The sequence below is a fragment of the Pseudomonas sp. LBUM1660 genome, from assembly GCF_059695935.1.
Genome location: NZ_CP166795.1, coordinates 3,860,276 through 3,974,867, shown reverse-complemented (window position 1 = coordinate 3,974,867; position 114,592 = coordinate 3,860,276). Strand labels below are relative to the sequence as shown.

Genomic DNA, 114,592 nt, shown 5'->3' with positions numbered 1-114,592 from the left:
GAAGGAGAGTTCTCAAATCAACGGAGTGAAAAAAATGAACCAACCACAGACTCAACCTCAACCTCAACTTCGACACGGTCGTGTCACATCCCCCTCCAGCCGCGGTGCGGTCGCCGTAGAGCTGGGGTTGCTGGGTAACTGGCAAGTCAACGAAATGGAAGGCGGCAAGAACTTCCCGTCGCTGACGGCGGGGCCCTTTGCGGCGCCGTATCAAACCGACAGCGACAGTGTCACGCCACCCGCCGACGGCTACATCCTCAGCGGTGGCAAGACGGATGCCCGTGACTGCATCAACTTCACCAACGAGGAATTGAGCCTCAAGCTCGGCCGCCCATTCACCTGGCCTTTGTTGAACGTCGATCCGGGCCAGACCTTCAAGGTCACCTGGGAATACACCGCGCCCCATGTCACCCGTGGCTACAGCTGGTTCATCACCAAGGACGGCTGGAACCCGAAACAGCGCATCAGCCGTGCGCAACTGGAGCCGAAATCGATCTTCGACGACTTCTATACGCAGGTCCCGTACTACAGCCATTCCGCCGAGATGAAGGCCAAGGTCAATCACGAAGTGAAATTGCCGGGCAACAAGAAAGGCCATCACGTGATTGTGCTGATGTGGATCGTGGCCAACACCGGCAACGCCTTCTACCAAGCGTTCGACGTGGACTTCAAGTAAGCCACGGCGATAAACCCCACACGTTCTGAAGGAATAGAACATGTCTACTTTCGACTTTACACTACTGAAATCGCCACTCGCCGATGCGGCTTCGTTAATGCCGAGCATTGCTGGCAAAAAGATCCTCATGGGCTTCTGGCACAACTGGCCCGCCGGGCCGAGCGACGGTTACCAGCGTGGCCAATTCGCCAACATCGCGCTGCAGGATGTGCCCAAGGATTACAACGTGGTGGCCGTGGCCTTCATGAAGGGCAACGGCATCCCGACCTTCAAGCCGTACAACCTGTCCGACGCCGAGTTCCGCCGCCAGGTCGGCGTGTTGAACACCCAGGGCCGGGCGGTGCTGATTTCCCTCGGGGGCGCCGATGCGCACATCGAGTTGCACAACGGCAACGAACAGCCGCTGGCCAACGAAATCATCCGTCTGGTGGAAACCTACGGCTTCGATGGACTGGACATCGATCTTGAACAGAGTGCGATTGATTTCGCCGACAACAAGACCGTCCTGCCTGCGGCGCTGAAATTGGTCAAAAACCATTACGCCGGTGAAGGCAAACACTTCATCATCAGCATGGCGCCGGAGTTCCCGTACCTGACCACTGCCGGCAAGTACGTCGGCTACCTCCAGGCCCTGGAAGGCTATTACGACTTCATCGCCCCGCAGTATTACAACCAGGGCGGCGATGGAATCTGGGTGCCGGAAGCCAATAATGGCAACGGCGCGTGGATTGCCCAGAACAACGACGCGCTGAAAGAGGACTTCCTGTTTTACCTGACGGAAAGTCTGGTGAGCGGTACTCGTGGGTTCACGAAGATCCCGGCGGACAAATTTGTGATCGGCCTGCCCGCCAACGTCGATGCGGCGGCCACCGGTTATGTGATCAACCCGGCGGCAGTGGTGAACGCCTTCAAGCGTCTGGATGCCAAGGGCCTTTCGATCAAGGGCCTGATGACCTGGTCGGTGAATTGGGACAATGGTGTAAACAAAGACCATGTGCCTTACAACTGGGAGTTCAGCCGTCGTTACGGGCCGTTGATCAACGGTAAGCGTCTCTCGTCCCACGAGGAAGGGCTCGCGGCGCCCGAAGTCGCCAGCCAGCCGTAAAAAGAAGCCCGGCAGAGATGCCGGGCTTTTCCGTTTTCGCCTACCATGGCGATCTTCTGACGAAAAAAGGATGCGTTGTGATGGCGAAAACAGCCGAACGGGTCAACATCATCGAAACCCAGGTGTTGTCCCACGACTGGTACCTGCTGAAGAAAATCACCTTCGATTATCAGCGTAACAACGGCGACTGGCAGCGTCAGACGCGCGAGGTGTACGACCGTGGCAATGGCGCGGCCATTCTGTTGTTCAACCGCGAGAAAAGAACCGTCGTGCTCACGCGTCAGTTTCGGTTGCCGGTGTTCGTCAACGGCCATGATGGTTTGCTGATCGAGGTCGCGGCGGGATTGCTAGAGGGCGCTGATCCTGAAGAGCGCATCCGCGCCGAAGCTGAAGAAGAAACCGGTTATCGCGTTCACCACGTGCAAAAAGTGTTCGAGGCCTACATGAGCCCAGGCTCGGTCACTGAAAAACTGCACTTCTTTATCGCAGAATATGACTCGACGTCGAAAGTCAGCGAGGGCGGCGGGCTGGAAGAAGAGACTGAAGAACTTGAGGTCCTGGAGTGGGATTTCGACGAGGCGCTCGAGGCGTTTTATCGTGGGGAGATCTGCGATGCGAAGACCGTCATGCTGCTGCAGTATGCGGCGATGAAAAACATCTTCGCCGCTACCTGAGACCTGAGCCCCGAGATCTGAACCCTTAACCCTGTGGCGAGCGAGCTTGCTCGCGCTGGGCTGCGAAGCGGCCCCAAAATACTGGCTTTGTCGGAGATTTTTGCCAGTGCTGCGCACTGGAGCGGGAGCAAGCTCCTCGCCACAGAGATCGGGGGGCAGTCAGCTTAAAACAGCTCGCCCGTTCGGCTAACCCCGGACCATTCGCAACCCTCCAGCGTCAACAACCGTTCCTTCGCCTCAAGCCCACCCGCAAACCCCGTTAACTTCCCCGATGCCCCAATCACCCGATGGCACGGTGCAACAATCGAAATCGGGTTCTTGCCATTCGCCGCGCCCACCGCCCGGACCGCACTCGGATGGCCAATCTGCTCGGCAATCTCGCTGTAACTGCGCGTCTCCCCAAACGGAATGGTCAGCAGCGCCTGCCACACCTTCTTCTGAAAGTCCGTCCCGGCAAAATCCAATTCGAGCTCGAAGCGATTACGCGTGCCGGCAAAGTATTCCTGCAGCTGTCGAACGGCGCGTAGGAGGATCGGATTGTCCGGGGCTTCGCTCATCGGCCCGAGCCTTACGCGGTTTGGCTTGTCGTTTTCCCAGAGGATGGCCGCCAGTCTTGAATCTTTCGCAACCAGCTTCAGCTCGCCGACCGGGGACGCCAGGGTGGTGAAGGTGTAAGTCATGCCGGCGAACTCCGCAGAAGGGCTGAACAGTGGCCAAGCATACTGCCTCGGCGAGGAGGCGCAAAACGCAATCCCAGCCATACTTGCGTCTGCTTTGAAGCGTTTTCTCCGTTTTTAAACAGAGCCTAAAAACAAAAAGAGACCGACTCATGAAGTTCGAACCTTTTGCCAAATCGCTGATTGCGACCTCATTGGCGCTCAGCTGCCTCAGTGCTTACGCTGCCTCCGTGGCCCCGGTCGCGGCCGAAAACGGCATGGTCGTCACGGCCCAGCATCTGGCCTCCCATGTGGGCGTCGATGTGCTCAAGAACGGTGGCAACGCCGTCGATGCCGCTGTCGCCGTGGGTTATGCGCTGGCGGTGGTTTATCCCGCTGCGGGTAACCTGGGGGGCGGTGGATTCATGACCGTTCAACTGGCGGATGGGCGCAAGACCTTCCTCGATTTTCGCGAAAAAGCGCCGCTGGCCGCGACAGCAGACATGTACCTCGACAAAGAGGGCAACGTCGTGCCGGACCTGAGCACCCGTGGTCACTTGGCGGTTGGTGTGCCCGGTACTGTGTCCGGCATGGAACTGGCGCTGAAGAAATACGGGACCAAGCCCCGCAAGGAAGTGATCGCCCCGGCGATCAAACTTGCCGAAGACGGTTTTGTGCTGGAGCAGGGCGATGTCGAATTGCTGGAATACGCCACCGACGTCTTCAAGAAGGACATCAAGGATTCCGGCTCGATCTTCCTGAGCAATGGCGAGCCGATGCAGGTCGGGCAAAAATTGGTGCAAAAGGATCTGGCCAAAACCCTGCGGGAAATTTCCGAGAAGGGTGAAGACGGTTTCTACAAAGGTTGGGTGGCCGACGCCATCGTCACCTCCAGCCAGGCCAACAAGGGCATCATCACCCAGGCCGACCTCGACAAATACAAGACCCGTGAACTGGCGCCGATCGAGTGCGACTACCGTGGCTATCACGTGGTGTCGGCACCGCCGCCCAGCTCCGGTGGTGTGGTGATCTGCGAGATCATGAACATCCTCGAAGGCTACCCGATGAAAGACCTGGGCTACCACTCGGCCCAGGGTATGCATTACCAGATCGAAGCGATGCGCCACGCCTATGTGGACCGCAACAGCTACCTCGGCGACCCGGACTTCGTAAAAAATCCGATCGCCCACCTGCTGGATAAAAACTACGCGACTAAAATCCGTGCCGCGATTGATCCGAAGAAGGCCGCCATCTCGAGCGAACTCAAACCCGGCGTAGCGCCCCATGAAGGCAGCAACACCACGCATTACTCCATCGTCGATAAATGGGGCAACGCGGTGTCGGTGACCTACACCCTCAACGACTGGTTCGGCGCCGGTGTAATGGCCAGCAAAACCGGGGTCATCCTCAACGACGAAATGGACGACTTCACCTCGAAAATCGGTGTGCCCAACATGTACGGCCTGGTGCAAGGTGAAGCCAACGCCATCGCGCCCGGCAAGGCACCGCTGTCGTCCATGAGCCCGACCATCGTCACCAAAGACGGCAAAGTGGTCATGGTCGTCGGCACCCCGGGCGGCAGTCGCATCATCACCGCCACCTTGCTGACCATGCTCAACGTGATCGACTACGGCATGAACATCCAGGAAGCGGTCGATGCACCGCGTTTCCACCAGCAATGGCTGCCGGAAGAGACCAACCTGGAGACCTTCACCACCAGTCCGGACACGGTGAAGATGCTTGAAAGCTGGGGCCACAAGTTTGCCGGGCCGCAGGATGCCAACCATGTGGCGGCGATCCTCGTGGGCGCGCCTTCGCTGGAAGGCAAACCGGTGGGCAAGAACCGCTTCTATGGTGCGAACGACCCACGTCGTAATACCGGGTTGTCGCTCGGTTATTGAGGGTTGTTTTTCAAAGGGGACAGATCTATTTTCTGTCCCCTGGCCCACCGACTTCTCAAGGAAGGAATCATGCCGACTGCACTGCTGATCATCGACGTCCAGCACGCTCTGTGCGCTGGCGAGTACGAATGCTTTGACATCAAACGCGTCATCGAGAACATCAACGGTCTCAGTGCCAGAGCCCGAGATGCCAGTATCCCGGTGATCCTCATCCAGCACGAAGAAAAGGGCGCCATGCTGCAACATGGTTCTGAAGGCTGGCAACTGGCCGAAAGCCTGAAGACTTCGCCGCAAGACCTTCGCGTGCGAAAAACCACGCGAGACTCGTTCTACCAGACCCATTTGCAATCCCAGTTGCAAGATTTGGGCACTGACCGCCTGATCATCTGCGGCCTGCAAACCGACTATTGCGTCAACGCCACCGTCCGCCAGGCCCTGAACCTGGGCTATGACGTGGTGCTCGCCGCCGACGCGCATTCCACCGTCGACAACGGCAATCTCGCCGCTGAAGACATCATCGCCGAGCACAACGCAGACCTGGCGCACTTGACGGGGCCTGTGGCACGGATCGACGTTATCCCGGCCAGCAAAATACACATCTAAGTACCGAAAATATCGATCAGCTCGCTCAGGAACGCACTCACCAAATCCCGCTGCCGCGCTGAATGCCGAACCGCCGCATGAAAGCCGACCTCATAACGCAGCAGTTCAGGGTTCAGCGGATGCAACTGCCCCAGCTGTTCATGCTTCGCCGCATAGTGCTGCGGCAAAAAGCCCAAATGCTGCCCCGACAGAATGAGCAGCGCCGCGCCGTCCATGCTGTCCGTGAGCACAGTCAGGCGTTCGATCGAGGTGGGCGCGGGCATTTCCGGCAAGGGGTGGCTGGGCCATACCCAGTCGTAATCGCGGACGTCATCCCGGGTCAGCTCGCCCACGTGCTCGAACAGGGGGTGAGCCGGGGCGCAGTAGGCGATCTGGGTTTCCTGGAACAAGGGGAAGTAATCGATGTTGGGCAAGCGGTGCCAGAAATAACCGATCGCCAGATCGATATGGCTGTTGATGATTTTCTCTTCCAGCAGCGACGACGACAGTTCCGTGAACTGGAAATACAAGCCTTCATGCCGGGCCCTTAAACGCACAATGGCCAGGGCGATTTTCTTGTTGGCAACAGGGTCGATCTGACCGAGCAAACCAATATTGATGTTGCCCGACACTTTACGGTTGATGTGCTGAACCTCAACCCGGAAACCTTCGGCCGCCGCCAGCAATCGGCGGGCCGCTTCGACAAACTGGCCGCCCTTGGGCGTCACCGAAAATCCACCCCGACCTCGCTCGCACAGACGAAAACCCACCCGCGCTTCCAGCGTCGCCAGTTGCGCACTGATGGTGGGTTGCGTGGTGTTGAGCGCAGTTTGCGCGGCCGAGATGCCGCCCGCTTCAACGACGGTCAAGAAGACCCGGATCAAGCGCAGATCCAGTTCCGATACAGTGCCCAGCATGGGTGTCCCTCAATGTTCACTCACATAGACGCGGATCTATGTAAACAGTGTGCCTGCGATATTTTATAGCCCTGATCAACGCCCTACATTGCAATGAAACCGGCGCTTTGCCCATAAAAACAACAATCAACTGCATAGGAACAATCGTATGTCAGGGTCCCCTCATTCTGCGCACGCCCTCGAGGCAAGTGGCGGGTTGGCCATCGAAGGCCACTCGATCGATTACATCCCGGAAAACGAACGTCACGCCAAACTCAGCAGCCAGGGCCCTTTCTGGTTCTTGGGCAACTTCCACTTCTTCACCATCTCCATCGGTTTTGTCGGCCCAAGCCTCGGCTTGTCGGCGCTGTGGACCATGGTGGCCGGTGCGCTCGGGATCATGTTCGGCACGATCTTCATGGCCTTCCACGGCTCGCAAGGTCCCGAAATGGGCCTCCCGCAAATGATCCAGTCCCGTGCCCAGTTCGGGTATCGCGGAGTGATCCTGGCCTTGATGGCGACGATGTTTGTGTTCGTCGGCTTCAACGTGGTGAACATCTCGCTGATCATGAACGGCCTCGAACACGTCTTCGGCGTCGACCCGACCATTGTCGCCATCGCCGTGGTGCTGATCGGCGCGCTGCTGTCGATCTACGGCCACGACTTGATGCACAAAGCCTTCAAATGGGCGTTGCTGGCGACCTTGCCACTGTATGCGCTGGTCACCATCGCCCTGATGTTCGGCGCCGGCCAGGAGGGCGTCACTCCAGCGACCGATCTGGGCTTCAGTTGGGTTGCGTTCGCCACGCTGTTTGCCATCGGGGCGAGCTACAACATCTCCTACGCGCCCTATGTCTCCGACTATTCCCGTTACCTGCCGAAAAACACCAGCCGGCCAAAACTGATCGCCGCCATCTTCATCGGCGCATCGTTGTCGGGCGGCTGGATGATCGGCCTCGGCGCCTGGCTCGCGCAGCAGTTGAAAGTGGCGGATGCGCTGGTGGCGCTCAATCAGGTCGGTTCTTCGATGATTCCAGGCCTGGGCAACGTGTTGGTCATCGTCTCGGTGGCGGGTTTTCTGCCGATTATCGCGCTCAACACCTACAGCGCCATGCTGACCTTGTTGACGGGCGTCGACTCGATCAAAAAGATCACGCCGACACCCCGCGCCCGGGTCATGTCGATCTCCGCGATCAGCATCATCCTGTTGACCTGCGTGCTCTCGATCAAAGGCGATGGCATCGCGCTGTTGAACACCTTCCTCGTGCTGCTGTTGTACTTCCTCGTGCCCTGGACCGCAGTCAATCTGGTCGACTACTTCTTCGTGCGCAAAGGGCGTTACGCGATCCCGCATTTCTTCACGCCGAGGGGCATCTATGGCGCCTGGCAATTCCGAGGGATCGTCTCGTACCTGATCGGTTTTGCGGCGATGGTGCCGTTCTTCTACATCTTCGATGCCGCTGCCGGCAAAGAGGTGTTCGTCGGCCCGCTGGCACGCATGCTCGAAGGCGTGGACATCGCCTGGCTGGTGGGCCTGTTGGTTTCAGGCCTGACGTACTACCTCCTCAGCCGTTCGATCGACCTTGAATACGAACGCCGAATCATCGAGTCGATCACCGAGAGCGACATGGTTGCCATGGCTCATCAACCAGTGGAGGAGGGCCGTTGAACAGCGTGAAAAATACCGTGGTCGCCTGCTGCCAGGTGGCACCGAAAATAGGCGACCTCGCTTACAACCGGACCCTGACAGAACGGGCGATTCGCTCGGCGGCGTTGCAAGGCGCCCAAGTGGTGGTGCTGCCCGAACTGGTCCAGAGCGGCTATCTGTTTGCTGATCGTGACGAAGCGTTGTCCTTGTCCGAAACAACCGACGGGCCAACCCTGCGCCTGTGGACGGCGTTGGCGAAGGAATTGAACGTCGTTGTAGTGGGCGGATTCTGCGAGCGACTGCAAGGCGATGAACTGGCCAACAGCGCGGCGATGATCGATGCCCAGGGCCTTCGCGCCGTGTATCGCAAGGCGCACCTGTGGGACGCCGAGAGCGAAATCTTCAGCCCCGGCAACGACGCGCCGCCGGTGGTCGAAACGGTCCATGGACGGATCGGCATGCTGATTTGCTACGACCTGGAGTTTCCGGAATGGGTGCGCCTGCCCGCGTTGGCCGGCGCTGATTTGCTCTGCGCACCGGTCAATTGGCCCGATGGGCCGAGGCCGCCAACCGAGCGCCCGGCCGAGGTAGTGCGGGTTCAGGCCAATGCGTCGGTGAACCGGATGTTCATTGCCGCGTGTGATCGGCATGGGCATGAACGTGGGGTTGGTTGGGTGCAGGGTTCGGTGATTGTTGATGCGGATGGTTACCCGTTGGCTGGGCCGGCGGAGCAGGGGGGAGAGCAGATTTTGCTGGCGACACTTAACCTCGCTGAGGCGCGGAATAAGCGGATTAGTGCGCGTAATGATTTGCATCGGGATCGGCGGTTGGGGTTGTATGGATGTGTTGAGGAGTGAAGCGGTAGGTCGATTCTGTTTCGGTTACTAGATGCCGTGGTTGGGGGGGCTGCCTGACCGCCAAACTGCTTCTGGCCGATTTTCTGCCTGTTACGAAGGACAGAAAACGGCCAGAAGCAGACGTTAGCCCGAGCCGCTTCCGCCAGAATCGGACGGTCAGCCTGGATGGCAGCCCTAACAAATGGAGTTATTATCGGCGTAGCAAATTAGAGCCGATTCAGGTCTATGTTTCTTCAATAACCACCTGTATGAAAAGAGCACGGCATGATGATAGATGATTCAGATTTGGCCGAAATGATTCCTTCCGCGCTAACAGGTGTAACTGTCGGAATCGGTTCGCAGATCCTGCTTTTTGGTGATATGGCAAGCGTGTTAATTCAGTGCCCATTCGTTTGTGATATCAATAGGGTATGCAGGTGGGGGCATGGCGAAGACGTTGCCACCAGCCCTTTACTTTTCGACTTTCTAAACCTCGATGTAGAAGGTTTTTCAATTGATAATTTTGGAGCTTTCACCATCACTTTCAGTACGGAAATGATCTTGAAAATCTTTCCTGAGAAGAATGGATTGGAGTCTTATGTCGTGAGTACGCGGCGGGATATATTTCCGATCTTGGTGTGGTAGCCGGAAGAACGCGTTTTTAGCCTGTCACGACAGACAGTAATCGACCCAAAGCTGTCATCCCAGCGAAGTCACCAAGCTGGTTTCGATACCCGTCACACTCTCGGGCGGTTCGTTGATAAGCATGACTGCATCGTCACCCTGGTTCAGATAGATCAGGTAGTCGCCGGTCTCGAAGGTGATTTTGAAGGCTACAAGCCGAGCCTCCCTGTCCCATCTTTTGTCGACGACTCCTTGAACCTCAGTGATGATCTTTCCTTCAAGAGAGAGGGCGGATAAGCCGGAAAGCAGATTCTCTCTACGCCACGAACAGGTGCTAGCTGCGTCAAGCTCGAAGGGCGCGGGGGTTTCCAGATCTGATAGATCAGCCCCGACACTTTCCCCATCAGCTAACAAGTACATCGAAACGGTCTGATGTTCGCCACACCGCCATACTAACGATCCTATGTCTTCCGGACACTTCTCATCGTTAAAGTAGTACTGGTCATGCAATAACACGGAAAGTCGCTGACCCAGCAGCAAACGCGCATTGCCCAAGTCCTGGGTCATCCTCTCGCGGGAGGCTACATAGCGGTTAAACACTGAGCAGTACCTCTTTAGCTAGTGAGAAGAAGTCGCAGATTCTAGCCGGGTTGGTCTTTGAACGTCTGCTTTTGGCCCAGAGTGTGTCAAAACCCTTGTTAGTGGCTTCCACTCTAGTGTTTTTTCCTACTCAGCCCAGGTCAGACATCAGTTGCTCAGATTCAGTATAAGATTCCGGAAATCAGCAGGTACGCCGACAACGTGGGCTAGAGGCTAGAAATCTGGGGGTTGGATGATTGCAAGCAACGTTTCATATCTTTGTCCGGTTTGTGGATACCCCGGGCTTGAAGAGCCTCCATACGATGAGGTTGACTGCTCTTCGTTTGGCATGTGCCCGTCCTGCGGTACGCAGTTTGGCTATGATGACGCAACATCTGCTCATGCTGATTTGCGGAAATTATGGATCTCTAAAGGAATGCTTTGGTGGAGCAAAGCTCAAGCGTCGCCGAGTGGTTGGGACCCGGTAAGGCAACTACAGGCGGTTGAAAAACGCATCAATATCTGAACAGAGCACCGCTCTTAGCCCTGCTATGATTTCTGAGGATTTCATCGCAGGGATCGCCCATGAAGCGCTTTATCCAAGGTGAACATCGAGGCCAAGAAACCTTCCTTCCCGCGAGCCTCGACGATTACGTCACGGATGCCAATCCGGTGCGCGTAGTCGACATCTTTGTCGACGAACTGGACCTGGTCAAACTAGGTTTCGAGGGCGCCTTACCTGCTGATACAGGCCGGCCGGCTTACCATCCCTCGGTCCTGCTAAAGATCTACATCTACGGCTATCTGAACCGCATTCCATCGAGCCGGCGTCTTGAACGAGAAGCCCAACGCAACGTCGAGCTGATGTGGCTGACCGGGCGTTTGATGCCCGATTTCAAGACCATCGCCAACTTCCGAAAAGACAACAGCAAGGCCATCCGAGGTGTCTGCCGCCAGTTCGTGGTGCTCTGTCAGCAGCTAGGACTGTTCGAAGAAAATCTGGTCGCCATCGACGGCAGTAAATTCAAGGCCGTCAATAACCGCGACCGCAATTTCACCAGCGCCAAGCTGAAACGGCGGATGGAAGAAATTGAATCAAGTATCAGTCGGTACCTGACTACGCTCGACGAAACCGATCGGCAAGAACCCTCGGTCGCTCAGCCCAAGGCTGCTCGTCTGCAAGAGAAAATCGACAAGCTCAAAGCTCAGATGAAAGAGTTGCAGGTCATTGAAACTCAGCTCAACGAATCACCGGATAAACAGGTCTCACTGACCGATCCAGACGCCCGTTCCATGATGACGCGCGGCACTGGAATCGTCGGTTACAACGTGCAGACAGCAGTCGATACCCAGCACCATTTGATCGTTGCGCATGAGGTGACCAACGTCGGTTCCGACCGCGATCTACTCAGCTCGATGGCCAAGCAGGCCCGCGAGGCGATGGCGTCAGATACGTTGTCGGTAGTGGCTGACCGAGGTTACTTCAAAAGCGAACAAATCCTAGCTTGTCACGATGCAGGCATCACCGCCTATGTGCCCAAGCCGATGACCTCTGGAGCCAAGGCTGACGGGCGTTTCAATAACGATGCCTTCATCTATGACGCGGCAAAAAACGAATACATTTGTCCCGCTGGAGAGGCGTTGATCTGGCGCTTTTCCAGCGTTGAAAAAGGCCTGAAGTTGCACCGTTACTGGAGTTCTAATTGCCAGGGATGCGCGCTGAAATCGAAGTGCACACCGAGCAAGCATCGGCGAGTTCGGCGATGGGAGCATGAAGCCGTATTGGAGGAAATGCAGAACAGGCTGAGCAACGCGCCGGACATGATGCGAGTCCGCAAGCGTACGGTCGAGCATCCCTTCGGGACACTCAAACAATGGATGGGCGCCACACATTTCCTGACACGAAAGCTGAACGGAGTAAGTGCGGAGATGAGCTTGAACGTCCTCGCCTACAACTTGAAACGAGTCATGAAAATTCTCGGTACCAGCGGTTTAATGAAGGCGCTGTCGGCCTGAAGAGGTCTGTATTTTGGCCACCCAGCAAGGTAGAAGCGGCGCTAGGGGCTCCCAGACCCTCGTGATGATCCGCAGGACTTGTTGTGAGCAATTACTCAGCTAACAACCGTCAGCGCTGCGCGCCGACAGTGCATCGGCGCGTTTTTACACACTCTGGGCCGATAGCAGACTGATTCAAGAGACCACGTTGCTATCACACTTGCGACGGTCATCTTGTAAATACGGCAATGGCTTCCTGAGTTTTTTCGAAGCTTTCACCGCCTGTAGGAAACGCGCATCAGCTTTTTCAACAACTCTTGAGGGCGCATGTTTAAACACCCTGAACGTTACGTCCTGAAAGCTACAAAACCTTGCGCCGTTGCCTACGACTGCACCAGAATCCGCCTGCTTGTGCGCTTTTGGGCCGCTCGGTAACTTGGTTCGTGTCACTGCCCTTCAGTGATCGGGTTTAGCAGCCCGTCGTGACGAAGCGTATCTGCATCCAGACAGTCGGGTCATTTCATGCCTGCACTTTATGGTAGCTGTGCGCAGGGCGCCCTCGGGCGCGCCGGATTTCGTCTCCGCCGGTCTGCTAACCTGCACACAGCTGCCACCTTACGTTTAGCAGCGTTCGGTGATGGCTCCATATGGAGACAGAAATATGTTTAAGGCCACACCAAACCCACCAGACACCGATCCAGTTTCCCCCTACGAACCCGATTCAAAAAAACTCAACGACGCCGCCGAACGCGCCCTCGATTTTCACTTCCCATCAAACGCCGATATCAAAGCCACCCCGCGTACATCCAGCAAGCTGTTTACCGTGGACCCAGAAGCCACGGCCGAAACTCTGGCGGTTTTTTTGGTCGAGACGCTGGCGTCGGTCGATGTGATGGTCCATCAGTTGGTGGATCATTTGGAGGGTGAGTCGCGTTATGCCTTGCTGGGCATTTCAAACAGCATCATGGTGGCGGAGGTTGCGGCGAATCGGGTGTTGGATAAGGTTGAGCCTTCTGTTTAACCGCTGTCATGTGGCGAGGGAGCTTGCTCCCGTTGGGCAGCGAAGCGGCCCCAAAAGATGGGCCTGCTGCGCAGGCCAGCGGGAGCGAGCTCCCTCGCCACAGGTTGTTTGTTGTTTGTGCTATTTGTTTTCACAAGAACGGGACGCTTGGCGTCCCGTTTTTTTATGGCGCTGGGTCAGCCTCCGGCGCGTTTGTTTAGCGCCTCTTCCGCTGCAGCAATTTCAGCCTGACGCCTGATGATCACGTCGCCTATCGGCGGTCCCTGGAAACGTCGGGCTTCAAAACCGAACCAGACGATGGCCGTCAGCACCAGAAAACCGATGGTGATGTACAGCGCCCAATCGTTCGGTGGCTGGATGCCGATGACGAAGATGATCACCATCGACAGGATCGAGAGGAGGGCGAACACGGTGAACCAGAAGCGCCCCATGTTCCACGGCCCCATGGTCGGCCACTTCGACGTCCCGTAGGTAAACAGACCCAGCACGATAGGGATGATGAAGGAGAAGAACAGGAAGATCACCGTGCAGGAGACCACGATGGTGTAGACCGGCGTTTCACCGACCGAGATCACCGACGATCCCCAGACGAATAACACCGCGAGGGTGGCGCCGGTCCAGATTGCGGCCACCGGGCTGCGCAGGGTCGGTGAGACTGAGGCCAACGCTCTGGAGAAGGGCAGGCCGCCGTCACGGGAGAAGGCGAAGATCATGCGTGAGACCGAGGTCACGGTCGCCAGTCCGCAGAGGAATTGCGAGATGAAAATGGCCACGTACAGCGCCGTTTTTACCGTCGGGTTCACTTGCGTGTCCATCGCCCAGAAAAACACGGTCCAGCCATGCTTCGCCGCTTCGTCCATGCTTGGCAGCATCAGGACAAACGAGCAGAGCATGACCCAGCCGAACAGCAACGACCAGACCACCGACATGACCATGCCACGCGGCACGGACAGGGCAGCATTGCGGGTCTCTTCCGAGGTGTGTGCGGAGGCGTCATAGCCGGTGATGGTGTAGATCGGCAAGAGCAGGCCGAGCATGAAGATCCAGCCGTTCGAGACCTGCGGCCAGACGCTGCCGCCCGCTTCGCCGGAGTAGTTGCCAAAGGTCCACAACCGGGCGAATTCATAGCTGGGCGCCGAGATCAGGCAGACGATGGTCAGCACCAGCGCCGTGGCGAAGATCAGGTAACCGGAGAAGTCGGTGAGCTTCGCGGTCAGGCCAATGCCCAGGTGGTTACACAAGGCTTGTAAACCGGTCAGCATCGCCAGGAAAAACATCCGTGTCGGGATGGTGTCTTCCATGCCCAGTGCCGGTCCGAAGGCGCCGAAAAAGAAGTAGTAAGTGCCGACGTTGATCGCGCCGAGCACGGTCACCAGCCCCAACAGGTTGAACCAGGCCGTCAGCCAGCCGGTGAAGCGGTTACCGAGAATCGAACCCCAATGATAGAGGCCGCCAGCGGTGGGGTAGGCTGAGGAAATCTGCGCCATGGCCATGGCGAAAACCCCGGACATCAGGCAGCCAATGGGCCAGCCGATGCCGATGGCCGCGCCGCCCGCGCCCGAGGTGCCTTGGGCGAGTGAGTTGATGCCACCCGAGAGGATGCAGATGATCGAAAAGGAGATGGCAAAGTTGGAGAAAACGCCCATTCGTCGCGAGAGTTGCTGGGCATAGCCCATGCTGTGCAGCACCTTGACGTCATCGTCGTGCGACGCGTTGGTGCCGGCTTGGCTTGCTGGCTTCATGTTGTGTGCCCCTTCAGGTTTTGATACGCATCCATCCGGATCCCGGATGGGCTGGCTTTCAACCCCTTGTCGTACTGCTCCTTTTCCAACTGGTACACCCTGTCCATGCCCTATGTCTGGACAGGCAATTGCTCTAGATACGGCCGTGATACGCCGCCGCGAAAATGTTTGCCGCGCCTTCCCGGGTCAATGGCAGCGGGTTGCCAACGGCAGAAGGGTCGACAATGGCCATGTCCGCAATAAGGTCAGCCTGTTGCTCATCCACCCCCAACTCGACCAGCGTGTGCGGCACGCCGATGTCTTTGCGGAGCTTCAGGATGAAGGCCAGAAAACTGTCGAAACCGGGCGAGGGCAGGCGCAGATAAGCCGCCAGGCGTGTGATGCGCTCTTCGATGGCCGGGCGATTGAATTGCAATACGTAGGGCATGAAGGTGGCGTTGGTCATGCCGTGATGGGTGTCGTACAGCGCGCCGACTGGATGCGAGAGGGCGTGCATCCCGCCCAGGCCTTTCTGGAATGCGGTAGCGCCCATCGCGGCGGCGGCGAGCATTTGCGCGCGCGCGTCGAGGTCGGACGGGGTGTGGACGGCCCGCACCAGCGCGCTGGCCACCAGGCGTATGCCTTCCACCGCGATGCCGTCGGCCAGCGGGTGAAAACCAGGCGCGCAGTAGGCTTCCAGGCAATGCGCCAAGGCATCCATGCCGGTTCCAGCGGTGACTTTGGCCGGCATGCCGACGGTCAGGGCCGGGTCGCTGATGACCACGCGCGGCATCATTTTCGGGTGGAAGATGATGCGTTTGGTGTGGGTGCGCTCATCGATGATTACCGCCGCACGGCCGACTTCCGAACCGGTGCCCGCTGTCGTCGGTACCGCGATGACCGGGGCGATTTGGCTGGCGTCGGCGCGTGTCCAGTAGTCGCCGATGTCTTCGAAATCCCAGACCGGCCGGGTCTGGCCGCTCATGAAGGCGATGAGCTTGCCCATGTCCAGGCCGCTGCCACCGCCGAAGGCGACCACACCATCGTGTTTGCCGGCGCGCCAGGCATCGAGCCCGCCCGCCAGGTTGGCTTCGACCGGGTTGGGCTTGAGGTCGCAAAACAGCTCGACGCCAAGGCCGGCAGCACGCAAGGAATCCAGCGCCGCCGTGGTGATCGGCGCGCGCCCCAAGCCGCTGTCGGTGACCAGCAACGGTCGCTGGATACCCTGGCTGCGACAGACCTCGGCCAACTCGCTGATGCGGCCGACACCGAAGCGAATGCTCGTGGGGTAGTTCCAGTTCCCGGTCAGGCTCATGGCTCAGATCTCGTGGCGCAAATGGAAGGATTTTGCTCGGGTCAGATGTTCGTAACCCAGGCGCGACAGCGTCACGCCGCGACCGCTGTTCTTCACGCCGGTCCAGGCCAGGGCCGGGTCGAGGTAATCGCAGCGGTTCATGAACACGGTGCCGGTGTCGATCTGGTTACCCAAGTGTTCGGCGGCGGCGAGGTCCTGGGTCCAGATGGACGCGCTGAGCCCGAACTCGCTGTCGTTCATCAAGGCAATGGCTTGGTCATCGCCGGCCACCGGCATGATGCCGACCACGGGACCAAAGCTTTCTTCGTGCATCACCGACATCTGATGGTTGACGTCGACCAGCACCTGCGGCGCGAGGTAGGCGCTGCCCGGTGCGTCGGCGGGAAAGGCCTTCGGATCGATCAGTGCCTTTGCGCCTTTTGCCAGCGCTTCGGCGATTTGGCCGCGTACGAATTCAGCGGCGCCCGGATTCACCATCGGACCGAGGGTGGTGGCTTCATCCAGTGGATCGCCCAGCACGTATTGATTCGTCAGTGCGACGAAACGCTCGACAAACGCCGGGTAGATTTTTTCATCGACATAGATGCGCTCGATGGCGCAGCAGCTTTGCCCGGCGTTGAAGAAGCTGCCGTCTACCAGGTTTTCCACCGCGTGGTCGAGGTTGGCATCTGCGCGGACGTAGGCCGGGTCTTTGCCGCCGAGTTCCAGGCCCAGGCCGATGAAGTGTCCTGTGGCGGCGGTTTCCATGGCCTTGCCGGCGTCGACCGAACCGGTGAAGTTCACCTGGTGCACGCGGCCGGAGGCGATGATCGCGGCGGTCTGGTCATGATTGAGCAACAGGTTATGGAGCAGTCCTTCGGGCAGATTGGCGCGGCGGAACGCTTCGGCGAACCGCTCACCCACCAGCAGCGTTTGCGAGGCGTGTTTGAGGATGACGCTGTTGCCGGCCATCAGCGCCGGAATGATCGTGTTCACTGCCGTCAGATAGGGGTAATTCCAGGGTGCGACGACTAGCACCGTACCGAGTGGCTCACGTTTGATATGCCGTCGAAAACCGTCGACAGGCGTGGGTTCGATGGCTGCCAACGCTTCAGGTGCAATGGCGATCATGTGCCGGGCGCGCTCTTCGAAGCCGCGCAGTTCGCCCGCGCCAAAGCGCACCGGGCGACCCATCTGCCAGGCCAGTTCCGGGACGATTTCAGCCTTCATGGCCAACATCGCGGCCACGGCGGCGCTGCAAAAATCGGCGCGCTCGTTCAGCGGTCGGCGTTTCCATTGCGCCTGGGCCGTTGCGGCAGCCGCCAGCGCCTGATTGATCTGTGCAGTATCGGCGCAGTGACGTTCGGCATAGACCCGGCCATCGACTGGTGAGATGAGTTGAATCATCGAAGTCATGATCGTCTCAATAGCGCTCGAAGCCGCGCTGCAATTCCCAGTCGGTGATGCGGCGGTCGTACTCTTTCTGCTCCCATTCGGCGGTGTGCACGTAGTGGTCGATCACTTCATCACCGAACGCTTCGCGCAACATCGTTGAACCCTGGAGTGCGGCGCAGGCTGCGCGCAGGGTCTTCGACACTTCCGGCAAGTGTTCATCGACGTAGGCATCGCCTTCAAAGGGCGGCGTAAGGGTGAGCTTCTCGTCGATACCGGCCAGCCCCGCAGCGATCAACGCGGCAAAGGCCAGATAAGGGTTGAGGTCGGCGCCGCCGATGCGGCATTCGATGCGGATGGATTTGCTGCTTTCTGCGCACAAACGAAAGCCAGCGGTGCGATTGTCGCGACTCCACACCGCCCGCGTCGGCGCAAACGTGCCGGCCTGGAAACGCTTGTAAGAATTGATATAGGGCGCGAGAAAGCAGGTGATGTCGTTGGCATATTTAAGCTGCCCGGCCACCCACGCGCGCATCAGTTTCGACATGCCGAACTCGGCCTTGGCGTCGAAGAACAGCGGTTTTTTGCCGTTTTTGTCCCACAACGAATTGTGGATGTGGCTGCTGGAACCGGCGGCGTCATAACGCCACTTGGCCATGAATGTGATCGCCTTGCCTTGCAGCTGCGCGATCTCTTTGCAGGCGTGCTTGATGATGACGTGGTGGTCGGCCATGGTCAGCGCATCGGCGTAACGAATGTTGATCTCTTCCTGCCCCGGCCCCCATTCACCCTTGGAGTTTTCCACGGGAATGCCGGAGGCTTGCAGATGCTTGCGAATCGCCCGCAGCACCGGCTCTTCGCGGGTGGTCTGCAGGATGTTGTAATCCTCGATGTAGTGGCCGGCGGTTTTTGGCTTGTGGTAGTTGCGCTCGTGGATGGCCTCGTAGCTTTCATCGAACAGATAGAACTCAAGCTCCGAGGCGAACATGCCGGTGTAGCCGCGTTCGCGCAGTCGCTCGATCTGCTTTTTCAGGATCGCCCGCGGGCTGTGCGGCAGGTCGCGTCGATGGTGATGATCAAGCACATCACACAGCACCAGCGCTGTACATTCCAGCCAGGGCACCCGTCGCAAGGTCGACATATCAGGCTTGAGAACAAAGTCGCCGTAGCCTTTGCTCCAGCTGGCGGCGGCGTAACCCGGCACGGGTTCCATGTCGATATCGTCGGCCAGCAGGTAATTGCAGCAGTGGGTTTCTTCATGGCCGCTGTCGATGAAAAACTCGACCTGGAATCGCTTGCCGACCAGTCGGCCTTGCATGTCGACCATGCACACAAGCACGGTATCGATCTCGCCGGAGGCGGCAGCACGCTTGAGTTGATCAAAACTGAGGAGGGGCTCGGTCATCACGTAGTCCTGCGTGAATAGGTTGGGCCTGTCTGAAATAGCTGTTGCAGACGCTCTCCAGAACAACCCAAAACCTGCAGACGCGAGCATCGTGTGCAATAAGCTGCTCTAAGCTTAGCTTACGGTTGCTGAACGCAAGTTTTCTCGCGCACGTACCGACGTCTCGAACTGCAGCCCCCGGATTACCTGGCTGCCGTAAAAATTTTTACGCTTTCTTTACGATCGGTGTTTTTGCCCGCAACGATACTGGGCGCGATTTTTTCGATCGTCCATGTGCCTTGCTTATCCAATGGCCCTGACAAACTGTATTGCCCAAGGATGGGATGCACTTCCTCCCCGCAATTTGAGAGAAGCGACCCTTGAGTGAGACAGCAACCGTTGCACACGAAGACTCCCCATCCAAAACCTCTGGAGTGGGCTTGCTCGTCGCCGCTGTCGGGGTGGTTTACGGGGACATTGGCACTAGCCCCCTCTACACGCTGAAAGAAGTATTTTCCGGCCACTACGGCGTCCAGGTAAACCACGACGGCGTGCTAGGCATTCTGTCGTTGATCTTTTGGTCGCTGATCTGGGTCGTCTCGATCAAATACGTACTGTTCATCCTGCGTGCCAACAACCAGGGGGAAGGCGGCATCATGGCGTTGACGGCCTTAGCCCGTCGTGCGGCCGCACCTTATCCGCACATGAGCAAGGTCCTGGTGTTGCTCGGCCTGTTCGGTGCGGCACTTTTTTACGGGGACAGCATGATCACCCCGGCCATCTCGGTGCTCTCTGCGGTTGAAGGGCTTCAGCTGGCGTTTGACGGGATAGAGCACTGGGTCGTGCCCTTGTCAGTGGTCGTGTTGGTGGCGCTGTTCTTGATACAGAAACATGGCACGGCTCGAATAGGCATTCTGTTCGGCCCTGTCATGGTGCTGTGGTTTGTGGTGTTGGGTGCACTCGGTGTCTACGGTATTTTGCAGCGCCCCGAAGTCCTGCAAGCGCTTAACCCCGCTTGGGCCGTGCAATTTTTCGTGGTTCATCCTGGCATGGGTGTAGCGATTTTGGGCGCTGTGGTGTTGGCACTGACCGGTGCTGAGGCGCTGTATGCCGACATGGGCCACTTTGGTCGCAAACCGATTTCCCGTGCCTGGTTCATTCTGGTGTTGCCAGGGTTGGTACTCAATTATTTTGGCCAGGGTGCGCTGATCCTGGAGAACCCGGAGGCTGTGCGCAATCCGTTCTATCTGCTCGCGCCGAGCTGGGCACTGCTGCCGATGGTCGCGCTCTCCACGCTGGCAACCATCATCGCGTCTCAAGCCGTGATCTCTGGTGCTTTTTCCCTGACGCGCCAGGCCATCCAGTTAGGGTACGTCCCTCGCATGTTCATCCAGCACACTTCGAGCCAGGAGCAGGGGCAAATTTACATCGGCACGGTTAACTGGGCGTTGATGGTCGGTGTTGTGCTGCTGGTGATCGGCTTCGAGTCGTCCAGTGCCTTGGCCGCTGCCTATGGGGTCGCTGTGACGGGCACCATGTTGATCACCACCATTCTGTCTTCGGCGGTCGTCCTGCTCCTCTGGAAAACGCCGCGCTGGCTGGCCATCCCGATGCTGCTCGGATTTTTGCTGGTAGACGGTCTGTACTTCGCCGCCAACGCGCCGAAGATTTTTCAGGGCGGTGCGTTTCCGGTGATCGCCGGCATTGGCCTGTTCATCTTGATGACCACCTGGAAGCGCGGGCGAAAAATCATCGTCGAGCGGTTGGACGAGACCGCGCTGCCTCTGCCGTTGTTCATCAGCAGCATTCGTTCACAGCCGCCGCATCGGGTGCAGGGTACGGCGGTTTTTCTGACGGCCAGGGCCGATGCGGTTCCGCATGCGCTACTGCACAATCTGCTGCATAACCAGGTTTTGCACGAGCAGGTGGTACTTCTAACCGTGGTGTCCGAAGACAGCCCTCGGGTAAGTGCTGATCGACGCTTTGAGGTTGAAGCCTATGGCGAAGGGTTCTTCCGGGTCAGTCTGCACTTCGGTTTCATGGAGGAGCCCGATGTACCGATGGCCTTGAGTCTTTGTCACTTGAATGAGCTGGATTTCAGCCCGATGCGCACGACCTATTTCCTCAGTCGGGAGACGGTGATCCCTACCAAGCGCATTGGTATGGCGCGCTGGCGAGAAAGTCTGTTCGCGTTCCTGCTGAAAAACGCCAACAGCAACCTGAAATATTTCAGATTGCCGCTAAACAGGGTGATTGAACTGGGGACTCAGGTGGAGATGTAAGGACAAACAAGGAAGCGAACGTGGTCAGCTCACTCACAGAGTTTCTGTGAGTGTCTTGAGGTGCTGAATGAGCTGACCATTGGCACGCAACTGTACAACCTGAGCAGCTCGCTGGACGCTATTACCCGGCCTATGGCATCGTCGAAAAAATACGTCGCACAGCGAACAGGATCAAAGACGATGGAGGAGGGTGATGAGGTCGTTGCCAATTCGGCAATGGCAACGCTAAAGGCATTCAATCTTTGCGTGCTGCACCTTGGTCGGCTTGCTCGAGAGCGTGGCTCATCCCAGTTCATTGCAGAAGGCCTGCAAGCGTTTCGACTACTGGTGCCCTTTGCGTCAGCGTGGTGGGGCGAGATGTCCGCGTCAGCCGTCAACGCGCCCCCTAAAAGCTGGATGCACGGGCGCATCAATCTGCCCGAATCGTTTGCCGCCGAATGGCACAAAAGTGCGGGCCGCGACAAATTCTCCCATGACACTTTGAGTCAACCCGGTGCGGTCGTGCGCGACAGCGGGTTCACCGACCCCGATGAAACGGTGGACGCTTTCGCTCGGCGCCACGACCTCTACCACCCGATGTGCATTACCTTCGAGTTGCCCGAAAGCGGTTTGATGTTCTTCGTTTGTCTCTACCGTGGCATTGATGCTGCGGCGTACAACGACAGCGAGGCCGCATTGTTTTCGGCCTTCTGCGACCACCTGTTGCAGTTGTGGCGGTTTCAGGTGCAAGACATGATTCGCATCGACACCGGCAACGGTGCGACCGACTTCGGCGTGGCGCGCATGGACGGCAGTCTGCTGTATGTGGGCGCAAGCCTGTGCGCCGCCATTCAGCGCGAGTTGCCCGGGTGGAACGGTTCGATGCTGCCGGCCGAGGTGATTGCGCAACTGCAAAAGGCGCCATGCGTGATGCGTCTGGGTCGTTGTGCGCTGACACTGAGTCCGAACGCGGAGCATGTGATTCTCTCGCTCGAAGCGCAGTCACGCGCGGCAGTGCTCGCGCCACGGGAGCGGACGGCGGCGATGCTGTTTGCCGCCGGTCATTCCTATAAAGAAATTGCAAAGATCCTGACCTTGAGCCCGGCGACAGTGCGCACCTATCTGCGCAACTGCTACTTGCAGCTTGGCGTGAAAAGCAAGGTGGAGCTAGGGTCTGTCCTGCGGGACGCAACGCGCCGCGATTAACTCCACAAATCTCTCCAACTCAATGCTCATCCCCTGTAGGAGTGAGCCTGCTCGCGATGAGGGCGTGTCAGTCGACATCAATGTTGCCTGATAAACCGCCATCGCGAGCAGGCTCGCTCCTACAAGAGGCAATTGTGGCAGGGCTATTTGTGTTGCCCCTCCTCATTTGTGGAGGTCCCGCAGGCGGCCGCGCTCTATAGGGTATGCCCTGCAGATCAGGGGCTTGCACGGCAGTCTGCCCGGGCCACTTCCAAAACTATAAAAACAGAGGTGAGGCAGTTGAAATTTTCCAGGCTGTTTATTGCGATTGCGACCACTACGACACTTTCTTCCATGGTGCTGGTGGGGTGTCAGACCCAGGGCTCGACGCCTGCCGACAGGGTGATGCGCAACGGCTACATCTACACCGTCGATGGCCAGAACTCCGTGCAGCAGGCGATTGCCGTGACGGGCGGGAAGATCGTCTATGTCGGCAGCGACGAAGGGGTTGCCTCGTACATCGGCAAGCAGACCCAACTGATCGATCTGGCCGGGCGCATGCTGATGCCGGGCTTCATTGATGCGCACATGCACCCGGGGGACGGCGGCCGCGCGATGACCTTGTGCGACCTGAAATACCAGACAATGACGCGCAAGGTGTTCCAGGAAACCATTCAAGCGTGCCTGGACGCCGACAAGGACAAAGGCCCCGATGTCTGGCTCGAAGTGGGCAGCTGGGATCGCATGGGCATGGACGGACTCGACGGCGACCCGGACAAATCGACGCTGGACGCGCTCAGGACCCAGCGTCCGATCCAGGTCCGTTCCACCGACTTCCATACCGTGCTGACCAACTCCCGCGGCCTGGCAGTGGCCGGCATCAACAAGCACACAGCCAATCCGAGCGATGGCAAATACGTGCGCGACAGCGCCGGCAACCCGACCGGTATCTGCGAAGATGGTGCAGCCGAAGCCATGGCCGCCGTGGTGCCGCCCGCCACCGACGCCGAAAAACTCAACCAGACCCGCGCGGCGCTCGACGCCATGCGCCAACAAGGCATCACCAGTTTCTTCGATGCCTTGTCCGGGCCCGAAAATGGCAAAGCGTTCACTAGCCTGCAGCAGTCGGGCGAGCTGACCGCCCGGGCCTTGCTGGCGATCAAACTGGACCCGGCCGCCGCCGCGGCAGACCCGACAAAAACCATCGCCGACGCCAAGGCATTGGCCACGACTTACGACCAGGGTGAAGCCAAGCCCGCGCCGGGCGTGAGCATGCGCCACGTCAAATTGTTCATGGACGGCATCATCAATGCGCCGGCAGATACGGGGGCCATGCTGACGCCGTATTTGCGCAATGCCGGCACCGAAAAGGCGCCGAAGTGGGCACCTGGCACCAACGTCGGTGAGCTGTACTTCCCGCCGCAAGTGCTCAAGCCGCTGCTGTTGCAAGCCGTGCAGGCCGGCCTCGACCCGCACCTTCACGCCACCGGGGACCGTGCAGTGCGTGACTCACTGAACGGCATCGAATACGTGCGCCAGCAATTGCCCGGCAATGGTTTTCGCCCGGCCATCACTCACAACGAGTCCGTCGACCCTGCCGACTATTCACGCTTCAAGGCGCTCGACGTGACCGCCAACATGTCTTTCCAATGGGCCCAGCAGGCACCGTCCACAATCGACGGCACCAGCGACCACCTGGGTACCCAGCGGTTCGCCCGCATGGAACCCTCGGGCAGCATCGCCCGTGCTGGCGGGCGCGTGGCGTATGGCAGCGACTGGCCCGTCGATCCGCTCGACGAGTTCCTGGCGCTGAAGATCGGCGTCACCCGCTCAGGCGACCCGCAAAACCCCCACAGCTACGGCCCCAAGTACGCTGGCCGGCTGAATGCCGACCCGGCGCTGTCGCGCACGGAGGTGCTGCGCACCATCACCCTCAACGCCGCCGAGCAGCTGAAACTGGACGCGGTGGTCGGCTCGATCGAAGTGGGCAAGTTCGCTGACCTGATCGTCCTCGACAAGAACTTCATGCAGGTGCCTGAGGAAGAACTGGCTCGCAATAACGTGCTGCTGACAATGGTCGGCGGCAAGGTCGTGTGGGCGAAGGCGCCGTTTGTGGGTCTTGAACAGCGGCCGGCTCAAGTCGCTGCATTGAATGCTGAACAACAAAAATAGAAATACCGTCAGCCCCAATGTCAGACAGGTAAACGCAGTCCAGGTGGGAGCGGGCTTGCTCGCGAAAGCGGTGGGTCAGCTTGCATCAATGTTGAATATGCAACCGCCTTCGCGAGCAAGCCCGCTCCCACAGGGATCGCCTTTAACCGCTGGCCATTGGCGTCTACCAATAACAAGAGAACACTGTAATGACCCAACAACGAAGTCCCCTGATCGAGACCCGTTCGATCGATTTCATCCCCGAGGCCGAGCGTCATGGCAGCCTCTACAGCCAGTTCACCCTGTGGCTCGGCGCCAACCTGCAGATCACGGCCATCGTCACCGGCGCGCTCGCCGTGGTGCTGGGCGGTGACGTGTTCTGGTCACTCATCGGCTTGCTGATCGGCCAGGTGCTCGGCGGTGCGGTCGTTGCCTTGCACGCCGCCCAAGGGCCGAAACTCGGGCTGCCGCAGATGATCTCCAGTCGTGTGCAGTTCGGGGTTTATGGGGCGGCCATTCCGATTGTCCTGGTGTGCCTGATGTACCTCGGCTTCAGCGCGACCGGCGCGGTACTGTCGGGGCAGGCCATTGCCCAGTTGATCCATGTCAGCGACAGCGCCGGCATCCTGATTTTCGCCGCCTGCATCGCGTTTCTGACGATCTTCGGCTATCGGGTCATCCACTTGGTCGGACGGGTGGCCAGCGTGCTGGGCATCATTGCCTTCGCCTACCTGTTTACCCGGCTGATGACGCTCAACGATATCGGCTTGTTGCTGGAAAACCGTCATTTCGGCTGGAGCACGTTCCTGCTGGCCGTGTCGCTGTCTGCGTCCTGGCAAATCGCCTTTGGCCCTTATGTGGCCGACTACTCACGCTACTTGCCGAGCAAAACCTCGTCCTGGAAGACCTTTGCTGCCGTGGGCCTGGGCACCGTGCTCGGCGCGCAGGCTTCCATGGTGCTGGGCGTGTTCGCCGCCGCATTGGCCGGCGCGAATTTTCGCGGTCATGAAGTGGCGACCATCGTTGGCCTGGGCAGTACCGGGGTGATGGCCTCGCTGCTGTATTTGAGCGTGGTGTTCGGCAAGGTCACGGTATCGACGCTCAACGCTTATGGCAGCTTCATGTGCGTGGCCACGATCATCAGTGGCTTTCGCAGCCGTCTCGAGATCACCGCCCGCCAGCGCATGGTGTTTGTGCTGCTGATTGTCGCGGCGTCCACCACGTTGGCGCTGCTCGGGCAGTACTCGTTTCTGAACTCGTTCAAGTACTTCATCCTGTTTCTGCTGACCTTCTTCACGCCGTGGAGCGCGATCAACCTGGTGGATTACTACTTCATCAACAAAGAGCGCTATGACATTGCGGCGCTGTCCGATCCGGCGGGCCGTTATGGTCGCTGGAACGTGCGCGGGATCAGCGTGTATGTCGTCGGTGTGTTGATCCAGTTGCCTTTCGTCGACACGCATTTCTATTCCGGGCCGATGGTCGCGCAGCTCGGCGGTGTTGATATTTCCTGGATCGTGGGGCTGGTGGTGCCGGGCATTTTCTACTACCTGCTGGCGAGAACATCAGCGCTGGCGGTGTTGCCTGAGCAGCATTCAAAGGCCTGAATCACCGACTTACAAAGTGAATGCGCCGGTCACCGGCAGGTCTTGAAGCGTCTCCTATACTGATGCGCGTTGACCGGTTCAACACAGATCCCGAATGCCGTTGGAACAGCGACTCGCGTTCCGACGGCTTCCCTACGCACTCACAATCAGGAGAACGATATGACCATCCGCATTGGCGACGAAGCACCGGACTTTACCGTCGAAAGCACCGAAGGCACGCTGCATTTCCATGAGTGGATCGGCGACAAGTGGGCGATCCTGTTCTCGCACCCCAAGGACTTCACCCCGGTGTGCACCACTGAACTCGGTTATATGGCTGGGCTCAAGCCAGAGTTCGACAAACGCAACACCAAGGTCGTGGGGCTCAGCGTCGACCCCGTCAGTAATCATGCGAGCTGGGCCAAAGACATCGAAGAAACCCAGGGGCATGCGGTCAACTACCCCATGATCGGCGACGAAAACCTGGTGGTGGCCAAGCTCTACGACATGATCCATCCGAATGCCAGCGGCGGCGCACGCACGGCCGTGGACAACGCCACGGTGCGTTCCGTGTTCATCATCGGGCCGGACAAAAAGGTCAAGGCGATGCTCATCTACCCGATGAGTGCCGGGCGCAACTTTGATGAGGTATTGCGTCTGCTCGATGCGCTGCAACTGAACGCCAAGCACACCGTTGCCACGCCGGTGAACTGGCGTCCGGGCGAGGACGTGATCATTCCGACTTCCGTCTCCGATGAAGACGCGAAGAAGAAATACCCGGAGGGTTTCAAGACGGTGAAACCTTATTTGCGCACGGTGGCGCAACCTAAGTAATCCATACGGAGACTCCAGGCATGGCCGTCCAAGTCTTGCGCGTCGAGGCAACGCACATCGACACAATCGCCAATCTCTTTGACGCTTATCGAGGCTTCTACGGCCAGCCCTCGAACCTCCAACAGTCCCGGGACTTCATCGCCGAACGCATTGCCCGGGATGAATCCGTCATTTTTTTCGCATCGGACGTCACCGGTGATGCGCTGGGATTCGTCCAGCTGTACCCAACGTTTTCCTCCATCGACGCCCACCGCACCTGGTTGCTCAGCGACCTGTTCACCACCCCCGAGGCCCGGGGGCAAGGCGTGGGGAGGATGCTGATGAACGCTGCCCGAGCTTTTGCGCTGTCGACTGGCGCCAAGGGCATGGTGTTGGAAACCGCCACGGATAATTTCGGCGCTCAGCGGTTGTATGAGTCGTTGGGTTACGTGCGCGACCCGGGTTACTACACCTACTGCCTCGATTTGAAGCAGGGCTGACCAAGGCCTGGCGAACACCCTTATCAGCAACACCAACGTCTCGGCAGCTGCTACAAGGCCCCGCGCTTACCCCGCTTGAACGTGGTTATCCAGCATTCGATTCACCTGTTACATCAACGCAGCGGCAACTTCCACCGCTCGCGCCATTGCTCATATTCCCCCTCAGGCATCTGCACCAACGCCGGAGATTCACGAGGATCCAGCCACTCGAACAACCGCGAAATATCCGCCTGATCCATCGCCGTACACCCCAACGTAGGCGAGGCAGGCCCGCGCCAGATATGGAAAAAGATGCACGAACCTGAACCCGGCGACGCCGGCGTGTTGTGCTCGATAAAGATCCCGTTGCGATACCCAACCTCTTTGCGCATTTGCTCGGAGCTGTTCCAGTCCTTGGCGATCGCCGCGCCGTCGACCAGTTCGTTGTAGCGTTCGGATTTGCTGTCATCCACGCATTCAGTGGTCGATGTCAGCGCGAGATAAGGCAGTTTTGTGTCGGCTGTCGTGTCGTAACCAAACGCAGTCCCGAGTTTGAAGATCCCGGCAGGCGCTTTTCCATCGCCTTCACGTTTGACCGGCCCTTCTACTGACTCAACGTTGCCCAAACCCTTACCCCACGCCATTCCGTTCTTGCCAACCACCACCGCAAACCCATCACCGACTTTTCGAAAGCTTCCTTCAACACGCTCATAGCGCTGGGCGATACCCTGAATGTCATCCCAGTTTTTTGCGGTGACCACAATCAGCTGGTGGCTGGTGTCCAGCACCTCGCTGGCACTCAGCGGCGTAATGGGAAAATCCATCACGTTCTTCGGCGCGCCCTCACCAGCAAAAGTGAAGTGCCACCACTCTTTCGAGTAACCGGCAAAACCCTCTTTCTCCATGGCGCTGCTGAGTCGCTGACGGTTCTCTTTTGCTGTTGCATTGATGGTCGGGTTGGCGGTATGCGCGCGCTCATCGAAGCAATCGAACCCGGTGCCCATGTCGAGTGCGCCGTCGTGCCAGCGCTGGGCATAAGGCGCGGTGCAATCGACTTGTGCGGCCTTGGGTGTCCAGGTATCGGCGGGTAGAGCCTTGGGACCGATGAGTGTCAGGTCCACGGTTGAGCCTCTGGAGTGATTCGACACCCGCGCCACATAACCCAGGCGCCAGAAGTCCTGTTTGTCCACGCGCGGATAGAACTCGGCTTTGAGCGGGTCTCCCGGCTCAGTCGCGAAACGGCCCATATCGGCCACCGCACGGCTGGGGCGATAGCAGTCGAACACCTTCAAACCGTAGCCTTGCTTTTTAAGTGCCTGTTGCACCCGGGCGAGGGCCTGAGCAGTCTCCAGCGACAGCATGCACTCGGCAGCGGCGTAACCGTCGAGCGAGTGTCCGGTGAAGTTGTGGGCGCTGGCGTAGCGGATGTCTTGCTCGATGGTTGGATCAATCGTGCGCAGGTAGACCATGTTTTCGGGTCTGGGCTCGGCACTGGCGAAGCCTGGAAGGATGACGCTCAGCAACAGCAGTGATCGCAGCCACGAGCGGGCTGGCAGGCTGTGGGATTGAACCGGAAATAGTTGCGAGGAGGGCATACGAACCTTCAGGTTTAAGCGCATGAAGTTGTTGTCGAGTCCGGAGGACACTTCAAACGGATCTTAAACCATGACGGCTGGTGTCTGGCTGATTCATGTCTGGGCGCAGGCATCACGACCGAAAGCGCAAAGGCGCCCGCGATGCTGTCGCGGGGGGCGCAAAAAAGGCATTTTGCTGGCCCCGAAGCGTTCAGGTTGTCGTCAAAATCACTTCACTTTCAGGTGGTTAGGCGGAATGCAATTGCGAAGTGTATTTGTCACGATGATCTCGTTTGCCCTGGCCTGCGTTGCAGCCTCTGCCCATGCCAGGGAGCTGGCGTCCAATGAACGCTACATGTGCAGCTGGGGGGCGGGCACGGCGGCGAGGGCCCAGGAACTCAAGCTGGCCGGGGTCTCTCTGTATGCCGCCCGGCAGAAGATACAGGCCTACAAATTCAGCAAGGCGTGGATGCGCATGATGGCGATGGGCATCACCGAGCAGACCTACGACAGCAAGTCGCGCTACAAACCGGCGGATGTCCGGCAGAGTTTTTATGACGAGTGCGTGCGGTACAAATTGGCGCGCAAGTGATAGAAACAGGACCCAAGCCTGATGCCGAGCCAAGGCAGTAACTGGACGTGTAGGAGCCAGGCTTGCCGGCGAAAGCGATCTTGAATACGCCTTCGCCGGCAAGCCTGGCTCCTACAAAAAGCAATTCAAACCCCCGGCATGTTGCGTCACGTTCAATTGAGGCACTGCGCCCCGGCCTTGGCCACTTGGGCATCCTGCTCGGCCTTGACGCCGGACACGCCAACCGCGCCGATCACCTGGCCATCGACGATGATCGGTACGCCACCTTCAAGGGAGGTCAGCAACGGCGCTGACAAAAACGCGTGGCGTCCCCCGTTGACCATCTCTTCATACCCTTTTGATTCACGCCGTCCAAGGGCCGAAGTGCGGGCCTTTTCAGTGGCGATGTAGGCGCCGATCGGGGCGCAACCGTCGAGGCGTTCCAGGGCCAAAGGATGGCCGCCGTCGTCGACAATCACGATGGTCACGGCCCATTGATTGTTCTGGGCTTCGTTGCGTGCAGCGCTGAGAATCCGGCTGACTTCGGTCTGGCTCAGGACGGCTTTGCTTTTCATAGGAATGCTCCAGGGCTCGATGAGGGCAACGCGGCTTCGACCAGTTCGATCCAGTGCCGGACAGGGGTTCGGCCCGCACCGTCGAGGTGCGACTGACAGCCGATATTGGCCGTGACAATGACTTCGGGATGACCGCTTTCCAGCGCATTGAGCTTGTTGTCACGCAGTTGTCGGGACAGCTCGGGCTGGGTCAACGAATAGGTGCCCGCCGAGCCGCAACACAGGTGACCGTCGGGAACGAACGTGAGGTTGAAACCCAGGCGCGTCAGCAGCGCTTCAACCGCACCCCCGAGTTTTTGTGCGTGTTGCAAGGTGCAGGGGCAATGGAAGGCCAGGCGTTGATCGCTGTGAATGCCGAGCGTGTCCAGCGGCTCGTCGCGCAACACTTCAACCAGATCCCTGGCCAGTGCGCTGACCTTTCTCGCCTTCTCGGCATACGCCGGATCGGTGCTGAGCAGGTGGCCGTAGTCTTTGATAAAGGCGCCGCAACCGCTGGCGGTTTGCACAATGGCCTCGGCCCCTTGCTCAATGCTCGGCCACCACGCGTCGATATTGCGGCGGGCGCGATCAAGGCCGGCCGCCTGCGCGTCCAGGTGATAATCGACCGCGCCGCAGCAACCGGCCTCGCGCGCCGGCGTCACACTGATCCCCAGTCGATCCAGGACGCGCGCGGTGGCCGCATTGGTGTTCGGCGACAGACTCGGCTGCACGCAGCCTTCGAGCATCAGCACCTGCCGGGCGTGGCGGGCGACCGGGCGTTGTCTGGCCGGATACACGTGGCGAGGCAACTTGGCTTGCAGCGTGTTGGGCAGCAGCGCACGGAACACCTGACCGCTGCTGACCAGCACTTTGAACAAACCCGGATTGGGCACCACGCTGCGCAAGCCTTCACGCAGCAAGCGCTGGTCGAGCGAGCGTGGCACGGCCGCGTCGACCACCGCGCGGCCAATGTCGAGCAAGTTGTGATAATCGACACCCGAGGGGCAGGTGGTTTCGCAGTTACGGCAGGACAGGCAGCGATCCAGGTGCTGCTGGGTCTTTTGGGTGACTTCGTTGCCTTCCAGCACCTGTTTGATCAGGTAGATGCGCCCCCGCGGCCCGTCCAGCTCATCGCCGAGCAATTGATAGGTTGGGCAGGTGGCATTGCAGAAACCGCAGTGCACACACGTGCGCAGGATGCTTTCGGCTTCTTCGGCGCGGGGCAGTTGGCGGGCCTGTTCGCTCAAGGTGGTCTGCATGGGTCAAAGCTCCGCGTACAGGCGACCGGGGTTGAAGATGCCCCGTGGATCGAGTTGCTGCTTGAGGTTGCGGTGATAGCGCATCAGTGCGTCCGGCAACGGTTGGAACGGGCTGTCGATCAAGCCGTGGCTGTAGCAGGTGACATGCCCGCCGACCTCATCGACGACCTTGCGGATGAACGCCGCTTCTGCATCGGATTTGAGCCAGCGCTGGGCGCCGCCCCAGTCGATCATTTGCAGGCCGGGCAGGGAAAGCCGAGGTGTGTTGTGCGGTACGGACAGGCGCCACAGCGGCTGGTCTTCATCAAAAAAACTCAACCGATGTTCGTTGAGATCCGCCCAGTACGAAGCTTCCAGCACCTCGCCACCCAGTCGGTCGTGCGCCGCCGCCACGGAGCCTTCGCCACCCTCAAGCCGCAGGTGCAGGCGCTGACCGTCGTGACACGCGGCGCTGATCGGCAGCGGTTGCTGCCCCCATTCAGCGAGGCGCAGCAAAGCGCGATCGCTGTCCATTTCCAGGCTGATGCTTAACGCTTGCCGAGGTTTGGGCAGCACTTTCAGCGAGACTTCAGTGACCACACCCAGCGCGCCATAACTGCCGGCCATCAAGCGCGACAAATCGTAACCGGCGACGTTTTTCATGACTTCGCCGCCGAAGCGTAAATGCTTGCCATGGCCGGTGATGACGCGAGTCCCAAGGACGAAGTCCCTGACCGAGCCTGACCATGGGCGCCGTGGTCCGGACAGCCCACTGGCAATCATCCCGCCCACGGTGGCGCCGTCACCGAAGGAGGGCGGTTCACACGGCAGCATTTGCTGCGCCGCGTCCAAGACGTCGGCCAGTTCTGCCAACGGCGTGCCGCAGCGTGCGGTGATCACCAGTTCGGTCGGGTCGTAGCTGACGATGCCGCGGTGGCTGCGCGTGTCGAGCACTTCACCCGCCGCGATACGGCCCAGAAACGCTTTGCTGTTGGAGCCCTGGATGCGCAGCGGCGTGGCGTTTTGCAGGGCCTGGTTAACCTGGTCCAGAAGCGCGCCACTGTCATCGATGTCGTGTTTGCTGCGCATCAGAAACGCTCCAGTTCAGGGAAGGGCAGCTGACCCATGTGAACGTGCATCGCGCCGAACTCGGCGCAGCGATGCAGCGTCGGAATGTTCTTGCCCGGATTGAGCAGACCGCCCGGATCGAACGCGGCTTTGACCGCATGAAACAGGGTCAGCTCATCACTGTTGAACTGCGCGCACATCTGATTGATTTTCTCGCGGCCGACCCCGTGTTCACCGGTGATGCTGCCACCGACTTTCACGCACAATTCGAGGATCTTGCCCCCCAGAGCTTCGGCGCGGTCGAGTTCGCCGGGTTGGTTGGCATCGAACAGAATCAGCGGGTGCATGTTGCCGTCACCGGCATGGAAAACGTTAGCCACCCGCAGGTCGTACTCGGCCGACAGCGCGGCAATCGCCTGCAGCACGCCGGGCAGCTCGCGGCGAGGGATCGTCCCGTCCATGCAGTAATAATCCGGCGAGAGGCGGCCCACCGCCGGGAACGCATTCTTGCGCCCGGCCCAGAAGCGCACGCGTTCAGCCTCATCCTTAGCCTGGCGGACTTCGGTGGCGCCGGCCTGTTCCAGCACCTGGCGCACGCGGTCGCAGTCATCGTGGACGTCGGCTTCAACGCCATCGAGTTCGCACAGCAGAATGGCCTCGGCGTCGACCGGATAACCGGCGTGAATAAAGTCTTCGGCGGCGCGAATGGCCAGGTTGTCCATCATTTCCAGGCCGCCCGGAATGATGCCGGCGGCAATAATATCGCCCACCGCGCGTCCCGCTTTTTCGACGGAGTCGAACGCCGCCAGCAGCACCTTGGCGGTCTGCGGTTTGGGCAGCAGTTTGACCGTGACTTCGGTGATCACCCCCAGCATGCCTTCGGAACCGGTGAACAACGCCAGCAGGTCAAAGCCCGGCGAATCGAGCGCTTCGGAGCCCAGGGTCAGGTGCTCGCCATCGACGGTGAGAATGTCGACCTTGAGCAGGTTGTGCACGGTCAGACCGTATTTCAGGCAATGCACGCCCCCGGCGTTTTCGGCCACGTTGCCGCCGATGGAACAGGCGATCTGCGAGGAGGGGTCCGGCGCGTAGTACAAGCCGAACGGTGCGGCGGCCTGGGAGATCGCCAGATTGCGCACGCCCGGTTGAACCCGCGCCGTGCGGGCGGCGGGGTCGATGTGCAGGATGTTGTTGAAACGCGCCATCACCAGCAGCACGCCTTTTTCGAGCGGTAGTGCACCGCCGGACAAACCGGTGCCGGCGCCGCGAGCGACCACCGGGACGTGAAACTCATGGCAGAGCTTGAGCACGCCCTGAACTTCGGCGATATGGCGCGGCAGTACCACCAGCATCGGCGTGGTGCGGTAAGCGGAAAGTCCATCGCATTCATACGGTTTGAGTTCTTCGCGCTGATGCAGGACTTCCAGGTCTGGCAGGCGATCGCGCAGTGCCTGGAGCAGAGCCGCTCTGTCGACATCAGGCAGAACGCCGTCGACGCGTTCATCGTAGAGGATGTTCATAGGCGGTTCACGACCCTCCGTTTGTTTTTATTAGAGGTCTGTTTGCGGTGAAAGCTCACTTGCATCATTGGCCTGACGCGTCTTACTGTCCATGCGTTGTTTCACTGGTCGAACCAGTTCTTCAAGAGTTATTTCCACGCTTCTGAGAAAAATAACCGTCTAAACATAAGGTTAGGGTTGTATTCGAACGTGGCGGGTTTTGCCGGTGAGGCTGGTCATACCAGTGGGAGGTTCGATGGAGAGTGCGAAAGTGACCCGTAATCCCCAAGTCGCAGACGTGGTCTGTGAACGCATAGAACGCCTGATCGTCGACGGGGTCCTCAAGACCGGGCAATTGTTGCCTTCGGAACGGCGCCTGACCGAAAAGCTCGGCGTCTCGCGCACAGCACTGCGCGAGGGCCTGAAGTTGTTGCGCGCCCGGGGGATTATCAAGACGGAGCAGGGCAAGGGATCCTTTGTCGCTGATCTGTCGGGCCACGGTGCCGCATCGCCGCTGATGCATTTGTTCAGCTCACAACCGCGCACACTTTACGATTTGTTCGAGGTGCGCAGCCTGCTGGAGGGAGAGTCCGCTCGCCTGGCCGCATTGCGCGGGACCGAGGCAGATTTTGTCCTCATTACCCGCAGCTATGAAGCATTGCTCGATGCTCACACGCGGTCGATGGAAGCGAGCGAACACGCCCGGCTCGATCATGCCTTTCACCTGGCGATCTGCGAGGCCTCGCACAACCCGGTACTGGTGCAAACCTTGCGCTCGCTGACGGATTTGCTGCTCAACACCGTGTTCGCCTCGGTCAACAACCTCTACCACCGCGCACCGCAAAAACGTCAGATCGACCGTCAGCACGCCCGGCTCTACAACGCCGTGACCGGCCGCATGCCGGAGCGGGCGCGCAAGGCGGCCATCGCGCACATCCAGAGCATCTGCGAGAACCTCAGGGAAATCGAAAGCGAGGAGCAGCGTCTGGTCCGGGCCACGCTACGGCTCGAAGGGTGGGCGTAAAGGTTGCCGATCCTGTACTGCTGAAAAGCGGCACGACTGTCGTAAAAACGACCTGTTTACGCTGAACGCGAACCCTGGTCACTTTTCTGTTGAACGAGTGTTCAGCTTCGACTATGTTCGTTCCACCTCCCCGGCTGGTAGCGCGGGCTTGCGTTTCTTCTTTTCGAACGAGGCACTGGCATGCGGTTTTCACCCTTTGTTGAGCGGATTTCAGGCGACGGTGTCGCCGCCTGGGATATTCACAATGCGGCATTTGAAGCCCAGCGCCGCGGTGAGGATGTGATCATTCTCAGCGTCGGCGACCCGGATTTTCCCACCCCCGACTTCATCACCGATGCCGCGATTCATGCGCTGCGCGAAGGCGACACCCACTACACCGAGATCGCCGGTCGCCAGGCTTTGCGCGAAGCCATCGCCGCTCGGTACAGCCTGCTGTTCGACCGTGAGGTGACGGCGCCAAACGTCATCATTTCGGCGGGGGCACAGAACGCGCTGTTCATCACCTCGATGTGCCTGCTCAATACCGGCGACGAAGTGATTGCCCTGGACCCGATGTACGTGACCTACGAGGCGACGCTCAAGGCGTCCGGCGCCACGTTGGTACGCGTGCCGTGCTCGGCGGATTCAGGTTTCCGGCTCGATGCCGCCGTGCTGGCCAAGGCCATCACCCCGCGCACCCGGGCGCTGTTCTTCTCCAATCCGAATAATCCGACCGGTGTGGTGCTCAACCGCGAAGAGCTGCAAGCCATCGCCGACCTCGCCATCCAGCATGACCTCTGGGTCGTGGTGGACGAGGTCTATGAAAGCCTGACCTTTGAACGCGAGCACCTCAGCCTGGCAGCGTTGCCGGGCATGGCCGAGCGTTGCGTGGTGATCGGCAGCCTGTCGAAATCCCATGCCATGACCGGCTGGCGTACCGGTTGGATCGTTGCCGATGAAGCCCTCGTGGCTCACGCCGAAACCCTGGTGTTGAGCATGCTTTACGGCTTGCCGGGCTTTGTCATGGAGGCTGCGCTCAAGGCGGTTCAGGCCCATGACGACGTGACCCACGGCATGCGCGACATCTATCGTCGTCGTCGCGACCTGGTAGTGACCAGCCTGTCGGATTGCCCGGGGATTTCAGTGCTCAACCCTGATGCCGGCATGTTCGTGCTGGTGGATGTGCGTGACACCGGCCTGACCTCTCTGGAGTTCGCCTGGCGGCTGTTGCGAGAGGCGCGCGTATCGGTGCTGGATGCGGCAGCGTTCGGCGAGCCGGCCCAAGGCTTTGTGCGGCTCTCGTTCACCCTGGGTGAAGAACGACTGGCCCAGGCCTGCCAGCGTATTCGTGACTTTGTCCAGGTGTTGAAAGGCGAAGCGCCGCGGCCGGTGATCAGCCGTGTCACTTGCGAAGCGACCGCTGAACCGGTCAAGGCCAAGACCATGATCGAAGTCGATGGCCTGCACAAACGCTTCGGCAATATCGAGGTCCTCAAAGGCGTTTCCCTGACGGCCCGCGAAGGCGATGTGATCTCGCTGATCGGTGCCAGCGGCTCGGGCAAAAGTACCTTGCTGCGCTGCATCAACATGCTCGAAGTGCCGGACCAGGGACGCATTCTGGTGGACGGCGAAAGCATTCACCTGAACTTCGATCGTCCGGGCGCACCGCTGGTGGCCGACGCCAAGCAACTGGTGCGCATCCGTTCCAGCCTGGGCATGGTGTTCCAGAACTTCAACCTCTGGCCCCATCGCACGGTGCTGGAAAACCTCATCGAAGCGCCGATCCAGGTCCTGCGTGAAAGCCGTGCGGAGGCCACAGAACGGGCCGAAGCCTTGCTTGAACGCGTGGGGCTGGCGGCCAAGCGCAACGAATACCCGGCGTTTCTCTCCGGGGGACAGCAGCAACGGGTGGCCATCGCCCGGGCCCTGGCCATGCGGCCCAAGGTCATGCTGTTCGATGAACCCACCTCGGCACTCGACCCGGAACTGGTCGGCGAAGTGCTGCGGGTGATCCGCTCCCTCGCGGAAGAAGGCCGGACCATGATCCTGGTGACCCATGAAATGGCTTTCGCCCGCGATGTCTCCTCCAAAGTCGCCTATCTGCACCAAGGGCTGATCGAGGAAACCGGTTCGCCGGACGAAGTGTTCGTACACCCACGCAGCGAGCGTTGCCGACAATTCGTCAACGCTCATCAGACTCGCTGAAAACATCATAAAAAGACGGGGAAAAATCATGGGAAATCGACGTTTGGCAAACTGGATGACGGGCGTGGCTTGCGTGTTACTGGCCGGGATGAGCGCGGCCCAGGCCCAACCGATCAGGTTCGCAGTCGCAGCGGAACCCTATCCGCCGTACACCGAGAAGCAGGCCAGCGGTGAATGGAAAGGCTTTGAAGTCGACCTGATTCACAAGCTGTGCAGCGAAATGAAAGCCGAGTGCGAGATCAAGGAAGTGGCGTGGGACGGGATCATTCCATCGTTGCTGGCGAAGAAGATCGACGTGATTTTCTCGTCGATGTCGGTGACTGAAGAACGCGAAAAACAGATCGCTTTCAGCAAGGCGTATTACGACTCCGTGATTGCGATTGTCGGGCCGAAGGGCACGTCGGTAAAAAAGTATCCGGATGACCTCAAGGGCAAGATCATCGGTGTGCAGAACTCGACGGTGAGCGCCAGCTACCTCAAGCAGTACTACGAAAAAATTGCTGACGTGAAGTATTACGACACCCAGGACTCGGCCAACGCCGACCTGATTGCCGGGCGCATTGACCTGATGATGGCGGACGGCACGGCGATGGCGTCTTTCGTCCAGACCCCGGATGCCCGCAACAGTAACCTCGATTACCTGGGCGCCGTGCCCTATGACCCGATCTTCGGCAAAGGCGTGGGCGCCGGTCTGCGCAAGGATGACACCGAGCTCAAGGCCAAACTCGACAAGGCGATCACCTCGTTGCTGGCCAGCAAAGACTACGACGACCTGTCCCAACACTACTTCGGGACCAGCGTGAAACCCGCCTTCTGACGGCCACGCGAAAAACAACTCCATGGAATGAAATTTTCCTGAGGAAACACCCATCCCCGTAGGAGCGAGGCTTGCCCGCGAAGGGGCCCTTGAAGTCGCCAAAAGCTTCGCGGGCAAGCCTCGCTCTTACAAGAGGGCGGTGGTGCATCAAGGCCACCGATTGGAGACTGAAATGCCAGCCATGTTCGAATTGATCAACTTCAGCGAAACAGGATGGGGCAGTGCGCTGTTGAAGGGTCTTTGGATGACCCTGCAAATATCAGCCGGGGCCTTTGTGGTCGGGCTGTTCATCGGTCTGGTGGTGGCCTGCCTGAAGCTCGGCGCGCCAAAGCCAATTGCAGCGCTGATGCGCGGTTACACGACCTTGTTCCGGGCGATTCCGGAGTTGCTGCTGATCCTGCTGCTGTACTACGTCGGCTCCATGCTCCTCAACTCGCTGATGACGCAGATGGGCTACGGCGTCGTCAATGTCAGCGGTCCGTTGGCCGCCATCGTGGTGCTGGGATTGGTGCAGGGCGCCTACGCTTCGGAGATTTTCCGCGCGGCGATCCAGGCGATTCCCTTCGGCCAGATCGAAGCGGCGAAGGCCTTCGGCCTGAGCGGTTTCGGCCTGTTCCGACGCGTCACGCTGCCGATCATGGCACCGTATGCGATGGCCGGGATGGCCAACCTGTGGATCAACCTGATCAAGGACAGCGCCTTGATCAGCGTGGTCGGCACCAACGAGCTGTTGTACACCGCCAAGCAAGGGGCGGGTTCGACGCGTCATTACTTGTTGTTCTACCTTACGGCCGCGGCGTTGTATTACGCGGTGACGTTGGTGTCCAACTACCTGTCTGGACGGCTCGAGCGGCGTATTCGTCGCTGGATGCCTTTGGCTGAGTGAATGAAATGATTCCAGCGTGGATAGTTGAATACGCGGCGCTGTTGGGCCGGGGACTGCAAACGACCATCACCATTCTGTTGATCTCCAGCGTGTTCGGTTTCGCGCTGGCGGTGCTGGTGGCGCTGGCGCGGATCTCGAAAAACAAGGTGATCGCCAAGGCCAGCCTGTTCTACACCAGCGTGTTGCGCGGTACGCCGTTGCTGATCCAGATATACATCTTCTACTACGGGCTCGGCAGCGTGTTTGCGCAGTTCCCGCTGATACGCGGCAGTTTTCTCTGGCCGTATTTGCGCGACGGTTACTGGTACATCGTGTTCGCCCTGGTGTTGTCGGTGGGCGCGTATGTCGGCGAAGTGATTCGCGGCGGGCTGTTGGCGGTGCCCAAGGGTGAGATGGAAGCGGCCTCGGCGTTTGGCATGACACCGCGCCAATCGCTGCTGCGGGTGCGCTTGCCTCGAGCGCTGCGGTTGCTGTTGCCGACACTGGCCGGGGAAACCGTGATGTTGCTGAAATCCACGGCCCTGGCCTCGACGATTGCGATTGTCGATCTGCTGGGAGCCGCCAACGTGGTGCGGGCGCAGACCTTGCAGGTCTATGAACCGCTGTTGTTGGTGGCCGGGGTCTACGTCTGCCTGACCTTCCTGATCGAGGCGCTGTTTGCCTTTGCCGAACGGCGCGGGACGCCTGTGCGCAGGTCGGTGTAATGAGCACGTCGCAAGTCGTCGACCGGTCGCTGCAAGGCATTGGCCTGTGCACCTTGGGGTACGCGTTCCTGGCGTTGCAGGACGCGGTCATCAAGTGGCTGGTGGCCGATTATTCGGTGGTCACCATCCTGTTCTGGCGCAGCCTGGTGGTGGTCGTCGCGTGCCTGTTGGCCGGTCGCCTGCGCCTGGTCCAGCGGGCCTGGCGTTCGCCGAGCCGGCGCTTGCTGGTGGTGCGCGGTTTGCTGTCGATTGTGGCCTGGCTGCTGTATTACACGGCCGCCCGGGACCTGTCGCTGGCGGAAATGACCACCTTGTATTTTTCCGCGCCGATCATGGTCACGGTGCTGGCGGCGGTGATTCTCAAGGAACGGGCCCGCGGCTGGCAGTGGTTTTCCCTGATCCTCGGGTTTGTCGGGGTAATCATCGCCTGCCGCCCGAGCAAAATCGTCGATCCGTGGCCCATCGTGCTGACACTGCTGGCGGCGATGTGCTGGGCGTTCACTTACATTCAACTGCGCCAGGTGGATGAGCAGACGTCAGTGCTGGAGCAGATGCTGATCACTAACGTGGTGTTTGTCCTGTGCATGACGGTCGCGCTGCCCTGGACGTTCACCCCGGCGCCGACGCCGGCGTGGCTGGGAATGCTGGTTGCCGGCCTGGTGGGCGGTATCGGTCAGTTCCTGCTGTTTGCCAGTTTTCAGCGGGCCACTGCCACCTTGCTCGCGCCGTTCGAGTACACCGGGCTGATCTGGGCGTTCCTGCTGTCGAGCTTGATCTGGGGCACGCTGATGGATGTGTCGCTGATGAGCGGTGCCGGCCTGATCGCGGTCAGCGGCACCCTGGCGATGATCTTCGGCCGTCACGCCTCACAGGACGTCGTCGGCGCTGAATGCTCCGTGACGCAGCCCCTTTATCCAGCAACGACAGATGTGGAGGCCGTTGGCGGGGCTGAAGGTTTCGGGGTTGAGGCACCACTCGATCCAGAGTCCGTCGAGCATCGCCGATAAACCGATGGCGGCCAGGCGCGTGTCGTGGATCACGAAACCTTCGCTGGCGGCCATGTCATCGAGCAACTGGCGCAGCAGATCGAGGTAGGCGCGGTAGCTTTTTTCGTGGGACAGGCTGACGTGTTCGGAGTGCCGGATCAGGCTCCAGAACACCACCCAGACGCCAAGCAATTGCGGGTCCATGACCCTCGGCGAAAAAGAGCCTTTGAGAAACGCGTCCATCTTTTCGGCCGGGGTGGCGACCTGCTGGATTTCCTGGCGCAGGGCGGTGGTCAGTTCGCTGGCAATCTTCTGGTACGTGTCGGCGATCAACGCATCGATGCTGCCGAAATGGTGATTGAGCAGGCCGACGGACACTCCGGCTTCGGTGGCAATACGGCGCACGGAAATGCCGGCATGACCATCACGGACCAGGCAACGCACCGTGGCGGCCACCAGCATCTCGCGGCGCTCATCGGGTTCTGCGCGGCGGTTTTTTGGAGAGGGGGTTGTCACAAGGGAATCCTTGGGTGCAGTGCCAGGTTGGCGAGCTTAGTTGAACATGCGTTCAATCTCCAGTGTCGGCCGCAGTGATGCACCGGTTTTTAACGTTCATGACGGGGGGAGGACAAGCAGATGGCGCAGGATATTTCGTTCAGTGTGCGCAACAACAACGGCGATCCGGTGCAGGTCGGCGCTTGGCGTTTCGAGGGCGACGGCCGCGGGCCGAAGGTGCATTTGCAGGCGGGGGTGCATGCCGACGAAATCGCCGGGATGCTGGTGCTGCATCTGTTGATGCAACGGCTTCAAGTCGTCGAGGCCGAGGGCCGGCTCAAGGGCAGTGTGACGGTGGTGCCGCAAGCCAATCCCCTGGGCATCGGGCAGTTTCGACAGGGGCGGATTCTCGGTCGCTTTCACGATGCGACCGGGCATAACTTCAACCGCGGGTTCGACCAATCGGCGGCGATGGAGCGACCTTCGACCAACGTCCAGCAGTGGCAAAAAAGCCTGGTGCAACTGGCTTCAACCGCAGAGGTGATGCTCGACTTGCACACCGATGACGAAGCCTTGCCGTACCTCTACGTGCACCGCAGTTTCTGGCCCCGTGGTCGCGAATTGGCGGCGGCGATGAAGATGGACGTGGCGATCATCTGGGATGACGGCGGCGACGGCTCCTTCGAAGAAACCATCATTGCGCCGTGGCTGCGCGATGGCATTACCGACCAGCGCATGGCCGCGACCCTGGAGTTGCGCGGGCAGGGCGATGTCAGCGATCGGTTGGCCGAGCAGGACGCCGCGGGACTTTACGCCTGGCTGTGCAGCTACGGGGTCATCGACGAGGCGTTGTCACCCGGTGACTGGCCCGTCGAGGTGATGGAAATGGGGCAGATGGAGACTCTCCTCGCACCGCAACCCGGGGTGTTGATCTTTGAAAAGGAACTGGGCGATTTCGTCGAGGAAGGGCAGCGCTTTGCGCGGATTCTGCGGCGGCCCGGTGATCCGTCTTCCGAAGTGGTGCTGGTGGCCGAGCAAGCGGGACGGATGGTCACGCGCTACCGGGACCGGCTGGTGTCGCAGGGCATGGTGGTGGCGAAATTCACCGGGAGCCGGATTTCACGCAACTGGAGTGGCGGGTTGTTGGACCCGAACTAGGTGCAGAGCATGCGGCCATCCCCGCTGAACACACGCGGGGATGGTTTTCACGCTAGTTCCCATCCGCTACTTTGCGTTCTATCTCGTCTATTTTTCGTTGGAGCGCCTCGGCTTCATTCTCTTCGGGAGGTGTTGTTTCATCGACCTCTTCGGCGTCCCTGTCCTTCCGATCCCTTTCGGTGTCACTGACACTGTCATCGTTGTTCATCGTGCGTACCTCCGTTGACCTACACATTGGATGCAGCACCTGGGAGGGAGTTCGAGATTTTTTCCTGGGGGCAGCCGCGCAAGCAATCCAGGCTTCGGCCTGTAAACTGTCCACGCAAAAGGCATCGACCGCCTCTTTACCACCTCAAGCACGAGATCCCCCATGGCAAACCAAGACATCGCGTTTACTCCTGATCCTGACGCGGATTCCATCTCCTCCGACGTCACCGGCTTCGGCGGCATTCTGGTCTCCACGCAGATTCCCACCCGCGCCGACGGCAGCCTGGAACTGGGCGACATCACACTGCAAAGCGAATGCACGTTGCAGGCGCTGAAGGTCGCGCTAGAAGGCGCCGGCAGCTCCATGGACCGGGTTCTGCACCTGACCATCTACCTCACCGACATGGCCGACCGCGCGGCGTTCAACGAAGTGTACAAGCGCTTTTTCGCCAAACCGTGGCCGGTTCGTGCCGCCGTCGGTGTGGCCGCTTTGGCGGTCGAAGGTATGCGCGTGGAAGTCACCGCGATGGCCGCCAAAGCCTGACGGCGCGGGTCAGGCGTGATGAAAATCCGCCTGACCCAGTTTCAAAAATACCGACCATTCATGCCTCTGGGCGACAACCCTTATCCCTCTACGAAAATTAGTTTCGCCTCGTTTGAAAATCACGCCTCGAAATGTTTTATGAGTTTCACAACCCATTCGCCGTGACCCTTTCGAGGAGTTCCGCATGACCCTGGCCTTCGGCTATTGGCTGCTGGTGTATGCCGCCATCGCCATCGAGGTGAACGCATCACTCATCATTCCGTTGGAACTCCCCATCACCCCCTTCGTCATCTGCAGTAAGGGAGACTGGCACTCCCTGCGAACACTAGGCCTGATGCTGGGTTTCGGGCTCACGATGTTGTTCGATACAGCGCTGGGATAGTTCCAGATTGCAGTGCGTCAGCCAGGGAGCGAATCGATGAACAGACACCTGAAATTCGGCATTGAAGAGGAATACTTCATCACGGACCTGGACACCCGGCGCATGTCCGAAAAGCCCCCCGACGCGTCAATCGAAGCGTGCCAGGCAGTGTTAGGCGATTGTTTCGCGCATGAGATGTTCAAGGGGCAAATCGAAGTCGCGTCCCCCATCTTCACCAGCGTCGAGCAAGCAACGGAGTACCTGTTTTCTGCCCGCACAAGGTTGCGGCAAACGCTCGAACGGTACGGTCTGGGACTGCTCAGTGCCGCAAGTCACCCATTGGCTGATTGGCGTTTGCAGCAGGCCACGGACCACCCTCACTTTCTTCAACTGTTTGAAGACTACCAACGAGTAGCAAGGCGCAGCCTGCTATCCGGTCTGCATGTGCATGTTGAAGTGCCAGGGCATCTGGATCGTATTCAAGTGATGAACGAAGTCTTGCCGTGGATGCCGTTGTTGTTGGGACTGAGCACTTCTTCACCGTTTTGGGATGGCGCCGACAGCGGCTTCATGAGCTACCGGCAGACCGCGTGTGATGAGTGGCCGCGGATGGGCATTCCGGAGTTCTTCGAAGATCAAAGCGCCTATGACGCCTACGTCTCCTTGCTGATTCGTACTGGCACGATCAAGCAGGCGAGCGATTGCTGGTGGGGTTTACGCCCGGCTATGAAGTACCCGACGTTGGAGATGCGCATGACGGACGCCTGTCCGCGCCTGGATGACGTCTTGTGCATTGCTTCTTTGTTTCGTTTGTTGGTGGCCCATGCCATTGATCAACCTCGCCCGGGATCGAGCTATACCCAGACGTCGCAATGGATCCTCAAGGAAAATCGCTGGCGGGCGAAACGGTCCGGCATCCACGCAGCATTCATCATCGAAGGCTACGACCGGCCGTTCTCTGCCGAGCAATGGTTGTTCAGGGCGCAACAGATTCTTGGAGACACGGCGCGCAAGATGGGTGTGGAGAACGTGTTTACTCAAGCCCGCCGAATTCTCAGGGACGGCACCAGTGCAGACCGCCAGCGGGACGTCTACGAGCGAGCCTTGCGCGGGGGAGAGGAGGTTGACGCCGCGCTGTCGCAAGTCGTGGATCAGCTGCTGATGGAAACGTCGCAAGCGTCGTGCATCAGTGAAATGGCGCTCACCTAAGACAATCACCAGACGAACAAGGCCCCTGTGGCAAGTCATGCTGTTCACTTAAACGCAACGCCGTATCTGTGGCGAGGGAGCTTGCTCCCGTTTGACTGCGCAGCAGGCCCTTTTTGGGCGCGCTTCGCGACCCAGCGGGAGCAAGCTCCCTCGCCACAGGGTTCTTGTTCGACTGGAGATTGTCTTGGATCAGTGAAGGTTTGAGTTTTGGAATCCGGGTGAATTGATGACAAGGCGAGATCGGAGCCTGCACTGGTCCAATCCCGCGCGCAGCTATTTCAGCCCTGCAACGGCGGTGTCCGAGGCGGGATCATTCGTTTGCTGCCGGCCGACTCAAACGCCGAAGCAAAGCGCAGCAGCGCTGAATCGTCATAGGCACGACCGGCAAAGGTCAGCCCGGCCGGCATGCCGATGTCCGGCATGACGCCCATCGGTACCGTGACCGTCGGCACACCGAGGTGGCGGATGGCGAGGTTGCCGTTGGCGACCCACACTCCGTTACTCCACGCGATGTCCGCCGACTGCGGATCGACATCGGCATTCGCCGGCCCGACGTCGGCCACTGTCGGGAACAACACTGCATCTAGATTCAGCCGGTCCATCCAGTCTTCCAGGTCGATTCGACGTGTTTCTTCCAGCCCGCGCAGACCGTCCGGCAGCGTGGTGATCCGGTCCCACGGCGTGATGCCACGCTCGGCCATCTTCACGTATTCGTCCATGCCCGCAGCGAGGTCGTCTTCGCGATTGGGCAGGGTGCCCGGGTCGTGGGGGAAGATCAGCTGCCCGTCGACATCGGCCAGGCGGTTCAGTTTCGGATCACCGTTGGCCCGCAGAAAATCATCGAACGCCCAGGCCGACAGGTCCCACAACTCATGGTGCAGGAACTCCTTGGACACCAGGCCGCGGGTGAACACAGTCGGCGCGCCCGGACGATCGCCTTCGCAATTGGAGACCAGCGGGAAGTCGACTTCGACCACCTCGGCACCCGCGGCTTCGAGTGCCTGGCGAGCCTCTTTCCAGAGACCGATCACAGTAGGACGGGTGTTGATTTTCTGCCCCGTCGGGCCACCGATGCCCGGCGCCTCGCTGGTGCCCGCGTCAGGATCGGCGTTGATGTACATGCGCGGCACGCCGAAGCGTTTTCCAGCGAGCGCATCGGTGGTAGCGGCCAGCCCGGCATAGGACGCGGGGCGCACCGAAGCGACGCTCGGAATCGGCACCCAGGGTTGCAGCCGCCACAGATCGCCGCGTGTGTCGGGGTCTTCCGCCACCACCACGTCGAGCACCTCAAGCAGGTCGGCCATGGTTCGCGCGTAGGGCACGACCACGTCCATCGTCGGCGTCAGCGGCCAGTTGCCGCGCACCGAGATCACCCCGCGCGAAGGGGTATAGGCGCACAAGCCATTGTTCGAGGCCGGACCGCGTCCGCTCGACCAGGTTTCTTCGGCAAGGCCGAAGGCCGCGAAACTGGCGGCGGTGGCAGTCCCGGCACCGTTCGATGAACCCGACGCAAAAGGCGCCGTCAGGTAGTCAGCGTTGTACGGGCTCTCGGCCCGGCCATAGACCCCGCGCTGCATGCCGCCATTGGCCATCGGCGGCATGTTGGTCTTGCCCAGGCAGATCGCCCCGGCGGCGCGCAACCGTTCAATGGTGAAGGCATCGCGATAGGCAATCAGGTTTTTGAAGGCCGGACTGCCAGAGGCCGCGGTGAGGCCTTTCACCAGATAACTGTCCTTGGCCGTATAGGGAATGCCATCCAGCGGGCCGAGCGTTTCGCCCTTGGCCCGACGGGCATCGGAGGCTTGCGCTTCCTTGAGTGCGTCGGGGTTGCGAACCACCACCGCGTTGAGCGCGGTTGGCGTATCGGCGCCGTCGTAGGCGTCGATCCTGGCAAGGTAGGCCTGGACCAGCTCAACCGCCGTGGTCTGGCCAGACGCCAGCGCCGCACGCAATTGGGCAATGGACACTTCGGTGACTTCGATCATGCTGTTACCACTGACGGCTGAGGGGGGAGGAGGTGAATGTTTGCCGCTTGCCGGGTCTTGGGCTCAGGAGTATCACTTGTCTGAAAATGGGTGTTCATATCGATTTCTCGTTGCACGGCAATACGCTACAGGGTCTGGGCTTGAAACCTGGGCCGTCTATTTAGCACCAAGGTGGGCGCAGAAGGAAACGGTGAAACGGTTTATGCCTGTCACAAAGCTTCCTGTTCCAGCCATTCCAGGAACTCGGAAAAGCCGCTTGAGCGCTTCACCCGCTTTGGATAGACCAACGTATAACGTCCACCGGTAATGATACGGCCGGCATGCACCCGCGTCAGTTGCTGGGTGAGCAACTCATCGCGTGTGAGCACGGCGTCGACGAGCGCGATGCCCTGACCACATTTCACGGCGACGATCGCAGACTCCAGTGTATCGAACGTCAGATGCGCGTTATCGGCACCGGTCGAGCCCGGGTAATACTCTTCCCAGCGGCGCCAGTCCAGGCGATCCATGCTTGAGTCCACCAGGCGCCCGGTCTTCAGCACCTCTTCGGGGGTCGTCCCGACAAGCAATGCCGGCGAACACACCGGAATCAGCTCCTCTTCCCACAACTCCAGCGCTTCGAAGTCGGGCCAGGTGGCGGTTCCGTAGGCGATCATGGCGTCGATCGATTCGAACGCAAAGTCGGGAAAGCGGTGATACACCGTGTCGACGCTGACGGTCACCTCCGGGTGCAGGGCATAAAACGCCGTCAGCCGTGGAATCAGCCAGCGCGCCGCCATCGTCGGGTGCGCGCGCAGGCTGACACTTCGTCCCACGGTGGCGAGCATGTGCGAGGCATCCGAGAGCAGGCCGATGACCTGTTCCGCCACCGGTACCAGCGACCGGCCTTCTGCAGTGAGCACGATTTTGCGCGTGTGCCGCTCGAACAGACGGTTGTCCAGGCGCGTCTCCAGCTGCGCAATCTGCCGACTCACCGCGCTCTGGCTCAGGTTGAGCTGCTCACCGGCCTTGCCAAAGTTGCCGGTCTTGGCAACCGTCAGGAACGCCTGCAAAAGCTCGATGGATGGCAGTTGGCGGCTCATGTGTCTATGCGCTCCTCGCATGGGATTAATGCAGATACATCACTGTAACTTCAGATGATCGAGGCACATTCTTAGCCGAAATAACAACACGGCGCTACGCGTCATTTCCAACCTGGTGGTCCTCCTCATGAACACTCCAGCAGCGGCACTTGCCAAGGTCTCGGCAACCAGGGACGACCTCCTGCCTCGTGAAGTCGACGTGGCGATCATCGGCGGTGGCCTGATGGGGTGTGCGTGTGCGTACTACCTCAGCAAAGCGGGCGCCAAGGTGCTGGTGCTCGAAAAAAGCCTGCTGGCGGGGCAGCAATCGTCTCGTGCTTGGGGCTTCGTTCGCCAGCAATCCCGTGACGAGGCCGAAGTCCCGCTGATGCACGCCAGCATCGAGCTCTGGCGCTCGCTGGAACACGAACTCCAGACCGACCTGGGATGGCGCAACGACGGCTGTCTGTTCGTCGCGGGCAATGAGGTCGAACGTGACGGATACGAATCGTGGCTGACGGTTGCGCGCAGCTTTTCGCTCGACACCGTGATGCTGTCGCCGCGTGAAGTGGTGAAGAAACTGCCGGGTTACGCGGTCCCGCAACTGGGCGGTTTGTTTACCGCCAGCGACGGTCAGGCGGAACCCACCCTGGTGGCTCGCGCTTATGCAATGCGTGCCCGTGAACTGGGCGCACACATCGTCGAACAGTGCGGCGCCAAAGGCATCGATGTCGCCGCCGGCCAGGTCGTCGGCGTTGAAACCGAGCGCGGCTACGTGAAGGCGAAAACGGTGGTGTGCGCCGCCGGGGCAACGACGTTCCGCCTGCTGAAGATGCTCGGCATCTCCCTGCCGCAGCAGTTGGTCAGGGGTACGGTGGCGCGGACCACGGCCGGCCCGACGCTGAGCGGTATCTCCACGATCGCCAACGGCGTGGGCTTCCGGCAACGGCTCGATGGCAGTTTCAACATCGCCGACGACGCCCATGTCGATGTCGACATGACGCTGGGCCATCTGCGCGCCCTCCATTGGTATGCGCCTTCGCTGTGGGCGCAGCGCAAGTCGTTTCGCTTCCATTTGAACGGTGCGTGCCTGACGGATCTGCACCAGCGCATGCCGTGGTCGGAAGCATCGCGGCTCGGCGCGGGCATTCACCAGCGCAATCCGCTTATCCACCCCAATGAGAAGGGGCTGGGAACCGCCATGCGCGCGCTCAAGGCCGCGTTCCCCGGGCAGGTGAATACGCAGATCGTCGATCGATGGGCGGGCGCTATCGATGTCTTGCCGGACGGCATTCCCGTCATCGACGCGCAAACGTCGCCACGGGGCCTGGCGGTGGCCACCGGATTCTGCGGCCACGGCTTTGCCATGGGCCCGATCACAGGCAAGACCCTGGCTGACTGGATCAACTCTGGCAACCCGGGCCTGGACATGCGCCAGCTGCGTCTGTCGCGATTCGCCGAGGGCGACGTCAAGCCGCCTTCTTCGCTGTTCTAGTCGATACCCACGAACCAACGCGCACGCGCCTTCCGGGGGAAACACCGTGAAACGACCTCTGACACCCGACATCTACTACGATCCAGCGTCGCTGGCAGGCAAAGCACCGCCGATCAGCGACGAAACCGATATTCTCATCGTCGGCGCGGGCCCGGCGGGGCTCGCGGCCGCCTTGACCGCCGCCGGGCAGGGCCTGCGCGTGACGCTGGTGGACGAAAACCCGGTGCCCCTCGAAACCATGGGCGAAGAGGTGCCGCTGCACTTCGGTGGCCGAATGGGCGCCGGGGTCGCTAACCGCAACAGCGTGCTGCAGACGCTGCTCGATGCCCGCCCGGAGATCGTCGAGGCGCTTGAAGCCGGGGTCGACGTGCGGCTCGGCACGGCGGTCTGGGGCCTGTTTCCCCAGCAGCGCACCACGGCGTGGATCGAGGGCGCGGTCGCCGGCCTCGCCGATGACGAAAGTGCTTATCTGCTGCGCTTCAAACAGGTGATCGTCGCCGCCGGAAGGCGCGACATGGGCCTCGCCTTCGATGGTTGGCATCGCCCCGGCGTCATGGGCGTCAGCGCTGCGCATCGGCTGGCGACGGTTTACGAGGCGCTGGATTGCAAGCGCGCCGTGTTGATCGGCAGCGATTCGCAAGCGCTGGTGTCGGCCCACGTGCTGATCAGCCAGGGCGTGCATATCGCGGCAATCATTGAACAGGCCCGGCAGGTGAGTGGCGATCCAGCGCTGCTCGGTCTGCTGGTCGAGCAAGGCGCTCAGGTGTTGACGGGGCATGTCGTTCGCGAGGCGACCGGGGATGCCTTCGGCGTCAAGCGGATTACGGCGGTCTCTGTCGACGCGGCGGGTAGCCCCGTGGGCGGATCTCTGACCGAGATCGAATGCGACACGGTGCTGCTGGCAGTGGCCGCCATTCCCGCGATCGAACTGGTCGAGGCGGCAGGGTGCAGCACGTCATTCCAGGCCGACCGCGGTGGCCATGTCCCCGACACGGATTCTGCACAGCGCACGTCGTTGCCGTTCGTTCTGGTGGCCGGCGACTGCGCCGGCGTCTGGGCATCGAAAAGCCTCGATGACACGATTGCCCGGCGCGAAGGGCGGATCGCCGCATACGCCGCGTTGTCGGCGTTGGGTGTCGACCTTGCTCAGAACGACAAGGCGTCGGTGCCTGACGAGCCGGTCTGTGATGTGGCCGCCAATCGCGAGGCCTGGGTGCGCGCATCCACCGTCCATGCACAGAACGAACCCTTTGTTTGCCTGTGCGAAGAGGTGACGGCCAGCGAAATTCTCGGACAGCAACCGCCGCGCTATCTCGACTGGACACCCGCTGACGCAAATTTGCAAAGCACCATGAAAAACGACTCGCCCAACCCGGATGTGACCAAGCGTCTGACCCGGGCCTGCATGGGACCCTGCCAGGGACGTCGTTGCCGCGAACAGGTGGCGGCCTTGCTCGGCATCGGTGCCGGTTTGAGTGTCGGCGAGATTGCGCTGGCCTCGTTTCGTCCGCCGGTCCGTCCGCTGTCACTGCAACAGATCGGACAGGTCGAGGAAGCGCCACCGATGCATAGCCGCTGGGATGCCTGGTTTGACATGCCGTCACAGTGGACGCCGTTCTGGTTGTGCACCGGCCAGCCAACCGTTGCCAGGCGGCCACAGGATGTCGTCGATCACTTGAACCCGCCGCAGAACGAGGGCTGACACCATGCACGCAGTCAAGAAATCGTCCAACCGTGCGTCCGTCGTCATTGTCGGTGGCGGCGTGACCGGATTGAGCGCCGCCTGGTGGCTGGCGCGTGAGGGCGTCGATGTGCTGGTGCTCGATGCCCACCTGATTGGCTGGGGCGCCTCGGGCCGTAATGGCGGCGGATGCTCGCATCATCACAGCCCGCTGTTTCTCGAAGAACAGCGACTCTGGCCGATGATGGACGAACTGCTCGGTTACCCGACCGAATATCGCCCGGACCGCATCAGTATCGATCTCACCGAACACCAGTTGTCACTCGACAAAAAAGTCGTGGATGAAGCCCAGTATTATGGATTGCGCGTTGACCTCCTGGACCCTCAGGAGGTTCGGGAACTCGTGCCCTTCGCGGGCGACAACGTGTTGGCGGGCTATTACTACCATTTCGGCGGCCACGCCAATCCGCACCGCACCCTGCAGGCCTACGCATGGGCGCTGCAAAATCTCGGCGGTCGTGTGCTCGAGCACACGCCCGTCGTCGCCATCGAACGCCAAGGCGACCACGTGACGGGCGTGCAAACGTCACAAGGCTTGATCGCCTGCGACCACTTGGTGATTGCCGCCGGCCCGCATACCGGTGAGCTGGCGGCCCAACTGGGCGTCGACATTCCGCTGGTCACCGCTCGCGCGGAGATGATCGTGACCGAGCCGCTGCCGTTACTGGCGGTGGGGGGGGTGGATGGCAATGGTTTGTATGGCCGGCAGACCCTGCGCGGCAACCTGGCCTACGGGGGCGGCCCGCACGAATGGGTCGAGCTCGCCGATCTGCGCGGCACACGTCCGCAGTCGACGCCCCTGCAATGCAACATCGCCAAACGACTGGCTGAACTGTTCCCCAAAATCGCTCACAAACGGGTGATTCGCAGTTGGGCGGGTTTCATCGAAAACACGCCGGACGGGCGCCCCGTCATCGACCGTCCCGCCGTGCTGGATAACCTCACCGTCGCGACGATGTCCGGTGTCGGTTTCGGGCTCTCGCCGGCGAGCGGGCATGCCATTCGCGATCTCGTTGTCGACGGCGAGTGCAGTTTTGCCGACCTGTCGACCTTTTCTCTCTCTCGTTTCGCGAGCCTGGAATCGGACTGGCAAGCGATCCAGGGATGGCTGCCGTTGCCTTTACCCCAGGCGTAGAAAGGCTGTTTTGTACTGATGTTGAATCGTTTTATTTGCAACCATCCTCCTGAAAAAAAGGGATCGACCATGAAACGAATATTCCGCAATCTGGCTTTGCTGGCCTCCATCGGCCTGACGTTGAGTGCCTTTACCGCGCCGGCCGGCGCAACAGAAGACAAGCTGCGTTTCGGCGTTGCTGCCGAACCGTATCCGCCGTTCCTCGTCAAGACACCCACCGGGCAATACACCGGTTTCGAACCCGACCTGATCCGCGCGCTCTGCGAGCAGATGAAAGCCGAGTGCGAGATCAAGGAAGTGGCCTGGGACGGCATCATTCCGGCGCTGCTTGCCAACAAGTTCGACGTGCTCTTCAACTCCATGGGCATCAGCCCGGAACGGCAGAAAGTCATCGCTTTCTCGCGTCCGTATTACGAGACGACGGGGATCTTTGTCGCCGCGAAGGACGCCAATCTGACGCTGACACCGGAAGGCCTGGCCGGTAAATCCATCGGTGTGCAGGGCTCGACCACCAACGCCGAGTTCATCCAGACCGCTTATGGCAAGGCATCGAACATCCGCATCTACAACACACAGGATGACTGCAACGCCGATCTGTTGGCGGGCCGTATCGACGTCATGTTCCTCGACAAGCTCGGCGACATCGATTTCCTGAAGTCCCAGGACGGGTTGGCCTACGAGGAGAAAGGCATCGGCAGCGTCAAGATGGACCCCTTGCTCTATGGCCTGGGAATCGGCGCGGGCCTGCGCAAGAGTGACACCGCACTCAAGGCACGAATCGACCAGGCGCTCACGCAATTGCATGACTCGGGCAAGTACACGCAAATTTCGCAGAAGTACTTTCCGGTGGATCTCTGGCCACACTGAAACCTGATCAGCGGAAAGCAACTTGGGGGGATTTGATTCAACGTCCGGCCGCTGCATCGGCCAGTGCAGCGACCACCTGTTTCTCGATTTCCTGCTCATCCATCCCGCGACCGAAATGCTTGAGGTAGCGGCCCTGGCTGTCGAGCAGAAACAGGATTGTCGAGTGGTCCATCATGTACTGGTCCGGCTTATCCCCGGACGGCACTTTCTTGTAATACACGTGATAAGCGTCGGTGATGCGCACGATGTCTTGCGCCGAGCCGGTCAGGCCGACGAAGTCGCTGGCGAAGTAGCCCACGTACTCCTTGAGTTTTTTCGGCGTGTCACGTTCCGGGTCGATGGTGACGAAAACCGGTCGCACCGTGATGCCTTTGTCTTTTTGCAGTTGCCGACTGATACGGGCCATTTTCGCCAGGTCAGTAGGGCAAATGGCCGGGCAGGTCATGAACCCGAAGTACAGTAAAGCCGGTTGGCCAAAGCTGCGTTCGGTGACCCGCTGGCCATTCTGGTTGGTCAGTTGGAACGGCCCGCCGATGTCGGTACGGGTCGCCGCCGTGACGCCGCTCGCCAATCCCATCAGCAGCAGAAGGCCTGCCACGCGCAGCCTGTTCATCGCTCAATACCCTCCCGAATAGGTCAGCGCCAGACCAATCAGCTCCGACATTTGGCCGTCCTCGTTCTGGGTGCCGGCGGATAGCCCGAGCTTGATCTGGCCGGTGATGTTGTAGGTCAGGCTCAGTTCGTTGAGGTAATCCTGGTGATCCGCGCCCCCGGTCGATTCGCGATGCTTGTCGGTGCGGGTCGCGCCAAGGGCCCAGTCGCCGAAATCGAACGTCAGCGAGGTGGTCAGGTAACGGGTGTCATTGCCTTTGATGCCATCTTCATTGTCGACATCGGCGAATTCGATGAAGGGCACGATATCGAAGTAACGCCCCGCCAGCGTCGGCTCCAGGTCAGTGCTTGGCGCGTAGGCCCAGATATAGCGGGCGGAGGCGATCTTGATGGTTTCATCATCTTCACCAGGTGGATTGGCTTGCGTCTCGTCCTCGGCCTTTTTGTTGAACATGTAGCCGAACTGCGTTTCCAGATAAGGCACCGCCGGAATTGCCAGCCAGTTCACGGTCAGCGCATAGGAGTCGAGCTTCCCGGTGTTCGACGGACCGCCGTCGCTGCGCTGGAGCTTTTCGCCATGGCGCAGGTAAGGCCGGCCGAGAAACGAATTGTCGGCGGTGTAGAAACTGACGTTGGGTTCGATCATGCCCAGGCGCTGATCGAAAAACCGATACGCCACCGTTCCGCCGAGCATGCCGTCCAGGTCGTAGGTGCTGACGAAATCTTCGGTGTAGAGCCCGGGCGCCTGGTCCTGCGCACGACCGAACGGCACGTGGTACTTGCCGACACTGAAGGCCGAGTTGGCGTTGTTCTGGTAATAGTTGAGGTCGTTGATCACCAGTCCCACGTCTTCAAAAAAACGTTTCTGCCCAGGTTCCGGCCCCGCTATGGGGTTGATCTCGGTGGAAAACCGGATCTGCTGGTCGTGGGTGAAACGGAAGTAAAACGTGGTGTTGATGTCCGGGTAGGCATCCGTGCTGTTGCGATTGCCGCCCTGGGGCGAATCGGCATGCACGTGGTCATATTGAAAAGTCGCGTCGTAATCCATGCCGACGTTGGGGTATTGCCCGTCATCGGCCAGCGTCGATTCAACGGCACACACCGATCCCACCAGCAAAACAGCCAAGCGATAATTGCTCATGGCGCCCCCCTTTTACTTGATGAGCGGCTTGATCGGCGGGCTGGACGCTTTCGGGGCCTGTCCGGTGTTGCGCAGGTAGGAGCACAACTGATTGTTTTCACCGTACAGCCCGCCCAGGGGTTCGAGCTTGACCGCCTGCTCGTAGTCCTCGGGCTTGACCACCTGGATCGCCTGCATCATGCCGCCGTCCTCGTGTTCGAGGATGTGGCAGTGATAAACGAACTTGCCAAGAATCACCGGATCGCGAAACGGAATTCGCACGGTGATCGAGCCCGTGGCGGGGATGAATACGTTGTCCCGATAGCCGCTGAACTGCACCGGTTTGCCATTGATCTCGGTGACCTGGAAGTCCACCTGGTGAATATGAAACTGGTGCAATTCCTGGGACGGGTTGAACAGGCGCCACTCTTCCACGTCGCCGAGCTTGACCGTGGTGTTGACCCGGTCCAGCTCGAAGCGGGTGCCGTTGATCAAGAACGCGTTGGGGTCGGTGTCCGAATCCTGGAAGGCGAACTGACGTGTCTTGTTCACCGCGATCTTGCTGAAGTCTTCTGCCGGCGGATAGGCGCTGGTGATCTGCCGGGTCGCGACCCGCTCACCGCTGGATCGCAACACCGCGAGTTTGGCCGCCGGGTAGTCATCGCCTGCCGGGCCGGTGTTGCCGGAGCCTGTTTCGATTTCGTAGGAGCCTGCCGGTGGCCCGACCACCAACACACTGAACCGCGCCGATGGCCCGATCAGCACCTGATCGGCGTCGACCCGGCGCGTAACGGTATTGCCATCGCGCGACAACACCTGCACCGACTGACCGTTGATGCGAATCCGGAAATACTGGTTCGCCGCAATATTGATGAAATGCCAGAGCTGGGTTTCGCCGGGCTTGATGTCGATAATCGGCACTTCCTGGCCGTTGACCGTGCGAATCGACGGCGCGCTGGTGATGATCTCGCTGGCGACTTTGCCCGTCAGGGTTTTCTGAAAGTTACGCAAGACCAGGACCTGTTCCTTGATGCCCTTGAGTTCGGGAAACGGATCGAGCATGCCGTCGACGAGGATCGGTCCGGCGATCCCGGCGGACACCTGACGCTGAGAGCCACCATGGAAATGGCTGTGATACCAGTAGGCCCCCGGGCTGTGATTGAGGGGCAACTTGACGTTGTACTCGCCGACCTGATGGGGTTGGGTCACGCGAAAAATATTGTCACCCTGATCCAGGGGCGATACCTGCATGCCGTGGAAATGCAGGTTGGTGATTTCGTCCATGCGGTTATCCAGGCGTATCGCCATGGTGCCGCCCGGTCGCGTGCGAATCAGCGGCGAATCGTAGTCGCCGTTGAACACCAGCGAAACATAACGCTCGTTCCCGACGTTGACCTGCTGTTCGGCCGCCGTCAGCGTGGCGTGCGTCACGCCGCTGGCATCGTAGGTGAACTCGGGATTCTGGCGCAGCGGTTGTGACGCAGGCTCAGCGGACTGCTGTGTCGCACAACCGGTCAATGAAAGCGCCAATACGCTCGCGCAGAATGCAAAGGGGCGGACGCTGAAAGCTCTGGGCATGATCGCGACCTTCGGTGGCTTGGCGAGGAACTGCGTGGCGCAGTGCGCCTGTGCGTTGCCGAAGGGTGATCAGAAGACACCGCGAAAATGCTCAAGGCCACGTCCTGCATGGCGTTGAGAGGTTTGCGCGCAACTTTTCGCAGTTTAGAACAGTTCTCGTTACGCGCAAGTTTCGGGATCCAAGGAGCAGCCTCCAGATGATGAGCAGCACATTTCTATCAGCATCAAAGGTCTTTTTTCGCCTCCTCATCGAGATGATGGCCTTCCTTATGTCGTTCTTTATCCAGTTTCTTCGCTTCTTTATCGATGTCTTTTCCGTCTCGGTCGACATCTTTGTCCACATCACGAACATCTTCTCTGACGTCTTTCGCAACGTCGCCTTCGGCGGTCGCGATGCCCATATGAGCAATCAATCCCGTGGATAACAGGGCTATGATAAAAATCGCTTTGAGGGTTCGCATTGGATGGCTCCTTTTCTTCAACTTTGCTGAGTCGTCGGGAGTTGAAAAATTAGGTGGGATAGCCGGTTATTTCCAACCCGCTGGTCGAGACGTCCGACCGTTTGATATCAGAGGAGACGCAGCATGAAGCGATTCACCGGCGGCTGCCTGTGCGGCAATGTTCGAATCAAAGCGTCAGGACGGCCCTACCGGGTCGGCCTTTGTCACTGTCTCGACTGCCGCAAGCATCATGGGGCTCTTTTCAATGCCAGCGCGATCTTCCCTCAGGAGGCAGTGACGATCGAGGGCGAAACCCGCGACTACGCCGGGCGGCATTTTTGTCCGCGTTGCGGTTCGTCCGTTTTTGCACGTACTGCCGACGAAATCGAAGTGAACCTGGGGTCACTCGATGCCCCTGATCAACTGACGCCAACTTACGAGAGCTGGATCGTGCGTCGCGAGTCCTGGTTGCCGGCGTTTGCGCTCATCAGGCACTACGAACACGACCGTGAGGGGACAGGGCGTTTGGAGGAGTAGGGCGTTCTGCGAAAGCAGTCAGGCCTTGACCCAGCGTTGACGGCTCCAGCTGCTCAATGAATCGACGGCGAACACCAGTAGCAACATGGCCAGGATCACCGTGCTGGCTTGAGCTTCCTGGAACAGGCTGAGGCTGACATAGAGCATTTGTCCCAGACCACCGGCGCCGACGAAGCCGAGCACACTGGCCATGCGGATATTGTTTTCCCAGCGGTACAGGATGTAGGCCAGCAGCTGCGGCAACAGGTTGGGCAGTGTGCCGTAACAGAATGCCCATACGGCATTGCCACCCTGCAGGCGGATGGCGTCTGCCGGTTCGGGCGGGGTGTTTTCCAAGGCTTCGGCAAACAGCCGACCGAGCACGCCAGTGGTGTGCAGGGCCAAGGCGAGGGTGCCGGCATTGGGGCCGAGTCCGGCGGCCAGCACCATCAGCGCCGCCCATACCAGTTCCGGGACCGCGCGCAAGGCATTGAGGACCAGACGCGACGCACTCTGAAAAGGCCAGCCGAAACGCCCGGCCGCGGGCAATGCCAACAGCAGGCCGAATACCGCCGCGAGCAGGGTGCCCAGGGCAGACATGGCAATGGTTTCCAAGGCGCCATGAGCGATGGCTTGCAGATGACCCGCGCTCAGGTCCGGGCTGAGGAAACGCTGAACATAGGCAGCCATCTGCTTCAGATTGCCGGCACCGCCGAGTTCGCCGAGGTCGATGCCCAGGTAGATAAACGAGGCGACTACCGCGGCGCCAATGCCCAGGACCAGCGCCAGGTTGATCAGACGATTCATGTCAGCCTCCAGCGCAGCAGGCGGCTGAGTTGATCGGCGAGCAGCACCAGAACGAGGAAGGTGAGTAACAAACTGGCCACTTCACCCCCGGCGAACATGCGTAACGACAGATCCATTTGCTGGCCCAGACCGCCGGCGCCGACGAAGCCCATCACCACCGAGGCGCGGATGGCGCACTCCCAACGGTACACCGTGTACGACATCAGCTCCGCCGCGACATTGGGCAGGATTCCGTAGCAAAACGCTGCGAGCCGCCCGCTGCCTGAACGCAGTAATGCATGGACCGGGCGCTGGTCGACCGACTCGAAAATTTCCGCGTAGACCTTGCCCAACATGCCGCTGTAGGTAATCGCAATGGCCAGAACCCCCGCGGTCGGGCCGAGGCCGACGGCGCGCACGAACAGCAGGGCCCAGACGATTTCCGGCACACTGCGCAGGAAGATCAGCAAACCGCGTACCGGCCAACGCAGCAGCTGGCCGCCGAAGCTTGGGCGACCGGCACGGGAGGCCGCCGACAGCGACAGGGCGCGGCTGGCCAGCAGGCTGGCGGGGACGGCCAATAGCAACGCCAGGGCCATGCCGGCCGTGGCGATGGCCAGGGTCTGCAGAGTGGCCTGCAACAGCAGCTCGATGAACTCCGCGTCATGGGCCGGTGGCCAGAAGGCGGAGACAAACCGGCCCATCTCTCTCTGACTGTCACTCGATACTAAAACGCTGAGGTCCAACTCGCTGAAGTGGATGCCCGGCCAAAACAGGGCGATCGCCAGCAGGCTGAGGAGCAAGCGGGGCAGGGCGGCGGGATCGCGCGAGGCAGACGTCAGCATCGGGGAATCTGCACACTCAAGGACACGGGAGGCACCGGCGAGGCGTGCAACTGCTCATTGGCGTAGAGCTTGTCGAGCAGCTCGCGGTCGACGGCGCCGGCCGCAAGGTCGAACAGGATCTGCCCGTCACGCAGGCCGATGATCCGCGAAAAGTGCGCGAGGGCCAGCTCCACCGCATGCAGGCTGGCGACCAGGGTGACGTTGTGCTCCCGGGCGTGGCGGCAGAGCACCGAAAGCGTGTGTTCGGCCAGCACCGGGTCCATCGCTGAAACCGGCTCATCAGCCAGTAACACCTCGGGCGCTTGATACAACACGCGGGCAATGCCCACACGCTGGAGCTGGCCGCCGGACAGTTGCTGGCATTGCGCAAACAACTTGTCGCTCAGGTCCAGCCTGGCCAGCGCCGCACGTGCGCCCGGAACATCTAGCGGATGCACCAGGTTCAGCAGGCTCTTGCCCAGGCCCCACTGTCCCAGCTTTCCGGCCAGCACCGCGGTGACCACACGCTGGCGCGGTGGCAGGGGCGGCGATTGATGGATCAGACCGATGCGTGCGCGTAAACGCTGGCGCTGACGGGCAGACAGCAGCCACGCTCGCTCGCCGAGCACCTGCAACTCGCCGTTGTCCGGTCGCAACGCGGTGGCCAGCACGTTGAGCAGGCTCGACTTGCCGGCCCCGGACGGGCCGATGATCGCAACCTGTTCGCCTGCACCGATGTGCAGGTTCACGTCACGCAACGCCTGAACACCGTTGGCGTGAGTCAGGCTGGTCTGGGTCAGGCGCAATGTCATTTCAGCAGTTCGGCGGCGCGTGCGGCTTCCTCGATGCCTTTGTAATTGTCAGGGCTGGTTTCGATGAACCGGCTGGCCGCCTGCAAATCGAGAATTTCCTTGTCCTTCGGGTTCGCTGGATCAAGCGCGAGGAAGGCTGCCTTGATCTTTGCCGCCAGCGCCGGGTCGAGGGTCCCGCGCACCGTCCAGTTGTAGTCGAAGTAGGCCGGGGTGGTCGCAAACACTTTGACTTTGGCAGTGTCGACCTTGCCGGCAGCCACGAGTTTTTCCCACACGCTGGCGTTCAGCACCCCGGCGTCCACCTTGCCGGCCTGGACCCAGGCGACGGTGGCGTCATGGGCGCCGGAGTAGCCGACGCGGCTGAAGTAGGTTTCAGGCTTGATGCCGTCCTTGAGCATGAAATAACGCGGCATGAGACTGCCCGATGTCGAGGACACCGAGCCGAACGCGAAGGTCTTGCCCTTGAGGTCGGCGAGGGATTTGACGTTCGGGTCGGCGGTGATGAACTTGCTGGTGAACTGGGCGTCCTGTTCGCGCTGCACCAGTGGAATGGCATTACCGGTTTTCAGGCGCGCCTGCACAAACGTGAAACCGCCCAGCCAGGCCAGATCGATACGGTCAGTAGCCAGCGCCTCGACCACCGCCGGATAGTCGCTCACGGGCACGAACTCGACCTTCATCCCGAGTTTTTGCTCCAGATAAGCGCCCAGCGGCTTGAACTTGCGCAGCAGTTCGGTAGGGGCTTCATCGGGAATCGCGCTGACTTTCAAGGTGTCGGCGGCCTGCGCCAACAGGCTGCCAAATGTCAGGGTCAGGCCAACGGCCAATGCCAGGGTACGCTTGAGCATGGAAGCTCTCCGGTGAATGAACTGAAAAATATCGATGCGCCTGGCACAAGCTGAACTTGCTTGGCGCTTTGTGAGGGTAGACGAAGCGGGGGCATATTAACCGCTTTTGACCTAGTCAATAGGTGTCGCGAAGGACTGCACAACCATTGCTCGAACTGAACCTTGATCGCACTTTTGGCATTCAACCGGCATTTTAATCTCTCTCATTGTTTTCTGACGCAAACAGGCCGACGTGTACGCTTTTGGGCGAGAGCTACCCGTCCCTGGTTTTTAATGCCTTAAACATGTTTGAGCGCGCGCGTTTAAAGACACTCGGCGTTACGTCCTAACGGCTACAGCGCCTTGCGTCGTTGCCTACGCGTGCGCCAGAATCCGCCGGCTTGTGCGTCTAGGGCATGGGTTCTATCGTGGTCTCGTCACTAAAAACAGTGATGGGTTTGGTAGACCCTCAGCATCGACGCATAGCGTCACCTTCAGCGGTCCTTTCTCAGGACTGCGATTTTATGGTGGCCATGCGTAGGGCTCCTTCGGGGGCGCCGGTTCCGATGCCCGGTCTACCAACCTCCGTATGGCCGCCACCCTCCGTTTGGTAGCGAGAGGGCGATGGCTCCTTTTTAAGCAGCATCGGAGTGTCATCTATGATCAAACCAACTCCCAACCCACCGGACACCGATCCGGCATCCCCGTACGAATCCCTCGATTCGAAAAAACTCAACGAAGCCGCCGAACGCGCCCTCGACCATTACCTCAATCCGGGCGCCCACATCATGGCCTGCAACCACGAACCCGAACCCATGTTCCTCGCCAACCCCAAGTACGACACCGAATCCCTGCTGGCCAACGCCAGCGAATCATTGGGCTCGGCCACCACCATGCTCAGCAATTTCGCGGCGTTGCTGGATAACTCGCATCGCAAGACGCTGTTGGGGATTACCCAAGTGGTGATGTTGGGGGAATTGGCGGTGAATCAGGCGTTGGATAAGGTTGAGGTGAAGGAGTAAGAGCGAACCCTCTGTGGCGGTGGGTTAACCCGTTGCCACAGAGGGGAGGTGACTGCATCAGAATCAAAGGTCCGAACCGGAGGGCATTCGGTTATGAAAGATTTGCACGAAGTAGCCCAGCCCATTGCTCAGGTGTGTTCGTCCCTCTTCCTGATAACCTTCCCGTTCGAAGAACCGTTGCACTGGCGGGATGAGCGGGGCTGCATCGCCCCCTGACGCGAGGCCCCTGCAAAAAAGTAACGACGAATTTACCTCGACACGCACCCTGCGCTTTGGGTCGACTACGGCTCTTCGTGACTGACTGCAGTCGGCCAATCTCTCTCGCCCGCTGCGTCGGCAGCCGTGTCAGCATCTCTTTGAGATAGGCATATGGATCATGCCCATTCATGCTGGCTTAAATATCCAGGCAAATTTTGCCGAAATGCTGGTTGGTTTCCTGATACTTGAACGCTTCGACAATCTCGCTCAAAGGGAAATGACGATCAATAATCGGGCGCATGCCATTAGCATTGATGGCTCGGATCATGTCTTGCTGCTGGCTGCGGCTACCCACCAACACACCCTGCAGACGCACTTGCTTGATCAGTGCCGGTACAAAATTCATTGCACCGCTTACGCCACTCAATATCCCGATGACGGAAATGTGACCAGCAACCCGAATTGCAATCATCGATTGCTCAAGCGTCGCAGGGCCGCCGACTTCGATGATGTGGTCAACACCACGGCCACCCGTTAGAGCGCGTGCAGTTTCGCCCCAGTTAAGGTCTTTGCGGTAATTGATTACATGATCAGCGCCTAGGGCTTTCAGACGTTCAAGTTTTTCGTCGCTTGAAGAGGTAGCAATGACGGTAGCACCGGCCATTTTAGCGAACTGCAGGGCGAAAATTGAAACGCCACCAGTGCCTTGGACGAGCACGATGTCGCCCGGCTTGAGTGAGTCATCGGCCATCAGGGCGCGCCATGCAGTAAGGCCTGCGGTGGTAAGCGTCGACGCTTCAGCATGGCTGTAGCCAGTAGGCGCGAGGGTAAACGATGTGGCTTTGGCCGTCACTTGCTCACGAGCGTAGCCGTCAATGCCATCACCTGGCACGCTGACAAAGCCTTCAACCAGTGGCACACCGTTGATCCACTCCGGGAAGAAGGTGCTGACGACCGAGTCACCCACCTTGAATTCAGTGACATCGGGGCCGACTGTAATGACTTCACCTGCACCATCGGCCATGGGGATGCGTTTTTCGCTAGGGCCCCACATACCGCTGACCACCGCGAAGTCGTGGTAGTTGAGCGAGTTGGCGTGAAGGCGTACGGTGATTTCGCCACGCGCTGCGGCTTGGACTTCGCTGCTGCCAACCACAACGTTTTCATAGCCGCCACCGGGTTGGACGAAGATAGTTTTGCTGCTCATAGGGAGTTCCTTATGTTTTCTAATTACGCGAAATAACGAAATGAAAGCTTAAAAATTACAATTCGATGATCAACCTAGCCGCAAAGTCGTCAATCGCCTGCTCATTGCGTCGGTAGTAGGTCCACTTTCCGATGCGGGTGGTTAGCACGAAGCCTGCGCGCTGCAAGATAGCTAAGTGTGCAGACGCGGTAGAAGGTGAAAGCCCTGCCTTGTGCTGCAAATGGGTTACGCACACTCCTATCGCAGGATCGCCATGATCCTGAGGTGGGAAATTACTAAGTGGGTCTTTGAGCCACTCCATCATTTGCATGCGAGTGTCATTGCCCAGGGCTTTGAGCTGTTCGAGTATCATGGTCGGCAATGCTACGCTTTTTTCCGAAATGTTCAATAAGTAATCTATTACCCTTCGCAAGGGTTTGAAATCAAAAAAACTCATCCAGCCGATTCGGCCCTACTTTTGTAGATGCATTGAATGACTGCTTGGACTAACCCTCTCTGGTAGACATCCCCGGTCTATGTTTGAACGTCCTGGCCCCCCATCAACATCTTGCAACCCTTTCCTCTTTCCGGAGGAAACATCATGCCAAACTCAAATCTTCAATGATGATGGCTCTGGAGTGCCTGCAACCGGCCCAGAGTGTGTAAAAACGCTTCGCCAAATTTGAAGTGTGCGCGTCTACGTTAAATCTGAAATTTATCGGCACGTCAGCAGATGTGGATTTCGCGTAGAAGCGCGATTTTCAGTCCGGTTTTGAGTACCTGTCGCGCTCAAAAACGTTTTTACACAGCCTCGGCCAGAAGCGGACGATCGTGTTCAGCCATTTATCTTAGTTATCTGCGAGGCGGTACAGTGCTTGGGCATGAGATGTCGTCAACCCGGCACGTTGCAGATTTCGCCGACTTTGGGAGCTGGCAAGCGCGGTAGCGGCGATCAAGTGGCAGCCATGCGTCTTGGCTTGCTCAATTCGATGAGATATCAGTGCCCCATGGTAGCCAAGGCCCCGGGCATGCTTTCGGGTGGCAGCCGTTCCAAGGTAGGCAATGCCATTACTGGCCAAATACATTGAGGCTCCTGCCACGACTTTCCCATCAGCTTTCAGGACGCAGATTTTCAAACGTCCGCTCGACGGCTGCTCTGCGAAGGATGCTTGATTCAGCAATCGGTACTCTGGTTTGGTATGAAAACCGCCCGCATGCACATCTGCGAACTGAGCAAGAGTTTTTGACGTGACTTCCTCGATTTCGAATGAGTGACGACTCAAGACCACTTTCTCGATGGCACATGCGAATTGCAAGTGAGTCCAGCCCCTCAAACGCTCAAGCTGCGCGTCGCCTACGAGTGAGTACTGCCCCAACGCGGAAAGTTTCCCGATAAGGGGAGTTACGGCCGAATGTTCCGCTGAATCTTTGAGCAACTTCAATACTGCCTGGGGATCACGGGCGCTGTCGCCGTAGATGCGGTTGAGCATTGGGCTAGGTGTTGCGCTCACCTGAAAACACGGAAAGTCTCCGTTGGAAAAAACACGTGCGCCATAAGGATTTCCGCTTACCCCTGCCAAGTTCTGGACACGCGAACGCAAATACTCGCTTTCTGCGGCCTCAATCTGATGGGCCAGTTCAACATCCATGTAAGTCGTCCTTTTTTGAAGATTTCCAAGGGAGGTAAATTGCATCGAACAATACGCTTGCGTCCAAGTACGTGCCAGTAACTCGCTCTGCTTCACCGTCAGCTTTGGGTCGATTACTGCCTGTCGTGAAGGGCCGTATTCGCCTCATAGCTATCCGCTGAAGAGTCCAAGCCGCTGGGAGCGACTCACACAGCACGTTACTCAAAATCCCTTCATCTGAAGCTCTCCGTCTGATTATTTTAGTCTTTATTTTTGCCGCATAGCCCTGCAATCAGCGAATGACAGTTCCCTATGTCAAAAAAGTCCAGCTGTGTGAAATTAGGTTAAGTGTCTAAGCTATAACTGTTTTTGACCTCGTCGTGTTATTTCGAAGGCTAAAAATCGTTCATTTCTCAGTCGGCGAGAAGTAATATAAGAATAAACTGCTACAATCAAAACGCCCATCCCAGTCATTAAAGTCCTTCCAAAGTTGATTTGTTGTTTATTCAGATGCTCAGGCATTAATTGGAATGGCTATCATATAAATAGTAATTGATTTTTTGGAGTGCGACGTGACAGTTTTTCCAAGCTCATTGACTTCGTCCAATGGTTGCCAAGGTTGCAAAAACACTCTTGAGCTGGATATAGATTTTACATTCGCTTTTCAACCAATTGTGGACGTGCGTGATCAATCAATTTTTGCACATGAGGCGCTGGTGAGAGGCATTAATGGTGACGGGGCGCTGTCAGTGCTGGAAAAAGTAACCGATCAGAACCGTTATCGATTCGATCAGCTCTGCCGCGTGCGTGCTATTTCCACTGCTGCGCAACTTGGAATGACTCAACACCTATCAATTAACTTTTTACCCAACGCCGTTTACCGTCCAGAGTTGTGCATTAGAAGCACGTTGGAAGCCGCCCGAGTTCATAACTTTCCGCTAGATCGGTTGATTTTCGAAACAGTCGAAAGCGAATGCGTTGATAATAATCACCACCTGACCAACATTCTGCGTGAATACCGGGAATTCGGCTTCAAAACAGCAATTGATGACTTTGGGGCAGGATATTCAGGGTTGACACTGTTGGCAGACTTTCAACCGGATCTTATAAAACTTGATATAGCGCTAGTGCGTAATATCCATCGTGATCGCTCCCGTCAGGCTATCGTTCGTGGTGTTGTCATAATATGTGCAGAGCTGGGTATTAAAATCATTGCAGAAGGAGTCGAACACGCCGAGGAACGGGATTTTCTTACCGACTGCGGAGTTTATCTGATGCAGGGGTTTTGGTTCGCCAAGCCTGCGTTTGAAGCAATGGCTCTGGTCGCACCCAACGCGTGGAATAAAGCATAGATTGCCTTAAATGCGCCATGGCCAAGGCGCTAATGATAAAGCTCTTGCCCTGCATCTGAGTATCAATATCAAAATATCCTCCGTAAGGGATCGATAGCTATCCAGGGTGACAGATCAGGGGGCTGCTAAAATACAGTTAGAGGACGGCGCAATAAAAAAATGAGTAGCTATGCTTGGTTTGATACTAGACTCTTTTCGCAACGTTCCGAAGGTAGGCGCTTGAGATGCGAGACATTGGAACAGGGGATAAGGTTAAATTGGCAGGTAGCCATCCGCTCTTCATATTGAATGCTGAAAGGGTAGAGAACTTATTGCTATATGGTAGGGTGAATACAGCCCGACTGGGGTGTTTAAAAATTAATATTGTACTTTGCGAGTGAGTAGGGAAATGAATCTTACGTTCGAAGAAGCATCGATACAAGCATTGTTGGGCGCGCTAGATCAGCTGGATACTCTGAACTTCGGAATAATTGGCTTTAATGACGCTTCAGAAGTGGTAATCTACAATATTTTTGAAGCTAAAAGTGCAGCCTTGCGACAGGCACGTGTTTTAGGTAAGAATTTATTTTTGGAAATTGCTCCCTGCATGAATAACGCCATGGTCGCCCACAGATTTGAGAATGAACCTGAGTTAGACGTGATCATTTCTTACGTTCTGGCGCTTAGAATGCGGCCAATCCCCGTCAGATTAAGACTACTTAAAAAAATTGATAGTAATACCCGCTTCCTACTGGTTGAATGGGCATAAAAATGAGTAGCATTGAGCAGGACAATGACTCAATCGAGTCAGAGTACGAAGCATTACTTTCATTCATGTATCTATCGCCAGTAGGACTGGTAAGAACCGACCCCCGCGGAAAAATTGATATGCTTAACCCCATGGCAACACAATTGTTGATGCCATTGGTTAAGTCTATCGGCCTTGAAAATCTGTTTGAAACACTTTCTTCCGTGGCACCTGAATTACGTAACCTTGTAACGAGTTTTAGAGAATCTTGCGGGTCAATATGTGTAAATCATAGAGTTCACGTGTCGTCCGCAGCCGACGGAGGTATTGTTCTCGCATGTACAATTGTAAAGGTCAACGACGAGGTTCTGATAACTGTTCTGACTGATGTCTCTTGCCAAGTTGCAACTGAAAGGAGACTAAGGCAGACAGACTCATGGCTGGACGCCATCTATACGATTGTTAACGATTTCGCAGTCCTCGGTTTGACTAAACAGGGAATAATTAATAGCTGGAGCCCTTCGGCAGAGCGTTTAACTGGTTACACGGAATCCGAGGCAATTGGTGAGACGTTGCGCCGGTTCTGTAATTTATCCGCCTTGGAAGTTGATATTTTGGATGAGCATCTCACATTCGCACGTGAAGAAGGTTGGCATTCACGAGACTATCTTTGCCAACACAAATCAGGACAGAATTTTTTTGCTCAAACAATGATCGCCGTTCTGCGTGAAGAAGATGACGAGTTTTCTGGCTATACCGTTGTGTTTCGAGATATCACCGAGCGAAAGGTGTCGAGTGATAATCTGGCCAATTTGCTCACTAAAGACCACCTCACAGGCGCAGTTAATCGCGCTCACTTTTTTAACTTGGCAGAGAAAGAGTTTGCTCGGGCAAATCGATACGAGCACTCAATATCGATAATCATGCTAGATGCCGATCACTTCAAGCATGTTAATGATAGCTGGGGGCATCCCATTGGCGACGAAGTTCTTAAGTCTATAGTGAAAATTGCTGAGGGAGTTCTTCGTCCCGGAGATACTATAGCTAGGTTTGGGGGCGAAGAGTTTGTCGTTATGTTGCCTAAGATCAACAGCCTCGAAGCGTCAGTTATTGCGGAGCGACTCAGGAGCAGCATTGAGGCATCTAGTGTCGATGCTGGTGGTGAGGAAATAAAAATCACAGTCAGTATTGGGTGTGCCTCGATGAATGAATCGCGATCCACTCTCAAACAGTTGTTAATCTCCGCAGACAGTGCGCTCTATCACGCAAAATCCAAGGGTAGGAACTGTATAGTTGATATTGATGACTTCTAATTGACGGTACCTCGTCGGTTAACAGGAGATAGGTCGCAAAGCCATTACTGAAGATATCGAGGATATGTATCAGCTATTCCCGGAGCTGAAGGAAAGACGCAAGCAGCAAACGGGCACCATGTCCGGCGGCGAGCAGCAAATTGTGTCCATTGCCCGGGCGATTATGTCCCGTCCGGAGTTGTTTATTTTGGATGATCCGACAATGGACTTTCACCGAAAATGTTGAGGTTTTGCTGGATACCCTTCGAGAGATCCGCTCGCGTAAAACGCCAATCCTGCTAGTCGAACAGAAAATAGTGGAAGCCATCCAGATGGCGACCCGGGTGTATGCGATTTGCGTCGGGGAGATCGTTTCCGTGTTGGCGGGGAAAAGCGTGACCGAAGAATCTTTGAAAGGCATCTATCTAAGCTAGTTCAGGAGTTTCGAAAGGCACGGATCTCTTTACGCTTCACCGGGCTTTGCGTTTTCTCCTGTCCAAGTAGGGGCGGGCCGCTCATCATGAGGCCCCGTTGCCTTACTGGCCACCTTCAATCCAAGCCGAAAGTTCGAGCTGTTTGTCGATGTAAGTCTTTCATGTATGAATCTAATTTTGGTAATTTGAATGGCTGCTTCTGGCCGCAAGCGGAGTGAGATCGAGCTAGCACAAACGATCAGATTCCACGAAAAATCTGTTGAAAAAGCACTTACCCCCATCCCGCCGACGGGCTTTGTGTCCGTTTTTTATGCAAATCCAGATGTTGTGCAAAAGATCCTGTAGCCCAGGCGGGCCATGGGGCTCCGCTGGCGATCGGTCGTTTCATTTTTGTGCAAAGTTTGGCAACGAAATGCGGCGTGATTGCACGGCGTTCTATGAGTAGTCAGCGAGGATAGGAGCGCTAGAGCCGGGGTTTAGAGGGGCGCGCCTTGGAAACGTCCATGGCCCAAGGCTTCTGTAGATAGATTGTTGAACAAGGCACCGTAGCGGGTTCAAGCTCAAGGCTAGATGTCAGAATCGCAGAGGTCGACGGTCATCTGGCCTTTACCATATCGATGAACTCCCACCTTGAAGTCGGCCTGGCAACCCTTGGTCCACGATCACCAGCGGACAACCAACGTGCGTCTGCAGTAGAAAAATAAAAGCAGCATCAGTCGTTCCGAAGTCCAAGGACTGAAGGCCGATTTCTGCCAAGATTTCTACCGTCAACATGCACAGGGTTGGGTCGTCATCAACAAAAATTACCCACCCCGTAAGCGATGGTAGATTGCATCTTTTAACTTCCACGCTCGTTCCTTAATTAGCTCAATTCCACCACAAGGCAGAGAAGTTCAATGTAGGCGCCTGCTTGCTAATCCGCGAAAGTGACAGTGCCATTTTCAGCTGGTCGAGCTCCTAGAATGAAAAAGGCCTTAAAGCGTTAGATATATAAATAGGTACGCTACCATGCTTTTTCCTCGCCCTCGACTATACTAGTCTTCGCCATTAGGAGGACTTACATGAAGTGTTTGATATGCAACGCTGAGGCGCCCTCGCAACTTAGGCCTGGGCTCTGGATTGAAACTCGCTGCGTGGCCGGGTGTGGTCATTTTCGGATATCAGCCGAATTAATGGGCAGGCTGTTCTCATCGAAATCTGGTTTTGATATCTCGCGCACTCGAGCCTGGCTTGAACAGGCTCGCGTGAACTACTCGGTGCCGCAAATATCTGGTTATGACTACAGTGTTTCATTACTTGGAAACAGCTAGCGTTAAATCTCTTCTTTGAACTCTGATGCTGCGCCAGATAGAAGCGTGCAATCTCAAGCGGCTGAGGTGATGGATGCTGTCACGGGCTTGCGTAACTTATCCAGTCGAGACCATTCGTCGAGGCTTTCACGATAGAAGCGCCAGAGATCGAACAAGCCGTAAATTGCAGATGCACTTGAGCGCTGGAATGTTATGCGTTTCGCAAACATCCACCACCTTGTTGCAGCCTTTCGCTTGCATCGCATGCCAGAGCTTGAGATGAGCGTCGACGGAGAGGGCCGTGCCGAAGAGCTGCCGCGCGCGCATATCTACTAAAGCGGGGGAGGCGCCGGAAAGGTGGTCTGTCGCTGCCTGCGACATCTTGGTGGCGCGGAGTTGGGGGACTTCGCATAAAGCTATACGGGTCATCGATCAATTGTGGCCCACTGTTCGCGTTGCATCCGTCCCTGGAGCGCTTACTCGCCCTAGTCTTATGCGAGGTTAGCGGGAGCAATATCCGCTCGCTGACAGGTTTAAGGGACAGCAGGTATTGCCGCATCACTCGTCCTGACGACGGGTGTAATGCAACAGCCGATCGGTTTCGGTCTTGACCACCAGGTAGCACTCGCAGCTGAGCCGTTCAAGGCGCGCTCTGTCCAGAACCGTGATTTGGCCCCGGCTGTACTCGATGACGCCTTGACGCTGCAGTTTTCCCGCCGCTTCCGTGACGCCTTCGCGGCGCACGCCCAGCATGTTGGCGATTAGCTCCTGGGTCATGTTTAGGCGATTGCCGTGCAGGCGATCCAGCGACAACAGCAGCCATCGACACAATTGCTGATCGATCGAATGGTGGCGATTGCACAAGGCGGTCTGTGACATCTGCGTGATCAGCGCCTGGGTGTAACGCAGCATCAGCAGGAGCAGATCACCATGACGGTTGAACTCTTTCTTGAGTTTTTGCCCCGGCAGGCGAAATGCACCACCGGCACTTTGCACCACAGCCCGACTGGAGGTGCTTTCGCCGCCCATGAACAGTGCAATGCCGATCAAACCCTCGTTACCGACCACGGCGATTTCTGCTGACGAGCCGTTTTCCGTGACATGCAGCAGGGAAACGATGGCGTCGGTCGGGAAGTAAACGTGCCGCAAGGTGTCCCCCGGTTCATACAGCACATCTCCCAGCGCCAGACTGACCTGCTCCAGGTGAGGAACAAGGCGCTGAAGGTCGACGGCCGGTAGCGCCGCCAGTAAATGATTGGGGCTTGGATCGGGGGAGGCATGCATGACAGAGCATCCGTGGCGGAACAGGGCGTGCCCGCTCAGGGTACTCCCATGCATGCCATGGCTGGTGATCAATGTCTATTCATCGGCGGCATGCTCGAATTCCAGCGCTTGGGGCCTAGGTGACCGCGCGCGACAATCTACCCGGACCCAATGCTCCAGTCCGCCGTCATCCAGTGGCAGCGCAGCGTCATTCAATGGCTGGCCGTCGAGGGTCATCGAGGTGAAGGTCGAACTGCCCTGACGCACATCAAAGTGGTAGAGGGTTTTGCCGAAGCGGTAGTGCAAGACAAAGCCCGGCCAGTCGACGGGTATCAGTGGTTCGATCCTGAGCGTGCGGCCACTGCGTTGTACGCCCAACAACGACTCGACAATCAGCCGGTACATCCAGCCCGCAGAACCGGTGTACCAAGTCCAGCCCCCTCGGCCGGCATGGGGCGCGGCGCCGTAGACATCCGCGGCCATGACATAGGGCTCAACTTTATAGGTGTCGATTTGAGCGTTGTTGGAAGGCGCGGCGGGATTGATCAGATTCAGCAGTTCCCATGCTTTGCTGGCTTCACCCAACTGCGCAAACGCCATACCCGCCCAAACGGCAGCATGCGTGTACTGACCTCCGTTCTCGCGCACGCCAGGCACGTAGCCCTTGATATAGCCGGGGTCCAGGGTGCCCTTGTCAAACGGTGGATCCAGCAGCAGCACGGCGCGGATGTCACGTTTGATCAGATGCTCATCCAATGCCTGCATGGCCTTGATCTGGCGGACGGCAGAGCCGGCCCCCGACAACACTGACCAGCTTTGAGCAATGGAATCGATACGACATTCTTCATTGCTCGCCGAGCCGAGCATTTGTCCGTCGTCGAACCAGGCGCGGCGATACCAGGCGCCGTCCCAGGCCGTTTGATCGAGGTTGCGTTGCAGTGTCACCGCGCTGTCGCTGCAGCGTTTGGCAAATGCGTGATCACCGTGCTGGCGAGCGGTCACCGCAAATTGCTCCAGCACCTGATAGCTGAAGAAGCCCAGCCAGACACTTTCACCTGCACCCAGGTGGCCGACGCGATTCATGCCGTCGTTCCAGTCCCCGGAGCCCATCAGCGGCAACCCGTGATGACCGCGGCGCAGGCTGTGTTCGATGGCGCGCACGCAGTGTTGATAGAGGGACTCTCGCAGGGGCGATTCACCGGGGAGGTCATAGTAGGACTCTTCTCCAGCCGCCAGTAAGCGTCCTTCCAGGTACCCGACGGGCTCTTCCAGTACACCCACATCGGCGGTCATTTCGACATAGCGGTTGGTGGCGGCCACCAGCCACAAAAAATCGTCGGAGCAGGCGGTGCGGACCCCTCGATTCATCGGCGGGTGCCACCAGTGTTGCACGTCGCCTTCCGCATACTGATGGCCGGCGCACAGCAACAGGTGCGCGCGCACGGCTGCCGGATCGGCATGGATCATCGCCATGCTGTCCTGCAACTGATCGCGAAAACCGATGGCGCCACCTGACTGGTAGTAGCCGCTTCGGGCCTGGAAACGGCACGCGATGACCTGATACATCAACCAGCCGTTGACCATGACGTCGACCGCAGGCACGCCCGTTTCAATACGAATCGCCCCGAGCAATGAGCGCCAGTGTTCCCGTACTTTATGCAATTCCTCGGCGGCCACCAGGCTGCCTCGATAACGCTGCACCAGCTGGGTGGCGGCGTTACTGGAAGACGCCGCCCCCAGACGCAGGATGACTTCCCGGGTATCGCCCTCGCCGAGTTCGATCGACACTTGCAGGGCGGCACAAGGGTCCAGACCGCCGCCCATGCGCCCGGACAGACCGGCGTGCTGCATCGCTGCCGGTGAGGCGAGGGTGCCACTGCGGCCAATGAATTCAGTACGGTCACCGCTGACACCGTGATCGATCGTGTCGGTGTCGAAGAACGCCACCCGCTCGGAAAACTCCACCGAGTAGGCGTTGCGGGCGAAGAAGGCCCCGCTGGCGGGATCCGATTGGGTGACCACATGCATCGCCGATTTGCTGCGCAGATCGCCCAGCACCCATTCCACATACCCTGTGACCGACAATGACCGGCGGCGTCCCGAGCGGTTGCTCAACACTAGCCGCGAGAATTTGATCGGCGCATCCAGCGCCACGTAGATCCATAGTTCGCTGTAAATGCCGTCTTCTTCATGTTCGAACACGCTGTAACCGAAACCGTGACGGGTCTGGTACGGGCCTTGTCCGGGGCAGGGTTGAGGCGCTGCAGACCAGAAGTGTCCGGTCTCTTCATCACGCAGGTAAATGGCTTCGCCGCTGCGATCAATGACCGGATCGTTGTGCCAGGGCGTCAGGCGAAATTCGTGGGCGTTTTCGGCCCAGGTATAAGCACTGCCGGCTTCCGAGACCACCGTGCCGAGATGTGCATTGGCGATTACGTTGACCCAGGGCGCGGGTGTCGGATCGGGCGCGAGCCCGGTGATGATGTACTCACCGCCATCGGCGCTGAAGCCGCCATATTCGTTGCTCAACAGCAGGACGGGACGGTTCGGTCGTACCGATGCCGGCCGAGCCTGAAAATGCCGGGTCGCCACAAACGGCGCGTGCACCGGTGATACTTTGCGCCGATGAATCTGTTCGGCCAGGCCGCCCAGATCTTCGTTCAGCACCAGCCTGGCAACCGAGAGGAACAGCACGCGATCCTCATTCGACATCTGCTGCGCGGGGCGCACAAAAATTCCGCCCGGGCGATCCAGCAGAGTGGCTTCACTGCCTGAGGTGATAAGGCCCAGGATTGCGTCCTGCAGTTGCTGGCGATAGCCCGCCTGATCCTCGTTCCAGATCAGCAAATCGACCACCAACCCTTTTTGTCGCCAGTAGGCGTGGGCCTGAATCAATTGCTGCACGAGGGCAATGTTGTCCAGGCTCTGGATTTGCAGTAACACGATGGGCAGGTCGCCGGAGATGGCCTGCCCCCAAAGCCCCGGCTGATTGCGGCGATTGGCAATCAGCAGCGCATGGTTGGCGCGCATCGAGGCGTTCGCATAAAGCAACGACGAGGCCATCTGCTCGAACAGACGGGCATCGGACAACGAGGCGTTGAGCTGACGCAAAAGCACCTGGCTATGGGTCCAGGACAGGTCGAACACGCGGTCGGCGAGGTGGCGGTCGCGGTATTTGTTGATGAGGTAAAGGCAGTCATCACGGCTGTCGGCGACACCGGTGACCAGGTCGATGGTGGCCTGTTGACCGGGTTGCAGGGTAATCCTGCAGCGAATCGCGATCACCGGATCGAGCACTGGGCCTGCACTGCCTGACAAGCGCTGGCAATCGGCATCAAGGGCGGCAGGTGACACAAGGCTGCGTCCTCGGCCGATGAACCGGGCGCGATCGGTTTCGTACGAGATCGCATCGATGTCCACCCCGTGTGCCGCCAGCAAATGGCACATCCACGGCGTCGGTTCATCGCTGGCCCGGGGGCGGCGGCTACAGATAATGGCCTGAAGCGCTGGCAGTAATTCGGACTGCACGAACAGCTTGCTGAACGCCGGGTGCATCGCGTCGTTGATCGGGGTTGTCAGCACGACTTCGGCGTAGGTGGTGATCTCCAGTGTCTTGGCCGAAGACGCTCGGTTGGTGACATGCAGGCGGCGCAGTTCGATGTCGTCTTCAGGCGAGACAACAATCTCCAGGTGCGTGTCGAAATCCAGGTTGCGCGCACGGAACTCTGCACGGGAATCGCAGAAGATCGCCTCGTGGCTCTCGGGTTGATGCATCGTCGGCTGATGCGCAGCCGACCAGACCGTGTTGCTCTGGACATCGCGCAGGTAGCAGAACATCCCCCAATTGTCCTGTGAGGTGTCTTCCTGCCAACGGGTGATCGCCATTTCATTACGCCGGCTGTAACCACCGCCGCCGCTGGTCAGCATGACGTGGTAGCTACCGTTGGAGAGCAACTGCACGGCCGGACGCTTGCGTCCTGGATCGGAGAACACCCGAAGCCCCGTATCCTGGCCTTGGCCAACATCGCCGAGTACCGGCGACTGTGCGGTTTGCAGGTACGGCGCGGCGGATTTCGGCACCCGCTCCTGGAGCAGCAGCAGGGCTGATCGCAGCGCCGGGTCGGCCTCGAATCGCTGTTGCATGGGTTGATCGAGCAGTCGGCTGGTCAATGCCAGCAAGCTCATGCCCTGGTGGTGAGCCATGAACGACCGGACCACAACGAAGTGTTGGCCGCGGGGTAAGCGGGCCTCGGTGTAATCCACGGCTTCATACAGACCGAAACGTCCAGCGGAGCCTTGCAGGGCGAGGCGTTGCAGGTTTTTGCAGGCCGCATCGGCATCGACCATCAACGCCAGGGCGCTCGCGTAGGGCGCTATCACGACGTCATTGCTCAGCCCGCGCTGGAGCCCCAGGGCCTGAACGCCGAAGGCGCGGTATTGATAATTGAAGTGCGCGTCGACGGTGGAGTAACCCGACTCCGACACGCCCCACGGAATGCCCAGCCTGTTGCCCTGTTCGATCTGCACCAACACGGCGGCGCGGCAAGTCTGGTCCAGCAGGCTGCCCTCGAAGTTGGGCATCACCAGCATCGGCATCAGGTATTCGAACATCGAACCCGACCAGGACAGCAACGTTGGTACGCCCGCGTTTTCACTCAGCAACCTTCCCAGGGTGAACCAGGCGCGTTGAGGGATTTGTCCCTGAGCGATGGCCACGTAATTGGTCAGCCGCACCTCGGACGCCAGCAGGTCGTAGTAACCGGTGTCGAGCCTGCGCTCCTCGGCGTTGTAACCGATGACAAACAGGTCACGCTGGTTGTCGTAAAGCAACGAGAAATCCATCTGCGCTAGCGACGTCGCCAACAACACCAGACGCTTCAGGGTTTCAAGGCGCTGCGCGGCGTCACTGCGGACCCGCTCGATTTCAGGGTGATGCTCTGCGGCCCAGTCGGCGGGGTTCAGGTCGGCCAGTTGACGCAAGGTACGAGGCGATTCAATCGTGACCGAGGGGGCAGGGAGGCGATAGCGCTGCAGTTCTTCTGTCCAGTCGATGCATTGACGGGTAAACGCTTCTCGCCAGTAGAGGCTTTCCTCGTCGGTGTCCGCTTGCTTGTCCGTGACCATGATGCGAACCGTGTGCAGCAGGTCTGCCAGCGCTTCAGGGGTCGCAGCTTGCGAGACCGGTTCAAGGCCTTTTCTCAGTTGCAGGGCGAATTCATCCGACCCCGAGGCGCGTTGGGAATCTGCAAGGATATCCAGGGTATCGCGCAGGCCCTTGATCACGGCAGGGCCGAACATCGGGGCGTCTGCAAGCTGCGCAATGCCGGTGCTCAAGGTCAGCAGCAGGCCCGCCAGGTTACCGCTGTCGACGGTGGAGACGTAATGCGGACGCAGCGGCTGGAGGGTCTGTGTGTCGTACCAGTTATAGAAGTGCTGCCGATAACGCTCCAGCCCGTCCATGCTGTCCAGCGACGCCGCAAGCCGGGACAGCAGCCGTTCGGTGCTCAAGTAACCGAAATCGTGAGCGGCCAGGTGGGCGAGCAGTGACATGCCCATATTGGTCGGCGAGGTGCGATGGGCAATGGCAGGCCTGGGTTCTTCCTGCACGTTGTCCGGTGGCAGCCAGTGATCCTGAGGCCCGACGTATTGATCGAAGAACGCCCAGGTTTTGCGCGCCAACAACCGCAAGAAGCGCAAGTCGTCCGTCGACGGTGCGAACACCGACTGCTTGGGTGCCGAACTGAGCCACCAAGCGATCCAGGGGCCCACTAACCACGACAGCAGCAGCGGACTGGCGATGGCCAGCGTCTGCGGATCCTTCACCAGCAGGGCCAGTGAGATCAGGGCCGACACCGGCGCGATCCACATCTGGCGATAAAGGCCGGACAGTCGGTTTTCGGTGGTGCGCTCCACCTCGCGCGAGGGCTGCCATTGCAAAAGCCGGCGTCTGCTGAAGCCGATTCGCCAGAGCGAGCGCAGGATGGCGTCGGCGCTGTAGAACATCTCGAAGGGCAGCCAGGCGAGCGTCAGACCAGCCCGGGCGAGGTCTTGTGCCAGATCATCCAGCTGCGCCCTGAGGTATTGTCCATAGGGCACATTTGCGGGGGGCTGCATCAGATCGGTCACCGCTCGCAGCAACGGTTGAATCACCATCAACCCGATGACTGTCAGGGTCCAGTTCATTGGCTGACTGCTGGCAAACCAGCCCCATGCGAACATCAGCAATAGCGCCAGCGGTTCCAAGCTGCGTCGCAGATTGTCCAGAATCTTCCAGCGTGCCATGACGCTCAGCCTGTTGCGTACCCACTTGCCGTCGGCGTTACGCGCCCAGGGCAATGTCCACGGCAGCAGTTGCCAGTCGCCGCGAACCCAGCGATGCCGTCGTTTGACATCGGCACCGTAGCGCGAGGGGTATTGCTCGTAGACTTGCACGTCGCTGAGCAGGCCGGATCGTGCATAACACCCTTCGATCAGGTCGTGGCTGAGGATCTGGTTATCCGGCAAGCAACCTTCCAGGGCGCAGGTGAACGCGTCCACGTCGTAGATGCCCTTGCCGATGAAGGAACCTTGGTGGAACAGGTCCTGGTAAACGTCCGATACCGTCCGGGTGTAGGGATCGACGCCGGCATCACTGCCAAACAGCCGGGCGTAGATCGAGCGTGTGGCGCTGGTCAGGCTGATGCCCACTCGCGGCTGCAACACCGCGTAGCCGGAAATGATCTGCTCGCCGTCACTGTCGAACAACGGACGATTCAACGGGTGCATCATGGCCGCCACGCATTGGCGAGCGACATCGCGCGGCAGCAGGGTGTCGGTGTCCAGCGTGATCACGTAACGCACCCCGCGCAATGGCGTGATGTCGCCGACGATGGCGTTGAAGCGTTCCTCTCCACGGCCACGCAAAAGGGCGTTGAGTTCAATCAGCTTGCCGCGTTTGCGCTCGTGGCCCATCCACACGCGTTCGCTCGCGTTCCAGCGACGCGGCCGATGCAGCAGAAAGAATCGGTCGCTGAGTCCGTCCGCGTATTTTCGGTTGAGCAGGGTGATTGCATGGGAGGCCTGTGTGAGCAGCTCGGCGTCTTGCGGTTGAGACTCTTCAGGCGCATCCAGAAAATCGCTGAGCAACGCGAAATACAGGTTGCTGTCGCGGTTGGCGAGAAACCGCACTTCAAGACCTTCCGCCAGTTCGTCCACATCGGCCAGGCTGGCGATCAGCGTCGGAATCACCACCAGGCTTCGCGCGCCATCGGGAATACCGTTGGCAAAATCCATTTTCGGCAGCGTCGTCGGCAACAGACTGAACGTCACCAACCAATTGATCAGGCTGATCGCTAGTCGGCTGGTCATGATCAGGCAAGGAATCGCCATCAGCAGAAGCGCCACATCGGGCATCCCGTCGCGCTGCGCGGAGGATAGTAAAGGCCAGGCGAAGATGAGCGTCAGAACAGCCACCGGCGCCAGATAAAACATCAGCGGTGACTGCTGCAACAACCGTTTCCAGCGCTCATGAAGCGGCACCCTGGCATTGAGTCGTCGCTCCAGCGTCGGCAGCCCTGCGCTGATCAGGTAATACCCGACATGGCGGGCCAGCAGTTCGCAGGGGACTGAAGCGGCTCCTGCTGCGGCGAGATTGATCGCGGCGCGGGCGACCTGGATTTCCGAGTGCTGGGGGCTTCTGCGGGCAAGGCGTTCTATGACATGCCGATAGCTGTCGCGGGTGCTGAAATCCATCGCCCGGTAAATTTCTGCCGGATCCTCATTGAGAATCTGCTCGACATGACTCATCGACTCGACGAACTCGCGCCAGTCCGTAGCGGACAGGAGGCGCAAGCTGCCGATGCTGTTGCCAATCGACACCTGATCCGCTGCCTGTTGTTGCGCATCGAGTTGCACCTGGCGTTCGATGCTGGAGCCTGTCTCACTCAGCATCTGCTCGATCCAGTTCAGCGCCAGGGCCAGTGCCGCGCTTTGGCCCTGCAGGCGGCGGGTGAATTCGGCGACAAAGGCGGCGCTCATCGGCGGTGCGGAGCGGGCCATGTCGGCAACGGTCAGCACCACGCTTTTGATGTCTCGTTCCGAGGTTTCGATCAGGCGTTCGGCCCAGTCATCGGCCAGGTTGCGCTCGTTGGCGTTGGTCATGACCCTCGAGGCCACTCGCCGCAGGTTTTCGATCAACGCCAGACGCAGCATGATCGGTATCGCCCACAGTTCGCCCAGCGCAAGTGGCATCACGGTCTGATAGGAAAAAATGAAGCGGCTCAGGCTTTCCTCATCGACTCGACCGTCGCCGTGGGAGATGGTCTCCAGCGCGATGTCATAGACGCGAGGCAGCCCCGCCGACGGGCCGTTGATCAGGCGTGGCAACTCACGGCTATAGCCTTTGGGCAGGTGCGTTCTGGCGGTGCGAATGTTTTCATCGATCAGATAGTAATTGTCCAGCAGCCATTCCGCTGCCGGCGTCACTCGCCGACTGGAAATTTGCGCGTTGGCCAGCGCCGTGCTGCTGCGTTTGAGCAACTCCTCGTTGTCATCGAGCCTGAGCAGCATCGAGTCTCGTGCGGACAGCGTGGTCAGGCGATGCTGCCCGGCCAAGGCGATGCCGTGACTGGCCATCTGATCGGCGCTGAAAAGCTCCGAGCGCAATATGGGCTCGTATTTGAATCGAGGTGGAGGAAACAGACGGGTTCGCCAAAAATCGGACGAACGAGAAAATACCTTCTGTAGGCGTGTCCATATGCTGTTCATAAGGTCCTGAGCCTGAAACGCATCATACAATTGCGTGCATTTTTATAGGTGCGCCAACGCATTGCGCCAGTACCGAGCAGCGCTTGGTGGACGTAACTTCTCAACTTGAGTGTGGAGACTTGGAGGGCTGTTCGTCTGTTCGCTGGCGAACATAGCCAGCGCTCCTTGGATGCGGTCCACATTCCAGGCGGCATCGCTCGGACGCGGGGCGTGATTTATCCACTCTCTCCGCGTTTTGTCGGCCCCGCATTGGAGGCTAGTCAACCGCAGGGCGCATTTTTGGCTTTGCCGGCCTGATACGGCTATCAGCGCAGACGAGTAATTCATCCGTAACGGTGTTCGATAGAGATGAACTACCTCCTGCATCCGCACTCAACCGCCCGCCGGACAACTGTTCTTCGATGGCGGTGACGCTCGCCTATGGCAAAAACATGGCATCTATCGACAGCTTTAGAATTGGATCACCCAAGCATTTATTTGAACTGGACGCTACGACAGTGGGAATGTTGACGCTAGTATCATTTAAATGTGTGTCAGGATCCGATGGGAGATTGCGACCAAAAGACGGCATGTTTCCCCCGACAGCTGCCCGCCATGATAGGCAGCAGATGGACTGACGCTGACGCTCGCCGGTATCTGCGGGCCCTCTACCACTTCAGGTCTGACCCCAGCGACGCTTTACTACAGAGTCCGGCCATCCTGATAGAATCGATCAGGTTATAGATAACTCTCTTCTGAGAAATGGTATGAATACAAAATTGATGGAAGATGAGATGCGCCGGGCGCTATTCGGTGATTCTGAGCCCTCTGCTCCGGCAATTAACTCAGACGTGCAGGACACAGTCCCGGATGTTGTGATTGTGCAACCGGTGAAGGCAGCGAAGAAAAAGACAGTCTCAAAAGGCTTCACACCTAGGTTGAGAGTTACGCTCCGTGTGGGAAATGAATTTGAAGGCGAGATGCACGAGATGGTACATGAGGCCGATACGCTGAGTTCCCTAGTTGCAGAACAAGAAGCTACTAAGACGGCCAGAAAAAAATTCAAGTTCGTGGAAGTGGTCTCGGTCAACTCGATGTAGTGGGTACTCTCAGTTAGCTCGCTTGCCTGGCATTGAACCGCATTCGGTTACCGCGGGTCACCCAATAGGTTCGTGTCGATTGAAGTCTCAACCATAAGGGGGAGTAGTCGATCCCAGATTGGCTTTAATACCATCACTCCATCCTGACTCTCAATGTTTAACTGGTCGCCAGCCCCAAGCCCCAAAGCTGAGGGTGGCGACAGGCAGAAATCGACCCATAACAGCCGGTCATTTAGGGGGGGCTATCCACTGATGTCCGGCATAAAAATCCTTCTCCATAAGCACGTTTGTACAGTGCCGCTGTAGTGGTCTAATGAAACCGGACACCCATTTAGGCGAGAATGCTCGCCAGATCGAGGTGTCAAATGACCAAACAACGCCGTTCCTTTTCTGCTGAATTCAAACGCGAGGCTGCCGACCTCGTGCTCAAACAAAACTACAGCTACATCGAAGCCAGCCGTTCACTCGGCGTCGGCGAGTCGGCCCTGCGCCGCTGGGTTGATCAGGTTCAGCAGGAGCGCCAAGGCGTCACTCCGCAGAGCAAAGCGCTGACCCCGGAACAGCAGAAAATCCAGGAGCTGGAAGCCCGGATCGCCCGCCTTGAGCGGGAGAAATCGATATTAAAAAAGGCTACCGCGCTCTTGATGTCGGAAGATCACGAGCGTACGCGCTGATCAATCAGCTGAGCGTCCATGAGCCGATTGATTGGCTGTGCAAGGTGTTTGAAGTCACCCGTTCGTGCTACTACGCCCAGCACCTTAGGCGCCGAACGCCTGATGTCGAACGACTTCGGTTGCGCAGCCGGGTGAGCGAGCTGTTCTCGCAAAGTCGCAGTGCTGCGGGCAGCCGCAGCATCCTGTCGCTGATGCGTGACGACGGTGAGCAGCTCGGTCGATTCAAAGTGCGCAGCCTGATGCGTGAGCTTGACCTCGTCAGTAAACAGCCCGGATCACATGCCTATAAACGAGCGACGGTTGAACGGTTGGATATCCCGAACATCTTGAATCGGGAGTTCGATGTTCCGGCACCCAACCAGGTGTGGTGCGGCGACATCACCTACATCTGGGCCCAGGGGAAATGGCATTACCTGGCTGTCGTGCTGGATCTTTGCACGCGCCGGGTGGTGGGCTGGGCGTTGTCGGAAAAGCCGGACGCCGATCTGGTTATCAAGGCGCTGGATATGGCTTACGAGCAGCGCGGAAGACCTCAGGGCCTGCTGTTTCACTCGGATCAAGGGTCGCAGTATGCGAGTCGTTTATTTCGCCAGCGGCTGTGGCGTTATCGCATGCGCCAGAGCATGAGTCGCCGGGGGAATTGCTGGGACAACGCGCCAATGGAGCGCGTGTTCCGCAGCTTGAAAACGGAATGGATACCGACCACGGGTTACCGAACGGCTCAAGAAGCCCAGCGCGATATCAGCCATTTCTTGATGCATCGGTACAACTGGGTTCGACCCCATCAATTCAATGGTGGGCTGGCGCCAGCTCGGGCCGAAGAAAAACTTAACGTCGTGTCCGGGATTAGTTGACCACTACACGCGCTGCCCCTTTAATGCAGCGCCTCTTCTTCTAGGTAGTTACCAAGACATTCAACAAAAGCCAGGAGTTTGCGTGTGTGGCGTCTGTGTGCCGGATAGATCACATGGACTGTAGAACCGAATTGCTCCGGGTCCGGGTCTGTATCGGGGAGCAGTTGCACAAGTTCGCCACGCCGCAGATAGGGAGCTGCACTCCACTGTGGACAAAATTGCAATCCCTGCCCATCCAGCAGCGCATTAAACAGAAGATCATAGTTATCGCTAGATAGGCGTGGCACAGGCTGCAATATTCGCCGGCGCTCGCCTTCATGGGTCAACCACCAGTAATGCGGGTTCAGTGCAGGGTGTCGATAGATCAACCAGTCATGTTGATCGAACGTTTGCGGTAGGACTTCTAGAGGCTTGCGCTCTAGATAGCGTGGGCTAGCGCAAAGTCGGATACGGTTGACGGTCAGTGGTCGGGCAATCAGATCCGGCCCCACAGGTCCGTCACGCACAGCAAGATCGTAGCTGCCCTCAAGCAGGTCCACGAACTCTTCGGTGAGAATTACCTCCAGACGCATCTGTGGGTATCTATCAAGAAAGCGACAGCACACCGCATTCAGAAACGCTGGAGCGTAGGACGGTGGCGCCGCCACGCGCAAGGTGCCACACATCTCCTGCTGGAGTTGGGCAAGATCTTCCCGAGCTTGCTGTAGCTGAATCAGAACCTGTCGAGCGCTTGCCAAATAGATCTGTCCGGCCTCGGTTAGGGCAATTCGGCGGGTAGAGCGCTCAAAAAGACGTGTGCCCAATTCCGTCTCAAGGTGGGTTACCGCCCGGGTCAGAGCCGACGTGGTTTTGCCCAGGTAGGAGGCCGCGCGCGTAAAACTGCCTTGATCTGCCGTGGCCACGAACATAGTGATAGCGCCGAGCTGGTCCATTCGCTTTTACCTTTCTGGAAAGTATGTTGTTCGGGAGGTAGGTATTCTTAACATCGCCTCCTTTGGATAGTCTCCCGAGCACTCTAATAAAAAAAGGTGTTCAGGCGATGAAGAAGTTTCTTGGGACGACACTGGCAATTGCTGTCGCTTTTGCATCAATGGAAAGCATGGCGGCTGTCGACTTGCTCTTTTACAACGCCAAGGTGTTCACGGCCGAGCCGGGTCAGCCGCTGCAACAAGCGGTCGCGGTCGCCGATGGCCGTATCCTCAAGGTCGGGAGTGATGTCGAGATTCTTTCGCTCAAAGATGCCATGACCCAAGTGGTGGATTTGAAGGGTAAGGTCGTCATGCCAGGCTTCATAGACAGCCACAGCCATGCCATTTTTGGCGGCATGAAACTCAAGGCAGCCGACCTTGAAGGACAAATGCTGCCCTTCGACGAACTGGAACAGCGCTTGCGCGCCTGGCGAGATAATGGCAAGGCAAAACACGGCGATATGCTCAGTATCAATGGTTTCCCCTCCACCTACTGGAGTGAAGTCGCTCAATTTGAGAAACACTTCAATCACGGTGAATGGGCTGAAACCCCTATTGCGTTTATCGGCTGGGATTATCACACCGGCTGGGCCAACAAGGCGATGCTCAAGCGCGCCGGTATCGATGCCGAACGGGTCAAGTCGCTGAAAGGCGAAGCCGTGGCGACCATCGGCCATCATGAGGACGGCACCCCCAATGGCTTCGTGGCAGATGCGGGTTTGGCGGCAGTGATGTCTCAACTGCCGTCACCGACCTTTGATCAGTTGATGTCAGCCGGACGTGCCGCGCGTGATCTGAACCACAGCCTTGGGATCACCGCGCTGATGGACCCCGCGGCCAATGCCATGCCAGCCGATGGGTTGTTCGACTTCAAGCCCACAGCACAGACGTTGGGGGTTTTGCCTATCTACAAAGCGTTATCGGAAAAAGGTGAGCTTCAATTGCGGGTAGCCGCGCTGATGGTTGCCAATCCGAAAAGCGCGCCTGCGGATCTGGACGTTCTGGATCAGGTCAGGAAGCAGTTCCTTGGCGTCGAAAATCTCAGCCTGCCGGGCATCAAGATCTTTGCCGATGGCGTTGCTGAGTTTCCTGCACAAACCGCATCGTTGCTCACCCCCTACAAGAATTCAAAGAAAGGCGGGGAGTTGTTGATCGATTCGGCTCATTTCGGTGAGCTGGTCAGCGCCGCGGATGCCCGTGGCTGGCTGGTGCATGTCCATGCGATCGGCGACCGGGCGGTACGCGAAGCGCTCAATGGGATCGAGCAGGCACGGCGTGACAGGCAGAGTGGCGTGACGCATTCGATCACCCATTTGCAGATGGTCAATCCCAAGGAGTTCGCCCGTTTCAAGCCCTTGAATGTCATTGCTTCCATGCAGCTGTACTGGGCCTCAGCGGATGAGACGAGCATCGATTTGCTCAAACCCTACATCAGCGCCATGCAGTTCCAGTTCATGTACCCGGCGCGCTCATTGCTGAAAAACGGTGCGACCATTGCCGGTGCGAGCGACTGGCCGGTCAGCACGCCGAATCCGTGGAAAGCCATCGGCCAGGCGATCAGCCGCAAAGGCCCAAAAGGCATTCTTAATAAAGAAGAGGACATTGATCGGGAAACGATGTTCTACGCCTACACCCGCAACGCCGCTCGGGCGATTGGCCTGGAGAAAGAGATTGGCTCTCTCACCGCGGGCAAACAGGCTGACCTGATCATCCTCGACCGCGATGTGTTCAGCGTGCCCGATGAGCAATTGGCTGACACGCAAGTGCTCAAGACCTACTTTTCCGGGCGCGAAGTCTACAGCCACCCGTAACCGCCCAACGTATGCCTGACCTGTGCCCTTCGGGGCACGGGAAGAACGAAGTCTTGCCTGCCAATAATAATAAACAGGATTCGACCTATGCATCGCCTTGCCCTTACGACCGTTGTCTGCTGCACGCTTATGCCTTTTGCTGCCTGGGCTGTGCCGCTGACTGACGACCTGCAACTGGAGCTCAAGCCGCAGGTGGTCAGCGATTACCGCAGCCGCGGATTATCCATGACACTTGGCGACCCCGCTGCGCAGTTGGAAGCCACCTTGATACACAGTAGCGGTGCTTACGCGGGTGTCTGGACCTCAAACGTCGACTTTGGAATGAACCTGAAAACGCGGCTTGAACAAGATTACTACGCAGGCTTTTTCATTCCATTCAATGACGATGTCAGCCTTGATGTGGGGTATCTCAAGTACACCTATGCCAAGGAAGCACAGTTCAACATGAGTGAGGTCTACGCCATTCTCAAAGCCTATGGCTTCAAGTTCGGCAGTTATTACTCCAACGATTTGAAGAGCTACGTAGGGAAGGACCAGGACACGCTCTACACCTACTTGGGGTACAGCCATGAAATTGTCGATCAGGTCGGTCTGGAGGTGCGCTACGGTCGTTTCGACTTCAAGGATGATGTGTTTTTGTCAAACAGTGGCAAGGCTCGGGGTGATTATCACGAATGGGAAGCCAAGCTGACTCGCAGCGCTTTTGGCGTCGACTGGGGGGTGAGTTACGTCGACACGGACCTTTCCAAGAGCGAGTGCGCGAGTTACTACGGTTACACCGATGTGTGCTCGGCGACTGTAGTGGTCAGTGCCAGCAAGACGTTCTGATCAAACCTTCAGTTAAGAAATTTGCAACTCTTTAAAAAAACAAGGCAGGAGATTTCGATGTACTTGACCCAAGGGTTGCATCGCCATATGCAACAGCGTCCCCAAACACCAGCTATTCGTTACCAAGGTCGTAGTCTGAGCTTTGCCCAGTTGGGCGAACGAGTCGCCCGTCTGGCCGGCGCACTAAAAGGCCTGGGCGTGACCCGCGGCGAGCGGGTGGCGATGCTTTCGCTAAATTCGCAGCGTTACATCGAATACTATCTGGCGGTCCCTTGGGCAGATGCAGTGCTCAACCCGGTGAACATCCGTTGGAGCGCTGCGGAGATCGTCTATTCATTGGACGATTCTGAAACCTGTGTACTGATCGTCGACGATAGTTTCCTGGATCTGGCAGGAAAAATCAGCGCTGCTGCGAAAACCCTGCGCCTGATGATTTATGCCGGCGACGGCGAAACACCGCCGGGCATGCTCAACTACGAAATGCTGATCACCCAGTATGAGCCGGTCGAAGATGCCCTTCGTGGTGGCGATTCTCTGCTGGGCGTCTTTTATACCGGTGGAACCACAGGCTTCCCCAAAGGGGTAATGCTCAGTCATAACAATCTCGTTTTATCAGCCCTGGCCACTTTCAACCAGACCGGGATCAGACCTCAGACTATCTTCTTGCATGCCATGCCGATGTTCCATATAGCCGATCTGTCGGCAATGGTCTCACTGTTTATTAGCGGCGGTACGCATGTGGTGTTATCGACCTTCAAACCGCAGGAGGTACTTGAATGCATCGGCCTGGAAAGGATCAGCAATACCATGCTGGCGCCGACCATGCTGCAGATGCTCCTCGATTGGCGCGAAGTCAATCCCGCTGCGGCCAAACTTGATCTGAGCGCGCTAAGGAAAATCACTTATGGCGCTTCGGCAATCTCCCCGGCGCTGCTCGACCAAGCCCGCCAGTCCTTTTCGGCAGCCGACTTCATCCAGGGCTACGGCATGACCGAACTGTCTCCCTTCGCATGCATCCTCAATGCCGAGTATCACTGCGAGGAGCATCAGCGCAGCGGCAAGATGTACTCGGCGGGGGTGCCGGTCAACTGCGTTGAAATCCGTATCGTTGATGCCGAAGATCGGGAGGTGCCGCGTGGCACCGTGGGGGAGATCGTCGCACGCGGGCCGAATGTCATGCTCGGTTACTGGAACAACGTGCAAGCCACTGCCGAAGCGCTGCGAAACGGCTGGATGCACACTGGCGATGGCGGCTACATGGACGAAGATGGCTTCGTCTATATCTGCGACCGGCTGAAGGACATGATTGTGAGCGGCGGGGAGAACATCTATACCGCCGAGGTCGAAAACGCCATCGTCAGACTTCCGGCCGTTACCCAAGTTGCAGTAATAGGCATCCCCAGCGACAAGTGGGGCGAGACGGTTCACGCAATGATCGTTTGCAAACCTGGAGCACGCATCTCCGAGCAGGAGGTTATCGCCCACTGCCGTGAATGTATCGCCGGTTACAAGGTTCCGCGTAGTGTCGAGTTCCGGGAATCGTTGCCATTGTCCAGTGTCGGGAAAGTGTTGAAAACCGAACTGCGCAAGCCGTTCTGGGAGAACCGCGCTCGTCAAATTGCCTAGAACGCCGGTGCGCAATGCAGCAATTGGCTACTTGAACCGCGATAAATCGCATCGGCAGTAACACTGACGAAGTGCTGATTCAGAAGACTGGTTCGACTTGGCATTGTCTGCACCCTGGATACGGTGCCGATCATCAGGCGACACGCAGCCATAGCTAGCGAAGGCTCTCCTATGGCTTTTTCGCTTGGCTGCAATTGCAGTGGGAAAAGTGCTTTAGGTCGTGAAAAATTTTGGTATTTGACGTGCAACAACGACAGCATCCCTGGAAGGCATCAGTTACTTCGGGGCACGCCCTGAACCTGGTATCCGCAAATAATCAGGCAGAATTGTTATTGTCGACAGACTGCTTTTGGTTTATCGGGGATCTGTGAAATGCACCTTCGGCGTACCATCTGACAAGGTTCGTGAGTGACTGCTTCTGGCCGATTTCTGCCCATCGCGAAGGGCAGAAAACGACCCAAAGGAGACGGTGGCCATGTGGGCTGTGGGCACGGTTTCAGCTCCAATGTAAGCAATGAGGCTAGCGCGCAGGCCCTGCAAATGTGGTGTCCATCGTGTGTCGGTCGTAATCCAGCAGGTATGTATGATGCAGACGATACAGCTGTGAAAGCAGATCTTTGTTGGGGCCGACCACATCCATACCTCTATCGTCGTAGGGAAAAACCATGACGTGCTTCTTCAAATTGAAGAGGTATAAAACGCAGTTGGGTTTAGGCTGAATTGCGGCAAAGTCCCTAGCCAAAGCACACCAAAGAAATGCTTGAAGCAGAGTCGCAGGCGCTTCAAATGCGATGTTGATCCAATACTCCGGCTCCCTTTCGCAAAACCATTCCTCCGGATCTATCTCCTCACTCCAGACTGAGAATTCCGTGGGTATGTTAATGCCGGCAGATCGAAGAGCGTGAATCAGGGGCCGATGAGCAAATCGGTTGCTGCCAGAATGAATGCGCAGACAAGCAACAAGCGTCGCGTCATCAAGGAAGATATCGCTGCAGATCTTTGTTGATTTTCGTAGTGCTGTTAGAAATTGCTCAATCACTCCGCCAGTTTCAGAGAGCTCAAAACGCAGACCTCCTGGATAGGAATAGAAAAGCGGCCTGGCAAATGCTTTACCCCCGAAGATCCTCTCAATTTCAAGTTGTAGATTCACTTGATCCCTTCATGGCTAATAGCCCGACTCCATAGCTTGGGCGGTGCAGACGGATATTACTGTATACGTAAGATCTGAGCTAAGCCGCGAGCGTCCGCTGTTGGCCGATTGCTGCCTGTCGTGAAGGGCCGCAACCGACCCTTTTCGGACGTTCGGTGCAACGTCGGATAGATTCGTGAGCTAGCTGCTGTTTGGCGTTCCGATTCACTAGGCGCTCAGCTCGCCACCCTCGTCGGCACTTTGCGTGCCACCGCGCGCGCTTCTGTCGACCATTGCGATGATCGTTTCGAAGAGTTCGTCCTGCGCCTGCTCGGGTGTGATTTCTCCGGTTGCGGCAGCATGGGACAGGGCCTCGGCTGCACCGAGCATCGCCCGAAGACTCGCGGGCGAGATAGCACCCTCTCTGGTGAATGGGGAGAGGGCCATCCGGCACTTGTTCATGAAGATCGCTTCGTATTCGCGCTTGATCTTTTCCAGCTCCGGTGAACTGGCCAACGCCGCGATCACGCCGGGTATCTCGTTGCCCTGGAGAAGCACGCAGTCGACGTAAGACGATGCGATGACCGTCGCCGTGTCCAGCAAGGTGGATTCGCTTGTCTGAAGCGCGGCGTCCATGAGTGCGGTCTGGCGAGCATCGAACTCCTGATAGAGCGCCGCCAGCAACCCGGGCCGCGTGCTGAAATGGTCGTAAACCACGGGTTTTGTCACGCCCGCTTGCTCGGCGAGCCGTCCAAGCGTCAAGGCTTCCGTGCCTTCCTCCCGGACTAGCCGCCAGGCGACGTCCAGCAACTGGCGTTGCCTCTCTTCCCTTGACATGCGCCGACGCGGCTGCGGACTGGAATTCTGCTCTCTTGTCTCGATGCTTGACATGGCTATATACCAAAAGTAACTTACTAGGCGTAACTTACCAGGAGTATATAAGGTTTGCCCTTTCGCCCTCAATCAGTAGCAGGAGTTTTCGACATGCACGCACTCATCGTTGTCGCTCATCACGATCCCCAGTCCCTCACCCATAGCCTCGCTGCGCAAGTCGCCGAAGGCTTATCCCTGGCCGATCCCGGCAACTCCTTCGAAATCGCGGACCTCTCGGCGGAAGCGTTCGATCCGAGGTTCACTGCGGCTGATCTCGCTGTCCATCACAGGGAGGCACCGCCCCCCGCCGATGTTGTCGCCGAGCAGGCGCGGATCGATCGCGCCGATGCTCTTGTGCTGGTCTATCCCGTCTACTGGTGGTCGATGCCAGCGCTTCTCAAGGGATGGATCGATCGCGTGTTCGCCAATGGCTGGGCGTTCGATTTCAGTTCGGATGCCAAGCTGGTGAAGAAGCTTCGTCACCTGCGGGTTCATCTTGTCGGTGTCGGCGGCGCCGACGGGAGAACCTATGAGTGGCACGGCTATGCCGACGCCATGAAGACGCAGATTGACCATGGGATCTTCGATTATTGCGGCGTATGCGTCGTGACGTCCGAACTCCTGCTCGAATCGGAAACGCAGGGTCCGACTGGTCATATGGACACTGCACGAGCTCTCGGTCGCGAACTTTTCACTGTATCTAAGCGATGCTGTAATAACGGGACAAATCTATTTTCCATGGCCTGAATGTCCGTATATGGACTCCTCCTCTTTGCAAGCCCCCTTCGCTTTGGCGCCCGTGCCGACTGCACACGTATATTCGGCCTCTGACTGCGGCATCGTTTCGATGCAGGGCCATGATGGGCTATTCGCGCGTCGGCTCCCAATCGCTTCTACGTGCTTTGCGCACCTGGACACTTGAGGGTTTTGCCGACGCCGGTTCGACCGGTTTGCCATTGCTCGGGTTGCTTCGCAATCGTGGTGTGGGGGGCTTCTCCCAGGGTGAATAGGTCAGGCCGCTGCCCGATCCGGTTGGTAATCAGTGCCGTTGCGCAGCATCGCCCAAGCCATGCGTGCAGTTTTGTTGGCCAGTGCGATAGCGGCCACATTGGAATGTGAGCGCTCGGCTAATCGGACAGCCCACTGGCTGAGTCGATCGTCTTTGGACTTGGCTGTGCGCAGTGCCAACCGCGCACCGTGGATCATCAGCGTTCGCAGATAAGCATCGCCACGTTTACTGATGCCAAGCAGTCGATCCTTGCCGCCAGAGCTGTGTTGCCTTGGCGTTAGCCCTAGCGAGGCGGCCAACTGTCGACCGTTGGCAAACTGACTGGCATCACCGATGGCAGCAACGAGCGCGGTGGCGATCATCGGGCCGACGCCACGCAGCTGTTGCAAACGGACGGCCGTTGGCTCGCTTGCCGCGATCACAGATATCTCGCCATCGAGCTCGCTCACGCGCTCATCCAGTGCGCGGAGGTCATCCCACAAGCCATTTAGCAGACGACGAAAGCGTGCCGTCAAACCGTCATCTGCATCTTCTAGCCAGCACGGTATTGCGCGACGCAGCATCAGTAATTCCTTCGGTGCAACAAGGCCGTACTCGGCGATCAACCCACGAATCTGATTGGCTTTGGCCGTCCGCTGTTCGATTAAGCCGGCCAGGATGCGATGCGTCGCCTGGATATCCTGTTGTTCGATGGTCTTGACGGCGACGAGGCGCAAGCTGGGGCGGCTCATTGCCTCACAGATTGCCTCGGCATCGTTGGCGTCGTTCTTGTTGCTCTTGACGTACGGCTTGACGAATTGAGGCGCGATCAGCCGCACCCGCAATCCGCGTGCCTGTAGCTGCCGCGCCCAATGGTGCGCACCGCCACAACTTTCCATGCCGATCTCACAGCCGGGTTCGATCTTTTCCAGCACCGTTTGCAGCCAGCGATCGCGCGGTAAACGCTGCCGCCAGACGGGCTGTTCATGACGATCCACGCCGTGAATCTGAAACACGTTCTTGGCCAAGTCGACCCCAATGCGCATAAGCTTCATGTGTGGACTCCTTCTCACTATTGACTGTGGTTTGCACTTTCAGTCTGGCACTCAAGATGCCGAGGTGAGGAGGAGTCCATCCCATTGCTTCTGGCCGATGGTAGCCCTTCGTGACCGACCAATAACTACCGTTCACGAAAGACATCGACCCGGAACGAACAAACCCGCTCCCCCTATCTGAATGCTATGCGTAGATCATCAATAACCTGGTTGATTGACGGCCCTTGAACTTCCGGCGGCTCTGGACTCTCCCCAAATTCACGCCAGATGAACAGCGTGAGTTCCGCTCCGTCAGTCAGTGACTGGGCGTTTTCGTCGCTGGCGAATGTCTGCAAAAGCCTGTACCGGGCATCTTTCCAGAAAAGCGCCTCGACCCAGGGGTACACCGGAATGAAGTGAAAGTGGATGGGATAGCCAGGGTCGTGACCGAATCGGCTGATGTAGAGCCATTTCGGCTTAAGCTGCCATTCAAGGGTTTTCTGGATGTTGGCCATCAGCCCACCCAACTCCGCCAGTGCACCGTCGGGAAGTTCAGCCAGCGAGTTGACGTGGGTCTTCGACCCCAGCATCAGATAGCCGGGAAGCGCCGACGTCATGTGATGATTGAGAAGCCAATGGGTGGTTTCAAGAATGATGAAGTGTGGTGCTACTTCCATGTGCTGATGTCCATGGTCATGGGGCACACAGAGTATCAAGGCATCGACTGTTGTGAAGGCCACCTCTGTGTCTATGCGCTGCTCACATCGGATTAATGCCGATTCATCACTGTTCTTTCAAATGTTCGGGGCACATTCTTGGCCAAATCCCGACGCCGTACTGCGCGTCATTCTCCACCTGACGAAGAGCTAAAAAATGAGCGTATTCACTCACGTTACAGTCGGCACCAATGATTTGAACAACGCCCGCAGTTTCTACGACAACGTCCTGGGCGAACTGGGCCAGAAGCGCATTGCCGACCTCGGCGACAACGGTTCTATCTGGGGCGAAAACGCACCGTCTTTCTTCGTTCTGAAACCGGCGAACGGCGCACCTGCCAGCGTCGGCAATGGGGTGACCATCAGTTTCGAAGCACCGACCCGTGCCGCCATCGACGCGTTTCATGCCGCCGCATTGGCCGCTGGCGGTACCTGTGAAGGCCTGCCGGGACCGCGTGGCTGGGCACCGAACGCCTATGCGGCCTATGCCCGTGATCTGGACGGCAACAAACTGGCGGCCTATTGCTTCAGTCCCGATTAAAACCTGGTACGAGGCGGATGCTGTTCGCTTGAGACAATCTTCGGTCGAGCAAGAAACTGTGGCGAGGGAACTTGTCGGAGCGCCGCACCGTCCCGCTGGGCCGCGCGGCGGTCCCAAAAAAGGCACCGCTGTACGGCCTGACATCCGTTACCCATTCACCACGGCAGACCGCACCTGCTTGGGTGGATCAATCTTGTCCAGCACTCGGTTCGTCGTGATCTCCGCCACCATGATGCTGTTGGAAATGCCCGGCAGGGCGTAGCGCGATTCCCCACTAGATGATCCGCCAACGGGTGGACCGTCACATCGACCGAGGCCTGTGTCTGGACCCGCTGTCATTGGTCAGGCACTGAAGCCACGTATTGACCACCCGCCGATCCAGCTCCTCCCACTCCGCCATGCCCAACACCCGCGTGGTGTTCAACCCGCGCAAATAACCGCGCAGCTGGTTGGCGGTGGCACGGACCAGCTCCGGGTCGAGCGGGTTTTCGCACAGCAGTACGGTTTCGTACTCGATCAAGTACTCGGCCACCCGGTCACGGAAATCGGGCAGGACGGCGTCGCGGATCAGGTCAAACGTTCTCAAGGAGAGGCCTCATCAATCTTTTTCGGTTGTGATTGAGTGTGTACGAGTCTGCACGGTGCGCAACTATTGCTGGAGGCAATAGTGACAATCAAGAAACACAAGTTCTGCTTTGTCGCAATTAACCGGAAAATCGCCCCCATCGAACACCGCCCGTGATGCTGTTCCGTCGCGTGATGAACCGGACTTTTTATTTTCAGGATGACATCCATGCGCCCTTTATTTGTGCTTGCCATGGCGTTTACCTCTTTGTTGCTCGGCGGTTGCGCCTCTGCGCCGAACGACCCGACGCTGACCTTGCAGACCCGCAAGACACCCGCCCAGTACGCCGACTGCGTCGTACCGAAATTGCAGGGCAGTGCGTTGAACCCGACCGTCTCGCAGACCCAGCGCAGCTACCGGATCGTGGTGCCGAGCAAAGTCTCTGCGAACAACGTGCTGGAAGCCTACAAGGTCGGCAGTGGCGGCAAGGTGTTCATCTACGAACGGCATTTGCTGGCCTCGAACTTCCTGCCTTCGAGTTTTGAACGCGCCGCCCAGGATTGCATCTGACCCCGGCCCGTAAACGTTTTTCAAGCGCTCCTTTGGTTGGCCGCAACCAACCAATTTTCTGCCCCGCCCCGCATTTCGGTTGCGGGGCTTTTTTTTGGTTCCTCACGGATCGCGTGGTCGATATCGCGCAGATGAAGGCAAGTTTTTGCAGCACGAAATAATCCTGTCCTCTGGACGAAAAGCATCGTAGTTTACGCGCCATAAATACAAAGACGTCTGGGGTGTAAATGGGCGCTTATCGTTTGCTGTTGGCTATTTTTGTGGCCGTTTCTCATATGGGCAAGACGTTCGCGGGGCTTAACCCCGGCGTGGTTGCCGTTATTTCCTTTCTGATCATCAGCGGCTTCGTAATGACCTCGCTCATCGAGCGCAATTACAAGGCGCCGCAGAAAATCGGTCTGTTCTACCTCGACCGGGCTTTGCGGCTTTACCCGCAGTTCCTGTTCTACTTCCTGGCATCCTGCGCCGTGATCTATTGCCTGCTGCCCGGCACGCCTCAAGCCGCCGAGCTGACGCTCGGGAACATCGCGGCGAGCCTCACTATGGTGCCCCTCGGCTTCTACATGTTCGGGGTTGCTGGGTCGCTGATTTTGCCGCCGGCCTGGTCACTGGGGCTCGAGATGTGTTTCTACCTGGTGATTCCTTTCCTGATGATCTACAAGGCGAGGGACGTTGCGTTTGCCGTGTCAGTCGCCGTATTTATGGTCGCGTGTTTTGGTTTCATAAACACCGATGTGTACGGCTATCGCCTGTTGCCGGGTGTCTTGTTCATGTTCTTGTGCGGCAGCTACCTGTACAAACCGCAGGCGAAGGGATTAGCGATCGCTGCCAGCACTGCCGTGGTGGCTGCCTTGATGTTTGCGGCAATCGAAGCGGGGCTGATTGAGCGCCGGCCGTTTAACGCGGAGGTGACAGCGGGCATAGCGTTAGGCATCCCGGCCGTGTACGTGCTGACGAAACTCAGGTTTCATCGGGTTGACGAGTTCCTCGGGAACATCAGCTATGGCGTGTTTTTGAATCACTTTGTGGTGATGTACTTCCTGCGTGCTTTCTGGCCCGTTGCCTACGACGCGCACATCGTTGCAGCCGTTCTGATCCTGTCGTTCGGGTTGAGTTGCGTTTCGTACTACTGCATCGAACGGCCGGCCCTGAAACTCCGTCATGCGCTTCGGGCTGGCGTGAGGTATGGCGCGGTTAAACCGCAAGGCGGCGAAACAGCGGCTTAGTGCAGGTGAGGGTGGAGTAGCCGTCGGCGTCCATGACGGGGCCCCTTATGTAGCGATCAGCCTCGGTTCACCGAATTTTCCTACCCGAGCGTCTGGGCCGTCTCGGCGTAGCCTACCTGCACTTGGTCTACTAGCTGATGCCTGCGCAGAACATGGAGGTTGCTGAGTTCAACGCTCACCACCTCGACCACACGCTGCTGGCCGGGGATCGGGCCGCGTTCCCTGGCGCAATCATCTGGTGCGGTGGCTTCACTGATCGCAACAGCGCGCAGGCTGCGCTCGGCACCGGGTTGGTGGGCTTGATCGCCTTTGGCAGACCCTTTATCGCCAACCCGGATCTTGCGGAGCGTCTCAAGCACGGCTGGCCGTTAGCCGAAGCGGACCGATCAACGTATTACACCCGTTACGGCGAGGTGGGTTACACGTACTTCCCTGCACATTCCCTCGGGTAATGCTCCACGCAGCCTTCGCCGGATAGCGGGTGGCAGGCGTTCGGTGTCAGGCGGTTCTGCCAACGCCCGCGATTCACCGTCTATTTCCTGGGTTGTGCAGTCTGTGTGCACCCCAGGGATCTGGTCCGGCAATTTAAGCTGATATCATTCGACCGCTGACAAACCGAGTGGAACACCATGAATCGTCAAAAAAAAATAAAGCAGTTATTAAAGGCGCACGCCAAAAAGGCCAGTGCCAAACTGGCACCGGCAAGCAAGTCTAAATACATCAGCAAGGCTGACCGATTGAAGCTCGCTGCTGAATCCAGTCTTGACCCCATCACTTCCTCTGAGAGCGAGTGAGTTACAGGAAACCGTGGTCTGTCGTGTCCAGCGATTTTTTTGCAGCGCGCAGACTCACTGTTCGCGGAGCGCCCAATGCCGCCCATCACCACGCGCCTGGTGGCGCTGTTTGTTCTATGCCTGACGCTTGAAGTGCCAGCCCAGACCAACGCCTGCCCGGCTGGCGAGAAACAAATTTGCCTGGACGGCTGCATCTGCCTGCCAGACATGGGACTGACGGATGACCTCTACCAGATCGCCGCGCCGGCCTTGGCGTTATGGCTGACCCAAGCCCGCGCTGAAGCCGCCACCACTGGCCTGCAACCCATTCCACCGCACATTCGGGAGCAACTGCTGCGCTGGTACGATCCCAGCGTCCTCGATGCCGCGCGCTACAAAGTCAGCGACAACGGCCAGTTCAACGCCGCCACTGCCATGCTGCAAAACCCGGATGTGGGTGCCGTGACGCTGATCGACATCATCCTCTTCCGGGACGCGGAAACCGCAGAACAGAACAACGTGCTCTGGGCTCATGAGCTCAAGCATGTGCAGCAGTTTCAGGAATGGGGGGTAGGCGGGTTTGCCCAGCGCTATACACAAGATTTCAATGCTGTGGAGGCGCCGGCTTATGCCATACAGGCTGAGGTCAGGCGGTCGGTGCGGGACGGAGCTGTAACGGGATCAGTCTTGGAGCCTGTTCCGTAGCACTGCTCACAGCCGCGTTACACTGCGCTCATCTTTCAACCTGATCTGGAGCGGCGCATGAAAGTTGGTGTGATTTCCGATACCCACGGTTTGCTCCGCGCCGAAGCCCTGGCTGCCTTGGCGGGTTGTGAACGGATCATTCACGCGGGCGACATCGGCAACGCCGACATTCTCGATCAACTCAAAGCTATCGCCCCGCTGTACGTCGTCCGCGGGAACAATGACCTGGACGCCCCATGGGCAGAAAAAATCCCCGACCTTCTTCGTTTTGATCTCGACGGATGGGAAACGCTCCTGGTGCATGATATCGCCGACGTCCCGGTCGGGCTCGACTCCGCTACTAAGCTGGTGATCACCGGCCATTCGCACAAGCCACGGATAGAGTGGCGCGGCGAGCAGCTTTACCTCAACCCCGGCAGCGCGGGACGGCGGCGCTTCAAATTGCCGGTGACGCTGGCCCTGCTGGAAGTGCTCGAAACCTCCCTGGAGCCGCGCCTGATCTCGCTGCTCGAATAATGTCTGCGGGCTGGGTCAACGGGATTTTTTTCCAACAAAAAAAAACGGCTCGTTGATAAAACGAGCCGTCGTTGTGAAAGGGCTATTTCAGATCGTCCTCAAAGGTGATCCGCGTCGATCACCGCCTTGGCGAACGCCTGTGGATCTTCCTGCGGCAGGTTGTGACCGATGCCGCCGCTGATCAGCCGGAACTGGTATTTACCGGTGAAGCGCTTGGCGTAATCCTCGGGGGCAGGGTGCGGCGCGCCGTTGGCATCGCCTTCAAGGGTGATGGTCGGCACGCTGATGGACGGCGCCGTGGCCAGTTTCTGTTCGAGCGCCTCGTATTGAGGCTCGCCCTGGACCATGCCCAGGCGCCAGCGGTAGTTGAAGACGGTGATCTCGACATGGTCGGGGTTGTCCAGCGCCTTTGCGCTGCGGTCAAAGGTGGCGTCATCGAACGCCCATTTTGGCGAGGCCAGTTGCCAGATCAACTTGGCAAAGTCATGGGTGTTTTTCTCGTACCCGGCGCGACCGCGGTCGGTGGCGAAGTAAAACTGATACCACCACTGCAATTCGGCCTTGGGCGGCAGCGGGTTCTTGCCGGCCGCCTGATTACCGATCAGGTAGCCGCTGACCGCAACCAGCGCCTTGACCCGTTCTGGCCACAGCGCCGAGACGATGCCGGCGGAGCGCGCGCCCCAGTCGTAGCCGCCGAGAACGGCTTGTTTGATCTTCAGTGCATCCATGAAGTCGATGACGTCACTGGCCAGCGCGGCCGGTTGGCCGTTGCGAAGGGTTTTGTCAGACAGGAAATGCGTATCACCGTAGCCACGGGCATACGGCATCAATACGCGATAACCCTTCGCCGCAAGCAGCGGGGCGACTTCGTCATAGCTGTGAATGTCGTACGGCCAGCCATGCAGAAGAATCACCACCGGCCCGTCGGCCGGGCCAGTTTCGGCGTAAGCCACGTTAAGCAGTCCCGCCTTGATGTGCTTCAGCGGGCCGAACGGGGAGGGTGTTGCCTGAGTGGCGTCGGCTTTGATCGCGGCAGGCTGCGCGGTGGCGGGCGTTTGTGCGTGGGCCTCGCCGAGCGCGCCGAACAGGGCAAACGCCAGGATCGACGAGCCGACCAGGTGGCGGCGAGTCATGCCGGTTTTGTTCTGCATTGCCATCTTCATGGTGATGTCTCCGTTGCAAGGCGTTGGCCAAGGGTTCTGGCTGAGCCCCTTGAAACCTTGAATGCATTTCAACGCGGTGACGTATCTGGCCTGTGTCGAAACGCAGGCCCGGTGAAAACGGATGTATCAAGAGGATAGCCAGACACACTGTGATACATGGCGATGCAGGGAAATTCCGGTTTTGGCCGAGAGACGTCCCGCGCGCGGATTGGTTCACACTTGTTTGCTCAAGCCTTGCTATTCCAGGCCACCGCACACAGCGCCAGTCCGGCCACATTGAGGGTGACGGGATTGAAGGCATCCTTGAGCATGGACGAATTGAAAATCGCGACATCCAGCAGCAGCCCAGCCAGTGCTGTCGAGGTAATAATCAACGGCCAGGTGATGCGTGGCGCGAGCAATATCCATAAGGCCAGGGCAATCTCAGCGACCCCGGTGGCATAGGCAAACAACTCCACCTGATCAATGCCATGGGCTTGAATCATGGTTCGCTCGCCAGGACTCAACCACAACAGCTTGGGTACCAGACCATGGTAGCCAAACATGAACGCCAGGCTTCCCCGGGCGATCCAGTGGATGCGTTTCAAGGCGCTCACGTTGGCGTTTTCAAGAATCGACGCTCATGGTCGGGCGTGGGCAACAGGCACGTGTCGTATTTTCCGAAGAGCCGATATCGATTCAGCGCAATGCGGTCGTAGGCCCAATCCCGCAGTCTGCGCGGGCAGGCGCGCAACAGTCTCAATGGGCGCCAGGCACCGGGTAATTGGGCGATGACTTCAAAGACGGCATCCGAACGCACCCAGTAGTGCCGGTCGCGAATCACGGCCATGGTATCGAATTGATCCAGGGGCAAACCTGCCCACGCCAGCAGGGCCTGCCCCTCGGGCGATTGCACTGCCGCCAGCCGCACGCGCCGGTGGTGGTCGTGGCGGATCAGGAACCTTGCCCAGCCGTTGCACAGCTTGCACACGCCGTCGAACAAGACGACGGTTTCGCCTGGCTGGAGTAATGGCGCGGGAGAGGGGCGGAGGGTGGACGCTGGCATAGAGAGGGGTCCATGGGAGGTATCCCGGATCATACCCGCGTGCCAGCGCGAAAGTCTTCACGGGAAGCGGCAGCCTCTATCGAGACTGCCGTTGTACGGTCAATAAAGGGCCTTGTCATCTTGGTGTCACCTAAGGCGTGGCAGGATCATCACAAACCGTCTTGAACACCCAGCGCAACCCGTCCGCGGGCAGATGAATTTGCCAGGAATCTTCACCATGAAAGGAGATGCCCCTCTGTTTGCGGCCATTGACCTGGGCTCCAATGCGTTTCGCCTGATGATTGGCCAGTCGATCAAACGCAACCAGCAGATCGTGATCCAGGAAGTCAAAACCCTGCGCGAGCCCGTCCGTTTGTCTGAGGGATTCCAGGGCGGTGCGCTGGATGAGTTGGCGTTGGATCGGGGGTGGCAGGCGCTCGCGCGATTTGGCAAAAAACTGCGCGGCTTTGAGGCCGGACGGGTGCGGGCCGTGGCGACCAGCGCGGTGCGCGAAGCGGACAATGCCCAACTGTTTTTGACCAGTGCCGAGCGCCATCTCGGTTTTCGGATTGACGTGATCTCCGGGCACGAAGAAGCCCGGCTGGTGTATGCCGGGGTTGCCCACACGATACCGAGTGCCGCGAGTATGCGGCTCGTGGTGGATATTGGCGGCGGCTCCACCGAGTTGATTCTAGGGAAGGGCACTCAGCCGCTGTTGACCGAAAGCATTGCTATTGGCAGCGGCACCTTTGGCACGCGGTACTTTCAGGGCGGGTGCATTACGGCTCAGGCCCTGCTGGAAGCCGAGCGGGTGGCTACCGTGCAGTTTGAAAAGGTCGCACGTCGTTACCGTGCGCTGGGTTGGCAGCAGGCCATCGGTTCTTCAGGCACCGCGCGGATGCTCGCCAAAGTCCTCAAGGCCAACGGTTTGAATGACGATGGCCAAGACGGAATCACTTACGGCGGCCTTCTGCGCTTGTCGTTGCGTCTGCTTGAAGCGGGGCATGTCAATCAGCTCGGGTTGGCGGGCTTGCAACCCCATCGCCTGAGCAGTTTGCCGGGTGGGCTGGTGGTCATGCTGGCTGCGTTCAAGGTTTTTGGCATCTCGCACATGACACCTTCCGAAGCGGGTCTAAGGGTCGGGGTGCTCCATGGATTGATGGCCAGGCACTGATGGGGTGCTGAGCCCCGGGATTTCTCTGGACGCAAACCGTCAGTCAGCGAGGCCCAAGCGGCGGGCAAACGGCAACTATCCTGAAGCGGGCAAACACCATCCTGAAGGAGCGGCAACCCGATGAAAAAGGAAACGATCGGCGCGAAGGACGGACAGGGTGAAGAGGCCTCTTCGCTGATAGACGCGAGGATCAAGGAGTTGAGTGATTGGTGGGGCGTTCCGGTGTGATCGCATACCGGCATCATCTGCACCGGCGAGACGTAGAAGAACGCTGTGAAGATGACCTTCGCCAAGGGGGCGTCGCTGGAGGATCCTTCGGGGCTTTTCAACGCGAGTCTTGAAGGCAATACGCGACGGGCGATAGATGTGCATGAAGAGGATGAGATTAATGAGAAAGCGTTGAGGGCGTTGATTAACGCTGCCGTCGCGCTCAACACCTCGCGAGCGGCCGCGCGTGCCAAACCGGCGAAATGAGCAAAGAACTAATGCCGTTCAGTGAGTCAATCTCTAAGGTTATGCCATTTCAATCCCCATGGCGGCGGATGGGGCCGATGCTGGCAATGTTTATCAAGCTGGACGACGAGCCTGTTTCAACTGCGCATTCACCGGCTGCGATAACTCAGAGCTGAGGCGCGACGTTTCACCCTATCGACCAAAAGCCACCGCCAACCAAGGGGCGGAAAATCACCTGCTTTAGCTGATACCAATTGGCCATCTCATCCGTTAGAGTGTGCGCCGCCCGAGAGACGGATCCCGGGCACTATCTCATGGAGTTTTTTCAGTGAAGTACGTTAGTAAAGTTGTCGCGGTTGCGCTGTTCGGTCTGGTTTTGGCGGGATGCACCGGCACGCCGATGAATACCCAGCACTATGAAAGCAGCCAGTACACCGTCTTGGGCCACAGTGAAGCGAGCGCCACGGGCCTGCTGCTGTTCGGCGTGATCCCGATCCAGCAGAACAACCGTTTTGTTCGCGCTCAGAACGCGGCGATCAAAGCCAAGGGCGGCGACGCGATGATCAACACCCAGGTGCAGGAAAACTGGTTCTGGGCCTGGGTCCTGACCGGTTACACCACCAAGATCTCCGGTGATGTGGTCAAGCTGAAAAACGTTCAGTAAACCCAATACCCGGTCTTGATTGCGGATGCGCAATTGTGGCGAGGGGATAAATCCCCTCGCCACAGGTTTTGCTCAGCTGAAGATTTTCTTAAGTGAATAGCCTTGCGGTTTAACCGGGTTTTCATCAGTGGAAGCTGGAGGTCATTGGCGTTCCGTCACTCTGGCTTGCTGCGCCACCCGATTCCTTCCCGACCACTTCGCCTGATAAAGCTGCTGATCGGCGCGTTTAATCAGCGCGGTCGTATTACTGTCCGATGACTCGGCCAGGCCGATGCCGATACTCACCGTAACGTGCCCGACCGAAGCAAAAGTAGCCTCGGCAATCGCAGCGCGAATCTTCTCGGCAACGACCTCGGGGCTCTCCGGTTCCTCGACTTCCGGTAACAGCACCGCAAACTCCTCGCCCCCGTAGCGGGCCACGAAGTCGGTGGCGCGGGTGTTGTCCTCAATCAGTCGGGCGAGTTGGTGCAGGACTTCATCGCCGATTGCATGGCCGTGAGTGTCGTTGATCTGCTTGAAGTGGTCGGCGTCGATGAATAGCAACGCGAAGGGCCGTCCGGTGCGTTGAAACAGCAGGTTGCACTCATCCAGTTTCTCGTCGAATCGGCGCCGGTTGTACACGCCGGTCAGTGCGTCGTGGGTGGCCAGTTTCAACAAGTCGGCATTGGCCTGGGTGAGGGCGGCGGTGCGTTGCGCGACCGTGGCTTCCAGCGACGCATTGGCTTCCTGCAATTCGCGCTCCTTGCCGAGCAAGGACTCCGTCATGCCCTGGAGGGACTGGCCCAGCTGGGCAATTTCTCGCACCGAATGATCACGGGGGAAGGTCACCCCGGGCTGTTGGTTCTGAACCTGTTTGGCCGACTTTGCCAGCTGCTCGATCGGGCGACTGAGGTACAGCGCCAGGTAGTACGCCACCAGGCCGAACACGACCGCAGCAATCACCCCCAGCACCAGCAATTTGTAAAACAAAATACGTGCGGGTTGAAGCGCGATATCCAGTGGCTGGCGGACCGCGATGTACCACGTAAGGTCCGTGCTCAAGGGCGTGGGCACCGCGACGACGCTGGTCAGGTAACCGTTGCCGACTGACCAGTCTGCGGTATCGGAATGGTTTCCCCGGGCGACCGGCATGTTCGCCACGCGTTGCCCCATGAGTGCTTCCGGGTAGAGCACTTTGCCGTCGTGGTCGACGATCAGTGCCTCCACTTCGGGCGTCATGTCCTTGCGCAGCACCGCTGCGTCAACAATCCGCGTGACCCAGCTCCAATGGGCATGCGCGCCCAGCACACCGATCACCTGGCCTTTGGCATTGCGGATCGGCGCGGCGAAATCGATGAAGCGCAAAGGCTCGCCACCGGCGGTTCCCTGCAGCAGTTTGGCCAGCAAGACTGCTTCATGAGGATCGCCGGTATAGGCGCCGCGCAACCCGGCCTGGAACCAGGGGCGCTCCTTCACCGATTGATTCACCAGAAGGCCGTTCACGGCTTGCCGTACACGCCCGTTGGCGTCAGCCACGCCCATCCAGGCGTACTCGGCGCGGGACTGCGAACGCAACTCCATCGACGACAAGATATCCGGATCGTCCAGGTCGCCATGCTTGAAAAACGGCGCTCGACTGAGCAGGGACACTTCGAGCTGACGCTCATGCAGTTGCGCGCCCAACAGCTCGGCCGCCGACCTTGCCGTGCTCAACAACGCATTGCCGCTGGCCTGCTTCATCTGCTCGGTGGCGATGTGGCCCACGTAGAAACCCACACTCACCAGCGTGAGCAGCGACAAACCGGCAAACCAGAGAGTCAGGTGGCTTCGCAAACTGGCTTTGATCATGGGCGACACCTGACGGTTTGAGGTCGCAGCATGGTATGCGCAATGGTCGGGTGGGTGCCAGTGGCGGCGCTTTCATGGCCATTGATCGGTACCCGCATTCGCCAGCGCGATGACGTGAAACAGAGTCAGTGGTACAAGTCGGACTGAAGCGCCCTCAGTCGGTACGACCGCGCATTTGCGCGAGAATCCGCGCCGCATCCCGGGCCGGAGGCAAACCGAAGACGCGGGCATAATCCCGGCTGAATTGAGTGGCGCTTTCATAGCCGACATCGAACGCGGCGTTGGTGACGCTTTTAGCGTTCGCCACCAACAAGGTCCGCGCCTGGAGCAACCGCACGCGTTTTTGATACTGCAAGGGGCTTAACGTGGTGACGGCTTTGAAATGGCGGTGGAACGCAGACACGCTCATCGACGCTTTCCGGGCCATTTCTTCGACCCGCAGCGGCTCGGCGAAGGCGTGGCGGATCCACTGGATGGCGAGGCTTACACGGGCCATGGCCGTATCGGGCGCGGCAATTTCGCGCAGCATCCAGCCGTGCGGTCCTTGCAAAACCCGGTAGAGAATCTCCCGCTCGTAAACCGGGCTCAGCGCCGCGATATCCGCCGGCCGATCCATCAATCGCAGCATGCGCACCCAAGCATCCATCAGTTCGGGCGTGACTGGGGCCACGGAAAAACCGGCCTCCTGTTCAGGCGGTGCGGCAGGTTTTGGCAGGTCCGTCAGCAACGTCGCCAGAACGGCAGGGTCCAGCGTCAAGGCGACGGCGAGGTACGGTTCGCCGGACGTGGCCGGGTGCACACTGCCGACCGCAGGCAGGTCGATCGACATCACGAAATAAGTCGCCGGGTCATACCGCAGTGTGCGATCGCCGACGGTGATGGTCTTACTGCCTTGCAGGATCAGGTTGATCATCGGCTCATAGACCGCGGCCAACTGATGCTCGGGAATCGCACCCTGAACCATGGCCACGCGCGCAATGCCAGTCTCTGTAAGCCTGTTTTCGGCCCTGGCGGCGAGGGCTCTGAGTTCATGCAGTTGATTTTCCATGGGGAGACATCTGACCGCAGGGTGGCGCACGACGCAAGTGAAAAGCAGAAACAGGCAGGATTGGAGTAGTAACGGCTGCGCTCGCCCGAAGGTGTAGGGTTACCGTGGTTGCTCATCTGATTAACAGTGGAGCAAGCCATGAGCGTTATCGTCATCACCGGCGGCAGTCGAGGCATCGGTGCCAGCGCCGCAGTGCAATGTGCCCGGCGCGGAATGGGCGTCATCCTGACCTACAAGAGCAACGTGCAAGCGGCCGATTCGGTTGTTCAGCGCATCAGGTCCGAGGGCGGCAATGCCGTCGCCCTCGAACTGGATGTCAGCCATGCCGGAACCTTCGGCGTGTTCGTCGAGGCAGTACGGCAGGCGCTGCAATCGAACTGGCAAACCACCACCCTGGGCGGTCTGGTCAACAATGCCGGCCACGGCCTGTTCAATCCGCTTGAGACGGTCACCGAGGCGCAGTTCGACGACCTGATGAACGTTCACCTCAAAGGCCCGTTCTTCCTGACCCAGGCCTTGTTGCCGCTGATGGAGGAGGGCGCGAGCATCGTCAACCTGACCAGCGCGACGACACGGGTGGTCACCGCAGGCGTGGCGCCTTATGCGGCTTTCAAGGGCGGGCTGGAAGTACTGACCCGTTACATGGCCAAGGAGTTTGGTGAGCGGCGCATCCGTGCCAATGCTGTCTCGCCCGGCGCCATTCGCACCGAACTGGGCGGCGGCTTGAGCGAAGAGTTCGAGACGCTGCTGGCCTCGCAAACGGCGCTCGGTCGAGTCGGCGAACCGGACGACGTCGGTCGAGTGATCGCCACACTGATGTCCGAAGAAAGTGCCTGGATCAACGCGCAATCCATTGAGGTTTCCGGCGGCTACATCATTTGAATCAGCGAGGCGCATCCCATGCTTGATCATGTTTTTATTTCAGTCCGCGACACCCAACGCTCCGTCAATTTTTACATCGCGGCGCTCTCACCGCTCGGCATCACTGACCGGCTGGATTACGACGGCAAGGATGGCCCCCCGGGCCACCCGGACCTCAAGGGTTTCGGCGCGCAAGGCCGGGTGTTTTTCTGGCTGCGTGAAGGCGTGGTCGAGGGCCGGGCTGCGCATGTCGGGTTTGTCGCCAAGAGCTGGGGCGAGGTCGATGCGGCCTATGCCGCGGCGATGAAAGCAGGCGCTACCGACAACGGCGCTCCCGGCGCACGGTTGCATTACGACCCGAATTATTACGCGGCCAACGTCCTGGACCTGGATGGGTACAGCCTCGAATTCGTCTATAAAAACTGGCAGCACCCACAATGAGCAGACTTCTGATTTATGGCGCAACCGGGTACACCGGTCGAATGGTCGCGGCGCAGGCGAAGGCGGCCGGGCTGGACTTCGAAATCGCCGGACGTGACGAGACAAGCGTGGCGGCGCTTGCCCGGCAACTGAGCGTGCCTTATCGCGCCTTCTCGCCAGACGCTCAAACGGTGCAAGCGCTGAGCGGCGTCACCGTCCTGTTGAACTGCGCCGGCCCTTTTGTGCTGACCGCAGAACCCTTGATGCGGGCCTGCATCGAGGCCGGGGTCGATTACCTCGACATCACCGCCGAAATCAACGTTTATCGCCTGGCGGAGCGGTTGGGCGAGAACGCCGGCGTGATGCTGTTGCCTGGCGTCGGCTGGGACGTGGTCCCCACGGACTGCCTCGCTCTGCACGTTGCCCGCCGTGTCGAACAGCCGCAGTCGCTACGGATCGCGCTGCAGGTCGCTGGCTCCATGTCCCGCGGATCGGCCAATAGCGTCGGCGAGATCATCGGTGCGGGATTGATGGCGCGGGTCGACGGCGTACTCGTTCCTGCGCCGGATGCGCAACCGCGTCACTTCGATTTCGGCACCGGGCCTGTGCTCTGCGCGCCGCTGTCGTTCGGTGACCTGGTCACCGGTGGGCACTCAACGGGTATTGCGAACATCGCGATGTTCGTGCACATCAGCGGTGACGCGTTCCCCGAGGGCGACTTGTCCCAACTCCCCGATGGCCCCAGCGAGCAAGAGCGCCTGTCGCATCGGGCCCGTGCAGTTGCCGAGGTGACGGGGGCCGATGGGCAGGTTGCGCGGTCGGTGATCGAGACCCTCAACGGCTACTCCTACACACCATTGGCCGCAGTGGAAGCCGCGCGACGCGTGTTAGCCGGGGAGCGGCGTTGCGGGTTCGAAACGCCGGGTCGTCTGTTCGGTGTGGAGTTTGCCGAGAGCATTGCCGGGACGGTGATCGTTGATCTTTAAGGCTGGTGCTGAAGGCACAGCAAGCGCTCGATCTGCGCCAGCTCCCAGGTGCTGAGCAAACTGACTGGGCCTGTGCCATAACGTTGCCAACTGTCGAGCTCACCCTCGCGGCCGTCCGGGCTCTGGCAACGTTGGCAATGCAGCAGACGGGCGCCATCGACACCGAGGCTCAGGCGCCAGCCTTCGATATCGACGTGCACGTGGCCGGGCTCGGGTTGTTCGTCGAGCCGTATCAGAGGCCGAACGTCCAGCGCGGCGTCGCGCAACTGCTGGTAAACCTCGCGGGCGGTCAGGGGGGGCACAGGGTTCTCCGGTGAAATCGCTGGGGGCACAGGATAGAGGCTGCGCTTGCCGCTGTCAGCGGAGCCTCAAACTTCCTCGACTGCCTGCGGGCGTCGGGCAGGCTGGCCTTCTTCCTCGCGAAGCTCACGGCTCATGTCGTTGCAGCTTTGCGACCAGTCTGTCAGCCACTGCGGCATCGGCGGCGATTGCTCCGCCAGGCCCAGCTCCCGGGCGAACTCGCCGGGGGCGACCGTGCCTTTGCCTGCGCGGAACAGGCCGCGCATCACGACCACGCCGACCACGCGTCCCTTGCTCACGAAGCGGTGCTCCATAAAGCTCCACTTATCGTCCCAGCCCAGCATCCGGGTGTGAATCTCGAACGCTTCGAACAGCTTCAGCTCACGACGGAATTTGCCCCAGGTATCGCCAACGATCGGCACCGCCTTGTTGCGCAGCGCCACCCGGAATGCGCCGCTGCGCAGCACGTAGTCCATGCGTCCCAGGTCGGCCAGGGTGAAATAGCGGCCATTGGTCACGTGGCGGTTGAGGTCGAGATCCAGCGGCCAGACACGCAGGCGGATGACGGTAGTGGCCAAGGCATCAACCGGCTTGCGCCACGGACGACGAAACAGCATGAGAAACAGTCGGAACCAGAGATTCATAAGTACGCCGATGGTTGAATGACCGGTGCACTTTAGGGAGAAGGGATCAGGTAAGGTAGGTGCGCAAATGACTTTTTTCATGCGAAAAGCGCAATTGGATCATGTATGTACGTCACTCGTTTACAGGCGGGCCAATGTTTCGCCGCCAGCGCCACAAACCTGCCACCGCATGTTTGGAGCAGGACATGAAGAAAGCCGCAGCACTCACCCTGGCCTTGGTGCTCACTGCCGGATGTTTCAGCGCGCCAGCACGAGCGGCCGGCGATGCTGAAGCGGGCGCGACACTGTTCAAGCGGATATGCGGCGGCTGCCATCAGGTCGGGAAGTCGGCGCGAGGTTCGTTCGGGCCACAACTCAATGGCATTTTTGGGCGCATGTCTGGCAGCAGCACGGATTATCAATATTCCGACGCCATGAAATCGGCCGGCATCGTGTGGACCCGCGAAACCCTGACCGCGTACCTTGAAGCGCCGAAGGAAGTGGTGCCCGGCACTCGCATGATTTTCTGGGGACTCAGCGATCCGGAAAAGATCGAAAACCTGTTGGCGTATCTTCAGACCTTTCAGCCACAGTAGGGCTCCCGACGTTCGCCAAGGATAAAAATATCGATGCAACGAACCACCTCGCGATTGCTGTTGAGGCCGCCTCGAACCGAAGACCTGGCCAGCCTGTTTGCTATCTACGGCGACCCAGCCACGAACCAATACAACCCGGCCGGGCCTTTGACCGTGATTGGCCAGGCTGAAACGCTGCTGGAAGACTGGATTCGCCACTGGACCCTACACGGTTGCGGGCTGTGGACCATTGCCACCCGTGCTTCTCCGGATTGCGTTCTCGGTTTCGGCGGGATTGGTCTGCGCAAGTTTGGTGAAGTCGAGCGGCTGAACCTCGGTTATCGTTTGGCCGTGGGCGCCTGGGGCCAGGGCTATGCGACCGAGTTGAGCAGGGCGGCGCTTGAATATGGATTCGATGAGCTGAAGGTGTCGGATGTTTTTGCGCTGGTCAGGCCTGCCCACACCGCCTCGATAGGTGTACTGGAAAAGATCGGCATGCAACGTGTCGATGTGCTGGATGACGTACCAGGGCAGGCGCCGAGTTTTGTCTACAAGATCAGTCGGTCCTTGATCGGGGACTGATTTATTTTTGCGCATGAAAAGCCCGGCTGGATGGGTCGGGCTTTCATTGAGTACCGCGGTAAAGCGATGTTGACTTCGATGTGTCAGGGGTAGACCCTTGGTTTCGATGATTTTCAGCGCTGTAACTTGAATGTTCTTTCTGAATATAGACCCCCATCATTGTTTGATCTGATAGTTGGGTTTGCACTTGCATGATGTAGGAGCAATCAATCAATGGAAGTGATGTTGCTCACTTCTGGGAGGCAAGGATGCAGGAAAAAGTTATTTATCTATCTTCGATTCATTGTTTGATTCGGTATCTGTGCGAGCGGCATCACTCGAGTGATTTCGCAATAACAATGCTCGCGCTATTCCACTGCATGCGAGTGGGTTCTGTTGCGCGTTGTAACTATCCGCTTATCTACTTAGTGAAGTGCACTTTCATCTTTCGATAACCCGCCCTCATAGTTTGCATTGCGCGCAGCGGGAAACACATCTGCTTTGAATAATAAAACGGAGAAACCATGGCAAATCCCTACCGCGAACTGCTCACTACCCCAGGCGTCATGGGGTTGGTGATCGCGAGTTCCATTGCCCGTTTGCCCCAGGCAATGATCGGCATCGGCATCATTATCATGTTGGTGCAGCAGACAGGTCTGTATTGGCTGGCCGGCTCGGTCGCGGGCACTTTTACGTTAGCCAACGCGCTGATCGGCCCGCAAGTATCGAAACTTGTTGATCGGCGGGGGCAGAGTCGGGTTCTGCCCCTTGTGACGGCGTTCAGCGTCGGTATGTTGCTGGCGCTGATTATCGCGGTCTACATGAGGGCTCCGTCGGTACTGCTTTTCATTCTTGCGGCACTGGCGGGTACGATGCCCAGCATGCCCGCGATGATAAGAGCACGCTGGACACAGCTGTTCCGTGGCAAGCGGCATTTGCACACGGCCTTTTCCCTGGACACGGTTATCACTGAGCTGGCCTTTATTATCGGCCCACCCCTGGCCATTGGTTTGAGTACCCGTTTCTTCGCCGAAGCCGGACCGTTGGTTGCCGTCTTGCTGCTGGTCATCGGCGTGACGGCTTTTCTGCTGCAACGGCAGACAGAACCGAAGGTGGTTGTCGGCAGCAAGAAGAGCGCAGGTTCGACCCTGCTGATCCCGGGCCTTCGCACCATCGTCCTGGCGCTGCTGGCGATGGGGGTGATTGGCGGATCAATCGATGTGGCCGTCGTGGCCTTCGCCAACGCACAAGACTGGCCAGCGTCCGCCAGCTTCATCCTGGCAGCCTATGCGCTCGGCTCAATGATCGCCGGCCTGACGTTCGGCGCGTTGAGGGTCTCCTTGTCGATTGAAAAGCAATTCTTCGTTGGAGTACTGGTCACGGCGGTCACAGCCGTATTGCCCATTTTCTCGCCGGACGTCTACATCCTTTCCTTGATGCTGTTTGTGGCAGGCATGTCATTCGCGCCAACAATGGTTGTCGTCATGAACCTCGGCACCATCATCGTTCCACCGTCCAGGATCACCGAAGGCCTGACGTGGATGACGACGGGCATCAGCATCGGCGTGGCGCTCGGTGGCGTACTCGCGGGCCTGGTCATCGACGCCTATGGCGCACGGGCAGGGTTCGGTGTGGCCATTGTCGCGGGGATGGTCATGGTGGTGATTGTGCTTCTGGGGCTGCCTAAACTTCGCGCCACGTCAGCGGTTTGCGCTGAGCCGAGCTTTCAGTCATCAGCCAACTAGAATGATCATTCCTTCCCCATTGTTGGAGAACCAGAATGGTCAGCAAAAACACGATTTGCCTCTGGTACGACGGCGCCGCGCTGGACGCCGCGACGTTCTACGCCAAGACGTTTCCTGATAGCGCGGTGGGCACCATCCTTCGCGCGCCTGGCGACTATCCGGCGGGCAAGCAGGGCGATGTGTTGACGGTCGAATTCACGGTGATGGGCATTCCGTGTCTCGGCCTGAACGGGGGCTCGGGGGTCAAGCACAACGAGGCGTTCTCGTTTCAGGTGGCGACCGACGACCAGGCTGAAACGGACCGCTTGTGGAGCGCGATTGTCGGAAACGGCGGCCAGGAAAACGTCTGCGGCTGGTGCCAGGACAAATGGGGACTGTCGTGGCAGATCACGCCACGCGTCCTGACGGACGCCATCAACCATCCTGATCAAGCGGCGGCCAAGCGCGCGTTCGACGCCATGATGCAGATGGGGAAAATCGACGTCGCGGCGATCGAAGCGGCGGTCAAGGGCTAACCCAACCTGACGCTGATTGGTCTACGTTATCGCGCCAGTTGCTCCACCAGCTCAGGCGTCACGTAGTGCGGTCCGTCGAACAGGTACAGCGGGTAACCGTCATAGGCCGCCAATTGCGGCTTGAGCTCGGCGGCGGTCGCGGAGCGGAAACCGCCACCGAAGTTGGGCCGAAAGGCTTCCACGATGATTCGTACCCGGTCTTTGCCCAGACGCTGGCGCAAGGCGTCGGCGTAGGTCCTGGCGACCGGAGCGGTGCGGGCGTAGACACCGACGCCGTCCTGAAAGAACACGCCAATGTCATTCGGCAGCCACTGCTTGAGCCATTCGGCTGTGGCGACCGGGCCGATGTTGGCGCCGTCATACACGCTGATCCATAACGGTCGCGGTAACTTGGCCAGCAGGGCGGGCAGCTCTTTGGCGCGGGTCCAGCTGGGGTCGACTTCGGCGGGGAAATACCAGCCGGTGACGTGCAAGGGCGTTGGCAATTTGGCGATGCGTTCCGAGACCGCAGCCAGTTGCTCGATGTTGTCCCGTGAGCGGTTTTCGCTGAAATAGCCGGCCAGTCCGAGGATGACGTCTTGCGCCCAAGGGGCCTTGGCGATGCGTGCCCAATCGGGCAGGACCGGTACGCTGGGCAGGCCGGTACCGGCAACGAATGCCTGATCGTCGACGACGGTCCACTGCACCAGCAACTCACGGGCCCCCAGCTTTTCCCATTGGCCGTTGATGCCGACGGTCTTGTTGTCCGGCTGCCAGACGATGCCGACGATCCCTGGGGTCTGGGCCTTTTTGTCCGTCACGTAGAGCACGCCGGTCCCGGAGCCGAGAATGACGGCAAGCAACAGACCCGCAACGGTGGCGCGGCTGGCGGTGTAACCAAGAATGTTCACGGAAGGGCCTTGTTGATGCGCTGATGCCATTGGCTCAGCGAGGTGACACCTTTGGCGTTCCAATGGGCTGCGGCATCGGGGCCGAGGTGAAATTGGCCCTCATTGAATTGCCAGACGATCACTTGCGGTTTGTGTTGGGCGAAGTCCGCAGACTCCAAGTATTGCAACAGCGTAGCCCATGGGCCGACATCGCCAGGATTCCAGGTCAAGGCGACGGGACGGTCAAGGGCATTGGAAAGCTTTTGCGTGAAGCCCAGGTAAGGCTGGACAAAGCTGTTGCCGATCACCTGAACCGGTGCCGGTGCGTCATCGATCAGCAAGTCGTTCTGTGCCTGATGGCGAACGGTGTAGATGTCGCGACCAATCGATTTGCGCTTGATCGCCGGCAGGAAGTTGCTCGCCAGATCACCGAATGCGCGTCGGTCGAACCACTCGCCCAGCGCCGCGCCACCGCCGGGTTCGCCTTGCAGGCGGTAACGCTCGGTAATCAGTTGCGCCGTGGCGTCGGCGGTGTTTTCCGCGCTCCAGGCCGTCCAGTGGTAGTCGGCGCGATAAAATGCCGTCTGTTTGCCATGTTCGGTGCGTTGCAGGACGGGCTTGATGTTCAGCGTGGTCAGGCCTGCCTGAGTCAGGTCGCTCTGCAAGTGCTCGTAGCGCTGCATCACGGCCGGGCTCAAGGGCTGATTGGCGGGCAGGCGCGCGGCATAAAACGGCGCTTTCATCGGCACCACCAATACGACCAGACTGATGTGTTCCCGGGCAAGGTTCTGCTGGAGTTGTTTCACCAGCGCAATGTTGCGGGCCGTGCCGGGGTTGTCGACCTTGTTCAAGCTTTCCCAGGCCGGGAACAGCCAGCCGCCTTCGCCGGTGATGACCGCCGAGGCCGCTTCAACGCCGGTGCCCGACAGGCTCAACACCACACCGGCGATCAGGGCGGGAACCGGCAAGCGAGATTTCAAATGAAGGATCATGGCGCGGTCTGGTCGACAAGGCCGATCAGGCGTGGAGCCTGCCGGGAGCCGACCAGGAACAGGCTGTAACGATCGCCGGCCTTGAAGGGCGCCAGCTTGAACGGCAGGCTGTTGTTCTGCTCGCAACTGGCAACCAGCGTCGCCTGCACCGGGTTGATCGTGCGCTGGGCCTGGCCGTTGAACGGCACCTGATTGAACACAGGGGCATGGTTAGCCAGTTTGACCCCGGCCTTTTCGCAACCGCTGGCCAGGTTGTAGACGTTGAGTTCGGCGCGCAAGTCTTTGCCGCGCAGCGGTGGGTCGATGACCAGGCGAGGTGCCCGCGCCGGGTCACTGTCGAGAATCAGCGTGACCCACGCACTTTTCGGCGCGCTCAGGCCCTTTATCTCGCGACCGTTGACGGTCACTTGCAGCGGCTGTCGCGAGTCCACGACCTGAAAAGGACTGGCCACGGTGGCCTGGGCGGAAAGGGCGAAACTCGCGCCCTGGCCCACCTGGACCTGCATGGCGGTGTCGGAGGGGTTGACCACCCGCACCCAGGCCGAACCCTCGGGCAGTTTTGGCGCGTACAGCTGGGCAATTTCAGGGGCGGCATTTGCCCACATCGGGATCAGGCCAAGTCCCAGCCACAAACAGAATCGAATCTTCATGCAAGTCCTCAATAGGAATAAGTCAGGCGACCGAAGACACCTTGCGCGCGATCATCGCCCAGCACCTTGACGCGGTACTGCAAAGAAAAGTCGACATAGGAGCGGGGGGCGTTGTACGCATCTTCACGGAACCAGTAACGGACGTTGTTGCCGACACCGATGCCACCGGCCTTGCCGGACGATGAGTCCGACTTGCCGTCGGAGTCGGTGCCGCTGTTCATCTTCGAGTCGTAATCGAACGCGGCCACCACATGGGGGAACGTCACCCAGCGCGAGCCTGTGCCACCGATGGCATAGCTGCGGCCGACCTGCCATTCGCTGTTGAAATAGTCGCGCGAGTCGTTGACGTAATGCCCGGCTTCAGCGAACAACTGCGAGGTCCACCAGCTGGAGGCGTCTACCCGCAGATCAGTCCCAACGCTTGCGCCATAGCCCAGGCGCAGCAGACAGTCACCGTCGACGTCCGACGATCCCAAGGGGAATGTGCGCTCGACGGCGGCCATCACGTTCAGCGACGTGAAGGGTTTGACCCGCACACCCACGGCGCCTTGCAGCGCATCGAAACCGGTGTCCGAATCGCTGTTCTTGCTCCACAGCGTGTCAGTGACGCGTCCGTAGAGTTCGACAAACCGTGCGTTGCGATAACCCAAAGGACGCCAGGACAGTTCAGTGCTGTTTTGCAGGCTGTCATTGCTGCCATTGCCGCCGCTCGGGGCCGAACTCAGGCCGCTGCTGGTGCTGTTGCCGCGATAACTGGTGGTGTTGGTCAAACCCCAGGTGCGCGAGACATCGGCCACGGCGCGACGGGTGTCGAACAGCTGCTGCGGGGACAGGTCCAGTTCACCGGCATTGTTTGCGTCGATGACACGCTTGAAGTAGTTGACGGCTTGCTCGTCCTCGCTGACCCGCATGGCGTTATAGGCGGCATCCTGAGTGGCGGTCGGGGTGAGACGGGTGTCGGCATCGGCCTTGCGGAACGACGCGTGGGCGCTGTCATCGTCGCCGGCCTGGACCGACAAGTAAGCGATCTGCAGGTCGCTCATCGATTCCAGTTCACCCGTGTCCCGCGCTTGTTGCAGCCGTTCGCGTGCGGTTCGACGCTGGCCGATGGCGCTATACAGACTGGCCTCTTCGTAAGCGGGCAAGTTGCCCAGCGCCAAGGCCTGGGTAAAGTCCTGGCGAGCCCCGGCGTC

The 114,592-nt window shown here is 58.9% G+C and carries 104 protein-coding genes and 5 pseudogenes (1 of these 109 only partly in view); 61 read left to right on the top strand and 48 right to left on the bottom strand.

Annotation, left to right across the window (positions count from 1 at the left end):
* Positions 1-34 precede the first annotated feature (34 nt).
* The 3 genes and pseudogenes from ACA068_RS18630 to ACA068_RS18620 all read left to right on the top strand — a co-directional run bounded on the left by ACA068_RS18630 (position 35) and on the right by ACA068_RS18620 (position 2,455).
* Positions 35-676 (top strand): lytic polysaccharide monooxygenase auxiliary activity family 9 protein, encoded by a 642-nt coding sequence (locus ACA068_RS18630; protein WP_497303857.1) that lies wholly within the window; start codon positions 35-37, stop codon positions 674-676.
* Between the two features lie 40 nt (positions 677-716).
* Positions 717-1,718, top strand: a pseudogene (locus tag ACA068_RS18625) (chitinase); the annotation flags it as partial.
* A 143-nt stretch (positions 1,719-1,861) separates the two neighbouring features.
* Positions 1,862-2,455, top strand: a complete 594-nt coding sequence (locus ACA068_RS18620; RefSeq protein WP_497303855.1) for an NUDIX domain-containing protein — start codon at positions 1,862-1,864, stop codon at positions 2,453-2,455.
* Between the two features lie 164 nt (positions 2,456-2,619).
* Here the strand turns inward: ACA068_RS18620 and ACA068_RS18615 are convergent, their stop codons facing one another.
* Positions 2,620-3,135, bottom strand: coding sequence for a methylated-DNA--[protein]-cysteine S-methyltransferase (locus ACA068_RS18615; RefSeq protein WP_497303853.1), 516 nt, complete (start codon positions 3,133-3,135; stop codon positions 2,620-2,622).
* Between the two features lie 149 nt (positions 3,136-3,284).
* Here ACA068_RS18615 and ggt point away from each other — a divergent pair, with 149 nt between their 5' ends.
* Together ggt and ACA068_RS18605 are read left to right on the top strand one after the other, a co-directional pair.
* Positions 3,285-5,012 carry a gamma-glutamyltransferase gene (gene ggt / locus ACA068_RS18610; RefSeq protein ID WP_497294693.1) on the top strand — a complete coding sequence of 576 codons (1,728 nt, stop codon included), beginning with the start codon at positions 3,285-3,287 and terminating at the stop codon, positions 5,010-5,012.
* A gap of 69 nt (positions 5,013-5,081) precedes the next feature.
* Positions 5,082-5,615: a cysteine hydrolase family protein gene (locus tag ACA068_RS18605; RefSeq protein WP_497303851.1), complete on the top strand. Its 534-nt coding sequence runs from the start codon at positions 5,082-5,084 to the stop codon at positions 5,613-5,615.
* Here the strand turns inward: ACA068_RS18605 and ACA068_RS18600 are convergent.
* Positions 5,612-6,511: a LysR family transcriptional regulator gene (locus ACA068_RS18600; RefSeq protein WP_497303850.1), complete on the bottom strand. Its 900-nt coding sequence runs from the start codon at positions 6,509-6,511 to the stop codon at positions 5,612-5,614. The two genes, ACA068_RS18605 and ACA068_RS18600, sit on opposite strands and share 4 nt — an antisense overlap.
* 148 nt (positions 6,512-6,659) lie before the next feature.
* On the opposite strand from ACA068_RS18600, the gene ACA068_RS18595 reads away from it, so the two are divergent.
* The 3 genes from ACA068_RS18595 (at position 6,660) to ACA068_RS18585 (ending at position 9,619) form a co-directional block, all read left to right on the top strand.
* A complete protein-coding gene (locus tag ACA068_RS18595) occupies positions 6,660-8,159 on the top strand; it encodes a purine-cytosine permease family protein (protein ID WP_497303848.1) in 1,500 nt (499 codons plus the stop codon).
* Complete coding sequence (locus ACA068_RS18590) at positions 8,156-8,995, top strand: nitrilase family protein (protein ID WP_497303846.1); 840 nt, start codon at positions 8,156-8,158, stop codon at positions 8,993-8,995. Before ACA068_RS18595 ends, ACA068_RS18590 begins: the two co-directional genes overlap by 4 nt.
* A 264-nt stretch (positions 8,996-9,259) precedes the next feature.
* Positions 9,260-9,619, top strand: a complete 360-nt coding sequence (locus tag ACA068_RS18585; protein WP_497303844.1) for a hypothetical protein — start codon at positions 9,260-9,262, stop codon at positions 9,617-9,619.
* Positions 9,620-9,673: 54 nt separating this feature from the next.
* On the opposite strand, the gene ACA068_RS18580 is transcribed toward ACA068_RS18585, so the two are convergent.
* Positions 9,674-10,198, bottom strand: coding sequence for a hypothetical protein (locus ACA068_RS18580; RefSeq protein WP_497303842.1), 525 nt, complete (start codon positions 10,196-10,198; stop codon positions 9,674-9,676).
* Positions 10,199-10,762: 564 nt separating this feature from the next.
* On the opposite strand from ACA068_RS18580, the gene ACA068_RS18575 reads away from it, so the two are divergent.
* Together ACA068_RS18575 and ACA068_RS18570 are read left to right on the top strand one after the other, a co-directional pair.
* On the top strand, positions 10,763-12,193 hold the full coding sequence (locus ACA068_RS18575) for an IS1182 family transposase (RefSeq protein WP_497303579.1): 1,431 nt from the start codon (positions 10,763-10,765) through the stop codon (positions 12,191-12,193).
* Between the two features lie 640 nt (positions 12,194-12,833).
* The gene (locus ACA068_RS18570; RefSeq protein WP_497294676.1) at positions 12,834-13,193 is read left to right on the top strand and encodes a DUF6124 family protein; all 360 of its coding nucleotides are present in this window, start codon (positions 12,834-12,836) and stop codon (positions 13,191-13,193) included.
* A gap of 176 nt (positions 13,194-13,369) precedes the next feature.
* On the opposite strand, the gene ACA068_RS18565 is transcribed toward ACA068_RS18570, so the two are convergent.
* From ACA068_RS18565 to ACA068_RS18550, 4 genes are all read right to left on the bottom strand, one after another.
* A complete protein-coding gene (locus ACA068_RS18565) occupies positions 13,370-14,935 on the bottom strand; it encodes an amino acid permease (RefSeq protein ID WP_497303840.1) in 1,566 nt (521 codons plus the stop codon).
* 133 nt (positions 14,936-15,068) lie between these two features.
* A complete protein-coding gene (locus ACA068_RS18560; RefSeq protein ID WP_497303838.1) occupies positions 15,069-16,229 on the bottom strand; it encodes an iron-containing alcohol dehydrogenase in 1,161 nt (386 codons plus the stop codon).
* A gap of 3 nt (positions 16,230-16,232) precedes the next feature.
* Positions 16,233-17,624 carry an aldehyde dehydrogenase family protein gene (locus ACA068_RS18555; RefSeq protein ID WP_497303836.1) on the bottom strand — a complete coding sequence of 464 codons (1,392 nt, stop codon included), beginning with the start codon at positions 17,622-17,624 and terminating at the stop codon, positions 16,233-16,235.
* 7 nt (positions 17,625-17,631) lie between these two features.
* Positions 17,632-19,005 carry a glutamine synthetase family protein gene (locus tag ACA068_RS18550; RefSeq protein ID WP_497303834.1) on the bottom strand — a complete coding sequence of 458 codons (1,374 nt, stop codon included), beginning with the start codon at positions 19,003-19,005 and terminating at the stop codon, positions 17,632-17,634.
* 359 nt (positions 19,006-19,364) lie between these two features.
* Between ACA068_RS18550 and ACA068_RS18545 the strand changes: the two genes are divergently transcribed.
* The 6 genes from ACA068_RS18545 to ACA068_RS18520 all read left to right on the top strand — a co-directional run bounded on the left by ACA068_RS18545 (position 19,365) and on the right by ACA068_RS18520 (position 27,480).
* On the top strand, positions 19,365-21,266 hold the full coding sequence (locus tag ACA068_RS18545) for a potassium transporter Kup (protein ID WP_497303832.1): 1,902 nt from the start codon (positions 19,365-19,367) through the stop codon (positions 21,264-21,266).
* A gap of 180 nt (positions 21,267-21,446) precedes the next feature.
* On the top strand, positions 21,447-22,451 hold the full coding sequence (locus tag ACA068_RS18540) for a helix-turn-helix transcriptional regulator (RefSeq protein ID WP_497303830.1): 1,005 nt from the start codon (positions 21,447-21,449) through the stop codon (positions 22,449-22,451).
* A gap of 279 nt (positions 22,452-22,730) precedes the next feature.
* Positions 22,731-24,602, top strand: a complete 1,872-nt coding sequence (locus tag ACA068_RS18535) for an amidohydrolase (protein ID WP_497303828.1) — start codon at positions 22,731-22,733, stop codon at positions 24,600-24,602.
* 188 nt (positions 24,603-24,790) lie between these two features.
* Positions 24,791-26,188, top strand: a complete 1,398-nt coding sequence (locus tag ACA068_RS18530; protein ID WP_497303826.1) for a purine-cytosine permease family protein — start codon at positions 24,791-24,793, stop codon at positions 26,186-26,188.
* Between the two features lie 159 nt (positions 26,189-26,347).
* A complete protein-coding gene (locus ACA068_RS18525; RefSeq protein WP_172790649.1) occupies positions 26,348-27,001 on the top strand; it encodes a peroxiredoxin in 654 nt (217 codons plus the stop codon).
* Between the two features lie 20 nt (positions 27,002-27,021).
* Positions 27,022-27,480 carry a GNAT family N-acetyltransferase gene (locus ACA068_RS18520; protein WP_497303824.1) on the top strand — a complete coding sequence of 153 codons (459 nt, stop codon included), beginning with the start codon at positions 27,022-27,024 and terminating at the stop codon, positions 27,478-27,480.
* A 113-nt stretch (positions 27,481-27,593) separates the two neighbouring features.
* Here ACA068_RS18520 and ACA068_RS18515 read toward each other — a convergent pair whose 3' ends face one another.
* The gene (locus ACA068_RS18515) at positions 27,594-29,054 is read right to left on the bottom strand and encodes a M15 family metallopeptidase (RefSeq protein WP_497303822.1); all 1,461 of its coding nucleotides are present in this window, start codon (positions 29,052-29,054) and stop codon (positions 27,594-27,596) included.
* Between the two features lie 262 nt (positions 29,055-29,316).
* On the opposite strand from ACA068_RS18515, the gene ACA068_RS18510 reads away from it, so the two are divergent.
* Positions 29,317-29,625, top strand: coding sequence for a hypothetical protein (locus ACA068_RS18510; protein WP_497310627.1), 309 nt, complete (start codon positions 29,317-29,319; stop codon positions 29,623-29,625).
* 152 nt (positions 29,626-29,777) lie between these two features.
* Here ACA068_RS18510 and ACA068_RS18505 read toward each other — a convergent pair whose 3' ends face one another.
* From ACA068_RS18505 to glcD, 4 genes are read right to left on the bottom strand one after another with little or no spacing between them, the layout of a single operon-like run.
* The gene (locus tag ACA068_RS18505; protein ID WP_497303820.1) at positions 29,778-30,179 is read right to left on the bottom strand and encodes a heme-binding protein; all 402 of its coding nucleotides are present in this window, start codon (positions 30,177-30,179) and stop codon (positions 29,778-29,780) included.
* On the bottom strand, positions 30,176-31,417 hold the full coding sequence (gene glcF, locus ACA068_RS18500; protein WP_497303819.1) for a glycolate oxidase subunit GlcF: 1,242 nt from the start codon (positions 31,415-31,417) through the stop codon (positions 30,176-30,178). The genes ACA068_RS18505 and glcF overlap by 4 nt, the downstream gene beginning before the upstream one ends.
* 3 nt (positions 31,418-31,420) lie before the next feature.
* Positions 31,421-32,485, bottom strand: coding sequence for a glycolate oxidase subunit GlcE (gene glcE, locus ACA068_RS18495; protein WP_497303818.1), 1,065 nt, complete (start codon positions 32,483-32,485; stop codon positions 31,421-31,423).
* Entirely contained in the window at positions 32,485-33,984 is a 1,500-nt protein-coding gene (gene glcD / locus ACA068_RS18490) for a glycolate oxidase subunit GlcD (RefSeq protein WP_497303816.1), read from the bottom strand. Before glcD ends, glcE begins: the two co-directional genes overlap by 1 nt.
* A 235-nt stretch (positions 33,985-34,219) precedes the next feature.
* On the opposite strand from glcD, the gene glcC reads away from it, so the two are divergent.
* The 6 genes from glcC (at position 34,220) to ACA068_RS18460 (ending at position 40,585) form a co-directional block, all read left to right on the top strand.
* Positions 34,220-34,987 (top strand): transcriptional regulator GlcC, encoded by a 768-nt coding sequence (gene glcC / locus ACA068_RS18485; protein WP_497303814.1) that lies wholly within the window; start codon positions 34,220-34,222, stop codon positions 34,985-34,987.
* A 180-nt stretch (positions 34,988-35,167) separates the two neighbouring features.
* Complete coding sequence (locus ACA068_RS18480) at positions 35,168-37,171, top strand: aminotransferase class I/II-fold pyridoxal phosphate-dependent enzyme (RefSeq protein ID WP_497303813.1); 2,004 nt, start codon at positions 35,168-35,170, stop codon at positions 37,169-37,171.
* 28 nt (positions 37,172-37,199) lie between these two features.
* A complete protein-coding gene (locus tag ACA068_RS18475; RefSeq protein WP_497303811.1) occupies positions 37,200-37,988 on the top strand; it encodes a transporter substrate-binding domain-containing protein in 789 nt (262 codons plus the stop codon).
* 172 nt (positions 37,989-38,160) lie between these two features.
* Positions 38,161-38,874, top strand: coding sequence for an ABC transporter permease (locus ACA068_RS18470; RefSeq protein WP_077748790.1), 714 nt, complete (start codon positions 38,161-38,163; stop codon positions 38,872-38,874).
* A gap of 5 nt (positions 38,875-38,879) precedes the next feature.
* Positions 38,880-39,578 (top strand): ABC transporter permease, encoded by a 699-nt coding sequence (locus tag ACA068_RS18465; RefSeq protein WP_219097633.1) that lies wholly within the window; start codon positions 38,880-38,882, stop codon positions 39,576-39,578.
* A complete protein-coding gene (locus tag ACA068_RS18460; RefSeq protein ID WP_497303809.1) occupies positions 39,578-40,585 on the top strand; it encodes a DMT family transporter in 1,008 nt (335 codons plus the stop codon). Before ACA068_RS18465 ends, ACA068_RS18460 begins: the two co-directional genes overlap by 1 nt.
* On the opposite strand, the pseudogene ACA068_RS18455 reads toward ACA068_RS18460, so the two are convergent.
* Positions 40,541-41,026 (bottom strand): annotated as a pseudogene (locus tag ACA068_RS18455) (TetR family transcriptional regulator C-terminal domain-containing protein); the annotation flags it as partial. The gene ACA068_RS18460 and the pseudogene ACA068_RS18455 sit on opposite strands and share 45 nt — an antisense overlap.
* Before the next feature lie 174 nt (positions 41,027-41,200).
* Here ACA068_RS18455 and ACA068_RS18450 point away from each other — a divergent pair.
* The gene (locus ACA068_RS18450; RefSeq protein ID WP_497303807.1) at positions 41,201-42,217 is read left to right on the top strand and encodes a M14 family metallopeptidase; all 1,017 of its coding nucleotides are present in this window, start codon (positions 41,201-41,203) and stop codon (positions 42,215-42,217) included.
* 52 nt (positions 42,218-42,269) lie between these two features.
* Here ACA068_RS18450 and ACA068_RS18445 read toward each other — a convergent pair whose 3' ends face one another.
* Positions 42,270-42,425, bottom strand: coding sequence for a hypothetical protein (locus tag ACA068_RS18445; RefSeq protein ID WP_178082311.1), 156 nt, complete (start codon positions 42,423-42,425; stop codon positions 42,270-42,272).
* 162 nt (positions 42,426-42,587) lie between these two features.
* Here ACA068_RS18445 and ACA068_RS18440 point away from each other — a divergent pair, with 162 nt between their 5' ends.
* The 3 genes from ACA068_RS18440 (at position 42,588) to ACA068_RS18430 (ending at position 44,538) form a co-directional block, all read left to right on the top strand.
* Positions 42,588-42,968 (top strand): RidA family protein, encoded by a 381-nt coding sequence (locus ACA068_RS18440; RefSeq protein ID WP_109632739.1) that lies wholly within the window; start codon positions 42,588-42,590, stop codon positions 42,966-42,968.
* Positions 42,969-43,152: 184 nt separating this feature from the next.
* Complete coding sequence (locus tag ACA068_RS18435) at positions 43,153-43,350, top strand: hypothetical protein (RefSeq protein ID WP_497303805.1); 198 nt, start codon at positions 43,153-43,155, stop codon at positions 43,348-43,350.
* Positions 43,351-43,386: 36 nt separating this feature from the next.
* Entirely contained in the window at positions 43,387-44,538 is a 1,152-nt protein-coding gene (locus ACA068_RS18430; protein ID WP_497303804.1) for a carboxylate-amine ligase, read from the top strand.
* Positions 44,539-44,816: 278 nt separating this feature from the next.
* Here the strand turns inward: ACA068_RS18430 and ACA068_RS18425 are convergent, their stop codons facing one another.
* Positions 44,817-46,523, bottom strand: coding sequence for an amidase (locus ACA068_RS18425; protein ID WP_497303802.1), 1,707 nt, complete (start codon positions 46,521-46,523; stop codon positions 44,817-44,819).
* 209 nt (positions 46,524-46,732) lie between these two features.
* Positions 46,733-47,605: a LysR substrate-binding domain-containing protein gene (locus ACA068_RS18420; RefSeq protein WP_497303800.1), complete on the bottom strand. Its 873-nt coding sequence runs from the start codon at positions 47,603-47,605 to the stop codon at positions 46,733-46,735.
* Between the two features lie 127 nt (positions 47,606-47,732).
* Here ACA068_RS18420 and ACA068_RS18415 point away from each other — a divergent pair, with 127 nt between their 5' ends.
* From ACA068_RS18415 to ACA068_RS18400, 4 genes are all read left to right on the top strand, one after another.
* Positions 47,733-49,079, top strand: coding sequence for an NAD(P)/FAD-dependent oxidoreductase (locus ACA068_RS18415; protein ID WP_497303798.1), 1,347 nt, complete (start codon positions 47,733-47,735; stop codon positions 49,077-49,079).
* A gap of 46 nt (positions 49,080-49,125) precedes the next feature.
* Positions 49,126-50,781, top strand: a complete 1,656-nt coding sequence (locus tag ACA068_RS18410) for an FAD-dependent oxidoreductase (RefSeq protein WP_497303796.1) — start codon at positions 49,126-49,128, stop codon at positions 50,779-50,781.
* Positions 50,782-50,785: 4 nt separating this feature from the next.
* Positions 50,786-51,955: an NAD(P)/FAD-dependent oxidoreductase gene (locus tag ACA068_RS18405; RefSeq protein WP_497303794.1), complete on the top strand. Its 1,170-nt coding sequence runs from the start codon at positions 50,786-50,788 to the stop codon at positions 51,953-51,955.
* Between the two features lie 69 nt (positions 51,956-52,024).
* On the top strand, positions 52,025-52,822 hold the full coding sequence (locus ACA068_RS18400; protein ID WP_497303792.1) for a transporter substrate-binding domain-containing protein: 798 nt from the start codon (positions 52,025-52,027) through the stop codon (positions 52,820-52,822).
* A 37-nt stretch (positions 52,823-52,859) separates the two neighbouring features.
* On the opposite strand, the gene ACA068_RS18395 is transcribed toward ACA068_RS18400, so the two are convergent.
* The 4 genes from ACA068_RS18395 to ACA068_RS18380 form a co-directional block, all read right to left on the bottom strand.
* Positions 52,860-53,435: an SCO family protein gene (locus ACA068_RS18395; protein ID WP_497303790.1), complete on the bottom strand. Its 576-nt coding sequence runs from the start codon at positions 53,433-53,435 to the stop codon at positions 52,860-52,862.
* A gap of 3 nt (positions 53,436-53,438) precedes the next feature.
* The gene (locus ACA068_RS18390) at positions 53,439-54,575 is read right to left on the bottom strand and encodes a hypothetical protein (protein ID WP_497303789.1); all 1,137 of its coding nucleotides are present in this window, start codon (positions 54,573-54,575) and stop codon (positions 53,439-53,441) included.
* A 12-nt stretch (positions 54,576-54,587) separates the two neighbouring features.
* The gene (locus ACA068_RS18385; RefSeq protein WP_497303787.1) at positions 54,588-56,132 is read right to left on the bottom strand and encodes a multicopper oxidase family protein; all 1,545 of its coding nucleotides are present in this window, start codon (positions 56,130-56,132) and stop codon (positions 54,588-54,590) included.
* 224 nt (positions 56,133-56,356) lie between these two features.
* Positions 56,357-56,593, bottom strand: coding sequence for a hypothetical protein (locus tag ACA068_RS18380; protein ID WP_497303785.1), 237 nt, complete (start codon positions 56,591-56,593; stop codon positions 56,357-56,359).
* A 123-nt stretch (positions 56,594-56,716) separates the two neighbouring features.
* On the opposite strand from ACA068_RS18380, the gene ACA068_RS18375 reads away from it, so the two are divergent.
* Positions 56,717-57,109, top strand: coding sequence for a GFA family protein (locus ACA068_RS18375; protein ID WP_497303783.1), 393 nt, complete (start codon positions 56,717-56,719; stop codon positions 57,107-57,109).
* Positions 57,110-57,127: 18 nt separating this feature from the next.
* Here the strand turns inward: ACA068_RS18375 and phnE are convergent, their stop codons facing one another.
* Genes phnE through ACA068_RS18355 form a run of 4 tightly spaced genes read right to left on the bottom strand, consistent with a single transcriptional unit; the run spans position 57,128 to position 60,358 of the window.
* Positions 57,128-57,895, bottom strand: a complete 768-nt coding sequence (gene phnE, locus ACA068_RS18370; protein ID WP_497303781.1) for a phosphonate ABC transporter, permease protein PhnE — start codon at positions 57,893-57,895, stop codon at positions 57,128-57,130.
* On the bottom strand, positions 57,892-58,719 hold the full coding sequence (locus ACA068_RS18365) for a PhnE/PtxC family ABC transporter permease (RefSeq protein ID WP_497303779.1): 828 nt from the start codon (positions 58,717-58,719) through the stop codon (positions 57,892-57,894). Before ACA068_RS18365 ends, phnE begins: the two co-directional genes overlap by 4 nt.
* Positions 58,713-59,510: a phosphonate ABC transporter ATP-binding protein gene (locus tag ACA068_RS18360; RefSeq protein WP_497303777.1), complete on the bottom strand. Its 798-nt coding sequence runs from the start codon at positions 59,508-59,510 to the stop codon at positions 58,713-58,715. Before ACA068_RS18360 ends, ACA068_RS18365 begins: the two co-directional genes overlap by 7 nt.
* Positions 59,507-60,358 carry a putative selenate ABC transporter substrate-binding protein gene (locus tag ACA068_RS18355; protein ID WP_497303776.1) on the bottom strand — a complete coding sequence of 284 codons (852 nt, stop codon included), beginning with the start codon at positions 60,356-60,358 and terminating at the stop codon, positions 59,507-59,509. Before ACA068_RS18355 ends, ACA068_RS18360 begins: the two co-directional genes overlap by 4 nt.
* A 638-nt stretch (positions 60,359-60,996) precedes the next feature.
* Between ACA068_RS18355 and ACA068_RS18350 the strand changes: the two genes are divergently transcribed.
* Positions 60,997-61,359, top strand: coding sequence for a DUF6124 family protein (locus ACA068_RS18350; RefSeq protein ID WP_497303774.1), 363 nt, complete (start codon positions 60,997-60,999; stop codon positions 61,357-61,359).
* Between the two features lie 304 nt (positions 61,360-61,663).
* Here the strand turns inward: ACA068_RS18350 and ACA068_RS18345 are convergent.
* The 4 genes and pseudogenes from ACA068_RS18345 to ACA068_RS18330 form a co-directional block, all read right to left on the bottom strand.
* A pseudogene (locus ACA068_RS18345) lies at positions 61,664-61,753 on the bottom strand (transposase domain-containing protein); the annotation flags it as partial.
* A complete protein-coding gene (locus tag ACA068_RS18340) occupies positions 61,754-62,764 on the bottom strand; it encodes a zinc-dependent alcohol dehydrogenase family protein (RefSeq protein ID WP_497303772.1) in 1,011 nt (336 codons plus the stop codon). It lies immediately after the preceding pseudogene.
* A 55-nt stretch (positions 62,765-62,819) separates the two neighbouring features.
* The gene (locus tag ACA068_RS18335) at positions 62,820-63,116 is read right to left on the bottom strand and encodes an ArsR/SmtB family transcription factor (RefSeq protein ID WP_072405141.1); all 297 of its coding nucleotides are present in this window, start codon (positions 63,114-63,116) and stop codon (positions 62,820-62,822) included.
* 475 nt (positions 63,117-63,591) lie between these two features.
* A complete protein-coding gene (locus tag ACA068_RS18330) occupies positions 63,592-64,392 on the bottom strand; it encodes a GNAT family N-acetyltransferase (protein ID WP_497303771.1) in 801 nt (266 codons plus the stop codon).
* Positions 64,393-64,943: 551 nt separating this feature from the next.
* Between ACA068_RS18330 and rimA the strand changes: the two genes are divergently transcribed.
* From rimA to ACA068_RS18305, 5 genes are all read left to right on the top strand, one after another.
* Positions 64,944-65,723 (top strand): S6 modification regulatory phosphodiesterase RimA, encoded by a 780-nt coding sequence (rimA, locus tag ACA068_RS18325; protein ID WP_497303769.1) that lies wholly within the window; start codon positions 64,944-64,946, stop codon positions 65,721-65,723.
* 388 nt (positions 65,724-66,111) lie between these two features.
* Entirely contained in the window at positions 66,112-66,471 is a 360-nt protein-coding gene (locus ACA068_RS18320; protein WP_497303767.1) for a hypothetical protein, read from the top strand.
* A 2-nt stretch (positions 66,472-66,473) separates the two neighbouring features.
* Positions 66,474-67,763, top strand: coding sequence for a sensor domain-containing diguanylate cyclase (locus ACA068_RS18315; protein ID WP_497303765.1), 1,290 nt, complete (start codon positions 66,474-66,476; stop codon positions 67,761-67,763).
* A gap of 64 nt (positions 67,764-67,827) precedes the next feature.
* Entirely contained in the window at positions 67,828-67,989 is a 162-nt protein-coding gene (locus ACA068_RS18310) for an ATP-binding cassette domain-containing protein (protein ID WP_497303763.1), read from the top strand.
* Positions 67,955-68,176, top strand: a complete 222-nt coding sequence (locus ACA068_RS18305; protein WP_497310689.1) for a hypothetical protein — start codon at positions 67,955-67,957, stop codon at positions 68,174-68,176. Before ACA068_RS18310 ends, ACA068_RS18305 begins: the two co-directional genes overlap by 35 nt.
* Before the next feature lie 1,847 nt (positions 68,177-70,023).
* On the opposite strand, the gene ACA068_RS18300 is transcribed toward ACA068_RS18305, so the two are convergent.
* Entirely contained in the window at positions 70,024-70,749 is a 726-nt protein-coding gene (locus ACA068_RS18300; RefSeq protein ID WP_497303762.1) for a Crp/Fnr family transcriptional regulator, read from the bottom strand.
* Positions 70,750-70,824: 75 nt separating this feature from the next.
* Complete coding sequence (locus tag ACA068_RS18295; protein ID WP_497303760.1) at positions 70,825-79,473, bottom strand: GH36-type glycosyl hydrolase domain-containing protein; 8,649 nt, start codon at positions 79,471-79,473, stop codon at positions 70,825-70,827.
* Between the two features lie 746 nt (positions 79,474-80,219).
* On the opposite strand from ACA068_RS18295, the gene ACA068_RS18290 reads away from it, so the two are divergent.
* Both ACA068_RS18290 and ACA068_RS18285 read left to right on the top strand, forming a co-directional pair.
* The gene (locus ACA068_RS18290) at positions 80,220-80,552 is read left to right on the top strand and encodes a hypothetical protein (protein WP_497303758.1); all 333 of its coding nucleotides are present in this window, start codon (positions 80,220-80,222) and stop codon (positions 80,550-80,552) included.
* 365 nt (positions 80,553-80,917) lie between these two features.
* A protein-coding gene (locus ACA068_RS18285; RefSeq protein WP_497303756.1) for an IS3 family transposase occupies positions 80,918-82,080 on the top strand; the annotation gives its coding sequence in 2 pieces (ribosomal slippage) (positions 80,918-81,173 and positions 81,173-82,080; 1,164 coding nt in all).
* Positions 82,081-82,100: 20 nt separating this feature from the next.
* Here ACA068_RS18285 and ACA068_RS18280 read toward each other — a convergent pair.
* Positions 82,101-83,012, bottom strand: a complete 912-nt coding sequence (locus ACA068_RS18280) for a LysR family transcriptional regulator (RefSeq protein ID WP_497303754.1) — start codon at positions 83,010-83,012, stop codon at positions 82,101-82,103.
* A gap of 107 nt (positions 83,013-83,119) precedes the next feature.
* On the opposite strand from ACA068_RS18280, the gene ACA068_RS18275 reads away from it, so the two are divergent.
* The 3 genes from ACA068_RS18275 to ACA068_RS18265 all read left to right on the top strand — a co-directional run bounded on the left by ACA068_RS18275 (position 83,120) and on the right by ACA068_RS18265 (position 87,313).
* Entirely contained in the window at positions 83,120-84,859 is a 1,740-nt protein-coding gene (locus ACA068_RS18275; protein WP_497303752.1) for an amidohydrolase, read from the top strand.
* 87 nt (positions 84,860-84,946) lie between these two features.
* Complete coding sequence (locus ACA068_RS18270) at positions 84,947-85,687, top strand: TorF family putative porin (RefSeq protein WP_497303750.1); 741 nt, start codon at positions 84,947-84,949, stop codon at positions 85,685-85,687.
* 21 nt (positions 85,688-85,708) lie between these two features.
* Entirely contained in the window at positions 85,709-87,313 is a 1,605-nt protein-coding gene (locus ACA068_RS18265; RefSeq protein WP_497303748.1) for a long-chain-fatty-acid--CoA ligase, read from the top strand.
* Between the two features lie 520 nt (positions 87,314-87,833).
* Here ACA068_RS18265 and ACA068_RS18260 read toward each other — a convergent pair.
* Entirely contained in the window at positions 87,834-88,463 is a 630-nt protein-coding gene (locus tag ACA068_RS18260; protein WP_057024601.1) for a DUF3885 domain-containing protein, read from the bottom strand.
* 207 nt (positions 88,464-88,670) lie between these two features.
* Positions 88,671-89,333, bottom strand: coding sequence for a TetR/AcrR family transcriptional regulator (locus ACA068_RS18255; protein ID WP_497303746.1), 663 nt, complete (start codon positions 89,331-89,333; stop codon positions 88,671-88,673).
* 93 nt (positions 89,334-89,426) lie between these two features.
* On the opposite strand from ACA068_RS18255, the gene ACA068_RS18250 reads away from it, so the two are divergent.
* Entirely contained in the window at positions 89,427-90,062 is a 636-nt protein-coding gene (locus ACA068_RS18250; RefSeq protein WP_497303744.1) for an NAD(P)H-dependent oxidoreductase, read from the top strand.
* A gap of 264 nt (positions 90,063-90,326) precedes the next feature.
* Here ACA068_RS18250 and ACA068_RS18245 read toward each other — a convergent pair whose 3' ends face one another.
* Both ACA068_RS18245 and ACA068_RS18240 read right to left on the bottom strand, forming a co-directional pair.
* Positions 90,327-91,358: an IS110 family RNA-guided transposase gene (locus tag ACA068_RS18245; RefSeq protein ID WP_497303742.1), complete on the bottom strand. Its 1,032-nt coding sequence runs from the start codon at positions 91,356-91,358 to the stop codon at positions 90,327-90,329.
* A gap of 173 nt (positions 91,359-91,531) precedes the next feature.
* Positions 91,532-92,014, bottom strand: coding sequence for an HIT family protein (locus tag ACA068_RS18240; RefSeq protein ID WP_497303740.1), 483 nt, complete (start codon positions 92,012-92,014; stop codon positions 91,532-91,534).
* A 196-nt stretch (positions 92,015-92,210) separates the two neighbouring features.
* Here ACA068_RS18240 and ACA068_RS18235 point away from each other — a divergent pair, with 196 nt between their 5' ends.
* Positions 92,211-92,594 (top strand): VOC family protein, encoded by a 384-nt coding sequence (locus ACA068_RS18235; RefSeq protein ID WP_497294572.1) that lies wholly within the window; start codon positions 92,211-92,213, stop codon positions 92,592-92,594.
* A 147-nt stretch (positions 92,595-92,741) separates the two neighbouring features.
* On the opposite strand, the pseudogene ACA068_RS18230 reads toward ACA068_RS18235, so the two are convergent.
* Positions 92,742-92,923: pseudogene (locus ACA068_RS18230) on the bottom strand (hypothetical protein); the annotation flags it as partial.
* Complete coding sequence (locus ACA068_RS18225) at positions 92,896-93,180, bottom strand: hypothetical protein (RefSeq protein WP_497303738.1); 285 nt, start codon at positions 93,178-93,180, stop codon at positions 92,896-92,898. The pseudogene ACA068_RS18230 and the gene ACA068_RS18225, both read right to left, overlap by 28 nt.
* A 207-nt stretch (positions 93,181-93,387) precedes the next feature.
* Between ACA068_RS18225 and ACA068_RS18220 the strand changes: the two genes are divergently transcribed.
* From ACA068_RS18220 to ACA068_RS18195, 6 genes are all read left to right on the top strand, one after another.
* On the top strand, positions 93,388-93,729 hold the full coding sequence (locus tag ACA068_RS18220; RefSeq protein WP_497303736.1) for a hypothetical protein: 342 nt from the start codon (positions 93,388-93,390) through the stop codon (positions 93,727-93,729).
* Between the two features lie 227 nt (positions 93,730-93,956).
* Positions 93,957-94,955 (top strand): acyltransferase family protein, encoded by a 999-nt coding sequence (locus tag ACA068_RS18215; protein WP_497303735.1) that lies wholly within the window; start codon positions 93,957-93,959, stop codon positions 94,953-94,955.
* Between the two features lie 137 nt (positions 94,956-95,092).
* Entirely contained in the window at positions 95,093-95,407 is a 315-nt protein-coding gene (locus tag ACA068_RS18210; protein ID WP_497303733.1) for an oxidoreductase, read from the top strand.
* A gap of 177 nt (positions 95,408-95,584) precedes the next feature.
* On the top strand, positions 95,585-95,749 hold the full coding sequence (locus ACA068_RS18205) for a DUF2986 domain-containing protein (RefSeq protein WP_094467945.1): 165 nt from the start codon (positions 95,585-95,587) through the stop codon (positions 95,747-95,749).
* Between the two features lie 75 nt (positions 95,750-95,824).
* A complete protein-coding gene (locus tag ACA068_RS18200) occupies positions 95,825-96,433 on the top strand; it encodes an eCIS core domain-containing protein (RefSeq protein ID WP_497303731.1) in 609 nt (202 codons plus the stop codon).
* 57 nt (positions 96,434-96,490) lie between these two features.
* Complete coding sequence (locus tag ACA068_RS18195; RefSeq protein ID WP_497303730.1) at positions 96,491-96,949, top strand: metallophosphoesterase family protein; 459 nt, start codon at positions 96,491-96,493, stop codon at positions 96,947-96,949.
* A 98-nt stretch (positions 96,950-97,047) separates the two neighbouring features.
* On the opposite strand, the gene ACA068_RS18190 is transcribed toward ACA068_RS18195, so the two are convergent.
* From ACA068_RS18190 to ACA068_RS18180, 3 genes are all read right to left on the bottom strand, one after another.
* On the bottom strand, positions 97,048-98,112 hold the full coding sequence (locus ACA068_RS18190) for an alpha/beta fold hydrolase (RefSeq protein ID WP_497303728.1): 1,065 nt from the start codon (positions 98,110-98,112) through the stop codon (positions 97,048-97,050).
* Positions 98,113-98,339: 227 nt separating this feature from the next.
* Entirely contained in the window at positions 98,340-98,708 is a 369-nt protein-coding gene (locus ACA068_RS18185) for a DoxX-like family protein (protein ID WP_497303726.1), read from the bottom strand.
* Positions 98,705-99,157 carry a thiol-disulfide oxidoreductase DCC family protein gene (locus ACA068_RS18180; RefSeq protein WP_497303724.1) on the bottom strand — a complete coding sequence of 151 codons (453 nt, stop codon included), beginning with the start codon at positions 99,155-99,157 and terminating at the stop codon, positions 98,705-98,707. The genes ACA068_RS18185 and ACA068_RS18180 overlap by 4 nt, the downstream gene beginning before the upstream one ends.
* Before the next feature lie 217 nt (positions 99,158-99,374).
* Between ACA068_RS18180 and ACA068_RS18175 the strand changes: the two genes are divergently transcribed.
* The 3 genes and pseudogenes from ACA068_RS18175 to ACA068_RS18165 all read left to right on the top strand — a co-directional run bounded on the left by ACA068_RS18175 (position 99,375) and on the right by ACA068_RS18165 (position 101,427).
* Positions 99,375-100,310, top strand: a complete 936-nt coding sequence (locus ACA068_RS18175) for a Ppx/GppA phosphatase family protein (RefSeq protein WP_497303722.1) — start codon at positions 99,375-99,377, stop codon at positions 100,308-100,310.
* A gap of 120 nt (positions 100,311-100,430) precedes the next feature.
* A pseudogene (locus tag ACA068_RS18170) lies at positions 100,431-100,784 on the top strand (DUF1801 domain-containing protein).
* 307 nt (positions 100,785-101,091) lie between these two features.
* Entirely contained in the window at positions 101,092-101,427 is a 336-nt protein-coding gene (locus ACA068_RS18165) for a hypothetical protein (protein ID WP_010459119.1), read from the top strand.
* Positions 101,428-101,568: 141 nt separating this feature from the next.
* Here ACA068_RS18165 and ACA068_RS18160 read toward each other — a convergent pair whose 3' ends face one another.
* Both ACA068_RS18160 and ACA068_RS18155 read right to left on the bottom strand, forming a co-directional pair.
* Positions 101,569-103,254 (bottom strand): diguanylate cyclase, encoded by a 1,686-nt coding sequence (locus tag ACA068_RS18160; protein ID WP_497303720.1) that lies wholly within the window; start codon positions 103,252-103,254, stop codon positions 101,569-101,571.
* 154 nt (positions 103,255-103,408) lie between these two features.
* A complete protein-coding gene (locus ACA068_RS18155; protein ID WP_497303719.1) occupies positions 103,409-104,302 on the bottom strand; it encodes an AraC family transcriptional regulator in 894 nt (297 codons plus the stop codon).
* Positions 104,303-104,440: 138 nt separating this feature from the next.
* Between ACA068_RS18155 and ACA068_RS18150 the strand changes: the two genes are divergently transcribed.
* The 3 genes from ACA068_RS18150 to ACA068_RS18140 are packed head-to-tail and all read left to right on the top strand — an operon-like array spanning position 104,441 to position 106,569.
* Positions 104,441-105,184 carry an SDR family NAD(P)-dependent oxidoreductase gene (locus ACA068_RS18150; RefSeq protein WP_497303717.1) on the top strand — a complete coding sequence of 248 codons (744 nt, stop codon included), beginning with the start codon at positions 104,441-104,443 and terminating at the stop codon, positions 105,182-105,184.
* Positions 105,185-105,202: 18 nt separating this feature from the next.
* Positions 105,203-105,604 (top strand): VOC family protein, encoded by a 402-nt coding sequence (locus tag ACA068_RS18145; RefSeq protein WP_497303716.1) that lies wholly within the window; start codon positions 105,203-105,205, stop codon positions 105,602-105,604.
* Entirely contained in the window at positions 105,601-106,569 is a 969-nt protein-coding gene (locus ACA068_RS18140; protein ID WP_497303714.1) for a saccharopine dehydrogenase family protein, read from the top strand. Before ACA068_RS18145 ends, ACA068_RS18140 begins: the two co-directional genes overlap by 4 nt.
* Here the strand turns inward: ACA068_RS18140 and ACA068_RS18135 are convergent.
* Positions 106,566-106,871 carry a DUF7693 family protein gene (locus tag ACA068_RS18135; RefSeq protein ID WP_497303712.1) on the bottom strand — a complete coding sequence of 102 codons (306 nt, stop codon included), beginning with the start codon at positions 106,869-106,871 and terminating at the stop codon, positions 106,566-106,568. The two genes, ACA068_RS18140 and ACA068_RS18135, sit on opposite strands and share 4 nt — an antisense overlap.
* Before the next feature lie 66 nt (positions 106,872-106,937).
* Positions 106,938-107,513: a thioesterase family protein gene (locus ACA068_RS18130; RefSeq protein ID WP_497303710.1), complete on the bottom strand. Its 576-nt coding sequence runs from the start codon at positions 107,511-107,513 to the stop codon at positions 106,938-106,940.
* 185 nt (positions 107,514-107,698) lie between these two features.
* On the opposite strand from ACA068_RS18130, the gene ACA068_RS18125 reads away from it, so the two are divergent.
* The 4 genes from ACA068_RS18125 (at position 107,699) to ACA068_RS18110 (ending at position 110,888) form a co-directional block, all read left to right on the top strand.
* Positions 107,699-108,088, top strand: coding sequence for a c-type cytochrome (locus tag ACA068_RS18125; RefSeq protein ID WP_497303708.1), 390 nt, complete (start codon positions 107,699-107,701; stop codon positions 108,086-108,088).
* Between the two features lie 33 nt (positions 108,089-108,121).
* Positions 108,122-108,649, top strand: coding sequence for a GNAT family N-acetyltransferase (locus tag ACA068_RS18120; protein WP_497303706.1), 528 nt, complete (start codon positions 108,122-108,124; stop codon positions 108,647-108,649).
* 503 nt (positions 108,650-109,152) lie between these two features.
* Complete coding sequence (locus tag ACA068_RS18115; protein ID WP_497303704.1) at positions 109,153-110,373, top strand: MFS transporter; 1,221 nt, start codon at positions 109,153-109,155, stop codon at positions 110,371-110,373.
* A 35-nt stretch (positions 110,374-110,408) separates the two neighbouring features.
* Complete coding sequence (locus ACA068_RS18110) at positions 110,409-110,888, top strand: VOC family protein (RefSeq protein WP_497303702.1); 480 nt, start codon at positions 110,409-110,411, stop codon at positions 110,886-110,888.
* A 26-nt stretch (positions 110,889-110,914) separates the two neighbouring features.
* Here ACA068_RS18110 and ACA068_RS18105 read toward each other — a convergent pair whose 3' ends face one another.
* The 4 genes in view from ACA068_RS18105 to ACA068_RS18090 are tightly spaced (at most 8 nt apart) and all read right to left on the bottom strand, a layout consistent with a single transcriptional unit that may run on beyond the window.
* Positions 110,915-111,778 (bottom strand): alpha-amylase family protein, encoded by an 864-nt coding sequence (locus ACA068_RS18105; protein WP_497303701.1) that lies wholly within the window; start codon positions 111,776-111,778, stop codon positions 110,915-110,917.
* Entirely contained in the window at positions 111,775-112,749 is a 975-nt protein-coding gene (locus ACA068_RS18100; RefSeq protein WP_497303699.1) for an alginate O-acetyltransferase AlgX-related protein, read from the bottom strand. Before ACA068_RS18100 ends, ACA068_RS18105 begins: the two co-directional genes overlap by 4 nt.
* Positions 112,746-113,399: an alginate O-acetyltransferase AlgF gene (locus ACA068_RS18095; RefSeq protein WP_497303697.1), complete on the bottom strand. Its 654-nt coding sequence runs from the start codon at positions 113,397-113,399 to the stop codon at positions 112,746-112,748. The genes ACA068_RS18100 and ACA068_RS18095 overlap by 4 nt, the downstream gene beginning before the upstream one ends.
* A gap of 8 nt (positions 113,400-113,407) precedes the next feature.
* Positions 113,408-114,592, bottom strand: partial view of a bacteriophage N4 adsorption protein A gene (locus ACA068_RS18090; RefSeq protein ID WP_497303696.1) — the 3' end only. Its footprint extends 1,359 nt past the window's final position; 1,185 of the gene's 2,544 nt are visible here — the last part of the coding sequence; its start codon lies beyond the right edge, outside the window; its stop codon occupies positions 113,408-113,410.

Bases quoted from the DNA above. Each gene is read 5' to 3' on its own strand.
- ACA068_RS18425 (WP_497303802.1), bottom strand. From the start codon at position 46,523: ATGATCGAAGTCACCGAAGTGTCCATTGCCCAATTGCGTGCGGCGCTG.
- ACA068_RS18100 (WP_497303699.1), bottom strand. From the start codon at position 112,749: ATGATCCTTCATTTGAAATCTCGCTTGCCGGTTCCCGCCCTGATCGCC.
- ACA068_RS18220 (WP_497303736.1), top strand. From the start codon at position 93,388: ATGCGCCCTTTATTTGTGCTTGCCATGGCGTTTACCTCTTTGTTGCTC.
- glcF (WP_497303819.1), bottom strand. From the start codon at position 31,417: ATGCAGACCACCTTGAGCGAACAGGCCCGCCAACTGCCCCGCGCCGAA.
- ACA068_RS18315 (WP_497303765.1), top strand. From the start codon at position 66,474: ATGAGTAGCATTGAGCAGGACAATGACTCAATCGAGTCAGAGTACGAA.
- ACA068_RS18240 (WP_497303740.1), bottom strand. From the start codon at position 92,014: ATGGAAGTAGCACCACACTTCATCATTCTTGAAACCACCCATTGGCTT.
- ACA068_RS18115 (WP_497303704.1), top strand. From the start codon at position 109,153: ATGGCAAATCCCTACCGCGAACTGCTCACTACCCCAGGCGTCATGGGG.
- ACA068_RS18570 (WP_497294676.1), top strand. From the start codon at position 12,834: ATGTTTAAGGCCACACCAAACCCACCAGACACCGATCCAGTTTCCCCC.
- ACA068_RS18140 (WP_497303714.1), top strand. From the start codon at position 105,601: ATGAGCAGACTTCTGATTTATGGCGCAACCGGGTACACCGGTCGAATG.
- ACA068_RS18565 (WP_497303840.1), bottom strand. From the start codon at position 14,935: ATGAAGCCAGCAAGCCAAGCCGGCACCAACGCGTCGCACGACGATGAC.
- ACA068_RS18445 (WP_178082311.1), bottom strand. From the start codon at position 42,425: ATGAACAACGATGACAGTGTCAGTGACACCGAAAGGGATCGGAAGGAC.
- ACA068_RS18125 (WP_497303708.1), top strand. From the start codon at position 107,699: ATGAAGAAAGCCGCAGCACTCACCCTGGCCTTGGTGCTCACTGCCGGA.
- ACA068_RS18615 (WP_497303853.1), bottom strand. From the start codon at position 3,135: ATGACTTACACCTTCACCACCCTGGCGTCCCCGGTCGGCGAGCTGAAG.
- ACA068_RS18520 (WP_497303824.1), top strand. From the start codon at position 27,022: ATGGCCGTCCAAGTCTTGCGCGTCGAGGCAACGCACATCGACACAATC.
- ACA068_RS18175 (WP_497303722.1), top strand. From the start codon at position 99,375: ATGAAAGGAGATGCCCCTCTGTTTGCGGCCATTGACCTGGGCTCCAAT.
- ACA068_RS18430 (WP_497303804.1), top strand. From the start codon at position 43,387: ATGAACAGACACCTGAAATTCGGCATTGAAGAGGAATACTTCATCACG.
- ACA068_RS18355 (WP_497303776.1), bottom strand. From the start codon at position 60,358: ATGCTCAAGCGTACCCTGGCATTGGCCGTTGGCCTGACCCTGACATTT.
- ACA068_RS18480 (WP_497303813.1), top strand. From the start codon at position 35,168: ATGCGGTTTTCACCCTTTGTTGAGCGGATTTCAGGCGACGGTGTCGCC.
- ACA068_RS18270 (WP_497303750.1), top strand. From the start codon at position 84,947: ATGCATCGCCTTGCCCTTACGACCGTTGTCTGCTGCACGCTTATGCCT.
- ACA068_RS18440 (WP_109632739.1), top strand. From the start codon at position 42,588: ATGGCAAACCAAGACATCGCGTTTACTCCTGATCCTGACGCGGATTCC.
- ACA068_RS18205 (WP_094467945.1), top strand. From the start codon at position 95,585: ATGAATCGTCAAAAAAAAATAAAGCAGTTATTAAAGGCGCACGCCAAA.
- ACA068_RS18385 (WP_497303787.1), bottom strand. From the start codon at position 56,132: ATGCCCAGAGCTTTCAGCGTCCGCCCCTTTGCATTCTGCGCGAGCGTA.
- ACA068_RS18605 (WP_497303851.1), top strand. From the start codon at position 5,082: ATGCCGACTGCACTGCTGATCATCGACGTCCAGCACGCTCTGTGCGCT.
- ACA068_RS18380 (WP_497303785.1), bottom strand. From the start codon at position 56,593: ATGCGAACCCTCAAAGCGATTTTTATCATAGCCCTGTTATCCACGGGA.
- ACA068_RS18465 (WP_219097633.1), top strand. From the start codon at position 38,880: ATGATTCCAGCGTGGATAGTTGAATACGCGGCGCTGTTGGGCCGGGGA.
- ACA068_RS18360 (WP_497303777.1), bottom strand. From the start codon at position 59,510: ATGACATTGCGCCTGACCCAGACCAGCCTGACTCACGCCAACGGTGTT.
- ACA068_RS18160 (WP_497303720.1), bottom strand. From the start codon at position 103,254: ATGATCAAAGCCAGTTTGCGAAGCCACCTGACTCTCTGGTTTGCCGGT.
- ACA068_RS18475 (WP_497303811.1), top strand. From the start codon at position 37,200: ATGGGAAATCGACGTTTGGCAAACTGGATGACGGGCGTGGCTTGCGTG.
- ACA068_RS18275 (WP_497303752.1), top strand. From the start codon at position 83,120: ATGAAGAAGTTTCTTGGGACGACACTGGCAATTGCTGTCGCTTTTGCA.
- ACA068_RS18530 (WP_497303826.1), top strand. From the start codon at position 24,791: ATGACCCAACAACGAAGTCCCCTGATCGAGACCCGTTCGATCGATTTC.
- ACA068_RS18515 (WP_497303822.1), bottom strand. From the start codon at position 29,054: ATGCCCTCCTCGCAACTATTTCCGGTTCAATCCCACAGCCTGCCAGCC.
- phnE (WP_497303781.1), bottom strand. From the start codon at position 57,895: ATGAATCGTCTGATCAACCTGGCGCTGGTCCTGGGCATTGGCGCCGCG.
- ACA068_RS18505 (WP_497303820.1), bottom strand. From the start codon at position 30,179: ATGAAAAGCAAAGCCGTCCTGAGCCAGACCGAAGTCAGCCGGATTCTC.
- ACA068_RS18310 (WP_497303763.1), top strand. From the start codon at position 67,828: ATGTATCAGCTATTCCCGGAGCTGAAGGAAAGACGCAAGCAGCAAACG.
- ACA068_RS18525 (WP_172790649.1), top strand. From the start codon at position 26,348: ATGACCATCCGCATTGGCGACGAAGCACCGGACTTTACCGTCGAAAGC.
- ACA068_RS18120 (WP_497303706.1), top strand. From the start codon at position 108,122: ATGCAACGAACCACCTCGCGATTGCTGTTGAGGCCGCCTCGAACCGAA.
- ACA068_RS18150 (WP_497303717.1), top strand. From the start codon at position 104,441: ATGAGCGTTATCGTCATCACCGGCGGCAGTCGAGGCATCGGTGCCAGC.
- ACA068_RS18245 (WP_497303742.1), bottom strand. From the start codon at position 91,358: ATGAAGCTTATGCGCATTGGGGTCGACTTGGCCAAGAACGTGTTTCAG.
- ACA068_RS18330 (WP_497303771.1), bottom strand. From the start codon at position 64,392: ATGGATGTTGAACTGGCCCATCAGATTGAGGCCGCAGAAAGCGAGTAT.
- ACA068_RS18620 (WP_497303855.1), top strand. From the start codon at position 1,862: ATGGCGAAAACAGCCGAACGGGTCAACATCATCGAAACCCAGGTGTTG.
- ACA068_RS18300 (WP_497303762.1), bottom strand. From the start codon at position 70,749: ATGCATGCCTCCCCCGATCCAAGCCCCAATCATTTACTGGCGGCGCTA.
- ACA068_RS18435 (WP_497303805.1), top strand. From the start codon at position 43,153: ATGACCCTGGCCTTCGGCTATTGGCTGCTGGTGTATGCCGCCATCGCC.
- ACA068_RS18375 (WP_497303783.1), top strand. From the start codon at position 56,717: ATGAAGCGATTCACCGGCGGCTGCCTGTGCGGCAATGTTCGAATCAAA.
- ACA068_RS18460 (WP_497303809.1), top strand. From the start codon at position 39,578: ATGAGCACGTCGCAAGTCGTCGACCGGTCGCTGCAAGGCATTGGCCTG.
- ACA068_RS18560 (WP_497303838.1), bottom strand. From the start codon at position 16,229: ATGAGCCTGACCGGGAACTGGAACTACCCCACGAGCATTCGCTTCGGT.
- ACA068_RS18320 (WP_497303767.1), top strand. From the start codon at position 66,112: ATGAATCTTACGTTCGAAGAAGCATCGATACAAGCATTGTTGGGCGCG.
- ACA068_RS18390 (WP_497303789.1), bottom strand. From the start codon at position 54,575: ATGAGCAATTATCGCTTGGCTGTTTTGCTGGTGGGATCGGTGTGTGCC.
- ACA068_RS18600 (WP_497303850.1), bottom strand. From the start codon at position 6,511: ATGCTGGGCACTGTATCGGAACTGGATCTGCGCTTGATCCGGGTCTTC.
- ACA068_RS18290 (WP_497303758.1), top strand. From the start codon at position 80,220: ATGAATACAAAATTGATGGAAGATGAGATGCGCCGGGCGCTATTCGGT.
- glcD (WP_497303816.1), bottom strand. From the start codon at position 33,984: ATGAACATCCTCTACGATGAACGCGTCGACGGCGTTCTGCCTGATGTC.
- ACA068_RS18210 (WP_497303733.1), top strand. From the start codon at position 95,093: ATGCCTGCGCAGAACATGGAGGTTGCTGAGTTCAACGCTCACCACCTC.
- ACA068_RS18110 (WP_497303702.1), top strand. From the start codon at position 110,409: ATGGTCAGCAAAAACACGATTTGCCTCTGGTACGACGGCGCCGCGCTG.
- ACA068_RS18335 (WP_072405141.1), bottom strand. From the start codon at position 63,116: ATGATACTCGAACAGCTCAAAGCCCTGGGCAATGACACTCGCATGCAA.
- ACA068_RS18450 (WP_497303807.1), top strand. From the start codon at position 41,201: ATGGCGCAGGATATTTCGTTCAGTGTGCGCAACAACAACGGCGATCCG.
- ACA068_RS18215 (WP_497303735.1), top strand. From the start codon at position 93,957: ATGGGCGCTTATCGTTTGCTGTTGGCTATTTTTGTGGCCGTTTCTCAT.
- ACA068_RS18415 (WP_497303798.1), top strand. From the start codon at position 47,733: ATGAACACTCCAGCAGCGGCACTTGCCAAGGTCTCGGCAACCAGGGAC.
- ACA068_RS18350 (WP_497303774.1), top strand. From the start codon at position 60,997: ATGATCAAACCAACTCCCAACCCACCGGACACCGATCCGGCATCCCCG.
- ACA068_RS18145 (WP_497303716.1), top strand. From the start codon at position 105,203: ATGCTTGATCATGTTTTTATTTCAGTCCGCGACACCCAACGCTCCGTC.
- ACA068_RS18280 (WP_497303754.1), bottom strand. From the start codon at position 83,012: ATGGACCAGCTCGGCGCTATCACTATGTTCGTGGCCACGGCAGATCAA.
- ACA068_RS18400 (WP_497303792.1), top strand. From the start codon at position 52,025: ATGAAACGAATATTCCGCAATCTGGCTTTGCTGGCCTCCATCGGCCTG.
- ACA068_RS18405 (WP_497303794.1), top strand. From the start codon at position 50,786: ATGCACGCAGTCAAGAAATCGTCCAACCGTGCGTCCGTCGTCATTGTC.
- ACA068_RS18095 (WP_497303697.1), bottom strand. From the start codon at position 113,399: ATGAAGATTCGATTCTGTTTGTGGCTGGGACTTGGCCTGATCCCGATG.
- ACA068_RS18575 (WP_497303579.1), top strand. From the start codon at position 10,763: ATGAAGCGCTTTATCCAAGGTGAACATCGAGGCCAAGAAACCTTCCTT.
- ACA068_RS18510 (WP_497310627.1), top strand. From the start codon at position 29,317: ATGATCTCGTTTGCCCTGGCCTGCGTTGCAGCCTCTGCCCATGCCAGG.
- ACA068_RS18365 (WP_497303779.1), bottom strand. From the start codon at position 58,719: ATGCTGACGTCTGCCTCGCGCGATCCCGCCGCCCTGCCCCGCTTGCTC.
- ACA068_RS18540 (WP_497303830.1), top strand. From the start codon at position 21,447: ATGGAGGAGGGTGATGAGGTCGTTGCCAATTCGGCAATGGCAACGCTA.
- ACA068_RS18130 (WP_497303710.1), bottom strand. From the start codon at position 107,513: ATGAATCTCTGGTTCCGACTGTTTCTCATGCTGTTTCGTCGTCCGTGG.
- ACA068_RS18235 (WP_497294572.1), top strand. From the start codon at position 92,211: ATGAGCGTATTCACTCACGTTACAGTCGGCACCAATGATTTGAACAAC.
- ACA068_RS18155 (WP_497303719.1), bottom strand. From the start codon at position 104,302: ATGGAAAATCAACTGCATGAACTCAGAGCCCTCGCCGCCAGGGCCGAA.
- ACA068_RS18555 (WP_497303836.1), bottom strand. From the start codon at position 17,624: ATGACTTCGATGATTCAACTCATCTCACCAGTCGATGGCCGGGTCTAT.
- glcE (WP_497303818.1), bottom strand. From the start codon at position 32,485: ATGCGCAGCAAACACGACATCGATGACAGTGGCGCGCTTCTGGACCAG.
- ACA068_RS18255 (WP_497303746.1), bottom strand. From the start codon at position 89,333: ATGTCAAGCATCGAGACAAGAGAGCAGAATTCCAGTCCGCAGCCGCGT.
- ACA068_RS18295 (WP_497303760.1), bottom strand. From the start codon at position 79,473: ATGAACAGCATATGGACACGCCTACAGAAGGTATTTTCTCGTTCGTCC.
- ACA068_RS18305 (WP_497310689.1), top strand. From the start codon at position 67,955: ATGATCCGACAATGGACTTTCACCGAAAATGTTGAGGTTTTGCTGGAT.
- ACA068_RS18420 (WP_497303800.1), bottom strand. From the start codon at position 47,605: ATGAGCCGCCAACTGCCATCCATCGAGCTTTTGCAGGCGTTCCTGACG.
- ACA068_RS18250 (WP_497303744.1), top strand. From the start codon at position 89,427: ATGCACGCACTCATCGTTGTCGCTCATCACGATCCCCAGTCCCTCACC.
- ACA068_RS18190 (WP_497303728.1), bottom strand. From the start codon at position 98,112: ATGAAGATGGCAATGCAGAACAAAACCGGCATGACTCGCCGCCACCTG.
- ACA068_RS18340 (WP_497303772.1), bottom strand. From the start codon at position 62,764: ATGAGCAGCAAAACTATCTTCGTCCAACCCGGTGGCGGCTATGAAAAC.
- ACA068_RS18630 (WP_497303857.1), top strand. From the start codon at position 35: ATGAACCAACCACAGACTCAACCTCAACCTCAACTTCGACACGGTCGT.
- glcC (WP_497303814.1), top strand. From the start codon at position 34,220: ATGGAGAGTGCGAAAGTGACCCGTAATCCCCAAGTCGCAGACGTGGTC.
- ACA068_RS18180 (WP_497303724.1), bottom strand. From the start codon at position 99,157: ATGCCAGCGTCCACCCTCCGCCCCTCTCCCGCGCCATTACTCCAGCCA.
- ACA068_RS18195 (WP_497303730.1), top strand. From the start codon at position 96,491: ATGAAAGTTGGTGTGATTTCCGATACCCACGGTTTGCTCCGCGCCGAA.
- ACA068_RS18200 (WP_497303731.1), top strand. From the start codon at position 95,825: ATGCCGCCCATCACCACGCGCCTGGTGGCGCTGTTTGTTCTATGCCTG.
- ACA068_RS18470 (WP_077748790.1), top strand. From the start codon at position 38,161: ATGCCAGCCATGTTCGAATTGATCAACTTCAGCGAAACAGGATGGGGC.
- ACA068_RS18585 (WP_497303844.1), top strand. From the start codon at position 9,260: ATGATGATAGATGATTCAGATTTGGCCGAAATGATTCCTTCCGCGCTA.
- ACA068_RS18595 (WP_497303848.1), top strand. From the start codon at position 6,660: ATGTCAGGGTCCCCTCATTCTGCGCACGCCCTCGAGGCAAGTGGCGGG.
- ggt (WP_497294693.1), top strand. From the start codon at position 3,285: ATGAAGTTCGAACCTTTTGCCAAATCGCTGATTGCGACCTCATTGGCG.
- ACA068_RS18395 (WP_497303790.1), bottom strand. From the start codon at position 53,435: ATGAACAGGCTGCGCGTGGCAGGCCTTCTGCTGCTGATGGGATTGGCG.
- ACA068_RS18550 (WP_497303834.1), bottom strand. From the start codon at position 19,005: ATGACCGAGCCCCTCCTCAGTTTTGATCAACTCAAGCGTGCTGCCGCC.